Source organism: Azospirillum thiophilum, from assembly GCF_001305595.1.
In the GTDB taxonomy this organism is placed as follows: Bacteria; Pseudomonadota; Alphaproteobacteria; order Azospirillales; family Azospirillaceae; genus Azospirillum; species Azospirillum thiophilum.
This window is the reverse complement of the sequence record NZ_CP012401.1, coordinates 792851-906093: the sequence shown is the minus strand read 5'-3', so window position 1 is coordinate 906093 and position 113243 is coordinate 792851. Positions and strand designations below refer to the sequence as shown.

The window sequence follows — 113243 nt, the reverse complement described above, 5'->3', positions numbered from 1 at the left end:
CCGCGGCCGGGTCAACCTGTATGTCGGCACCATCCGCGCCGGGGACCGCCTTCTGGCCAAGGAGGCGGATGCCGAAGGACCGGAGTGGAAGTACCGGACGACGGGCGGCTGGCAGCCGGGCGGAAAGCCCTGGAATCGGGAATGCCTGCTCGATCTTCTGCGGGAGGTCAGGTGAAGGACTTTGCCGACACCTTGCGGACGTTCGAGATTTCCAGCGAGAACCTGGATCGCATCCGGCAGGACGCGCTGGTCTTTAACGACGGCCCAGATCGCGTCAAGCATCTGGATCGTCTAGTGCTTGTTAACCAGCAGGCGTTCTTCATCCTGTTCATCGCCCTTTTCGAGGCGAAACTGAACCGCCTCGCCGCCGCCCTGATCGATCGGATGAAGCAGCAGGCGGATTGGCGCGACCGCCGGGTGTTGGACGATCTGGAGCATCAGCCCGAGCGGATCCGCAACATCCCGGTCATGCGGAAGGTCGCATTGCTCACCGACAAGCGCGGAGTCGTTTACAGGCGCATCAAAGAGCTTTACGACATCCGCAACCGAATCGCCCATGGAACCCTGCTGACCGAAGAGATCGACGTCGCCGAGGTTGCTGATGAACTCCAGCGCTTCGCCGCCGGTCTGAACGAGGCATCATGAACTGGCTCACCAACTACGTCCGCCCCAAGATCCGCGCGCTCTATGCCCGCAAGGAAGTGCCCGACAACCTCTGGCACAAATGCCCGAGCTGCGAGTCGATGCTGTTCCACCGCGAGCTGGAAGAGAACCTGCACGTCTGCCAGCATTGCGGCTTCCATATGCGGCTCGACCCGATCAAGCGGCTGGAGTCGATGTTCGACGACGGCGCCTATGAGGGCGTCGAGTTGCCGAAGTCGGTCGCAGATCCGCTGAAGTTCCGCGATCAGAAGCGCTACACCGACCGCCTCAAGGAGGCCCAGACCAAGACCGGCCGCACCGACGCCGTCGTGGTGGGCGAGGGGCGGATCGGCGGCCATGCCGCCGTGGTCGCCGCCTTCGACTTCGGCTTCATGGGCGGGTCGATGGGGATCGCCGTCGGCGAAGGGCTGCTGACCGCCGCCCGGTTGGCGGTGGCGAAGAACGCGCCGCTGATCGTCGTACCGGCCTCGGGCGGCGCGCGCATGCAGGAAGGCATCCTGTCGCTGATGCAGATGCCGCGCACCACAATTGCGGTGGAGATGGTCAAGGAAGCCGGCCTGCCCTACATCGTCGTGTTGACCGACCCGACCACCGGCGGCGTCACCGCCAGCTTTGCGATGCTGGGCGACATCCATATCGCCGAGAAGGGCGCGCAGATCGGCTTCGCCGGTGCCCGGGTGATCGAGAGCACGATCCGCGAGACCCTGCCGGAGGGCTTCCAGCGCTCCGAGTATCTGCTGGAGCACGGCATGGTCGACATGGTCGTCCACCGCCGCGACTTGCGCCCGACGCTGGTCCGCACCATCGGCCTGCTGATGACGCCGCGCATCGATGCGGTGGAACCGGAGGATGTCGACCTCACGGCCGCTCCGTTGGCCGAGGGAGAGACGGTGCAGCCGGCCGTCCAGCAGCCGGCCGTCCAGCCCGCCGCTCCGGCGGCATCGTTCCAGGCCGGCGCCGACTGACCGGCGCTCCTTCCGAACGGCCACATCCGACTAGAGACGACCATGACCGACGCCCTCCGTTCGCCGGCACGCCCGGCCGCCAGCCGTTCCGATCCGGTGCTGGAGCGGCTTAAGGGGCTTCACCCCAAGGTCATCGATCTGTCGCTGGAGCGGATGCACCGGCTGCTGGCGGCGCTTGGTCATCCGGAGGCCAAGCTGCCGCCGGTGGTCCATGTCGCCGGCACCAACGGCAAGGGGTCGACGGTCGCCTTCCTGCGGGCGATGCTGGAGGCGGCGGGCTATCGCGTTCATGTCTATACGTCGCCGCATCTCGTGCGTTTCCACGAGCGCATCCGGCTGGCCGGCCGGCTGATCGACGACGACCATCTGGCCGCCCTGCTCGAGGAATGCGAGGTCGCCAACGACGGCGACCCGATCACGTTCTTCGAGGTGACGACGGTCGCCGCCTTCCTGGCCTTTTCCCGCGTGCCGGCCGACGTGGTGCTGCTGGAAACAGGGCTGGGTGGACGGCTCGACGCCACCAACGTAGTGGACTGGCCGGCGGTGACGGCGGTGACCCGCATCTCCTACGACCATCGCCAGTTCCTGGGCGACTCGCTGCTGGAGATCGCCTGCGAAAAGGCCGGGATCTTCAAGCCGGGCGTGCCGGTGGTGCTGGCCCCTCAGCCGGAGGCCGATGCGCTGAAGGCGTTGAAGCTGCGCGCCAACGCCATCGCCGCGCCGATCCAGCCCTGGTCGGTGGAGGAGCGCCCCGGCGGTTTCCGCTTCGAGAGTGCGAAGCGGCAGGTTGATCTGCCGCGGCCGGGGTTGGCCGGTGCCCACCAGATCACCAATGCCGGCGTCGCCATCGCCTGTCTGGACCATCTGCCGCTGGTGGTGGATGACGAGGCGGTGCGCCGAGGTCTGGCTGCCGTCGAATGGCCGGCCCGGCTGCAGCGCCTGACCCGCGGTCCGTTGGCTGAAAGCCTGCCGCTGGGCTGGGAGCTGTGGTTGGACGGTGGCCACAACGATTCGGCGGGCGAGGTGCTGGCCCGGCAGGCGGTCGATTGGTCGCGCGGCCAGCCCGACGGTGGCCTCGCCCTGCCCCTGCTGCTGATCTACGGCATGCTGTCGAGCAAGGATCCGTTCGAGTTCCTGGGCCCGCTCGCTCCCTTCACCCATGCCCTGCGCGCGGTGGCGATTCCCGGCGAGGAGGCCAGCTTCACCGCCGAGGAATCCTGCGAGACCGCCAAGCTCTGCGGCATTCGCGACCATGGCGCGGCCGATGGGGTTGACACTGCCCTGGCCGACCTGACGGGCGGCCGTCAGGGGCCGGCACGCGTGCTGATCTGCGGTTCGCTCTATCTCGCCGGCTCGGTGCTGGCGGAGAACGGCTGAGGCTTTGGGGCTGGGGTTACTGGTCCGGGCCCGCTGATCTTGCCCCGGTTCGGTGGACACGGGTTCATGCGAATCATTGCTTGGCTTGTCCGGGGATGATGTAGCCGATGGCCGAATGGGCAGGCTGTCGATTGCTGTAGGTTTCGATGTAGGCGAATACCTCCCGCGGCGGGTTTGGCCGCGGGTTTCGAACCGGGGTCGATGGACCAACTCGTCCTTGAAGGTGTGGCAGAAGCTCTCCATGGGTGCATTGTCGTGGCAGCCGCCCTTGCGGGACATGGACTGCCGCATGCCGGCAGCCTGCAGCAAAAGGCGGTAGTCTCGGAAGGTATGGCTTCCGCGATCGGAATTTTGGATGAGGCTCGCGGGCGGCCGCTGGCACTGGATGGCCAATACCAGGCCCAATGTGGCGAGTTTGGCGCGCATATGGTCGGCGCATCGCCCAGCCCACGACCTTCCGGATCCAGGACAAGCACTGCCGCCAGACATAGCCAGCCCTTGCCGGTGGGAAGATTTGAACCGCACCGGGATTCCCGGAGGCCCCGTTTCTTGAGAGAGTGGGGTCATCATGACGAAATCTGCATCACCCAAATACGCCCCTGAAGTCCGCGAGCGCGCGGTCCGGATGGTGTTCGAACACGAAGGCGAGCATGCCTCGCAGTGGGCGGCGATCAGCTCGATCGCGGCGAAGATCGGCTGCAATCCCGAGACGCTACGGAACTGGGTCCGGCAGGCCGAGCGTGACCAGGGCAAGCGATCCGGTCCGACAACGGACGAACAGGAGCGGATCAAGGCGCTGGAACGCGAGGTCCGAGAGTTGCGTCAAGCGGACGAGATCCTACGCAAGGCATCGGCGTATTTCGCCCAGGCGGAGTTCGACCGCCCGTTCAAGAAATGATCGCCTTCATCGACGCACACCGCGCCGTTCACGGGGTCGAGCCGATCTGCAGAGTGCTGCCGATCGCCCCGTCGACTTACCGCGCCCATGCCGCCCGGCGGGCCGATCCGTCCAAGGCGCCGGTCCGCTCGCGAAGTGATGCGGAGCTGGGTTTGGCTATCCGACGGGTCTGGGACGTGAACTTCCAGGTTTATGGGGTACGTAAAGTGTGGCGGCAGTTGCGGCGGGACGGTATCGACGTGGCACGCTGCACAGTGGCCCGGCTGATGAAACACATGGGTCTGAAGGGGGCGGCGCGTGGCAAGACGATCCGCACCACGATCAGCGACCGGGCGGCTCCCTGTCCCGCCGACCGGGTGAACCGCCAGTTCCTGGCGCCACGCCCGAAGGCCTTGTGGTTGGCGGATTTCACGTACGTGTCGACATGGCAGGGCTTTGTCTACGTAGCCTTCGTCATCGACGCATTCGCCCGCCGCATCGTCGGCTGGCGGGTGTCGCCCACCGCCCACGCCGACTTCGTCTTGGATGCCCTGGAGCAGGCGCTTCACGACCGCAGGCCCGCCAAGGGCAGCGGTCTCATCCATCACTCCGACAGGGGATCGCAATACGTTGCGATTCGCTACACCGAGCGTCTCATCGAAGCTGGGGTTGAGCCCTCCGTGGGTAGTGTTGGCGATTCCTACGACAACGCCTTGGCCGAGACCATCAACGGTCTCTACAAGACCGAGGTGATTCGGCGCCGCGGGCCATGGCGCACCCTGGAGGCTGTCGAGTTCGCCACCCTGGAATGGGTGGACTGGTTCAACAACCGGCGCCTGCTCGAACCCATCGGCAACATTCCGCCCGCCGAGGCCGAAGCGCGCTACTATGCTCAAACTGAGGACGTCGCCATGGCGGCGTACTCAAGCCAAATGGCCTCCGACAATCCCGGGGCGGTTCAGAGCCCGTATGCTGCCGCACCCTGGATACTGTGCGACGCATCGGCCGCACCACCCGTGGGGAAAAGCAAAAAGGCTCGGCGATTTGCCGAGCCTTTCCGATGGGTTGGAAACCCTTATCTCAGTGGCGGAGGGAGAGGGATTCGAACCCTCGATACGCTTTTGACGTATACACACTTTCCAGGCGTGCGCCTTCAACCACTCGGCCACCCCTCCGCAGAGGCCCGGGTTATAGCCAGAGGCTCGCGGCGACGCAAGCCCTCGATTCAACCCGGTGATATTTTTTTATGCGTCCCCGGATACCGTGCCAATCTCGTCCGCCAGGGTGCCGACGGTGCGGCACAGAAGTTCCAGATCCTGGGGTCGGGACAGCCGGTGGTCTCCGTCCTTGACCAGGATGACGCGGACATCGTTGCCGGTCAGCGTTTCGGCAATGCGCAGGCTGAGTTGCCAGGGCACGTCGGGATCGCGCTGGCCATGCAGCAGGCGGACGGGACCGTCGAAGGCGATGGGGCTGCCCCCGCGCAGCAGCATGTGGTTGCGGCCCTCCTCGATCAGGGCGCGGGTAATCGGCTGCGGTTCGGGACCATATTCCGACGGGCGGTTCCACACGCCGATCTCCATGATCCGGCGGCGGATGTCGGGCTCGAAGATGTCCCACATCAATTCTTCGGTGAAATCCGGGGCCGGCGCGATGCCGACCAGCCCGGCCACCCGTTCCGGACGGCGTAGCGTGGTCAGCAGCATCATCCAGCCGCCCATCGATGAGCCGACGAGGATCTGCGGCCCTGCCGTTACCCGGTCCAGCACCGCCAGCGCGTCGTCGGCCCAGAGGCCGATGGTGCCGTCGGAAAAGCGACCGCTTGAGGCGCCGTGTCCTTGATAGTCGAAGCGGGTGAAGGAAAGGCCGCGGTCGACCGCCCAGCGTTCCAGCGTGGTCGCCTTGCTGCCGGTCATGTCGGACATGAAGCCGCCGAGGAACATGATGCCCGGCTTGCCCTGCCCGGCGGGACCGGCAGGGGTGTGGTGATAGGCTATGGTCGCCGCACCGCGCGTTAGGCTATGGTGCGCGCCGCCCGGATGGGCTGCGGTTTCGGTCATACGGTCACCTTCGGCAACGGATACCGGCACGCGGTCGGATACCGGTTTCGATGGCGGCCGGCGGGCAGGAGCCCGCGACCACCCCGGGCCGCCCCTTCCGAGCAGCCGGCATCATGGATTTCGACCCCCACCTTACCACCGACCCGTTTCCGCGCAACGACGACGGCTCCGCCACCCCAAGCACCCATTGGCCCGGTATCCGCTGGCAGGGCGGAAAGGCGCCGACCGTGCTGCAGGTGGTGCCGACGCTGGTCACCGGCGGGGCTGAGCGCGGCTGCATCGACATGGCGCTCGCCCTGCAGGCGGCCGGCGGTACGCCATTGGTGGCGTCGGAGGGGGGGCCGATGGTGCGCGAACTCGACCGCGCACGCGTCCCACATCTGGCCCTGCCGCTGGCATCGAAGAACCCGCTGACCATCCGGCGCAACGCCCGCCGGCTCGCCGCCATCATCCGAGAGCACAAGGTGGACATTGTCCACGCCCGCTCCCGTGCCCCGGCTTGGAGCGCGTGGCTCGCCTGCAGGGCCACCGGCGCGCGTTACATGACCACGTTCCACGCCCCCTATAATTTCGGCTCCGGCCCGGTCGGCGGCAAGCTGAAGCGCTTGTACAATTCGGTGATGGCGCGCGGCGAGCGGGTGATCGCGATCTCCGGCTTCATCCGGGACCATGTGTTGGGCAATTATCCGATCGATCCGGAGCGCGTGCGCCTCATCCATCGTGGCATCGACCGCGGCGTCTTCGCCCCCGACCGGGTCAGCCCGGCGCGGCTGGTCACGCTCGCCAAACAATGGAACCTGCCCGACGACCGGCCGGTCATCCTGCTGCCCGGCCGGCTGACCCGCTGGAAGGGGCAGACCGTGCTGATCGATGCGCTTGCCAAGCTGGGACGCAAGGACGTACTGGCCCTGCTGGTGGGGTCCGACCAGGGCCGGACCGGCTACCGGGAGGAATTGGAGAACCGTATCGCAGCGGCCGGCCTGCGAGGCGCGGTGCGGATGACCGACCATTGCAGCGACATGGCGGCGGCCTACCTGTTGTCGACGGTCGTCGTCTCCGCCTCCCGCGAGCCGGAGGCCTTCGGGCGGGTGATCGTCGAGGCGCAGGCGATGGGCAAGCCGGTGATCGTATCGGCCATCGGCGCCTTCCAGGAAACCGTCATCCCCGGAGAGACCGCCTGGGTGGTGCCGCCGGACGATCCGGACGCGCTGGCCCATGCGCTGGACGAAGCCTTGTCGCTGACCCCCGACCAGCGCGAGGCCATCGGAACCCGCGCCATGGCTTTCGTTGCCGACCGCTACACCAAGGACCGCATGTGCGCCGAAACACTGGCGGTCTATGCCGAGTTGCTGCAACCACGCTGAGCCTGGCCCGTTGACGCAACACGATCTTCTTCCTCAATCGAAACGACCGGACACCATGGCCGACATCCGACAGATTTCCGGCATCGCCGAGGTCATCGACCGCTATGACGGGTTCATCCTCGACCTGTGGGGCGTGCTGCACGACGGCGAACGGCCCTATCCCGGCGTTCCCGACTGTCTCGACCGCATGCGCTCCGCCGGCAAGACCCTGTGCCTGCTGTCCAATGCGCCGCGCCGTACCCCCGGCGTGATCGAGAAGCTGGATGGCATGGGGCTGGGGCGCGAGCGCTACCACCATGTCATGACGTCGGGCGAAGCGACCTACGAGGCGTTGCGCGACCGTGACGATGCCTGGCATGTGGCGTTGGGCCGGCGCCTCTACCATATCGGGCCGGAGCGTGACACCGACGTCTATGCCGGGCTCGGCTACCAGCTTGCAGCGACGCCGGCCGAGGCGGACTTCGTCGTCAACACCGGCATCGTCACCTTCGGTGAAACGGTGGCCGACTATCAGCCGCAACTGGATGCCTGCCTTGCCGCCGGCCTTCCGATGATCTGCGCCAATCCCGATCTGGTGGTGATGGTCGGGCCGATGATGGTGATCTGTGCCGGCACGCTGGCCGCCCGCTATGAGGAGATGGGCGGCGACGTGCGCCAGCACGGCAAGCCCTATGCCCCCGTCTACGAGCGCTGCTTCAAGCTGCTGGGACTCGAGGACAGGAGCCGTATCCTGGCCGTGGGTGACAGCCTGCGCACCGACGTCGCCGGCGCCAACGCCGCCGGCATCGACGTGGCGCTGGTCACCGCCGGCATCCACCAGGAGGAACTGGGCGGCGCGGCGTGGGGTGAAGCGGTCAGCCCGGTCAACCTGCGCGCGCTGGCCGATGCGACGGGCCACATGCCGACCTATGCGGTGCCCAGCCTGCGGTGGTGAGTCCCCAGGGGCGGTTTCGCCCCTTTTTCCTCACTCCAGCGGAACGGCGTCGTCCAGCGCCCTGCGCAGCAGGGGCGATGGACCGTCTTCGGAAAATCCGCGACCGCCGATCGCCGTGCGGTAGTAGCTGACGATGAAGACGCGGATGGAGGCGGTCAGGTTCGCCTCCCCCCGGCGTTCGTCGATCTGGGAACAGATCTCATTCAGGGTGAGCCGCTCGCGCTCGCAGATTTCCTTCAGCGAGTCCCAGATATACGGCTCCATTCTCAGGCTGGTCCGACGGCCGCTCACCTTCACGTTGCGGCAGAGCAGTCCCGGCCCGTCCTTACCTCCGCCCGTGCCCCCCATCGGAAACCCCGTTCCCCATCCGTTGCGTGTTCCACCCGCCCGCGGGCAATACATCCATTTGTGTGAAGATATTGCAAGCGGCGTGTGCCATCCAAGTCAATTTCGACCCACGGTCGCGATGGAGAGCGACAATCGGGCGCAGGCGGGTATTGCGCAGGCGCTCCGATCGGCAGGTTGCCGGGAAAAGCCGCTTCCCTTGGCTTCCCCTTCGCTATACCAGTGCCGAACCACCTCTCGGGACGGGAGCCGGACGGTGGAAGAGGGGAAGGATCGGCGATGATGCAACCGGGGAACGGGGGATTCGCGGCTCGCGTGGCATCCCGCATCACGGCAGGGGTTCTGGCCGGCTGGATCGCGGTCGCCCTGCCGTCCGGACCGGCAGAGGCCGCCGAGCCGGCTGCGGCCTCATCCGAATCGATTCCCGAAACCGTCCTGCGCGCCCGGATCGAATCGCTGCTGCCCACCCCCTGGCGTATCGAGGCGCTGACGGTCGAACCCTTGCCGGCCCCCACGCCGCCGTCGGCCGAGCCGCATGCGGCGGCGCGGGTGACGGCACGGGTGGTGCTGGCAGCGCCGACCTATCTGGTGGACAGCCGCGAGGGGCCGGTGACCTTCCTGCGCCCGGCGGCGGAGGCCGGGCTGGCCAAGAGCTGGGTCGCGACGGCGCTCGCCACCCGCGACGCCTCCGGCTGGACCATCGCGCTGACCCCGCAGTCCCCCGGCCTGCTCGACGGGGTCGGCAAGCCGGCCGCCGAGCTGCCCGGCCGGACCGTGGTGCTGGGCACGCCGGAAGCAAGGATCCTGCGCGAGCAGCTGGACCGTGATGCCGCCCGGCGGCTGGCCGAAGAGAGCGACCGCCGCAAGCGCGAGGACGAGAGGCTTGCCCAGCAGACCGCCGCCGCCCGGGCCGAGGCGGGCCGCACCGAAAGCGAGCGCCAAGCCGTCGAGGCGCGCATCGCCCAGCTCGCCGACCTGCACGGCAAGCTGACCGGGGAAGATCGCGCGGCGCGGCTGGCCGCCTTCGAAGCGGCGTTGGGCGGCAACGACCCGGCGCTGCGCCAGACGGCGATGGAGGCGGCACTGCAAAGCCGCGACCCGGTCGTCGCCAATCTGGCGCTGAAGGACTGGATCGCACGGCGCCGTGCCGTGCCGGTCCAGCTCTATGCCACCAGGGAAGATCCCAGTTCCGAGGCGGTGGTGCAGAATCTGGGGCCGATGACGCTGGAGATCGACGGCTTCAACCCCGTCAACGGGGCGCTGGCCGGCAAGCTGGGTGCCCCGGGCTACAGCATCGCGCGGCCGTCCAGCATCGTCGGCGCGCTGGCGCAGACCGAACTGGCGGTGAACGCATTCGGCTGCGCCCTGACGCTGCGGCTGACCGGGCACCGGACCATGGACGGGCTGCTGCGCTGCCAGACCTTGCCGACGCTGATCGCCCGCATCACGCTCGACTGACGGGGCGGGCAGGCGATGGACAGGATGCGGCGGGGAACATTTCTGCGGATCGCCGGGATCGCCGGGCTGGCGCTGCTGCCGGCAGCGACGGCGGCCGAGCACTTTACCCCACCTGCGGCCCCCATCGTCGCGCTGCCTAGCCTCACTCCGGCACAAACCGCCTCTCCCCCGTTGACTCCCGGCGTGGTGTGGGAGCATCCGCCACTGGTTCCGGCCCCGCTGTCGCCCATCGGCCTCCCCGCATCCACACCGCCCCGTATCGCGGCAACCCCGGCCAAGGCCGCCGAACCGGCCCCCGTGCCGGCCTTCTCCCCGCCTCCCGTGCCGCCGGCAAAGCCCCAGCCCGCAGGCAATGAGATCGTCAGGGAGACCGCCAAGGAGGCGGCCAAGGCCGCCGTTCCCGCGCGGCGGACCATGGTCGCCACGGCCGGCATCTTTCTGCGCGCCGCGCCGGATGCCAAGGGCCGGGTGCTGGACACCGTGGAGAAGGGCGACCGTGTCGAGGCATTCGGTGCGCCGGTGAACGGCTGGCAACGGGTCGGCCGCGCCGGCAAGCCGCAGGGCTATGCCACCAGCACCTATCTGGCGGAGGTGGCGCCGGAGCGGGCCGGCCCCGACGCCTCCTCCACCTCCGCAGCCGTACCGAAGCCCGGCCGCTACGCCAAGGCCGCTTCCGAAGACCGCGGCTGCGCCCTGCCCGACGACCTGCCGGAGCGGGCAGGGCGGCTGCGCCTGGCCGCCGGGACCGTCGCCCGGCTGCGTGCCGCCGGCAACCTGCGCGTTGCCCCGGTCTGCGACGCCAAGGTGCTGGACGTGCTGGGCGCGGGCGAGCGCGTCACCGTGCTGGAGGCGGCCGGCGGCTGGTATCGCGTCGGGCGGAAGGGCAAGGCGCTGGGCTATGTCGGCGCCGCCCTGCTCGCCCCGGTCAAACGCTGAGCCGGGCGCCGAGCCGGGCGCTGAACCGGACGCCGGGGGCTCCATCCCGCAAAGCGGTACGGAGCTACCCGGAAGCTCGTCCGGCGGCCCCCGTGAAGGGGCTTGTTAGGCTGTGAAGAAGGATTCTACAACAAGGGGGAGGCCGAACCGCCGCGACCGAACGGAGCCCCCGACGCGCCCGTTCCGTTCGCCGGTTCGTCCACCCCCGCCGGCCATGCGGCGCCGGTCCGGCCGGGCGGGGGCGCGAAGCCACGACCGGAACAAGGATCCACCACGATGTCGACACAACACAAGCAAGCCATGGACGCGGTCCTGCAGGCCGCCGCGCACGACATCGTCGCCACCCTTCAGGAGCGGGAGATCAACGACCGCCACGGCGAGGAAGCGGATCTCGCCGTTCTCGACGTCGCCATCCTGCACGCCTACCGCGTCTTCATGCGCATCTGCGAGGAAAACGGCCTGGAGGTCGACGCGGGCTATTTCGCCGACCTCGCCGCCGATCTGGCGGAAGAGGTGGCGCAGGATCAGGATTACGAGGACTGAGGGCAGGCCCTCCCGGTTCGCGTTCCCGTCCCCGTTCTTGCCCCGCCCCCACCTTGACCATGCCCGCCATGGACGGGGTGGGGGCAATTTCCATTGTGAAAGCCCGCCCCCTTGCCCCATCGCACCCCTGACGTGGCCATCGTCGGCGCCGGCCCCGCCGGGCTGATGGCGGCGGAGATCGCTGCCGGCGCCGGCCTGCGGGTCGCCCTGTTCGACCACACGCCGACCCCGGCGCGCAAGCTGCTGCTGGCCGGGCGCGGCGGGCTGAACCTGACCCATTCGGAGCCGCTCGACCGCTTCCTGCCCCGCTACGGCGCGGCGGAGCCGCTGTTCCTCCGCCTGCTGGCGGAGTTCCCGCCCGACGCCCTGCGCGCCTGGGCGGCCGGGCTCGGGATCGAGACCTTCATCGGCAGCAGCGGCCGGGTCTTCCCGGTGCAGATGAAGGCGTCGACCCTGGTGCGGGCCTGGCTGCGGCGGCTGGACGGGCTGGGCGTCACCCTGCACAGCCGCCATCGCTGGACCGGCTGGAGCGGGGACGGTGCCCTGACCTTCCACCATGGCGGGGAGACCGTCACCGCCGCGCCGCGCGCCACGCTGCTGGCGCTGGGCGGAGCGAGCTGGCCGCGCACCGGGTCGGACGGCGGCTGGCTGCCGCTGCTGGAGGCACAGGGGGTGGAGATCGCCCCGCTGGTGCCGTCCAACATGGGCTTCGAGGTGCCCTGGTCCGACCATCTGCGCAGCCGTTTCGCCGGCCAGCCGGTCAAGAGCGTCGGCCTGTCCGCCGTCGACCGCTCCGGGACGGTCCGCCGCCTGAAGGGCGAGTTCGTCATCACCGAGACCGGCATCGAGGGTGGTGCGGTCTATGCGCTGAGCGCCCCCCTGCGCGACGCCGTCGCGGCCGACGGCTGGGCGACCCTGACGCTCGACCTGCTGCCCGACATGGACGGGGCCGAGCTGGTCAGGCGTCTGCGCCGCCGCGGTGCGGAATCGCTGTCCACCTTCCTGAAGAAGTCGCTGTCGCTGACCGGCCCGCGCGCCGCCCTGCTGCGCGAATTCGCCCCCGCCGCCGACCTGTCCGATCCGGTGGCGCTGGCCCGCCAGATCAAGGGGCTGGCGGTGGTGCTGACCGGCATCCGCCCGATCGACCGCGCCATCTCCTCTGCCGGCGGCGTCCGTTTGTCCGAGCTGGACGACCGGCTGATGCTGGCCCGCCGCCCCGGCCTGTTCCTGGCCGGCGAGATGCTGGACTGGGAAGCCCCCACCGGCGGCTATCTGCTGCAGGGCTGTTTCGCCATGGGCGTCGCGGCCGGCAAGGGGATGGCGGAGTGGCTGGGGCGGCTGGTTCCCTCTCCCGCCCCGGGAGAGGGAAGGGACCCAAGCGAAGCTTGGGAAGGGTGAGGGGTGATCCAAGGATTGATGATCCATGTCCGGAATGCCCCTCACCCTCCCCACTTCGTGGGTCCCCTCCCTCTCCCGGGGCGGGAGAGGGAAATATACGTGCCGCAAAGAAGAAGGGCCGTCCCACCGGGACGGCCCTTCTTTTCCAACCCTACGCCCGCTCAGTAGCGGTAGTGGTCCGGCTTGTAGGGGCCGGCGGCCGGCACGCTGATGTAGGCGGCCTGCTTTTCGGTCAGGGTGGTCAGCTTGGCGCCGATCTTGTCGAGATGCAGGCGGGCGACCTTCTCGTCCAGGTGCTTGGGCAGGACGTAGACCTTGTTCTCGTAGTTGGCGGCGTTGGTCCACAGCTCGATCTGGGCCAGCACCTGGTTGGTGAAGCTGGCGCTCATCACGAAGCTGGGGTGGCCGGTGGCGCAGCCCAGATTGACCAAGCGGCCCTGGGCCAGGACGATCAGGCGCTTGCCGTCGGGGAACACCACCTCGTCGACCTGCGGCTTGACCTCTTCCCAGACCAGATTGCGCAGGGCGTCGATCTGGATCTCGCTGTCGAAGTGGCCGATGTTGCAGACGATGGCGCGGTCCTTCATGGCGCGCATGTGGTCGATCGTGATGACGTCGACATTGCCGGTCGCCGTGACGAAGATGTCGCCCAGCGGCGCCGCCTCGTCCATGGTGATGACCTGATAGCCTTCCATCGCGGCCTGGAGCGCGTTGATCGGGTCGATCTCCGTCACCATGACGCGGGCGCCCTGCGAGCGCAGGCTGGCGGCCGAGCCCTTGCCGACGTCGCCATAGCCGGCGACAACGGCGACCTTGCCGGCGACCATGACGTCGGTGGCGCGCTTGATGCCGTCGACCAGCGATTCACGGCAGCCATAGAGGTTGTCGAACTTCGACTTGGTGACGCTGTCGTTCACGTTGATGGCCGGAACCTTCAGCGTGCCCTTCTTCATCATCTCATAGAGGCGGTGGACGCCGGTGGTGGTCTCCTCCGACAGGCCGCGGACGTCGTCCAGCATCTCCGGATACTTGTCGTGCATGATCTGGGTGACGTCGCCGCCATCGTCCAGGATCATGTTCGGGGTCCAGCCGGCATTGGGACCAGAGGCCGGGCCGCGCAGCGACTGCTCGATGCACCACCAGAACTCCTCCTCCGTCTCGCCCTTCCAGGCGAAGACCGGGATGCCGGCGGCGGCGATGGCGGCGGCGGCCTGGTCCTGGGTGGAGAAGATGTTGCAGGACGACCAGCGCACGGTCGCGCCGAGCGCGGTCAGCGTCTCGATCAGGACGGCGGTCTGGATGGTCATGTGCAGGCAGCCGACGATGCGGGCACCGGCCAGCGGCTTGGAGGCGCCGAACTCCGACCGCAGGGCCATCAGGCCCGGCATCTCGGTCTCGGCGATGGTGATCTCCTTACGGCCCCAGTTCGCGAGGCTGATGTCCTTGACCTTGTAGTCCGTGAATTCGGCGGCCATGAGGGGATGACTCCTGGAGGGCGGTGGTGGTTCTGGAAGCAGCGGTTCGGGAGCCGGTGATCAGGGTTTGCCGGATCCCCGGCCTTGCCGCTGCGATTGACCAAGGGTGTATCAGCGCTCCACCTCCCATGCAAGCATAAAGATATCTTTATGTATGTTCGGTATGTTTCGGCCCGGCTCGTTCCCCGGCCCGCCGACCGCAGGGCATTTGTTCGCTTTACGTTCTTTTTCGGCGCGGCTATTCTGCCGCCATGGACGACATGTGGGACGAAATACCGGACGAGATCCGCCGGCCGCCGGTCAAGGGGCGCGGCGCGGTCAGCAACGCCACCGGCCGCTTTGAGCGCGAGACCCGTGTCCTGACCGACGACGGCTGGACCGGCTACGAGGAGGGTGGCAACGGGGCGCTGTCCGATCCGGTGCGCACCATCGTCTCCCCGGCCTCGGCCCGCTCGATCATCGCCCGCAACGAGTCGCCCGACGTCGCCTTCGACCAGTCGGTCAACCCCTACCAGGGCTGCGAGCACGCCTGCATCTACTGCTTCGCCCGGCCGACCCATGCCTATCTCGGCCTGTCGCCGGGGCTGGATTTCGAGACGAAGCTGTTCGCCAAGCGCAACGCGGCGGAGCTGCTGGCCCGGGAGCTGCGGGCGAAATCCTATGTCTGCCGGCCGCTGGCGCTGGGCGCCAACACCGATCCCTACCAGCCGGTCGAGCGGACGGAGGGCATCACCCGGCGCGTGCTGGAGGTCTGCCGCGACTTCAACCAGCCGGTCGGCATCATCACCAAGTCGGCGCTGGTGCTGCGCGACCTCGACATCCTGGCGCCGATGGCCGCAAGCGGGCTGGCCTCGGTCTCGCTGTCGGTGACGACGCTCGACCGCGATCTTGCCCGGGTGATGGAGCCGCGGGCCAGCACCCCGCCGCGCCGGCTGGAGGCCATCCGCGCCCTGGCCGGGGCCGGCGTCCCGGTGTCGGTCCTGGCCAGCCCGATGATCCCGGCGCTCAACGACCATGAGCTGGACGCCATCCTGGAGGCGGCGGCCGGCGCCGGGGCGACCGCGGCCAGCTATATCCTGTTGCGGCTGCCGCTGGAGATCGCCGGGCTGTTCGAGGAATGGCTGCGCGTCCACGTCCCCGACCGCGCCGAGCGGGTGCTGAGCCTGATGCGGCAGAGCCGGGACGGTGCGCTCTACCGCTCCGGCTTCGGCACGCGGATGACGGGCAGCGGCCCGCATGCCGAGCTGCTGCGCCAGCGTTTCCGGCTGGCCTGCCGCAGGCTCGGGCTGGGCGAGCGGAGCTGGCGGCTCGACTGCACGCGCTTCCGGCCGCCGCCGGCACCGGGGGACCAGCTGTCGCTGCTGTGAGGGCGGGGCGGGGCGGGGGCGGGGGCGGTGGAACATGGTGGAACGGTCTTCCGGCCGCTGTTCCATGCTTCGGCCGCTTCGCCTTACCGGATGCGGGCAAAGGCGCCCGCGCCGCGGCGGCGGACCGGGCCGGGGGCGAGGTTGGGGAACGGGTCTTCCGGGGTGAGCGTCCAGGGATAGACGCCCTTCGGACCGTCCGCTTCCGGCCGATTGAGGATCGCGGCGACGAGGGCAGGGTCGGGTGGGGTGCGCTCGCGCAGCAGGCCGGGGCCGTCATCGTCGAGTTCGGGCACGATTATCGAGGGGGGCGGGACGGGTTCGGGCTGCCGGGCCTGTTGCTGGCTGAGGCCGGCGAACAGGCCGAGCCGCTCGGCCAGCCAGCGCACCGTCGCCGGATCGCCGGAGGACACCAGCCGCTCGATCTGCTCGGCGACCAGGGCGCGCAGCGAGGAGAGGCGCAGCTCGGCCTCGCGGTTCAGCGCCTCGCGCTCCCACCAGACGCGGACGCGGAAATCCTTCGAGCCGTAATAGGCCCGCCATAACGTGGTGCGGCTGCATCCCATGGCGCGGGCGACCTGGAGGAAGGAATTCCCGCGCGCCAGCATGCCGGCGGCCATGATCCACTGCTCCTCATGGAACTGCGAGCCGGGGACCAGCGAGCCGCCCACCGGTGCCGGCGGCTCCTCCGCCCAGCTGGGGAGGCGGTCGTCTTCGAGGGTACGGGTGTCGACGGGCATGGCGGGACTCCGCAGGTGAGAGGAACTGCGGGGGAGTTTATAGGACTATTTTCCGTGATTGGGGATTTTGTTCAAGGGCGGCCCGGTCTCTTGCCGGCCGGGGCGCGGTGAGGCTGGGTGGCGCTTTGCCCTGCCCTTGCGTTTTCAGGCGCCGGCAATCATATTTCGCAACTGGAGGGTTCTATCATGCCAGCTTTGTCGTCCCCCACTCCGGTCCAAGCCTATCGTGCCCATGCGGCCAAACGCTCGCATGAAGGCAAGGCCCGTGCCCGCCGCATCGTCAAGCTGGCAGCCGACGCCATTGCCCAGCGCGTCGGGTCCACCGATATAACCGATGTGAGCAGTGAAGAGTTGAAAGCTCGTTATCGGCAGCTTATGCGTGACTGAACAGACTGACAAATTGGTTCCTCTCACGCAGGGAGCGATAGAGAGGAAAGCGAAGAAAATTCATGAGGTCGATGGCTTTTACATCGACGTAAAGTTAACAGAAGGTCAGCTTGATGATCTGGCGAAAATAAAATCGCTGATCAAGATCGGCGGCGATCTGTCTCCATATTACCGGAAGAGTCATGACAGGGCAGCAGATGCGCTCCTGCTGCAGCATAACGTCATGCATCTGCACCTTGGCGGCTCCGGATCGGATGCATTGCTATATCTTGTGCAGTTTCCAGATCATGTTCTGTTTCTCTGTGTCGATACGCACGTCCATGTCGACGATATTCCTCCAGGAAAGAAACTGAATTTTTTCAAAGTTCAAGAGCATATCAACTCAATGCGTGCGGCTTTTGATGAAAATAAAGCCGTTGTAAGTGCCTCTATCCGATCGATGATGAGTAAAAGGCGGAAATAACCGATCGGCATCCGTGATGCGATCTTCTGGATGATGGAATTTCCGTCTTTCAAGATGGCCGCCGGCCTGTCGGGACCGGGAGCTTCGGTGCCCCGCTTGGAAACAGCAGTCCCGGCGGCGGCTAGAGTTTCGTGCGTTTAATATGAAACGCACGAAACTCTAGCCTTATGTTTGGCGATCGGATTCACGCTTCACATCGATGCCGATTTTACGCGATCCGATCTAGCCGCCACGGTCGGGCCAGGCAACCGGAGACGGCAATCAGGGCCGGCGGAACAGCCGGCCCCAGGGGGCCGGCATCTCCGGCTTGGCCGGGGCGGCGCTGTCCGGGGCATCTGTGTCCGGGGCGGCGGTCTTCGACAGGGCCGACAGCGGCAGGCGGCCGGTCGCCAGCATCGCCAGCACCAGCGCCGGATGGGTCGGGCCGCCGCCGCCGGCAGCCTCGTCAGGGCCGGCGGTGCCGGCGGCGTCCGCTCCGCCGTTCCCGTTCCCGTTTTCGTTCAAGGCTTCGTTGATGCGGGCGAACGCCTCGATGTCCTTGATGTGCAGCATGGTCCGTGCCCCTCGGCTTCGACATTTGTGCGTCGCAGCAAAAACGAAGGTAACAGCTCTGCCCTCGAATGGTGTCATGTGCGGCGCTTTGACGCGGCCCTTCTTCTAGCGGGCCGGTTCGCGGACCGCCAGCATAAGCCCGAAGCCGATGACGAAGAAAGCCAGAACCGTCGCCATGCCGGCGCGCTGGCTGGCGAAGGCCTGGGTCGCCAGACCGAACAGCAGCGGCCCGAAGAAACCGACGAAGCGCCCGGTCAGGCCGTAGAGCCCGAACATCTCCCCCGCCATGCCCGGCGGGGCCAGCCGCGCCATCATCGACCGCCCGGCCGCCTGCGCCGGCCCGAAGAACAGCCCGAGCCCGAGCGCGAAGACCCAGAACCACAGCCGCTCGGTCGCCAGCAGCAGCGGCACGCCGCAGGCGGTCATCCCGGCCAGCGCGACCAGGATCACCGGCTTGGCGCCCGCCCGGTCGTCCATCCAGGCAAAGCCGATGGCGCCGGTCCCCGCCACCACGTTGAGCGCGATGGCGAAGACCAGGATCTCCTCGAAGCTCATGCCGAAGCTGCCGGCGGCGAACAGGCCGCCGAAGGCGGTGATGGTGTTGATGCCGTCGCGGTAGAAGGCGCTGGCGACCAGGAAGCGCACCACCTGCCGGTGGCGCCGCACCCCGCGCAGCGTGGCGGCCAGCGTCGCCACCCCCTCGCGCGCCGCCCGCAGCAGGCCATGGCCGGTCGACGGCTCGTCCGGCACCCACAGGAAATAGGGCAGGGCGAACAGCCCGTACCAAGCGGCGGCCAGCAGCGCGGTGGCGCGGACATTGGCCTGCGGCCCCCAGTCCGCCCACGCCATCCCGAACAGGCCGAACAGCGGTGCCGGCGCCTGGACGAAGCCGACCAGCGCCAGCACGAGGCAGGCCAGCCCGCCGAAATAGCCGATGCCCCAGCCCCAGCCCGACACCCGGCCGAGCAGCCGGGCCGGCACCAGCCCCGGCAGGCTGGCGTTGTAGAAGACGTTGGCCAGCTCGAACGACACGGTGGCGATCACCACGCAGGCGAGCGCGAAGGCGGCGTCGGCCGGGTCGGGCCTGACCCACCACAGCGCGGCGGTGAACAGCACCGTGACCAGGGTGAACAGCGCCATCCACGGCTTGCGCCGCCCGGCCCGGTCGGCGATGGCGCCCAGGATCGGGCCGAGCACCGCGATGGCGACCCCGGCCGCGGTCATCGCCGCACTCCACCGCGCGGTGCCCTCGACCGGATCGCCGATCACGCCGCGGGCGAAATAGACCGCGAAGACGAAGGTGGTGATGATGGTGTTGTAGGCCGAGTTCGCCCAGTCGTAGAGGCACCAGGACACGATGGCCCGGCGGGAGGGCGCCGCCGGCCCGGTCGTCATGGGCAGCATGCTCACCCGTCGATCCCGAAGGAGATCTGGTTGTTGTCGTAGCGGGCGACGATGCGCAGCCGGTCGCCGGCCAGCAGGCTGATCGGCTTCTCCAGGAAGGTCATCGCCTGCTTCCAATGGTTGGTGCGCGACCGGCTTTCCGACTTGTAGACCACCTCCTCGTCCATGAAGAGGTCGAACCAGAAGGCGATGCCGTGGCAGGTGCCGGCGGTGACGACGGTCACGTCGATCACCCGCTCCCCCTCCTCCGGCATGTTGCGGGTGAAGTCGAACTCGAGCGCGGTGAAGGGCCGGGACAAGGGCGTGTGGGCGTCGGCGCCGAGGTCGATCTGCTGGTAGCCGGGCGAGCGGAAGACGTCGAAGCTGCCCATGTCGAAGCCGTCGACCGTCTCAACCGGGTTGATGCGGGCGAGCTCCGGCGTCTCGACCAGCATGGCGTAGACGGTGGAGGCGCGCGGGATGATGGCGCCGCCCGGCTTCACCAGATGGGTGCGGGCATGCTGCAGCACCGACAGCATGCGCGGGGCCAGCATGCCGATGTTGATCAGCTCCGACACGAAGACGTCGGCCTTCTCCGGCAGGTCGCCGCCCTCGCCGACCGTCAATTGGGTCGACAGGCGCGGCACCACGTCGATGCGCTCGGCATAGCCGTTGCGCGCCACCGTCTCCTTGGCGACGCGGGCCAGGATCGGGTTGACCTCGCAGGTCACCACCTTCTTCGCGCCCGCCCGTGCCGCCATCATGGCGACGATGCCGGAGCCGGTGCCGATCTCCAGCACCAGCGAGTCGGGCGTCACCGCCCGTTCCAGCGAGTGGCGGTAGGCGTCGTTCCGCTCGAAATCGTTGATCATCGGCAGGTGCCAGCCGGGCACCGCGTTGGAATAGATCAGCCGGCGGGTGAACTTCACCATCGGGTGGTCGGGCGCCTGCTCGCGCGCCTGCTCGATCACCTCGATGGCGTCGGCGGCACGGTCCAGGCTCTGCAGCACATGGGCGAGCCCGACCTGGGCCGGAACGAAGCGCGGGGCGGTGGCGAGAACGATGCGGAACTCCGCCTCCGCCTCCTCCAGCCGGCCGCCGGTGGAGAGCAGCTCGGCCAGGCTGTAATGGACGTCGAGATAGTCGGGGGCCTGGTCCAGCGCGATGCGGAAATGGCGCTCCGCCTCCTCGAGCTCGCCCAGCTCGCGCAGGGTGGCGGCGAGGAAATGATGCATCTCCGGAGCCTCGGGCCGCAGGTCGAGCGCGGTGCGGAAACTCTCCGCCGCCTCCTCCGGCCGGCCCAGCGCCTTCAGCGCGTTGCCGAGATTGCCGTGCAGCTCCGGCAGGCGCGGATTGATGGCGAGGCCGGCGCGGAACGCCTCCTCCGCCTCCGCCGCGCGGGCCTGCTGGAAGAGCAGGCTGCCGCGGCTGTTGTGGAAGGACGGGTCGTTCCGGTTCTCGGCGATGGCCTGGGCGAACAGCTCCAGCGCGGTGTCGGGATGGCCGCTGTGGGCGGCGACCAGCCCCAGCAGGTGCAGCGCGCCCGCATTGTGTGGATCGGTCGCCAGCACCGCGCGGCAGACCTCCTCCGCCCCGGCCAGATCGTTGCCGCGGAAACGCCGGGCCGCGTCGATCAGGGTGGGGGGCGGGGTGTCGGTCATCGCTGCGGCTCCAGGTCGGCGGGAAAGGATCGGCGGGAACACGAAAGGTTGCCGCACCATACCGGGATTTTCCGGGGCGCTACAGCCTTTCGATCCGCTGCGCGGCCATTGCGCGCGGTTCCCTCTCCCGGGGCGGGAAGGGTAAGGGGGAGGGGGCGCGGCGGGAGTTTTGGGGCGTTCACGCGGTGCATCCCCCTCACCCCGACCCTCTCCCCGGGGGGGAGAGGGGGATTGTCGCCGGGAGCTACGCCATTGCATGCGCGCGATTATCACGGCATCCGTACCCGCAAAAGGAGAAGAAGGAGTCGGGTGCATGACGGGTGGACGAATCACGGGCGGGGCCGCGGGCCTGCTGGCGGCAACGCTGCTGCTGGCCGGCTGCGCCACGGCGGAGATGGGGAGCGGCAGTGCGGGGCAGGCGGCCGGTGGCGCCGACTCGGCAGCGAACTCGGCGGCGGCCCGCCGGTTCGAGGCGGTGCGCCACAGCCCGCCGGAGCTGCGCGCCTTCCTCTACCGCATGCCGAAGGGGGCCGACCTGCACAGCCACCTGACCGGCGCGGTCTATGCCGAGACCTACCTGCGGCTGGCGGCCGGCGCCGGGCTGTGCTTCGACGTCAAGGCCAAGGCGCTGGCGGCGCCGACCGCGCAGGCGCCCTGCGGCGATGCCGGCTCGCCAAGGCCGGGCGCCGCGGCGGTGATCGCCGACGGCACGCTCTACCCGATGGCGCTGGACGCGCTGTCGACGCGCGACTCGCTGCCGGTCTCGGGCTACAGCCTGCATGACCAGTTCTTCGCCACCTTCGGCCGCTTCCGCGCCGCGACGTCCGCCACCCCGGCCACCGGCGGCGACCTGCTGGCCGAGGTGGTCGACCGCGCCGGCCGGCAGGGCGTGCGGCATGTCGAGCTGATGGTGTCCTTCGGCACCGGCCCGGTTGCCGGCATCGGCAAGGCGCTGCCCTGGACCCCGCAGGCCGCCGCCGACCTCTCCGGCACCGCCGACCGGCTGGTCGCCGCCGGCCTGCCCGCCCTGATCCCGGCGGCCCGGCAGGAGATCGACGTCACCGAGGCGCGGATGCGCAGCGTGCTGGGCTGCGGCACCCCGGCGGCGCGGCCGGGCTGCGCGGTGTCGGTGCGCTACCTCCAGCAGGTCTCGCGCACCCAAGCGCCGGGGCCGGTCTTCGCCACCACCCTGTTCAACGCCCTGCTGCAGGCGCAGGAGCCGCGGGTGGTCGGGCTGAACTTCGTGGCGCCGGAGGACAACCCGGTGGCGCTCGACGATTACGACCTGCACATGCGCATGGTGGCGGAGGCGAAGCGGCGGATGCCCGGCACCAACGTCGCGCTGCATGCCGGCGAGCTGACGCTCGGCCTCGTCCCGCCGGAGCGGCTGCGCGACCACATCCGCAAGGCGGTCGAGATCGCCGGCGCCCAGCGCATCGGCCACGGCGTCGACCTGATGTATGAGGACGACCCCGAGGGCCTGCTGCGGCTGATGGCGGGGCGCAAGGTGGCGGTCGAGATCAACCTGACCAGCAACGACAAGATCCTGGGCGTCGCCGGCCGCAACCACCCCTTCCCGCTCTACCGCGCCGCCGGGGTGCCGACGGTGCTGTCGACCGACGACGAGGGGGTCAGCCGCATCGACCTGACCAACGAGCTGCAACGCGCGGTGCAGGAGTTCGGGCTGGGCTACGCCGACCTCGCCGGGCTGGCCCGCGCCAGCCTGGAGCACAGCTTCCTGCCCGGCGACAGCCTGTGGTCGGCCCCCGGCTGCATCCCGGCCGGCCTTGGGGGGAGCCGGCAGGAGCCCTGCCGTGCCGTGACCGGGCGCAGCGAGAAGGCGCGGGTCCAATGGGCGCTGGAAGAGGCGCTGGCCCGCTTCGACCGCGAGGCGGCGGAGATGGCGGGAACGCCGTAGCCGGAGGCGTGAACGGGGGAGGGGGCCTCTACCCCTCCGCCGCATTCTCCCAGCCCCAGCGGTCCCAGGCGCCGTCGAGGAAGGCGGCGAGGCGGGGGCCGGCGGGCAGGCCGGGGCAGGACAGCAGCGAGGGCGCGACCCGGCCGCCGCCACGGGTCCACCACAGGCTGGCATGCGGCGGCAGCGGGCCGGACAGCCGGCCGATCAGGGCGCGGGTCGCGGCGGACACCCGCTCCGGCTCGGGACGGCCGAGGATCGCCAGGCGGGCCGGCAGCCCCTCGACGTCGGCACCGGCGCGGCAGGCGTCGGCAGCCAGCGCCTCGGCACGGGCGAGCCAGCCGGCGCAGGCGGCGGGGGCGTCGGCAAGCTCGAAGCCGGCCGGCAGCCCGGCGGCGATGGTGAAGGGATAGAGCCGGCCGACCCGGTCGGCGCTCGGCATCAAGACGCCGATCAGGGGGGTGCTGCCGCACAGGCCGGCGGACAGGGCGAAGCGCCAGACCGGCGCCTGCCCGAACAGGCTCTCCCACTCGCCGCCCAGCCGCCGCCCGGCCTCGCCGAGCGCGGCCGACAGCCAATGGTCCCAGGGCGACAGCACCGACGCCGGCAGGCCGTGCCCGACGAAATCGCCGCGCGCCGGCAGCTTGCCGTGGAATCCGACCACCGGATCGGCCCCCGGCGCCGTGCCGCCGCGGGCTCCCGGCGCCCGCAGCGCGGCGGCGGCCAATCCGCGATAGCTGGCCAAGGCGCCGATCATGGCAGGGCGGCCCGGTCGGATTGGGAGGCGGAGGGCGCGGGGAACTGTTCCAGCACCTCGGTCACGCGGGCGACCAGCGCCTCGTCGGGCGGGACCGGGGCGAAGCCGGCGGCGAAGAGGGCAGCCAGATGGTCGCCCAGCGCCCGCCGCCGGGCCTCGTTGGCCGGGCCGGGCAGCGTGCGCTGCCAGTCGAGCGCCAGCCATTCCGCCAGCGCGCCGGGGTCCATCGGCAGGGCGCCGCCGGCCATGCGGTAGACCCGCAGGGTCTGGCGCAGCTGGTCGGGCAGGGCCCAGTCGGCGCGCAGCCGCTCCTCCAGCCGCAGGGCGATGCGGGCGAGGAACTGGGTGCGCAGGGCGCGGCGGTAGGCCTCCCGCGCCGGGCCGGCGATGCGCCCGCCCTGATACAGCCCGCCGGCCAGCAGCGGGTCGGCCAAGGCCGGCGCCTCGTCGCCATAGCTGGAGGGCAGAGCGGGGGGCAGGCCGCGCAGCGCGTCGAGCGCCGGCAGGATCAGGGCCGGGTCGGCGTCGTCGACCCGCGCCAACGCCCGCGGCGGCGTGTCGAGCGGGCGCAGCGCCGCCTCCACCGCCGCGGCGCCGGCATCGGCGCGCTCCAGCAGGGCGGCGTTGCCGCGGGCGCTGACCAGCCACCAGCTCCCCACCAGCAGCCCGACCGCGAGCGCGGCGGCGGCCGACAGCGCGGTGCGGCGGCGCCGCGCGTGCTCGACCTTGCGGTCGACCTGGGCGAGATGGGCCTCGGGGAACACCAGATCGGGCAGCAGCCGGTCGAGGAACTGGGTCGGCGGCGGCGCGTCCGCGTCGGGCTCGGTCAGGCCGAGCGGGCCGTCGGTCCGGGTGGCGCTGGTCAGGTAGAGGCCGCGCAGCCGCGGCGTCTCCTCGCCCCGCTCGGGGCAGAAGACGGTGTCGACGATGTCGGCCAGCGCCGGCTCCAGCCCGGCGACCTGCAGGGGCAGGGCGAAGGCGGCGGCGCGGCGGCGGATGTCGGGCTCCTGGTGCAGCCGGTCGAGCAGCCGCTCGTCCAGCCGGCGCACCAGCCCGGCATAGCGCTCGCGGAAGGCCGGCAGCGGTCCGCCATCCGCCTCCTCCGCCGGCAGGGTCAGGCCCCAGACCTGGGAGCGCGCCTCGCGGTCGAGCGGGTCGAAGAAGGTGTCGAAACCCTCCAGCAGGTCGGCCTTGGTCAGCAGGACATAGACCGGCAGGCGGAGGCCGAGATGGACGCGCAGCTCGTTCAGGCGCTGGCGGATCAGGATGGCGTGGTTGCGCCGCTCGGCATCGCTCCAGAAGGCGAGGTCGGGCAGGCTCAGCGTCAGCAGCACGCCGTTGGCCGGCTGGCGCGGCCGGTGCTCCTTCAGCAGGTCGAGCAGGCCGGACCACACCCGGCCGTCGACCGCGCGGCGGCTGTCCTGGGTGGTGTAGCGCCCTGCGGTGTCGATCAGCACCGCCCGGTCGGTGAACCACCAGTCGCAGTTGCGGGTACCGCCCAACCCGGTCATCGGCCCGGTCACCGGGCGGCCAACCGGCTCCGCCGTCCCGCCCCCAGGGGTCAGCCGGGCGTTGGCCAGCGCCGTGGTCTTGCCCGATCCCGGCGCGCCGATCACCAGATACCACGGCAATTGATAGAGATGGCGCCCGCCCCATTGCCGGCGCAGCCGCGCCAGCACGCTGTCGAGCCGCGCCCGCACCGCGCCGATCTCCTCCAGCGAGGCCTTCAGGTCGGGATCGTGCCGGGCGGCCAGCGCCTCGACCAGCCGGGCGTCGGCGGCGCGCTCGCGGGCATCGATGCGGCGGTTCAGCGCCAGCCAGCCGGCCAGCGCCAGCAGCAGCGGCAGCAGCCGGACGCTCCAGTCGGCCTGGAGGGTGGGGACGAGATGGGGGGCGAGATGGGGGCCGAGATGGGAAACGAGCGCCCCGGCCAGACGCGGCAGCAGCAGCCAGCCGGCCAGCCCCAGCGCCAGCGCGCCGCCCAGCGACAGCGCCCAGCGGGCGCGGGCCGACCGGGGCGGCGACGGGGCGGGCGCGGCCTTGCGGCGGCGCCCCGCCGCCTTGGCGGCGGTCTTGATGGAGGGCGCCTTCGGGGCGGGCTTGCCGGAAGCCGCCTTGGCGGCGGTCCTGTTCGGGCGGGGATCGGCCATCGCGGGCGCCCTATTGCGGGTAGAGGCGGATGTCGACCCGCCGGTTGGAGTCGCGGCCGGCCGGCGTGTCGTTCAGCGCCACCGGCTCCTGGTCGCCGCGGCCCTCGGCCGTCAGCCGGGCAGGCGCGACGCTGCGCTCCAGCAGCCGGCGCACCGCCTCGGCCCGCGCCTCGGTCAGCGCCTGCGCGGTGGGAAGCCGGCCGGACGGCGGGGTCTGGTCGTCGGTGTGGGCGACGACGACGACGCTGCCGGGCTCCGCCGCCAGTGTCTGGCCGACCCGCTCGACGATGGCGCGATGGCGGGCCTTCACCGCGTCGGCGCCGGTGGCGAACATCGCGGCGGCGGGGATGCGGATCACCAGGGCGCCGTCCTCCCCCGCCAGCACCTCGACCGCGCCGGTGCGGATCTCCGGCGCCAGCCGGCCGGTGACGCGGGCGATCAGGGCCGGGCCGGCGGTGGGCGGCGGCGGCGGAACGAGGCGGGCGATCTCGATGGGGCGGTCGGGCAGCAGGGCTGCGATGCGGGCGGCCACCGGCTCCGCCTGGCGGTCGAGCGTGCCGGCCAGATGGACGTAGAGGCCCGACAGGCCGAGCGCCACCGCCGCCCAGACGATCCAGGCCGGCAGCGTGCCGCCCAGCGGCCGGAACCGCCCGCCCGCCCCGGCCCAGGCCGGCGACAGCTCCGCCGCGACATCGCCGCGGGCGCGGCGCAGGATGCGGTACAGCTCGTCGCGCAGATGGGCGAGGTCGTGGGCGCCGCCGGGCCGGTCGCGGAACCGCCCCTCGAAGCCGAGCGACAGGCAGGCGTAATACAGCTCCAGCGTATGGCGGTGGCGGCGCGGGTCGCCCAGCATGCCGTCCAGCAGGTCGAAGAAGCGGACATCGGCCCCCGGCTCGCCGACCGCCGCCCCGCCATGGCCGGCGGCGCGGGCGACGTCGTCCAGCGTGGCGGCGAGCGCGATGCGGGCGGCGCGGAGGTCGGCGGGGTCGGCTGTTTCCTCCAGTCCGGCGGCCTCGGCATCGAACCGTTCCAGCGCCTCGGCGGCGGCGGCGCGGGCGGAGCCGGCGGCCCCGTCGCGCAGGCCGGCAGCCAGCGCCAGCACCGGGGCGGCGATGCTCAGCAGCGGGTTGAGGGCGTCGCGGTGGCGCGGCGACGGGGTGGGGCGGGGCTGGTCGGCGCCCGGCAGGGTGTCGGGGGCCAGCGCGGCGGCGAGGCTGGCGGCGAGCGGACGCCGGTCCGATGCCGTCATGTCCGATGCCGTCATGTCCGCTCCGTCCAGTCGCTCGTCGGCCTGCATGTGCTGTCCGCTGTGGGGGGAATCCGGGAGAGGTATAGCAGCGTCGGTGCGGTGGGGGGAACGGGGTGGGGACGTTGGACCCCCACCTAACCTCCCCCGCTGGGCGGGGGAGGGACTGCCGCCGCCTTGCCGTTAAAGCGCCTGCCCCCTCCCCCGCCCAGCGGGGGAGGGATGGGGAGAGGGCCATCGCCAGCCGACGCGCCCCTACCGCCCCCCGGTGTGGTTGTAATCATACTGCACGCGCGGCGCGCTGCCGATGCCGCCGGAGATCTTCTCGATCAGCGAGCCGATCCCGCCGGCCGGGCGGGCGGCGTCGGCCGAGGCCATGGGAACGCCGCCCGGCATCGCGCCACCCGGAACCGGGCCGCCCGGCGGCGGGGTCCAGGCCGGGGCGCCGTCCAGGCCGGGCAGCGGACGGGCGGGCCGGCCGGCATGGGCGTCGGTCATGAACTCGCGCCACAGCCTGGCCGGCAGGGTGCCGCCGGTGACCTTCCTCATCGCATCGTTGTTGTCGTTGCCGAGCCAGACCCCGGCGACGAGGTCGGCGGTGAAGCCGACGAACCAGGCATCGTGATAGTCCTGGGTGGTGCCCGACTTGGCCGCCGCCGGGCGGTTCAGCTTCGCGCCGCGGCCGGTGCCGTAGTCGAGCACCCCGGTCATCATCCGGGCGAGCTGCACCGCATGGGCCGGGTCGACCACCGCGCCGCCGCCGCCGCCCTGGCGCCGGTAGAGCAGCGCGCCGTCGCGGCTCCTGATCTCGGTGATCGCATAGGCCCAGACGGGGGCGCCGCGGTTGGCGATGCCGGCATAGGCGCGCACCAGCTCCAGCGGCGTCACCTCGCTGGTGCCGAGCGCCAGCGACAAATCGCGGGTCATGGGCGAGGAGATGCCGAGGTTCGACGCGATGCGCCGCACCCGGTCGGTGCCGACCCGGTCGATCAGCCGCGCCGTCGCGGTGTTGGAGGAATGGGCCAGCGCCGCGGCCAGCGTGATGCTGCCGCGGTACTTGCCGTCGTAATTGCCGGGGCTCCAGTTGCCGAGCTGGACCGGGGCGTCGTCGATCAGGCTGTCGGGGGTCCAGCCGGCCTCCAGCGCCGCCAGATAGACGAAGGGCTTGAAGGCGGAGCCCGGCTGGCGCAGCGCCTGGGTGGCGCGGTTGAACTCGCTGCCGTCATAGTCGCGGCCGCCGACCAGCGCCCGCACCGCGCCGTCCGGGCTCATGGCGACCAGCGCGCCCTGGCGGACGTTGGCGGCGGCGCCGGGACCGGCCAGCAGCGCCTCCAGCCTTTGTTCGGCGGCGCGCTGCATCTTCAGGTCCAGCGTGGTGCGGACGATCACGTCGCCATGGTCGGGACCGGCGAAGCCCGGCACCAGATCGGTGACCCAATCGGCGAAATAGCGGCCGTCGCCGCCCGGCTTGCGCTTGGGCGACGGCTTGGCGCTGCGCGCGGCGTCATACTGCGCCTGGGTGAGATAGCCGGCATCCAGCATCGCCGCCATCACCACCCGCGCCCGCTCCGCCGATTCGTCGGGGTTGGAGCTGGGGGCGTAGCGCGACGGCGCCTTCAGCAGGCCGGCCAGCACCGCCGATTCGCGGATGTCGACCTCGGTCGCCGGCTTGCCGAAATAGGTGCGGGCGGCGGCGTCCACCCCGAAGGTGCCGGCGCCGAGATAGACGCGGTTCAGGTAGGCGGTGAGGATCTGGTCCTTGGTGAAGCGGCTCTCCAGCCACAGCGCCAGCATCGCCTCCTGGATCTTGCGCTTCAGCGATTTCTCGGGCGTCAGGAAGAGGTTCTTGGCGAGCTGCTGGGTGATGGTCGAGCCGCCCTGCACCGCGCGGCCCGACCGCCAGTTGACATAGACGGCACGGGCCAGACCCAGCGGGTCGATGCCGAAATGGCCGTAGAAGCGGCGGTCCTCGATCGCCAGCACGGCGTCGACCAGATGCGGCGGCAGGTCCGCCACGCTGAGCGTCGTGCCGTGCAGGTCGCCGAAGCGGGCGAACTCGCTGCCGTCGGCGGCCAGCACGGTGACGGAGGCGCGCCGCTCGAACTGCGCCACCTTGGAGATGTCCGGCAGGTCGAGCGCGAACCACGCCAGCACCGTCCCCAGCCCGATCCCGCACCAGATCGCCGCGACCAGCCCCCATTGCACCAGACGGTTGAGCCGGCCGGCGCCCTTGCGGGGCGGCGGGGCGGGCTTGGCGGGGGCGGGTCTGGGGGATGCGGATTTCGGCAAGAAGATCCTTGGAAGGGTGAACTGGGGCAGGGTGAAGGAGGGCAGCCGGCGGCGCCGGGCCGGTCGATGGGGCGGACGGAGCGGGGTCGGCGGCGGCGCGGCCGAGAACGGCGCCTTGCGGCGCGGCTTGCCCCGGCCGAGCGCCTTGCCGGCAAGCGCCTTCACGATCGCGGCGACGGACAGGGCGTCGAGCGGCGACGGGTCGTCGCGGGTGCGGATCGGGCGCGGGCCGGCATGGAGCTGGCCCGCCCGGCGCTGCTCCGTCGAGGGATGGTCCGGTCGGTCGGCGGTCACGGCGCGCTCACTAGCCCCGTCAGGTCGGTGTGATGGGTGCGGGATGCGTTCCCGCTTCGATCCTCATACGCGCACAGCCGCGTTCCCGGAAGGCCGGCGGCGGCCCGGCGAGCATTTGTCCCGCGACCGTGGCGAAAGAATGACTCTCTCCACACTTGCGGGGGAGGCGATCTCCCCTCTCCCCGGGGGGAGAGGGGCCTCTCTCACAGCGGCAGCGTCGCGGTGGCGCGCAGGCCGCCGCCGCTGCGGTTGGACAGGGTCACGTCGCCGCCATGGCCGCGGACGATGCTGCGTGCGGTGGACAGCCCGAGCCCGACCCCGCCGGTGTCGCGCGAGCGCGAGCGCTCCAGCCGGTAGAAGGGGGCGAAGACCTTCTCGAACTCCGTCTCCGGGATGCCGGGGCCGTCGTCGTCGATGTGGATCAGGGCGTTGCGGCCCGATCCTTCCGTCCCGCCCTCCAGCCGGACGGTGAAGCCGCCGCCATACTTGATGGCGTTGTCCATCAGGTTGGCCAGCGCCCGGCGCAGCGCCACCGGGCGGCCTTCCGCAACCATGTGGGCGGAGCCGTCGTAGACGGCGCGGTGGCCGGCATCCACGCGGTCGTCGCACAGGCTCTGCAGCAGGTCGGCGAGGTCGAAGCGGCCGCGCGGCTCGCGCTGGGCGTCGTCGCGGGCGAAGGCCAGCGTGGCCGAGATCATCGCCTCCATCTCGTCCAGGTCGGCCAGCATCCGCCGCTGCATCTCCGGATCGTCGACCAGCTCGGCGCGCAGCCGCAGCCGGGTGATCGGCGTGCGCAGGTCGTGACCGATCGCCGCCAGCATCTGGGTGCGGTCGGCGACGAAACGGGTCAGCCGCGCCTGCATCCGGTTGAAGGCGCGGGTGGCGGCGCGCAGCTCCGACGGGCCCTCCTCCGGCAGCGGGTCGGCCTCGCCGGCGACGCTGAGCCGCTCGGCGGCGGCGGCGAAGCCGGCGAGCGGCGCCGTCACCCGGCGGGCGGCCAGCAGCGACACCAGCAGGATCACCGCCAGGATCGCCCCCATCCACAGGATGAAGCGGACGATGCCGAAGGGACCGGCCAGCGGGTCGCCGCCGGTGAAGCTGAGCCACGACCCGTCGTCGAGCCGCACCGACAGCCGGACATGCGGCCCCCAGCGCCGGTTGTCATCACCGGCGAAGGGCGGGTGCGGCGGCCGGTCGTCGTCGTCGCGGGGCGGGCGCTGGATCTCCACCAGGATGTCGCGGCCGGGGCTGTCCAGCTGGTCGCGCAGCCGGCGCTTCAGCCCGTCGAACCGGCCGCCGGCAAGGCTCTGCCGCGCCAGCGGCGGCGGCCGGTCAGGGCGCCATTCGACGCGCAGCACCGGGTCGTCGATGGCGCGCACCACCCGGCCGCGGCCGGCGGGCGGCGTGCTCTCCACCAGCTGGACGATGGCGGTGATGCGCTGGATCAGCACGTTCGGCCCGTGGATCGGCGGCCCTTCGCTGCGGTCGGTCAGATAGACCAGCGCGCTGATCGCCTGGGTCAGCAGCAGCGCCAGCACCACCGTCAGCGCGATCCGCGTGGCGAGGCTGTCGGGAAAGCGGACGCGCAGGCGGCGGAAGGCACGGTGGAAGGCGCGGCGCCGGGCCGTCCTGGATGTGGCGGCGGGCGCGGCGCTCTCCTGCGGTGCGGTCCCCTGTGGCGCTGTCATGGCGCCGGCCCGCCGCCGGACACCGACGGGGTGAAGAGGTAGCCGCCGCCGCGCACCGTCTTGATCAAGGTCGGCTCCGCCGGGTCGGGCTCGATCTTGCGGCGCAGCCGGCTGACCTGCACGTCGATCGAGCGGTCGAACGGCACCGCCGAGCGGCCGCGCGCCAGGTCGAGCAGCTGGTCGCGGGTCAGCACCCGCTGCGGATGCTCGACGAAGGCGACCAGCAGGTCGTATTCGCCGGCCGACAGCTGGACCAGCACCCCGTCGGACGAGCGCAGCTCGCGCCGGGTGACGTCGAGCGACCAGCCCTCGAAGCGCAGCACCGTGCCGGCGGCGGCCGGCGCGCCGGCAACCGGCGGGGCGGAAACCCGGCGCAGCACCGCCTTGATCCGGGCGAGCAGCTCGCGCGGGCTGAAGGGCTTCGCCAGATAATCGTCGGCGCCCATCTCCAGCCCGACGATGCGGTCGGTCTCCTCCCCCATCGCGGTCAGCATGATGACCGGGGTCTGGGCAGTCTGGGGGGCGGCGCGCAGGCGGCGGCACAGCGACAGCCCGTCCTCCCCCGGCAGCATGAGGTCGAGCACGATCAGGTCGACGCGGGCGCCGTCGAGCGTGCGCATCATCTCCGCCCCGTCCCTGACCCCGGTGACACGGAAGCCGTGCCGGGTCAGGAACTGGGCGACGAGGGAGCGGATTTCGCGGTCGTCGTCGACGACGAGGAGGTGGGGCGTGCGGTCCATGGCGCCCATGATCGGGCGGAGCGGCCCGGGGGTGAAGGGGAAATGTGTAACGCCCAGTTACGGAGGGCCGGGCGGTTACACTCTGTTACCAAATGACCGGTTTGCGGACATTCGACCGCAACGTCCGGCGCCCATTGTCTGGTCATCGAACAACGGCGGGACAACGGCGGCGATGACGCCCTCCGGGAAGTCCCAACGGAATAAGCCCCCTCCATCCGGGGTTTAGAGATCATCAACACACCGAGGAGTCGATACCATGAAACGCGCCCTTCTGACGTCCGCCCTGCTGGTCGCCGGCCTCGGCGTGGCCGTTCCGGTCTTCGCCCAGGGTGGCCCGGCTGGTGGCCCGCCTCCGGGCGGCCCCGGCGGTCCCGACCGCCACTTCGCCCGCATGTGCGAGGACCAGGAGGCCCGTCTGGCCGGCAAGCTGGCCTATGCGGAGAAGAAGCTGAACATCACCGAGCAGCAGCGCGCCGCCTGGACCAAGTTCGCCGACGCCTCCCGCTCCAGCCTGAAGCCGACGCAGGACCTGTGCGTGAAGTTCAAGGATCTGCCGCGTCCCGCGGCCCTGCCCCAGCGGCTGGAACGTGCCGAGCAGATGATGCAGGCCCACCTGCAGCAGCTCCAGACCGTCCGCCCGGCCCTGACCGACCTCTACGCCCAGCTGACGCCCGACCAGCAGAAGCAGGCCGACCGCATGCTGAACCAGGGCCCCGGCGGCCATATGGGTAAGCATATGGGCGGCCACCATGGCGGCCCCGGCGGCTGGGGCCATGAGGGTCCGGGCAAGGGCCCGGGGATGGGCCCGGGGATGGGGCCGAGGGGTCCGGCGCCGGCACCGCAGGAGCAGCCCAAGGGCTGACGTAGAAGACAGGCTCACCGGCGGTCGACCCAAGCCCCCCAACGCTAGGCCGCCGTGAGACTAGGGCCGCCGAACCCCCATTCGGCGGCCCTTGTCATTTTCAGGACGCGCAAACGACAAGCCGCCGCTTGCATTGCGGCCCGGCGCACCCCAAAGCTTAGCCCCATGATTTCGTCTGCGGCTTCGGCCTCTCACGCTTCGGCGGGCGGCGGTCTCGGGCGCGGGGGCCGTGTGGTCGCCGTGCTGGGGCCGACCAACACCGGCAAGACCTATCTGGCGATCGAGCGCATGCTCGGCCACCGGTCCGGCATGATCGGCTTCCCCCTGCGCCTACTGGCGCGGGAGAATTACGACCGCATCGTCAGGATCAAGGGACGGAATGCGGTCGCGCTGGTGACGGGGGAGGAGAAGATCCTGCCGCCCAATCCCTCCTATTGGGTCTGCACCGTCGAATCGATGCCGCTGGACCGCGCGGTCGATTTCCTGGCGATCGACGAGATCCAGCTCTGCGCCGATCCCGAGCGCGGCCACATCTTCACCGACCGGCTGCTGAACGCCCGCGGCATGGTCGAGACCATGGTGCTGGGATCCGATTCGATGCAGCCGATGATCCGCCGGCTGGTGCCGAAGGCGGAATTCGTCAGCCGGCCGCGCTTCTCCCAGCTGACCTATGCCGGCTACAAGAAGCTGACGCGGCTGCCGCCGCGCTCGGCGGTGATCGCCTTCTCCGCCACCGACGTCTATGCCATCGCCGAGATGCTGCGGCGCCAGTGCGGCGGTACCGCGGTGGTGCTGGGCGCGCTCAGCCCGCGCACGCGCAACGCCCAGGTCGGGCTGTATCAGGCGGGCGAGGTGGATTACCTGGTGGCGACCGACGCCATCGGCATGGGGCTGAACATGGATGTCGACCATGTCGCCTTCGCCCGCATCGTCAAGTTCGACGGCTTCGCCCCGCGCCGGCTGCGCCCCGCCGAGGTGGCGCAGATCGCCGGCCGCGCCGGCCGCCACATGCGCGACGGCACCTTCGGCACCACCGACGAGGTGGGGGAGCTGGATGCCGAGCTGGTCTCCCGCGTCGAGAACCACGAGTTCGAGACGGTCAAGACGCTGTCCTGGCGCAACAGCAACCTGCGTTTCGACACGCCGGGCTTCCTGCTGAAGTCGCTGGAGGAGCGGGCGCCGATTCAGGAGTTGAGCCGGGTGCGCGAGGCCGACGACCATCTGGCCTTGCAGGCGCTGGTGCGCGACGCCGGGATCCTCGATCTGGCCAAGGGCCGCGACGCCGTGCGGCTGCTGTGGGAGGTCTGCCAGGTTCCCGACTTCCGCAAGGTGCTGTCCGACGCCCACACCCGGCTGCTCGGGCAGATCTTCCGCAGCCTGCGCGGCCCCTCGCGCCGGCTGGACGACGACTGGGTGGGCAAGCAGATCGCCCGGCTCGACCGGACCGAGGGCGACATCGACGCGCTGGTCGCCCGCATCGCCCATATCCGCACCTGGACCTACATCTCCAACCGGCCGAGCTGGCTGAAGGACCCGCTGCACTGGCAGGAGCGCACCCGCGCCATCGAGGACCGGCTGTCCGACGCCCTGCATGACCGGCTGACCCAGCGCTTCATCGACCGCCGCTCGGCGACGCTGGCCCGCACGCTGAAGGACGGGCGCTCGCTGCTGGGCGGCGTGCGCGCCGACGGCGAGGTGGTGGTGGAGGGCCATGTGGTCGGCCGGCTGGAGGGCTTCCGCTTCGTCCCCGACGCGCCCGACCGCTCCGACGAGGCCAAGTCGCTGCTGACCGCCGCCCGCCGGGCGCTGCGCGACGAGCTGGCCAAGCGGCTGCGCGCCTTCGAGGCCGAGCCGGACGAGGTCTTCGCGCTCGGGCCGGACGGGGTGCTGAGGGTGGCCGGCGAGGCGGGCGGGCTGCCGGTGGCGCGGCTGGCCGCCGGCCCGTCGGTGCTGGCGCCGCTGGTGGTGCCCTTCGACGACGGCATGCTGGATCAGGCCCAGCGCGAGCGGGTGCGGGCGCGGCTGGACCGCTGGCTGAAGGGCCACATCGCCGGGCGGCTGAAGCCGCTGTTCGCGCTGTCCGGTGTGGAGGGGCTGTCGGGGGCCGGGCGCGGGCTGGCCTTCCAGCTGGTGGAGGGGCTGGGGGTGCTGCCGCGCGGGCCCGTCGCCGCGATGGTCGAGCGGCTGGAGCGCGAGGACCGCAAGGCGCTGACCGGGCTGGGCGTCCGGCTCGGCGTGTCGCATCTTTATCTGACGGCGCTGGCCAAGCCGGCGGCGGTGAGCCTGCGCGCCCTGCTGTGGGCGGTGGCCAAGGGCCATCCGCTGCCGGTCCCGGTGCCGCCGCCCGGCCGGGTGTCGGTCGAGGCGGCATCGGGGAAGGAGGGGCCGGTGAAGGAGGGCGGCGCCCCGCCGGCCTTCTGGGAGGCGATCGGCTACCCGCTGGCCGGCGGGCGGGCGCTGCGCGTCGACATGCTCGACCGGCTGGAGACCGAGCTGCTGACCGCGGCCAAGGCCAGCGCGCCGGTCCGCGAGGTGGCGCTCGGCCAGCGCGTCGGCCTGTCGGCGGAGGAGCTGGGGGCGGTGCTGGGCGGGCTCGGCTATGTCCGGATGGTGGCGGAGGACGGCGCGGTGAGCTGGAAGCGCAAACGGCCGCCGGGGCCGCGGACCAGGCGCGAGACGCCGACCAGCGAGGACCACCCCTTCGCCAAGCTGCGGCTGTTGTCGGGGATGTGAGGGGGCTGGGGCCGGTTGCCCCCTCCCCAACCCTCCCCCGCAATCGGACGGACCTCCGGTCCGCCGAGAGCGGGAGAGGGAGCAAGTGCCGGAGTGGCGGCAGTTCCCTCTCCCAGCGCAGGTGGGGGAGGGGTAGGGAGGGGGCATGACGACCCTGCAAATCATGAACGGAAGCAACGGACGGAAACGCCCATGAGCAATACCGGCAGCAAAACCGACACCGACAGCGACGACGACACCCCCGGCCGGCTGCGGATCGACAAGTGGCTGTGGTACGCGCGGTTCTTCAAGACGCGCAGCCTCGCGGCCAAGCTGTGCAACGGCGGCGGCCTGCGGCTGTCGGGCGCGCCGGTGACCAAGGCCCATGCGGCGGTGAAGCCCGGCGACGTGCTGACCTTCGCCCAGGGGCGGCACATCCGCGTCATCAAGGTGGTGGCGCTGGGCAGCCGGCGCGGGCCGGCGCCGGAAGCCCAGGCGCTGTACGAGGACCTCGCCCCGCCGGTGGCGGAGGAGCGCCTGCAGGATCCCTACCGCGCGCCGTTCCAGCAGCCGGGCGCCGGCCGTCCGACCAAGCGCGACCGCCGGGCGATCGACGCGCTGCAAGGGGACGGGATGATGCAAAGTGAGACCGATTAGGCCGTGATGCGGATAATCGCTCGAAAAAAGTGAGACCGCCTCTTAAACGGAGGCGGGACCGCCCCCATCTGGGAAGGCTGGATAACCGACCAGATGCGACGAGCGAGCACGATCATGAGCGAGAAGACCCGACCTTCGAGCCTTTCCGCCACTTCCGAACAAGGCGCCAGGCGTGGCGCCCGGGCGGCGACCGCCGTGGCGGTTGCGCTGGTGATGGCGCTGGCCGCCGGCACCGCCGACGCCCGCGCCGGCAAGAGCAGCTCGGCCGGCAGCCGCGGCAGCCGCACCACCGAGGCTCCGGCCGCCACCAGCACCGCCCCCAACGCGGTGTCGCCGATGGAGCGCTCCGCCGCCCCGGCGGCGGCGCCCGGCATGCAGCGCCCCGGCGCCGCGGCCAATGCTCCGGCGGCGGCTCCGTCGCGCGGCTTCTTCGGCGGCGGCTTCATGGGCGGCGTGATGGGCGGCCTGATCGGCGCCGGCATCGGCGCGATGCTGTTCGGCGGCGGCTTCTTCGAGGGGCTGGGCAGCTTCGCCGGCATCCTGGGCTTCATCCTCCAGATCCTGCTGGTCGTCTTCCTGGTCCGGCTGGCGATGCGCTTCTTCCGCAACCGCTCGCAGACGGCGAACGCCGCGCGCACCGGCAGCCCGCTCGGCGGCGGCCCGCTGGGCGGCAACCCGCTCGGTGGAGGCCAGCCGGCCTATGCCGGCGGCCCGCTGAACCGCGATGCGGCCGACGTTCGTCACAACCCGATGGGCAACGGCCCGCTGGGCGGTGGTATGGGCAGCGGTCCGGCCGGTCCGGCCCAGCGCCGTCAGGCGTCGGACGAGATCGGCATCCAGCCGGCCGACTTCGAGGCGTTCGAGCGGCTGCTCGTCACCGTCCAGACCGCCTACGGGCGTGAGGATGTCGATGCGCTGCGCGCCGCCACGACGCCGGAGATGCTGTCCTACTTCACCGACGACCTGACCGAGAACCGCAACCGCGGCGTGGTCAACAAGATCAGCGACGTCCGCCTGCTCCAGGGCGACCTCGCCGAGGGCTGGCGCGAAGGGGTGCAGGAATACGCCACCGTCGCCATCCGCTTCTCGCTGATCGACAGCACGGTCGAGCGCACCGGCGGCCGGGTGGTCGACGGCAACCCGACCCAGCCGGTCGAGGCGACCGAGCTGTGGACCTTCGTCCGCCCGCGCGGCGGCCAGTGGCAGCTGTCGGCGATCCAGCAGGCGAACTGACCGTCTCCTCCGCCCTGAAACGCGAAACGCCCCGGCCGGTCGGCCGGGGCGTTTTCGTTTGCGCGGGAGGCGGGGAGGGAAGGCGGGAGAGGGGTCAGCCGGCCGGCAGGGCGACCGCGTCGGCGGCGCGGAAACCGAGGGTGACGGTCTCGCCGGGGACGAAGGCCGGCTCCTGGCCCAGATGCGGCATCTGCACCGTCAGCCCGCCATCGAGGAAGGCGTTGACGAAGGCGCCCTCGAAGTCGCTGTGGCTGACGCGGGCGTTCAGGCTGTTGTCGCTGCCGCCCGCCCCCGGACGGTCCGGGGCCAGCCGTTCGGGCCGGACGAACAGGGTGGCGCGGTCGCCCGCCGCCAGCCCGCGCGGGTTGCGCCCGCGCAGGCGGCCGAATTCGGTGTCGACCACCGCCCAGCCCTCCGCCGCCTCCGCCACCGGGCCGGCGAAGCGGTTCGATTCGCCGACGAAGGACGCGACGAAGGCGGTTTCCGGATGGTCGTAGATGGTCTTGCCGTCGCCGACCTGTTCCAGCACGCCGCGCGACATCACGCCGATCCGGTCGGACATGGTCAGCGCCTCGCCCTGGTCGTGGGTGATGTAGATGAAGGTGACGCCGGTGCGCTTCTGCAACTCGCGCAGCTCGGCCCGCATGTGCTGGCGCAGCTTGAGGTCGAGCGCCGACAGCGGCTCGTCCAGCAGCAGCACCGCCGGCTCCACCGCAAGCGCGCGGGCGATGGCGATGCGCTGGCGCTGGCCGCCGGACAGGTCGGTCACCCGCTTGTCCGCCGCGTCGGGCAGCGCCACCAGCTCCAGCAGCTCGGCGACGCGGCGTTTGCGGTCGGCCGACGGCACGCCGCGCACCTCCAGCCCGAAGCCGATGTTGTCCGCCACCGTCATCAGCGGGAACAGGGCGAGGTTCTGGAAGATCAGCGCGGTCGGCCGCCTGTTCGGGCCGATCCCGCGCATGTCGGCGCCGCCGATGCGGACCGTGCCCGAGGTCGGCTCCATGAAGCCGGAGACCATGCGCAGGATGGTGGTCTTGCCGCAGCCCGACGGCCCGAGGAAGCTGAAGAACTCCCCGGCCCGGATGGTCAGCGACACGTCACGCACGGCGACCGTGTCGCCGAAGCGCATGGTGACATGGTCGAGTTGGACGTCTTGGCTCATGGGTCCTTGTCGTCTGCGGATATCTTCTCCCTCTCCCCGGGGGGGAGAGGGGATCTTTCGCATGGCGGGAGAGGGAGCCTCAGGTTACGCCGCCAGGAAGCGGTCCTGGTACTCGTTGCGGATGGAGACGTACCACGCCTCCTGGATCGGCCACCACCACAGCTTCTGCAGCGCGTCGCCCGGATAGGCCTCGGCGAAGAACTGCTTGTTCAGGTCGGTCAGATGGGCCTCGGCGCCGACCGCGGTGCTGGAGATGCCGGAATGGTTGGTGTACAGCGCGCCGGCCTGCGGCGTGTAGAACCAGTTGATCCAGGCGTAGGCGTTCTCCAGGTTCTCGGCCTTCTTCGGGATGGCGAAGCCTTCCATCCAGGCGAGCGCGCCTTCCTTGGGCGCGACGAAGCGGACCGGCAGCCCTTCCTTGCGCAGCGCCACCGCGGTCGAGTCCCAGGTCTGGCCGATGACGCAGCCGTTGGCGCGGAAGGCGCCCTGGGCCTCGTTCTCGTTGGTCCAGAACTGGGCGACCGACTTCTTGTTGGCCGCCGCCACCTTCAGGATGGCGTCGAAGTTGGCCCGCGCCTTGGCCTCGTCCTTGAACTGGTCGCGGACGGGGTGCGGCAGCTTGCCCTGGCTTTCCAGCCACAGCGCGATGCCGATCAGCGAGGAATGGCCGCGCACCGTCACCTTGCCGGCATTGGCCGGCGCCCACAGATCGCCGTAGCCGGCGGTGCCGTAGGCGAGCGGCGCCTTCTTCATGTCGTAGGCCAGCGCCTCGGTCCCCCAGTCGGCCGGGGCGAAATAGCGCTTGCCCCCGACGACGCCGCCCATCCCGGCAGAGCCCTCGACCGCGGATTTCAGGCAGCCGTCCCACTTGACCTTCGATTCGTCGATCGGCTGCACCAGCTCGAACTCGACATAGTTCGGCACGCGGTCGACGGTGGGATGGATGATGTCGAAGCCGGCGCCGCCGGTCGCCTTCAGCTGGTTCAGCAGCTCGTCGTTGGTGCCGTATTCGGTCAGGGTCGCCTTGACGCCGGTCTTCTTCTCGAAATCGGCCAGCATGTCCGGGCTGATGTAGCCGGCCCAGGAGAAGATCTTGACCGAACCCGACGCGGCGCGGCCCTCGCGCAGGATGAAGGGACCGACCGAGGCGACGCCGGCCGCGGCAGCGGCGCTCTGCAGCAGCAGGCGGCGGCTGAAGCTCCTGGCGGCGCGCTGGGTCTCGGCGCTTGAGCGCTGCGACTCGGTCCTGGCGTGATCGGTCTTGGACATGATGTCCGGTCTCCCTGGCTCTTGGATGGCGTTCAGGCTGATGGCGTTCAGGCGGGCAGGCGCGGCGGCGGCCGGCATGCGGCCCCGCTCGCAGTCCCGCTCAAGGCGCGAAGTGTGCCTGAGGCGAAAGCGGTCCGTCCACGGCCGAAGCGGCACACAGGCCAAACTTCATAGAGCCGTCACATGAGCCAGGGCGCTGGAAACGGGGGAGGGGGACCGGGGCGGCGGGTCAGCTTTCCAGCATCCGCCGCAGCAGCTCGACATCCTCGGCGAAGGAGGGGTCGGTGGCGCGCAGCTCGTCGACCTTCTTGACGGCGTGCATGACCGTGGTGTGGTCGCGGCCGCCGAACTTGCGGCCGATCTCCGGCAGCGAGCGGGCGGTCAGCTGCTTGGCCAGATACATGGCGATCTGGCGCGGGCGGGCCACCGCGCGGGCGCGGCGGGCGGAATGCATGTCGGCGACGCGGATGTTGTAATGCTCGGCGACGCGCTTCTGGATCTCGTCGATGGTGACGCGGCGGTCGTTGGCGCGCAGCAGGTCGTGCAGCACCTCCTGAGTCGTCTCCAGCGAGATCGAGCGGCCGACCAGCTCGGCATGGGCGACGATGCGGTTCAGCGCCCCTTCCAGCTCGCGCACGTTCGACGTGATCTTGTGGGCGAGGAACTCCAGCACCTTCAGCGGGATGGTCGCCTGGAGCGCGTCGGCCTTGGCCTGGAGGATGCCGAGCCGCAGCTCGTAGGTGGTCGGGTGGATGTCGGCGACCAGCCCCCAGCCGAGCCGCGAGCGCAGCCGCTCCTCCATCCCTTCCAGGTCGGATGGGCTCTTGTCGGCGGAGATGATGACCTGCCGGTTCTGGTCGACCAGCGCGTTGAAGGTGTGGAAGAACTCCTCCTGCGTCGAGTCCTTGCCGCTGATGAACTGCACGTCGTCGATCATCAGCACGTCGACCGAGCGGAACTGCTGCTTGAAGGCCATCGTGTCCTTGAAGCGCAGCGCCCGGATGAACTGGTACATGAACTTCTCGGCCGACAGGTAGAGCACCTTGCGGTTCGGGTCGTTCTTGCGGATCTGCCAGGCCAGCGCATGCATCAGGTGGGTCTTGCCCAGCCCGACGCCGCCATAGAGGAACAGCGGGTTGAAGGTCACGGCGGTCGCGTCGGCGACGCGGCGTGCCGCGGCGTGGGCCAGCTCGTTCGGCTTGCCGACGACGAAATTCTCGAAGGTGAAGCGCGGGTCGAGCGCGGCCGACAGGTCGGAGCGGTCCTCCAGGATTGCCGGAAGCGCGTTCGGCGACTCGTCCGACGCCCCGCCATAGGAGGCCGAGGTATAGACGGTGGAGGGCGCCGACGAGTGCGCCTGGGCCCCGTTGCCGTAGAAGCCGCCGCCGGAGTCCGAGGGCTGGCGCGACGGCGCCTGCCGGGAGTCGGAGGAGCGCTGATCGGAAGAGCGGGGGTCGGGGAAGCGCGAGTCCGACGAGCGGGACTCGAAGGACCGGGAGTCGGGGGAGCGGGACTCGAAGGACCGGGGTTGCGGCGGATCGCGGTCGTCGTCGCGGTCGTCATTGTCGGCGACCAGCGCCGGCGGCGGGTTGGTCGACGCGACGATGACGTCGATCGACTGAACCTCCGGATTCTCGCCGGACCACAGCGCGCGGATGCGGTCGGCATAATGGGTCAGCACCCAGTCGCGCATGAAGCGCGTGGGCACGACGATGCACACCTCGCCGCCGACAAGGCTGGCGACGGACAGCGGCTGAAGCCAGCTCCGGAAGGCGATCTCGCCCACCTCTTCCTTCAGGCGTCCGCGAATGCGCGCCCACTGCTGATCCAACGACACGCCGACCGACATGCTCCCTTACTCCCGCTCCTACCCCCCGGCCGGATCCCCTGCCGGGACGGCGCGGGATCCTCCCGCGACCGGAACCGCCGCGCACCGCAAAGCGGCCGCAAGGGGGCTGTCCGTCCGGCACAGGATGTCCTGGCCGCCCGTCCGATCCTATCCGGATCAGCCCGGACAGGAACGCCCCCAACGGAACACCATATCTGAAAAGCACGCGCATCAGGCGGCGGGATCATAAATCCCTGCCCAGACGCGACAGCTTGTAAGTAAAAGAAGATCGTGCGATCGACCGGGACTCAACAAGCCCTGATCCGGCGTAAGACCTTCAGTAATTCACTGCTGTGTTCAGCCGGACACAGAGTGTTGCATCACCCTTATTCGTACGGCCGAATGGAGCAAAAGTCTAACGATCCGTCCGAAATCTGGCAATGGGACAGATGGCGAACGGGCCAAAAAGATAAAAACACTCGTACCAACCATAAGACCGATCCCGAATCTCATAAGAAAGCCTGAGAACAATCTAAGACAATTGTCGAGCATCCACATATTTACTTTAAACGCAAAAAGCCGCGCCCCGAGTCACGGGCGCGGCTTTTTGAAACCGGCAGATGAAGACTCTATCAGAGAGCCTTGATGGCAGCCGACAGACGCGACAGCTTGCGCGACACGGTGTTCTTGTGCAGCACACCCTTGGACACGCCGCGCATCAGTTCCGGCTGAGCGGACTTGAAGGCCTCGGCGGCGGCGGACTTGTCGCCGCTCGAGATCGCGCCCTCGACCTTCTTGATGAAGGACCGGATGCGGCTGACGCGGGCACGGTTGACTTCCGTGCGACGCTCGGTCTGACGAATGCGCTTTTCAGCGGACTTATGATTGGCCATGAGAAACCCTACTCCGAACGACACGGCTGTCGTGATGCGAGCGCGCCTTATACGCGGCAGCGAACCACGAGTCAAGGCGTGGACGCCCGATGATTTCGACTAATCGTACGGTGACGACATCTTGATGGGATCTGGTCCGTCCCCCGCAAGATGCGGGGGACGGCAGGGACGGCGGGGTCCGACGACTCAGCGATTCTTCCAGGCGGCCTGACGCTTCTCGGCGAAGGCGGCCATGCCTTCCTTCTGGTCTTCGGTGGCGAAGGTCGAATGGAACAGGCGGCGCTCGAAGCGGACGCCCTCGGCCAGCGTGGTCTCGTAGGCGGCGTTGACCGCCTCCTTGGCCATGGCGATCACCGGCTGCGACAGCGAGGCGATCTTGGTGGCGACCTTCACCGCCTCCTCGACCAGCTCGGCGGCCGGGACGACGCGGCTGACGAGGCCCGAACGCTCGGCCTCGGCGGCGTCGATCATGCGGCCGGTCAGCACCATCTCCATCGCCTTCGACTTGCCGACGAAGCGGGTCAGGCGCTGGGTGCCGCCGGCGCCGGGGATCGTGCCGATGGTGACCTCGGGCTGGCCGAACTTGGCGGTGTCGGCGGCCAGGATGAAGTCGGCCATCATCGCCAGCTCGCAGCCGCCGCCCAGCGCGAAGCCAGCCACCGCGGCGATGGTCGGCTTGCGGCACTTGGCCAGCCGCTCCCACTTCGCGGTGATGAAGTTGCCGTTGTAGACGTCCATGTAGGAGAAGCCGGCCATCTCCTTGATGTCGGCACCGGCGGCAAAGGCGCGCTCCGACCCGGTGACGACGATGGCGCCGATGGCGGCATCGGCCTCGAAGGCGTCGAGCGCCGCGCCCAGCTCGGTCACCAGCTGGTCGCACAGCGCGTTCAGCGCCTTCGGACGGTTCAGCGTGATCAGGCCGACCGGGCCGCGGGTCTCGACGAGGATGGTTTCATACGACATGGTTGCAGCACTCTCCCGATGGGGCGAGCCCGGTTGCGTCCGGGACTCGTGGTTGTCCGATGGATGGGTGTCCGGCGAAGGAGCCTCGCGAGTATGGCGGGTGGTCCCGCCGTCAGCGCGGTGTCAAAGTGAAGCGGACGGCCATGCCGGAAGCCGGCTTGGCGGTGGTGGCTTGGGTGGTTTGGGCCGCCCGCGGGAATTCCAGCCGCAGTTCCTCGCCGTCGCGGACGAAGACGCGGTCGGCGGTGCGGCGCCAGCCCAGCTGCGGCAGGGTCTGGTCGTAGAAGGCCAGCACCGCCTGACGCGGCACCGCCCCCGACAGCACCGCCTGGACGATCCGCCCGCCCGGCTTGTCGAAGACCAGCGGTTCCGATTCGGCCGCAGCCAGCCCCGGCATCACCGGCACGTCGGCGAATCCGGGGACGAAAGGCCCGGACCCGGCGGGTGCGGCCTCGGCGGCCTCGGCCAGGGAAATGGGAACGAGGAAGCTCCCCAGGCCCGCGACCGCGGGGCCGGCAAGGAGGAAAGCGGCGGACGCCGCCCGGAGCATGGCCGGTAGAGCCGTCATGCCCCCAGCTATATCACCGTTGGCGCGCCGCACAAAAGAAAGTCGAGCGGCCCGACTGTACAATCCGCTGAACGCCTCCGGTCCGGGCGCGGTCGCAGTCGCAGCCGGGGCAGCCCTCGCCCTCGCGGTCGTAGACGGCGAACTGGTGCTGGAAATAGCCCAGCTCCCCCGACGCCTGCCGGTAGTCGCGCAGCGAGGAGCCGCCGGCGGCGATGGCGCGTTCCAGCACCTCGCGCACCGCGACGGCGAGCCGGTCGGCCTCGGCGGCGGTCAGGCTGGCGGCGCTGCGGGTCGGCAGGATGCCGGCCTGGAACAGCGCCTCCGCCACATAGATGTTGCCCAGCCCGGCGACGACGCTCTGGTCGAGCAGCGCCGCCTTGACCGGCGTCGCCTTGCCGGCCAGCCGGCGGGCGAGTTCGGGGCCGGAGAATTCGTTGCCCAGCGGCTCCGGCCCCAGGCTGCGCAGCATCGGGTGGTCGTCCAGCGCGTCGACCACCGTCAGGTCCATCAGGCCGAAGCGCCGCGCGTCGTTGAAGGTGACGATGGTGCCGGCGTCGGTCTCGAACACTACATGATCATGCTTGCCGAAGGCTTCGGGCCGTTCCGGCGCGATGATCATCCGGCCCGACATGCCGAGATGGGCGATCAGCACGGTGCCGTCGTCCATCTCCATCAGGATGTATTTGGCGCGGCGCCGCACCGAGCGCACGAGGCGCCCGGTCAGCCGCTCGCAGAAGCGCGGCGGGAAGGGGGTGCGCAGGTTCGGCCGGCGCTGCTCCACATGGACCAGCCGCCGGCCTTCGAGATGCGGGGCGAGGCCCCGGCACACCGTCTCGACCTCGGGAAGCTCAGGCATCGGCAGAGTGTGGGGTGGGTGGGGGACGGGTACAAGGGCGAGTGTCACAGCCCTCTCCCGCCCCGGGAGAGGGAGGGGACCCGCGCCGCAAGGCGGGGGGAGGGTGAGGGGGAGTCCAAGAAACCATGCGCTTCCGGATTCTTGCACTGCCCCTCACCCTTCCCATGCTTCGCATGGGCCCCTTCCCTCTCCCGGGACGGGAGAGGGAGGATCTCACCGGTATTCCTTGAAGCGCTCGGTCGCCTGGATCAGTGCGGCGCGGATGCCGGGCTCCATGGCGGAATGGCCGGCGTCGGGGATGATGCGGTAGTCGGCTTCCGGCCAGGCGCGGTGCAGCTCGTCGGCGGAGATCACCGGGCAGACGACGTCGTAGCGGCCCTGGACGATCACCGCCGGCAGGTGGCGGATGCGCTGCACGTCGCGCAGCAGCTTGTCCTCGGGCGTGAAGCGGTTGGAGCGGAAGTAATGCGCCTCGATCCGCGCCAGCCCCAGGGCGTGGCGGTCCTCGCCGCTGGCGGCGATCAGGTCCGGCGACGGCAGCAGGGCCGAGCAGCTGCCCTCATAGACGCTCCACACCCGCGCCGCGGCCATGCGCACCGCCGGATCGGAGGAGTCGAGCCGCTTCCAGTAGGCCTCCAGCAGGTCGCCGCGCTCGGCCTCCGGGATGTGGCCGGCGAAGGCCGCCCAGGCTTCCGGGAACAGGACGCGCATGGAATAGAGGAACCAGTCGATCTCGCTCTTCCGCATCAGGAAGATGCCGCGCAGGATCAGGCCGAGGCAGCGCTCCGGATGGGTCTGCGCATAGGCCAGCGCCAGGGTCGAGCCCCAGGAGCCGCCGAACAGGTGCCAGCGCTCGATCCCCAGATGGGTGCGCAGCGCCTCGATGTCCTCGACCAGCGTTTCGGTGGTGTTGGCGCGGGTCTCGCCGAGCGGCGTTGAGCGGCCGGCGCCGCGCTGGTCCATCACGATGATGCGGTAATGGGACGGATCGAAGAAGCGCCGGTGGGTGGGCGAGGCGCCGGCGCCCGGCCCGCCATGCAGGAACATCACCGGCACGCCGCGCGGGTTGCCCGCCTGCTCCCAATAGACCGTATGAATCCCGTCGACGGCGAGCCTGCCGGTCTGGAACGGGTCGATGGGCGGATAGAAGTCGCTGCGGGGCATGGGCGTCGGTCCGATGATGGGACCGTGAGTGTAGAGGAGCCGCCGGGGCTTGCGCCAGCCTGGAAACGGGCCGCAAAGAAGAAGGGCGCCCCCGTCGGGAGCGCCCTTTGCGATGCAAGTGTCCTGTCCGCGATCAGCGGCGCACGACCATCAGCTTCTTGATCTCGGCGATGGCCTTGGCCGGGTTCAGGCCCTTCGGGCACGCCTTGGTGCAGTTCATGATGGTGTGGCAGCGGTAGAGACGGAACGGATCCTCGAGGTTGTCGAGGCGCTCGCCCGTCATCTCGTCGCGGCTGTCGACGATCCAGCGATAGGCCTGGAGCAGGATCGACGGGCCGAGGTAACGGTCGCCGTTCCACCAGTAGCTGGGGCAGGAGGTCGAGCAGCAGAAGCACAGGATGCACTCGTAGAGGCCGTCCAGCTTGGCGCGGTCCTCCGGCGACTGCAGCCGCTCGCGGCTCGGGGCCGGCGACTGCGACTGCAGCCACGGCTTGATCGAGGCGAGCTGGGCATAGACGTGGTTCAGGTCGGGGACCAGATCCTTCACCACCGGCATGTGCGGCAGCGGGTAGATCTTGACGTCGCCCGGCACGTCCTCGATCGCCTTCAGGCAGGCCAGCGTGTTCGTGCCGTCGATGTTCATCGCGCACGAGCCGCAGATGCCCTCGCGGCAGGAGCGCCGGAAGGTCAGCGTGCTGTCGACCTGGTTCTTGATGTAGATGATCGCATCCAGGATCATCGGCCCGAACTTGTCCAGGTCGACGACATAGGTGTCGACATGCGGGTTCTGGCCGTCGTCCGGGTTCCAGCGGTAGATCTTGAAGGTCTTGGCCCGCTTGGCGCCGCTGGCGACGTTGACGGTCTTGCCGACGCCGACCTTGGAGTTGGCTGGCAGGTTGAATTCAACCATGGCTGTTATCCTTTATCCGGCGGGCCTTAGTAGACGCGGGCCTTCGGCGGGAAGACGTCGACCTCGTCGGTCAGGGTGTACATGTGGACCGGGCGGTAATCGATCTTCGTCGCGCCGTCGTCGCCGACCCAGATGACGGTGTGCTTCATCCAGCCCTCGTCGTCGCGGTTCGGATAATCCTCGCGGGCGTGGGCGCCGCGGCTCTCCGGACGGTTCTGGGCCGAATGAAGGGTGGCGACGGCCTGGCCCAGCAGGTTGTCCAGCTCCAGCGCCTCGACCAGATCGGAGTTCCAGACCAGCGAGCGGTCGGAGATCGCCATCTCGTCCTTCTTGGCATAGACGGCGTCGATCTTCTTCACGCCCTCGTCCAGGACCTCGCCGGTGCGGAAGACGGCGCAGTTGTTCTGCATCGTCCGCTGCATCTCCAGCCTGAGGTCGGCCGACTTGATCGAGCCCTTGGCGTTGCGGATGCGGTCGAAGCGCTCCAGCGCCTTGTCGGTGCTGCTGTCCTTGACCGACGGGGCCTTGCCCGGCTCGACGATCTCGGCGGCGCGGATGGCGGCCGAGCGGCCGAACACCACGAGGTCGAGCAGCGAGTTGGAGCCCAGGCGGTTGGCGCCGTGGACCGACACGCAGGCCGCCTCGCCGATCGCCATCAGGCCGGGGACGACCTGATCGGGGTTCTCGGCCGTCGGCGACACCACCTCGCAGCGGAAGTTGGTCGGGATGCCGCCCATGTTGTAGTGGACGGTCGGCAGGACCGGGATCGGCTCCTTGGTGACGTCCACGTTGGCGAAGATCTTGGCCGTCTCGGCGATGCCGGGCAGGCGCTGGTGGATGATCTCCGGCGGCAGATGCTCCAGGTGCAGGTGGATGTGGTCCTTGTGCTCACCCACGCCGCGGCCCTCGCGGATCTCGATGGTCATCGAGCGGGACACGACGTCGCGGCTCGCCAGATCCTTGGCCGACGGGGCGTAGCGCTCCATGAAGCGCTCGCCGTTGGAGTTGGTCAGGTAGCCGCCCTCGCCGCGCACGCCCTCGGTGATGAGGCAGCCGGAGCCGTAGATGCCGGTCGGGTGGAACTGCACGAACTCCATGTCCTGCAGCGGCAGGCCGGCGCGCAGCACCATCCCGCCGCCGTCGCCGGTGCAGGTGTGGGCCGAGGTCGCCGAGAAGTAGGCGCGGCCGTAGCCGCCGGTCGCCAGCACGACCAATTGGCCGCGGAAACGGTGCAGCGTGCCGTCGTCCAGGTTCCAGGCCAGCACGCCCTTGCAGACGCCGTCCTCCATGATGAGGTCGAGCGCGAAGTATTCGACGAAGAACTCCGCCTCGTGCTTCAGCGACTGCTGGTAGAGGGTGTGCAGGATGGCGTGGCCGGTGCGGTCGGCGGCGGCGCAGGTCCGGTAGGCCTGGGTCTTGCCGTACTGCGCGGTCATGCCGCCGAAGGCGCGCTGGTAGATCTTGCCTTCCGGCGTGCGCGAGAAGGGAACGCCGTAATGCTCCAGCTCGATGATCGCCGGGATGGCCTCGCGGCACATGTACTCGATGGCGTCCTGGTCGCCCAGCCAGTCCGACCCCTTGACGGTGTCGTACATGTGGTAGCGCCAGTCGTCCTCGCCCATGTTGCCGAGCGCGGCCGAGATGCCGCCCTGCGCCGCCACGGTGTGGGAGCGGGTCGGGAACACCTTGGTGATGCAGGCGGTCTTCAGGCCCTTTTCGGCCATGCCGAAGGTGGCGCGCAGCCCGGCGCCGCCGGCGCCGACGACGACGACGTCATAGGTGTGGTCGATGATGGTGTAGGCGGTCGCCATGGTCGTCAGGCTCCGATGAAGATCTTCACGACGGCGAGCACGCAGGCCGCCGCCAGGGCGAAGGACAGGAACTTGACGGCGACGATCAGCGCCAGTTTCTGCCATTCGGCATGCACGTAGTCCTCGATGACCACCTGGAGCCCGGACTGGGCGTGGTGGAAGATGACCACGGCGGTCAGGATCATCATCACGGCCGAGAAGGGCGACTTCATCCAGGCGATGAACGCGGCGTGGTCGGCACCCAGGTGACGGATGACACCGAAGACGAACCAGACGGTCAGCGGGACCAGCGCGATCGCGGTCAGGCGCTGGTGCCACCAATGTTCGGTGCCGTGCTTGGCGGAACCCAGGCCGCGCGCGATCTGCAGCGGCGAGCGGAGGGTCTTGCTATTGGACGCCATGTCTATCTCCTCACCACGCGGCCAGGCCGACGATCCAGGTCAGCACGGTCAGCGCGGCCGTCGCGATCAGCACGATCCGGTTGGCGCGTTCGGCATCGGGCAGCTCGAACGACTTGCCGGCGTCCCACACCAGATGGCGCATGCCGTTGCACAGGTGGTAGTACAGGGCCGCGGACCAGCCGAACATCAGCAGCAGGCCGAAGAAGGACCCGATGAAGCCCTGCGCGCGCGCGAAGGCGTCGGGGCCGACGGCGGCGGCGACCAGCCACCAGGTCAGCAGGAGGGTGCCCACAGCCAGCCCGACGCCCGTGATGCGGTGCGTGATGGACATGACTGCGGTCAACGGGAGTTTGTAGACTTGGAGATGCGGGGAGAGCGGCCGACCGCTGCCGTTTGCCATTGCGTCGTCCTCTGTTCGCGGCCGGTCGCGGCGCAACATGACGATTGCCGCGGCGGCTGGGTGGTGCGTGCCCTTTTGGGACGGTTCTCCGTCCTATTGGTTGGCGCAATGAATTACGCTCACGCAGCAGCCGAGTCAACGGCGGGGGGCCGCCGAAAGTGCGGGTGTGACGATTTTGGCGCAATGCGGGAAGTGGCTGAAAAGAAACGGCCTTCCAGTCCTGTGGTATTACCAGCGAAAGCGGCCAGTTGGAGACGTCCCCGCTTGCGGTTCCGCTACTTGTCGAAGCGGCGCACGTTCTCGACCATCATCGAGTACATCTGCGTAATCAGTTCCGCCGGACGCAGGCGGCCGAACGGAATGTTGTCCTTCGCCCATTCGACCAGCCCGGGCGGCGGCTTGACCGGCGCCACCTCGTACCCCGCCTTCTTCAGCGCCGAGGTCACCGATTTCGCCTGCTTGACGTAATCCTCGTTGAAGAAGGACTTGTCGGCGTCCTTGATCGCCTTGGCGATGATGTCCTCGATGGGGGCGGGCATGCCGGTGCCGGGGCCGTGTCTGGTTGGCGGAAGTGGCGACACCCTGTCACAGACGGCGGGGATGGCGCAATCCGGTCGCGCCGCCGATCCGCCGATCAGGCAGGCACGTCGCCCGCCTGCATCCGGGCGAGAATGTCCTGATGGTCGCGCAGAGCGTGGCGGAAGGGAGAGCGCATATGGTCCGACATCCGCTCCATCGCCTTGGCGTGCAGCCGGTCTGGATCGCCCAGCAATGCGGCCAGCGCGTGGATTTCCGCCATTCCGTAGGCGCAGCGCCGCGGTTTGGACCGCAGAAGGAAATGCATCGATCCGGCGGTTATCAGTCCGCGCCCGTGCCGGCGCGCGATCAGTTCCAATCCTTTGCGGCTGTAGAAGAAGACATGCTGGCCGTTGCTCTCGCCGAAATAATACCAGCTCCGGTCCTGTCCGCCGTAGAGTTCGGTCGTGACGATCAGGATGTCCGGATCGAAGGCGAACAACGCCTCGGTATCGCGCGCCGGATCGGGCAGATGCTCCAGCACCTCGAAGGCGGTGACCACGTCCGCCCGCTCCACCCCCGCCTGTTCGGCGGAATGGAAGGGCACATAGAAGTTCGGCGTATAGGGCTCGTGCAGGAAGACGTTCCAGCCGCGGTCCCGCATCATCCTTGCGAACAGGCCGTTGCCGCCGGCCCAGTCGAGACAGACGGCGCCTGCGCCGACGCCGAGCATCGACAGGATCAGGTCCACCCGCATCGACAGGTCGAGGCTGCGGGCGACGATGCCGACATCGGTCAGCGGACGCGGGTCGGCATAGGCGTCGGCCAGCCAATACGGCTTTTCCGTCTGCATCGATCCGCAGCCCGTGCATTCGAAGAAGCCGGCCGGGTGACGCCCCATCAACAGCATTTCGAACACAGGCCTGCTGTCGGCGCCGCACAGGCGGCATGGCACCGGCGCCGGGACTCCTTGTCCGCTTCCCATTGCCCTGCCGTCCGCGACCATGGTCCGGCGCTCCCTCGCAATGCCCTGCAGACCGCCGGGCCCCTTCGTCACGACACCAGCGCCGCGTCCTTCTCCGCGATGACGGCGGCGATGGCGGCGCGCTCGGCGGCGGTCATGCGCAGGCTGGCGCTCTTCAACTGGCCGCAGGCCGCCATGATGTCCTCGCCGCGCGGGGTGCGGACCGGGCTGGCATAGCCGGCGTTGTTCACGATGTCGCCGAAGACCTGGATCGCCCGCGCGGTCGAGCGCTCGTAGGGGGCGCCCGGCCATTCGTTGAAGGGGATCAGGTTGATCTTGGCCGGGACGCCTTCCAGCAGCTTCACCAGCGCGCGGGCATCGGCCGGGCTGTCGTTCACCCCCTTCAGCATCACATATTCGAAGGTGATGCGCCGGGCGTTCGACAGGCCGGGATAATTGCGGCAGGCGTCCATCAGCTGCCGCAGCGGGTATTTGCGGTTGATCGGCATGATGATGTTGCGCAGCTCGTCGGTCACGGCGTGCAGGCTGACCGCAAGGTTGACGTTCAGCTCCTGCCCGCAGCGCTCCATCATCGGCACGACGCCGGAGGTCGACAGCGTGATCCGCCGCTTGGAGATCGAGATGCCGTCGCCGTCCATCACGATCTTCAGCGCCTTGGCGACGTTGTCGTAGTTGAACAGCGGCTCGCCCATGCCCATCATGACGACGTTGGACAGCATGCGCCCGTCGGGCGGCGCCGGCCATTCGCCCAGCATGTCGCGCGCCAGCATCACCTGGGCGACGATCTCCGCCGCGCTCAGGTTGCGGACCAGCAGCTGGGTGCCGGTGTGGCAGAAGCGGCAGGTCAGGGTGCAGCCGACCTGCGAGGAGACGCAGAGCGTGCCGCGGTCCTCCTCGGGGATGTGGACGCTCTCCACATCCTGGCCGTCCGGCATGCGCAGCAGCCATTTGCGGGTGCCGTCCGCCGATTTCAGGTCCGTCACCACCGTCGGCCGCGCCACGACGTGCGACTCAGCCAGCTTCTCCCGCACCGGCTTGGCCAGCGTGGTCATCTCGGCGAAATCGGTGGATCCGCGATGGTAGATCCAGTGCCAGAGCTGGCGGGCCCGGAATTTCTCCAGGCCGATCGACAGCATCTCGGCTTCCAGCTCTTCGCGGGACAGGCCGACAAGGTTCTTGCGTCCGTCGGCAGCGGTTGCCGGCAGAACGAAGGCGGAGGCATGATTGGAGGCGCTCATGGCCCCACTACATAGGGCCATGCGGGCATGGAGTCAAAAGACCAAGTGAAAAAAGACCCAGCGGGCAGCTATGCCGATCGGGGGGCCGATATGGGGCCGACCGGCCCCATAAACCGGTGGGCGCCGCTCAGCGCTTCACGCCGCAGGCCTCGTTGATCGCGTCATAGGCCTGGGACACGCCGTCCAGGCTGTAGGTGTCGGTGGTCCTGGTGCCGCGGCCGGACACCCCCTTGACCACCATCTGCCTGCCGCCGCGCAGCGCGGCGGTCACCGCACGGTCGGATTCGGCGTCGCGGGCCCAGGCGGTCTCGCCGTCGGTGAACAGCGTGAATGCCTTGCCGTCGATGGAGACGTCGCCGTCGCTGCCCTTCCTGAACGGATAGCCGACGATGATGCTGACGACGTCGAAGGTCTTTTCCGCCGGGCGGTGGGTGACCAGCGCGTAGATGTCGCCCCGCCTGGCCTTCGCCGGCTCCGTCTTCTTGGGCTGGCTGGAGATGTAGCAGACCTTGCGGCCGTTCTCCTCGAACGCGAAGGCGTTCCAGTCCTTGAAGGTGCCGAGATGGCGCGGGTCGGCCGCGGCGGCGGACCCGGCGCTCAGGCCGGCTGCGAGAAGGGCGGCGGAGAAGACAGAACCGGCAAGGGCGGCCCCGGCAATTCGGCGGACGGCGTTGGGAAGCAACATCGGTCTTGCGTCTGCTCGTTGTTGATCCGTGGGGTGCGCGCGGACACTACCCCAAACGAACGGCCCATTCCAAGGCCGGCGGGCCGCGGCCGGCCTGTTTCTCACAGGTCTCCCGCATGGTTCCCCGCCAGTGTCCGGCCCGCGCACCGCATGGCATTTCGCCGCGCAATTGTGGCAATTTCGCAGTACAAGCTGGATCCTGGCGAAACAGAAGGGACCGGCCGCAGCCTCGGCCGGTACGAAGGCGGCGGAACGCGGCATGGCCAAGTTGCTGGTGGTGGACGACGATCCGGTCACGCGCACCCTGGTCCGCGCGATCCTCGACCGCGAGGGGCACGAGCTGACGCTGTGCGCCAGCGCCCCGGAAGCCATCGGCATCCTGTATGTGGAGCGCTTCGACCTCGTCCTGACCGACATCATCATGCCCGGCCATGACGGGTTCGAGGTGATCAAGGCCGCCCGGTCCCTGCGCCCGGAGATGCCCGTCCTCATCCTGTCGGCCATCGACGACAAGGTCCCGCCGGAGCTGACCGCCGCCGCCTTCGCCAGGCTGGGCGTCGCCCGCGTCATCGCCAAGCCGGTCAACCCGTCCCTGCTCGCGATGGAGGTGGCGGACGCGCTGGCGGCCCGCTGACCGGCGGGCTCCGCTCCGGCAGCCCGGTTGCGCGAGGTTGAATGAATATGCGGATCGGATTACTTTGGCGGACGCGCATCGCGCAGGCGCAACCGCTGGGAATGACATGCTCCACGACGATGCACGGCCGGAGACGGCCGGACCGGTCGCAAGACCGCCCTTCAGGGTCCTGGTCGTCGATTCCGACCCGTCGCTCCCGGCGACGGTGCAGGCCGCGCTCGACGGGCTGTCGATCGACGGCGCCGGGGTGGTTCTGCTGGGCGCCACCTCCGCCGCCGCCGCGCGCGAGGCGTTGCGGCAGCATCCCGACACCGCCCTGATCCTGCTGGACATCGCGCTGGAAAGCGAGCGGGCGGGGCTGGAGCTGGTTGCCCATCTGCGGCGCGAACTGGGCAACCAGCGCACCCGCATCGTCGTCTGCACCGGCGATGCCGGCCCGGCGGGCGGCTCCGATCCGGCCTCCGCCCCTGCCTCCGGTATCGAGGACGAGGCGATCGCCGCCTACGACATCGGCGACTGGCGCGCCAAGGCGGAGCTGACGCCGCGGGCATTGCGCGCCGCCGTCGCCGGCCAGCTGCGCACCTTCGCCAGCCTCCAGGCGCTGGCCGCAGGGCGCAAGGGGCTGGCCCGCATGCTGGTCGCCACCACCGGCCTCCTGGAGATGCGCACCCCCGACGTGCTGTTTCCCAACATCCTGCCGCGGGTGGTCGGGCTGCTCGGCATCGGCCACCATGCGCTGCTGTGCATCCAGGGCGATACGCTGCCGCGCGACCGCAAGATCCGCGTGCGCGCCTCCACCGGCCGCTTCGCCGGATGGAAGGACGTGGAGGTCGCGGAGCTCGGCGAACCGCGGGTGGAGGCGGCGCTGGAGCGGCTGTCGCCCGGCAGCGAGACGATCATCGAGCCGGATTTCTGCGCGCTGCGCCTGCGCGCCAACGGCGGCATCACCGGCATGATCTATGTCGAGGGCCGCAACGACGGCACCGCGCGGGAATGGCAGCTGCTGGAGCTGTTCCGCAACAAATGCTCGATCGCCTTCGAGAACGCCCTGCTGATCGAGGAGCTGAACACCTCGCAGAAGGCCACCGTGCTGGCGATGGGCGCGCTCGCCGAATACAAGGACAATGCCGCGACCGGCCATCTCCAGCGCATCGAGAAGCTGGTCGGCGCGCTCGCCCGCGAGCTGCACCGGCGCGAGAAGTTCCGCGACGAGCTGGACGCCGACTTCGTCGAGAAGGTCGGGCTGGCGGCCCTGCTGCACGATGTCGGCATGCTGAGCGTGTCGGACGAGACGCTCGGCATGCCGGGGGAGCTGACCGGCATCGACATGCAGATGATCCAGCGCCACACCGAGATCGGCCACCGCATCCTGTCCGAGGCGGCGGTGCCGCTGCGCGGCCGGTCGCTGCTGTCCATCGCGGCGGAGATCGCGCGCTACCATCACGAGCGCTTCGACGGCTCGGGCTATCTGGAGGGGCTGAAGGGCGACGCCATCCCGGTCAGCGCCCGCATCATGGCGGTGGCCGACGTGTTCGACGCGCTGATCACCAGCCGCCAGTACCGCGGCGCCTGGCCGGTGGAGGAGGCGATCTCCTGGATCGTCGAACGGGCGGGCCGCGATTTCGACCCCGACGTCGTCGACGCCTTCGTCCATGTCGTCCGCCGCTTCCAGACCGACGATCCCGGCTGGTTCCCCAAGGCCGGCGGCGGCCACGGCATGCTGGGCGGTGTCATCGGCCGCAAGCTGCGCGCCCTGTTCGGCCGCCGCGCCGAGGCGATGTAGGCGGCCCGCCGGTCCGGAGGGCGGGGGCGGGGCGGGAGAGGGGATGCGGTTTGGCAGGATCTTCACGCCCAACGGCAGTCGCGCCACTCTCCGCCCGCCGCATTCTCCGCTATCCTCGGCGCCTTCCACAGCCCCTTGGCCGAGTGACCGCCCATGCTGGACCTGCGCCCCAACTGCGAATGCTGCGACCGCGACCTGCCGCCGGAGTCGATGGACGCCTACATCTGTTCCTTCGAATGCACCTTCTGCGCCGGCTGCCGCGCCCGGCTGCCGGGAGAGCGCTGCCCGAACTGCGGCGGGGAGCTGGTGCGGCGGCCGATCCGCCCGGCGGCGAAGCTGGCGGCCAACCCGCCGTCGGCCCTGCGCGTGGTGAAGCCGCAGGGCTGCGCGGCGGTGGACTGAGTCACCCCGGAATTGCGCGCGCTGCCGCTGGCGTTCGCCGGGCAAATCGGCCAGAGTGGTGGCGCCGCTCCCGAAAACCGTCCCCGAAAACGGCTTGGAGCGCAGGGACCGCCGCCGCATGCTCATGCTCTACAGCTTTCCCACGCCCAATGGGCACAAGGCCTCGATCCTGCTGGAGGAGCTGGGGCTGACCTATGCCGTCCACCGGGTCGATCTGGCCGCCGGCGAGAACAAGCGCCCCGACTTCCTGGCGATCAGCCCGATCACCAAGATCCCGGCGCTGGTCGAGCAGCTGCCGGGCGGCCGGGTGCGGCGCCTGTTCGGCTCCGGCGCCATCCTGCTGCATTTCGCCGAGCGCACCGGCCGCCTGCTGCCGGAGGACGAGGACGAGCGCGCCGAGGCGATGAGCTGGTTCATGCTCGGCGTCAGCGACCTCGGCCCCACCGCCATCGACATGCAGCGCTTCGCCGCCCGCGCCCCCGACCGGCTGCCCCACGCCATCGACCTGTACAAGGGCGACCTGATGCGCTGCTATTCGGCGCTGGACGAGCGGCTGGGCGCGGCGGAGCATCTGGCGGGCGCCTCCTATTCCATCGCCGACATCGCCTGCTTCCCCTTCATCGCCGTGGCGGCGGCGGCGGGCGGCGGCGGGCTGCTCGACCGCTTCGCCAACCTGAAGCGCTGGCACGACGCCGTCGCCGCCCGGCCGGCGGTGCGGCGCGGCATGGCCGTCCCCGAGATGTCCGTCCCGGAGATGGCCGTTCCCGATTAGGCTTCGTCGTTTCCCGGCAGAGCGTTCCCATCCCTCCCCGAACCGTGCCCGCCGTTCCGACCAGCGGCCGTTCCAACCAAGCGTCAGAGACATGCCGATCAACACCCGCATCGCCGCCTTCCAGGACGACATGACCGCGTGGCGGCGCGACATCCACGCCCATCCGGAGCTGGGCTTCGAGGAGGACCGCACCGCCGGCATCGTCGCCGCGAAGCTGGCCGAGTTCGGCATCCCGGTGCATCGCGGGCTGGGCAAGACCGGCGTGGTCGGCACGCTGAAGGGGCTGGGCAGCGGCAGCGGCCGGGCCATCGGCCTGCGCGCCGACATGGACGCGCTGCCGATGCCGGAGGCCAACGAGTTCGAGCATGCCTCGCGCCATGCCGGCAAGATGCACGCCTGCGGCCATGACGGGCACACGGCGATGCTGCTGGGCGCCGCCCGCTATCTGGCGGAGACCCGCAACTTCGACGGCACCGTCCACCTCATCTTCCAACCGGCCGAGGAAGGGCTGGGCGGCGCCAAGCGGATGATCGAGGACGGGCTGTTGCAGCAGTTCGACTGCGAGCAGATCTATGGCCTGCACAATTGGCCGGAGCTGCCGGCCGGGCAGATCGCCGTCCATCCCGGCCCGGTGATGGCCGCGGCCAACCAGTTCGAGATCCATGTGACCGGCCATGGCGCCCACGCCGCCATGCCGCACCGCGGCATCGACCCGGTGCTGGTGGCGGCCCACATCATCACCGCGGCGCAGAGCCTGGTCAGCCGCGGTACCAACCCGGCCGAGAGCGCGGTGGTGTCGATCACGGTGGTGGAGGCCGGCACCGCCGCCAACGTCATCCCCGACAGTGCCCGGCTGCTGGGGACCATGCGCACCTTCTCGGAAGAGAACCACCGCCGCATCCAGGAGCAGTTCGCCCGGCTGGTCTCCAGCATCGCCGAGGGGCTGGGCGCCAAGGCCGAACTGCGCTTCCGCCCCGGCTATCCAGCCACGGTCAACAGCGAGCCCGAGGCGCGCATCGCAGCAAGCGCGGCGGCCAAGGTGGTGGGCGAGGACAATGTGGTCTGGGCGCCCGACCCGACCATGGCGGCGGAGGATTTCGGCTATATGCTGAAGGAGCGGCCGGGCGCCTATATCTGGCTCGGCCATGGCGGCCACCGCGGCCCGTCCTGCCGCCTGCACAACCCGCATTACGACTTCAACGACGACATCCTCGCCGTCGGCGCCAGCTATTGGGCGTCGCTGGTCGAGACCATCCTGCCGCGGAGCACCTGACCTTCCCATGACGGTTCCGCCGATGCGCCGCCCGATTCCGCTGTTGTTCGCCGCCCTGCTGCTGCTGGCCGCCTGCCAGGGCGGCGACCGTGCCGACGGCAACCTGCTGCCGGCCCAGGCGGAGGCGGGCAGCGTCTGGCAGGGCGACCGCAGCGCCGCCGCCGAACGCGCCCATGTCGTCGCCCGCGACGCCGCCGAATGGACGGCCCTGTGGGCGCGGGTGGGCGAGCCGGCACCGGGCGTCCTGCCCGGCGGCCGGATGGCGGTCGCGGTGTTCCTCGGGCCGCGCGACACCGCCGGCTATGGCGTCGCCATCGACCGCGTCCAGCAGGCGGGCGCCGAGCTGGTCGTCGGCTATCGCGAGACGGTCCCCGGCCCGGCCCAGGCGGTGGCGCAGAGCCGCACCAGCCCCTATGCCATCCGCCTGCTGCCCAGCGTGGCGGGAACGCCGAAGTTCGTGCGGGGGAAGTGAGGGCGGGGGAAGTAGGGGCGGGGTGCCCCCTCCCCATCCCTCCCCCTCTTCGAGGGAGAGGGGGCAGGATGCTTGTCGGCGTTGCGTGGATGGTGGATGCCGAAGCGGCGGCAGTCCCCTCTCCCGCGGTAGCGGGGGAGGGTTAGGGAGGGGGCAACCCGCGTCCGCCCCTACCGCGGCATCTGCCAGGGCAGGTCGCCGCCCACCAGCCTGGCGGCATCGTCCGGCGACAGCGGGCGGGCGAAATGGTAGCCCTGGCCGTAGTCGCAGGCCAGCGCGCGCAGCAGGTTGGCGTCGGCGCTGGTCTCGATGCCCTCGGCGATGACGTCGAAGCCCAGCAGGCGCGCCAGATCCATGATGATGCGGACGATGGCGCGGTTCTCCTCCGACTGGTGCATCGCCGAGACGAAGGAGCGGTCGACCTTCAGGCTGTCGATCGGCAGCTTGTGCAGGTAGGACAGCGACGAATAGCCGGTGCCGAAATCGTCGATCGACAGCTTGATGCCCAGCGCCCGCAACTCGCGCAGCAGGCGGATCGACTGTTCCGCCTTGTCCATCACCGCGCTTTCCGTCAGCTCCAGCTTGATCCAGGACGGCTCCACCCCGGTCTCGCGCAGGACGTCGCGCACGACCTGGACGAAATTGGGGTCGGACAGCTGGTGCGAGGACAGGTTGACGCTCATGAACAGCGGGGCGGAGCCCGGCTCGCGCTGCTCCTGCCATTCGGCGATCTGCAGGCAGGCCCGGCGCAGGACCCAGGTGCCGAGCGACACCACGAGGCCGGTGCTCTCGGCGATGGGGATGAAGATGCCGGGCGGGATGTTGCCGCGTTCGGGATGGGTCCAGCGCATCAGCGCCTCGAACCCGGCCAGCCCGCCGGTGACCATCTCGACGATCGGCTGGTAGGCGACCCACAAATCGCGGTCGCCGGCCAGCGCGCCGCGCAGGTCATGCTCCATCCGCACCTGCTCGACCACCTGGGAGTGCATCGCCGGATCGAACCAGGCCTGCCGCCCGCCGCCCTGCTCGCGGGCACGGGCGGTGGCGATCTCGGCGTCGCGCAGCACGTCGTCGGGCCGCTCGTGGCTGGGCATCGCCACCGCCACGCCGATGCTGGCCGACAGGAACACGGTGCCGCCGGAGCTGGAGCGGGCCGAGCGAACCACCCCCGCCAGCGCGTCGACGGCGGCCTCCAGGGCGGGACGGTCGCAGGCGCCGCCGGCCAGCAGGGCGAAGGCGTGGTCGCTGACCCGCGCGATCAGGTCGAAGGCCGCGGCCTGCGCCCCCATCCGCTGCGCCAGATCGTCCAGCAGCTCGTTGGCGAAGCCCTGGCCCATGCTGCTGCGGATTTCGGCGAAGCGGTCGATGTCGAGGATGACCAGGGTGAACGGCTCGCCCATGTTGCGGTAGTCCGCCATGTGCTTCAGCAGCATCAGGCGGTTGGCGAGCCCGGTCACCGGATCGTAGTAGGCGAGGCGGAAGAGGTCGTCCTGCACCTGCCGGCGCTCGGTCATGTCCTGCAGGATGACGAAATAGCCGGTGACGGCGCCGTCGGCCGTCCGGTGCGGGGCATGCATCCGCATCAGGTAGCGCTGCTGGCCGTCGGCCTGGGTGATCCAGCCTTCGGTCTGCACCGTCTCGCCGGACAGCGCGCGTTCGGCCATCGCCGTCGTGCTGCGCAGCAGCTCGGGCCCCAGATGCTCGCCGATGGTGGTGCCGACCGCCTTGTCCAGCGTCGTCCCCATCATCTCCAGATAGGCGCGGTTGGCGTAGATGTGCCGCCGCTGCGGGTCCAGCAGCGCCACCTTCACCGTCATGGCGTCAAGAATCTGACGCAGGGCGTCGAGCCCCGGAGCGCCGGAAGCGGCACCCGACAACACGTCGGCCAGCGCGGAGATGCGGGGATCAATACTCATGGCGAGGAAAGACGGGATTACCCAACAGGAAATCGATATCCAACACTTACGCGAAATGTCGGGCATACGTCAAAACCAAAGCCGCGCCCGGGCAACAGAGCTTGGTCGTTTCTACAGGCGGCGTGTCGAGGACGCATTGGCATAACATAGTATTCACGCAAGTCCGGGTTGCATTTCCATACGGATACCGATCCAAAATTTCGTCTCGTCGTCCGCGCAGGAGCGGATTGTTCACGTTTCCCGTCACCGCATTGCATGCAGACGCAGCTTCCTGGGATTGTATGCTTTGGCAATTGTCCGCCACCGGGTCGTCGGTGTGCAGTGCAGGAACGCGATGGCGGCATGGCTGTACCCTGTATTCAAAGGGATTGCGCAACCGCAAGAGGATTTATACTGCCAAGGAAAGTGGGGATGTCGCTCCGTCAGGTGCCGTCCCGCCCATCATCGCCCGCTGCCGTCTTGGCACAGCCATCGCGCGCGACGATGGAAGCAATCACAACTCTGGGCAGGATGCACGCCATGGCACTCAAGGACTTTCTGGTGGTCGTCGACGATATGCCCGCCTCTGCGGCCCGTCTCGACCTCGCGGCCCGTCTCGCGGCACGGACGGATGCCCACCTGACTGCGCTCTATGCCTTCACCGACATCGCCTTTCCCGGCTATATCGAGGCGGAGTTCCCGCAGGAGTTGCGAGAGAGCCGCCGACAGGCCCGCAAGGACCAGACCGCCCTCATGGCGGCATCCTTCGACGACGCCATGCGCCGCCACGGCCTGACCGACCGGTCGGAATGGCTGGAGGTGGAGGGGGATCCGACCATCGCCGCCGCCGTGCGCGGCCGCTATGCCGACCTGATCGTGGTGGGCCAGCCCGATCCCGACCGCGACCGCGACCAGCCCGTCGCCCAGCCGGCCGACCTGCTGTTCGAAAGCGGCCGCCCGCTGCTGGTGGTTCCCTATGCCGGCCGCTTCGCCACCATCGGCGAACGGATCCTGGTGGGCTGGAACGGCAGCCGCGAGGCGGCGCGCGCCATCGGCGACGCCATGCCGCTGCTGGCCGCGGCCAAGCGCGTCGTGGTGATGGCGGCCAATCCGAAGCCCGGGCCCAACGGCCTGGGCGACGAGCCCTGCGCCGACATCGCCCGCCACCTGTCCCGCCACGGCTGCCGCGTCGAGGCGACCCATGTCGCCACCGATGTGGTGGAGCCCGGCGACACCCTGCTGAACATGGTCGCCGACGAGAGCTGCGACCTGCTGGTGATGGGCGCCTACGGCCGCTCCCGCTTCCGCGAGCTGGTGCTGGGCGGGATGACCCGCTTCATGATGCAGCACATGACGGTTCCGGTGCTGATGAGCCACTGAGGCGCCCGGCGGGGGCCGGGGGCGGGCGTGGGGTCAGGCGACCGCACCGGAAGCATGCCGGCTTCGATGCCCCCTCCCTAACCCTCCCCCGCTCACGCGGGAGAGGGAACTCCGCCGCTTCGACGATCACCCCCCCTCCCCCCGGTTCCTGCGAAACGCCGCCGGAACGTCGTCGAGTCGCCCGATTCCGCCCGTGGGGAAAAGCGACCGCGCCCCGTCATCCACCGCCGCCCCCTTGGGGACAAGCGGCGGATCAGTGGGGACAAGCGGCGCGACTCGGGCTTTCCCCATGGGGACAAGCGGCGACTCTACTAATAAGCCTGACAACTAAGCGTCGACTAGCCCGGTCGCCTAACCCCACATTGACTCCGCCGCCCGCCGGTCACCAGGATGCCCCAACATCCGGGTGGGAGGCGGCGATGGGCGACATCCACAGGCTGGTGATCGAACATGGGCGGGACAAGGCGCGCGCCCTGGTCCGTCCCGAGGAGCGGACGCTGGTCGACATCGCCGCCGACATCCTGGCGGACGAGAAACAGCATCTCGGCATCACCTACAGCGGCTTCTGCCTGACCAGCCTGCCGCACAAGAAGCTGGCCGACGACGCCCCCTGGGAAAAGCGCGGCCATCAGGTGACGCTGCTGGTCGAACCCGGCCGGCTGAAGGTGAACGGCAAGGTCAAGCTGTTCGGCGTGCCCTATGGCGCGCGGGCGCGGATGATCCTGATCTATCTGCAGACCCAGGCGGTGCGCACCGGCCGTCGCGAGGTCGAGCTCGGCCGCTCGATGCGCGACTGGCTGACCCGCATGGGCATCAGCGTCGGCGGCGAGACCTTCCGCGGCTTCCGCGAGCAGTCGCTGCGCATCTCCGCCTGCACGCTGAAATTCTTCTGGGACGGCGAGAATGCCGACGTGTTCGAGAAGGGCGGCATCGTCAAGCGCGGCCTGATCTTCCACGACGATCTCGGCGACGACCGCCAGGGCACGCTGTGGAACGACGTGGTCCAACTGGACGAAACCTTCTTCCAGGCCCTGCGCGACCATCCGGTCCCGCTGCTGGAGGAGGCGGTGCGGCAGCTGAAGGACCGTTCGCTCAGCCTCGACCTCTATGTCTGGCTGGCCTACCGGCTGCATTCGCTGAGCCGGCCGCAGCCGATCTCATGGCCGTCGCTCTATGCCCAGTTCGGCGCCGGCTACGACCAGATGAAGCATTTCAAGCCGCGCTTCGTCCAGGCCCTGCAATATGCGCTGGCGGCCTATCCCGACGCCAAGGTCGAACCGGCCGACGACGGCGTCGTCCTCCACCCCAGCCGCCCGCCGATCGCCCGCCTGCTGGCGTGAGGGCGTGGGGGCGCCGTGGAGGCGTGGGGTTAAGCGACCGGGATGGAGAGGCAGCGGCTGACGGTGCCCCCTCCCTAACCCTCCCCCGCTCACGCGGGAGAGGGAACTCCGCCGCTTCGTCGCATAGCCTCACACCGACAAGCATCCTACCCCCTCCACCGCGAAGCGGGGGAGGGTTGGGGAGGGGGCATCCGTCAGCCGGCATGTTTCCGCCGCGGTCGCTTTTCCCCACACCTCCGCCATTGACGCACGTCATGGGACGGTACCGCGATCCGCCGCTAGGATCGGCCTGTTCGCGAAACGGAGAGACCCGCCTTGGACGCCCTGTCGCTGCTGGATGCCGGACTGAACCAGTGCGCCGTGGTCATCGACCGCGACGGCGGGCTGCTGCTGGCGCTGCTGACCGCCGGGCTGGTCGGCGGCACCACCCATTGCGCCGGCATGTGCGGCCCCTTCGTGCTGGCCCAGGTGTCGGCGCGGCTGGAGCGGGTGCCGCTGTCGGCGATGTCGGAATTCCGCCGGCTGACCGGCGCCGCCGTGCTGCCCTACCATGCCGGCCGGGCGAGCAGCTATGCGCTGATCGGCGCGCTGTCGGCCTCGGTCGCCGGCCATGTCGGGGCGCTGCCGGGGCTGCGCTGGCTGTCGGTGGCGCTGCTGGCGCTGGCGGCGCTGTTCTTCCTCGGCTATGCCCTGCGCAGCCTGACCTCCTGGTTGCCGAAACTGCCCGTCTTCGGCCGGCCGGGGCAGCGGTTGGGGCAGCGGTCGGGCGGCTGGTGGGGGGAGCGTGTGTCGCGGCTCGCCCGGCCGCTGTTCGGCAACCCGACCGGCTGGCGCGGCTATGGGCTGGGGATGGCGCTGGGATTCATCCCCTGCGGGATGCTCTATGGCGCCGTCGCGGTGGCGGCGGCGAGCGGCAGCGCGCTGAGCGGGGCGCTCGGCATGGCCGCCTTCGCGCTGGGCACGGTGCCGAGCCTGCTGGCGGTGGGGCTCGCCGGCCATGTCGCCGGGCGCACCTGGCGGACCGCGGTCGCCCGTGCCGCCCCGGCGGTCATGCTGGTGAACGCCGGGGTGCTGGGCTGGATGGCCTGGAAGCTGGTTGCGTAAACCAGGCACTCGGCTGGTTTCAATGGATACCGCCGCCCTTCAGCGCGTCGCCGAGCGGAACCTGCCCGCTGCCGGGCTTCAGCGGCTGCTGCTGGCTTTCGTGCGGCGACCAGCCGGCCAGATACAGCACCTCGAAAGTCACCGGAATCCGCCCGTCCGGCTCGGCATAGAGCTCGGCATAGCGCCGGGCGGCGTCGAACAGCAGGCCGCGGGTGGCCGGCACCTTGCGCCGCGCCAGCACGGCGTTGGTCTCGCCCATGCCGCGCAGCTCGCGCATCAGGGCGAAGGCGTCCGAATAGGTGACGGTGATGACGTCGCTGTCGACCACCGGCAGGGCGAAGCCGGCCCGTTGCAGCAACCCACCGGCATCCTTGATCTCGGCGAAGGGCGACACCCGGGGGGAGACGCCGCCGGCGACATCCATCTCCGCCTCGTAGAGGCAGCGGCGCAGCTCGTTCAGCGTCTGGCCGCCCAGCATTGCCGCGCAGAAGAAGCCGTCGGGCTTCAGTGCCTGCCGGATCTGCACCAGCGCGCCCGGCAGGTCGTTGACCCAGTGCAGGCTGAGATTGCTGACCGCCAGATCGAAGCTGCCGGGGGCGAAGGGCAGGAACTCCTCGTCGGCGGCGATCGCGACGGTGCCCCGGCCACCGGCGGCGCGGGCGAAGGCCGGCGACAGGTCGCAGGCGACCAGCCGCTCGATGCCCTTGCGGCCCGTGAGCGCCCTGCCCATCGCCCCGTCGTGGCAGCCGACGTCCAGCGCCAGCGGGAAGGGACGGATCACGTCCTCCAGCCGGTCGGCCAGCCGGTCGGCGATCTCCTCGAACAGGAAGGAATGGTCGGTGAATTCGGCGACGGCGCGGTCGCGGCGGCGGCGGACCAGCGCGCGGTCGAAGACGGTCATGCTGTCGGGGCTTGTCATGGCCGCACTATACCCCAGCCCGGCCGGGCGGCAACCGTGCTACAACATGCAGGTTTCTCCAGATCGGGACCGCGACCGCATGGGCATCGACGAGGCCATCGCCGTCAGCCACGAAGCGCTGATGGTCATCCTGAAGATCTCGCTGCCGCCGCTGGGCATCACCGCCCTGCTGTCGGCGGTGCTGATGCTGTTCCAGAGCGCCACCAACATCAACGAATCCTCGCTGCAGCAGGACACCAAGTTCTTCGCCACGCTGCTGATCCTGTTCGTCACCGGCCCGGCGATCTATCTGGCCCTGCGCGACTACACCGGCATCATCTTCGAACGCATCGCCATGCTGCAGTGACGAAAGCCGGACGCGAGCCGCAGCCATGCCGATTCCCTCCTCTCTCGCCGCCCCGCTGGCCGGACTGGGCCGTTCCGCCGCCGGTGCGGCCACCCTGCTGCTGAACGCGCTGCTGCCGCCGCGCTGCCTCAGCTGCGGCGAGGGGGTGGACCGGCAAGGCGGCCTGTGCGCGCGCTGCTGGACCGGCCTGACCTTCATCGCCGCGCCGCTGTGCGCCTGCTGCGGCCTGCCCTTCGAGTATGAAGCGGAGCAGGGCAGCCTGTGCGCCTCCTGCCTCGCCGATCCGCCGCCCTTCGCCCGCGCCCGCGCCGTGCTGGCCTATGACGACGGCAGCCGGCCGCTGCTGCTGAGCTTCAAGCATGGCGACCGCATCCACGCCGCCAAATCCTACGGCGTCTGGCTCGCCCGCGCCGGGCGGGAGCTGCTGGAGGACGCCGACCGGCTGGCGCCGGTGCCGCTGCACCGCGGCCGGCTGTTCCGCCGCCGCTACAACCAGGCGGCGCTGCTGGCCCAGGCCCTGTCGCGGCACTGCGGCGTTCCCGCCCTGCCGGACCTGCTGCAACGCCACCGTGCCACCCCGACCCAGGGCGGGCTCGACCGGCAGGACCGCCACCGCAACGTCAGGGGCGCCTTCCGCCTGCGCCCCGGCCTGTCGGTGACCGGGCAGCGGCTGGTCCTGGTCGACGACGTGCTGACCACCGGGGCCACCCTGGCCGAATGCGCGCGTGTGCTGCTGCGCGCCGGGGCGGCGCAGGTCGACGTGCTGACGCTGGCCCGCGTGGTGCGCCGCTGACCGCTGGAAAGGCCGGCTTAGGGGAAGGGCTGACCGGTGCCGGGTGCAGGGTGCAACGTCTGGCGCGTCCGATGGGTTGACCCTATAGTCCTTCCATCTCCAACGGGAGCCCACAGGCATGGCCGACGTCGTCATCTACACCACGCCCTTCTGCCCCTACTGCATGCGGGCCAAGAGCCTGCTCGACGGCAAGGGCGTGACATACGAGGAAATCGACCTCTACGCCCAGCCGGGCCGCCGCAGCGAGATGATCGAGCGGTCGGAGGGCCGGACCACCGTCCCGCAGATCTTCATCGACGGCCGGCCCTATGGCGGCAGCGACGACATCCACGCGCTCGACCGCGCCGGCAAGCTCGACCCGCTGCTCGGGATCGCTGCATGACAGGCGCCGGCATGAGCGGAGAAGGCGGTATCGTGAAGGCCGCCTGCGTCCAGGTGAATGCCGGCACCGAGCTGGAGCCGAACCTGCGGGCGGCGGGCGATCTCGTCCGCCGTGCCCGCGATGCCGGGACGGAGTTCATCGCCCTGCCGGAGAATGTCGGCTGGATCGTCCAGGGCCGCGACCGGACCATGGAGCGCATCCGCACCGAGGCCGAGCATCCCGGCATCCCCTTCTTCGCCGATCTGGCGCGGGAAACCGGGGCCTGGATCCTGGGCGGCACCCTGCATGTGCTGCTGGAGGACGGGCGGGCGGCCAACCGCAGTTACCTGTTCGGCGCCGACGGCCGGATCGCCGCGTCCTACGACAAGATCCACATGTTCGACGTCACGCTGAAGGACGGCGAATCCTACCGCGAATCGGCGACCTTCCGGCCGGGCGAGCGGGCGGTGGTGGCGGCCAGCCCGTGGGGCGGCATCGGCATGACCGTCTGCTACGACGTGCGCTTCGCCTATCTGTACCGGGCGCTGGCCCAGGCCGGGGCGTCGATCCTGACGGTGCCGGCCGCCTTCACCGTGCCGACCGGCCGCGCCCACTGGCACACGCTGCTGCGCGCCCGCGCCATCGAGACCGGCTGTTTCGTCGTCGCCCCGGCCCAGACCGGCAGCCACGACAAGGGCCGCCAGACCTACGGCCATTCCCTGCTGATCGCGCCGTGGGGCGAGGTGCTGGCCGATGCCGGTACCGATGTCGGATTCGTCACAGCCGAGCTCGACCTCGCCCGCGTGGCGGAGGCCCGCGCCATGGTGCCGTCCCTCACCCACGACCGCACCGTCGGGGTGGAGCGGCTGGGCTTCTGAGCGGTCTCCTCCCGCTTCGTCAGCGGCTGTCCTGTGTCAGCCGCAGCCACGCCATTGCCGCGGCCAGCGCGATGCCGAAGGCGCCGTCGGGCTGCACCGGCAGGTCGAGGTCGCGGACCATGCTGTCCAGCCGCAAATCGACCGCCTGCTTCGACAGGCTGCGGATCTTGCGGTCGTAGTAGAGGCTGGACACCTCGACCCGCTCGTCGGACAGCGGACGGCCGGTCAGCCGCTCCGCCATGGCGACGGAGAAATCCAGGTAATAGCCGATCAGCGGCCGGTCGCCGATGAAGGCGTGCAGGCGGTCGCCGGCCTCCGCCATGCCGGTGTCGCTGCCGGGATAGAGCCGCAGCGCGCTGCCGGCCAGGATGCGCGGGCCGCGGATGCGGATGGCGGCGAAGGACAGCGGCCGGGCCGCCTCCTGATCGAAGCCGGTGGCCTCGCAATGGATCGCCACCCGCTCCCTGCGGTCGGCGTGGGTGTGGTCGGAATGAGCCATGTCCGCCTCAATGGTTCAGGCGGAAATGGTGGGCGATCAGCTCCTTGAAGCTCTTCACCAGGGCCAGGCAGTCGTTGAACTGGTCGCGGTCGAGCTTGCCCAGCCGGTCCGGGTGGACGAGGTTGTCGATCGCAAGCTCGGCTCCCTCTTCGTCGGGCGCCTCCTTGTCCGGCAGGTCGACGCGCGCCTTCAGGCGGATGGTCGACAGGATGGCGAAGGCCTCGATCAGGTCGGCGGCCATCTTGCGGTCGAGCGCCCCCAGCTCGGCCAGCACCTGGATGCGCTCCACCGTGTTGGTCTCCGTCCGGTGCTTCTCCAGCGCCAGCGCGCGGACGCCGTGGACGATGGGGAAGATGCCGGCCTTCTTGATGTCCACCGGCTCCGCCCGGCGCCGCTCGAACAAGGCGGCGAACAGGCCGCTCGGCGTGTCGAAGGACAGGGTCGGCCGGGCGAACTGGCTGAAGAACATCTGGTTGTCCTGCAGCCGGCCCAGCAGATAGGCCTTGGCGTCGGCCAGCAGCGCGGGATCGCCGGCCACCGGGGCGGCGTCGTAGAAGATGGCGAGGTTCATCTGCGCCGCCTCGTCCGGGCGGTGGATCCAGCCGAAGATCGCATCCTTGTAGCCGGCGAGCGGCCGGGTCCAGTCCGGGTTCGACAGCATGATGTTGCCGGGGCAGGGCGGATAGCCGAACGCGACCAGATGGCGGGTGAATTCGGCGGCGATGGCGGGCAGGTCGGCGCAGGTGAAGCCGTCGCGCAGGATCAGGCCGTTGTCCTGGTCGGTCTTCAGCAGCTGTTCGCCGCGCCCCTCGCTGCCCATCACGATCAGGCAGGAATTGGCCAGCAGCTCGGGCGGGGCCAGCAGCTCGAACAGCTTGCGGAAGATGCGGCGGTTCAGCTCGGTCACGAGGTCGGCGATGAAGGCGACCTTGACCCCGGTGGCGTGCAGCGTGCGGATCAGCTCGACGATCGAGCGGCTGGCCCGGCCGAGGTCGGCCGGGTCAGTCGCATGCTCCACCTGCACCCCGATGACCTGGGAATGGTTGGACAGCACCGCCAGCAGGTCGCTCTGCCCCAGCAGCCCGACGATGGCCCCGTTCTCCGTCACCACGACGCGGCGCACCGCATGGCGGGTCATCAGCACCAGCGCGTTGAACAGCAGGTCGTCGCGCTCCAGCGTCAGCAGCCCGTAGCGGGCGAGCGGCCCGACCGGATCGCTCACCGGCCGGCCGTCCAGCACCACGAGGTCGCGCAGGTCGGTGCCGGTCAGGATGCCGGTGCGCCCGTCGCCGCCGCGCACCAGCACGCTGCTGGCGCGGTTGCGCTTCATCGCCTCGGCCGCCTCGCGCAGGCTTGCCGCCGCGTCGACGAACAGCGGCGGGTGCAGGTGGGCCTGCCGGATGCGGGCCATGGTCAGCGCCGCCATCTCGCGGTGGGAGCGCTCCACCGCCAGATCGCGCATGCGCTGCGCGAACCCGCCCAGGATCGCGGCGCCGAACTCCGGATTGTCGGCGGCCAGCGCCTCCAGTGCCGCACGCGGGATCAGGTGGCAGACGCACTCGTCGGCCGCGACGAAGCGGCGGGCGGCGGTGCCCTCGGCATCGGCATCGCCTCCCGCCTTGCCTCCCGCCCTGCCGTAAAGCGCTTGCAGCCCGAAGCGGTCGCCCGGCCCATGCACCGCCGCCACCTCGCCGCCGCGGCGTTCCTGCACCGATCCGCGCAGCACGACGAACAGCGAGTCGACCGGCTCCTCCCGGCACAGGACGACGGCGTCGCGCGGGTAGAGCGCGATGTCGAGCGCGCCGGCCAGCATCGCCCGCTGGTCGGCCGTCAGGCGGTCGAAGGGCGGCCGGCCGAAATCGAAGGCGCCCGGCCCGGATGGGCCGTGACCGGAAGTGCCCTGGCCGGAAGGGGCGGTCGGCATCGCATGCTGCACGGGGCGGGCTCCGTCGTCGAAAAGGCGGGGCATGAAAAAAGCGCCCCGGGACTGCTCCCGAGGCGCTTTCCAGGATACACCCGCCGGGCAGGCTGCCGGAAGCGGGTGCGACAATCGGCGATGCGGACCATTCGCCGCATGGCCTGCGGCAGGGCTGAGAAGGGGGGAGGGGCGCGGTGCGAGACGCAGCCCCTCCCTTCCGCCTCGCGTTGCCCGCCCTTGTCAGTGGGCCTTTTGTCAGTGGGCGGACGCCCCCTCGGCACCCAGGCCGGTCTGCGACCGGATATACTGGGCCTCGAAGGCGCGGCGCTCCTTCTGCGCCTGCTCGCTGTTGTCGGTGATCGAGAAGAACCAGATACCGGCGAAGGACAGCAGGATCGAGAACAGGCCCGGGTTGTCGTACGGGAAGATCGCGGTCGGGTTGCCCAGCACGGCCTTCCACACGGTCGGACCGAGCACCAGCAGGACGATCGCCGAGACCAGCCCCAGGCCGCCGCCCAGCACCGCGCCGCGGGTGGTCATCTTGCCCCAGAACATCGACATCAGCAGGATCGGGAAGTTGGCCGAGGCGGCGATGACGAAGGCCAGACCGACCATGAAGGCGACGTTCTGGTTCTCGAAGGCGACGCCCAGCACGATCGAGACGATGCCGATGACGACGGTGGTGATCTTCGACACGCGGATTTCGTCGGCCTCGTTGGCGCGGCCCTTGGCGAAGACCGAGGCGTAGAGGTCATGGGAGACCGCCGAGGCGCCGGCCAGCGTCAGGCCGGCGACCACCGCCAGGATGGTGGCGAAGGCGACCGCCGAGATGAAGCCGTAGAACAGGTCGCCGCCGACCGCATGGGCGGTGTGGATGGCCGCCATGTTGGTGCCGCCGATGACGTTGGCGATCACCGCCTTGGCGCCGGCCAGCGGGGCCGCGGTCAGGAACGGATAGGCGCCGGTGGCGTCGGGGGCCAGGATCATCAGGATGGCGCCGAAGCCGATGATGAAGGTCAGGATGTAGAAGTAGCCGATGAAGCCGGTGGCGTAGAAGACCGACTTGCGGGCTTCCTTGGCGTCAGACACCGTGAAGAAGCGCATCAGGATGTGCGGCAGGCCGGCGGTGCCGAACATCAGCGCCATGCCCAGCGAGATTGCCGAGACAGGGTCGGAGACCAGCGTGCCGGGCGACATGATCGCCAGACCCTTCGGGTGCAGCTCGACCGCGGCCTTGAACATCGCCTCGGGGCTGAAGCCGAACCTGGCGAGGATCATGAAGGCCATGAAGGAGGCGCCGGACAGCAGCATCACCGCCTTGATGATCTGCACCCAGGTCGTCGCCAGCATGCCGCCGAAGGTGACGTAGCCGATCATCAGCACGCCGACGAGGATGACGGCGACCAGATAGTCCAGACCGAACAGCAGCTGGATCAGCTTGCCGGCGCCGACCATCTGGGCGATCAGGTAGAAGGTGACGGTCGCCAGCGAGCCGCAGGCCGACAGGGTGCGGATCGGCGTCTGCTGGAAGCGGTAGGAGGCGACGTCGGCGAAGGTGTATTTGCCGAGGTTGCGCAGCCGCTCCGCGATCAGGAACAGCACGATCGGCCAGCCGACCAGCCAGCCCACCGAATAGATCAGCCCGTCGAAGCCCGACGCGTAGACGAGGCCGGCGATGCCGAGGAAGGAGGCCGCCGACATGTAGTCGCCGGCGATGGCCAGCCCGTTCTGGAAGCCGGTGATGCCGCCGCCGGCAGCGTAGAAGTCCTTGGCCGACTTGGTGCGGCGGGCGGCCCAGAAGGTGATGCCCAGCGTGAGCAGCACGAAGATCAGGAACATGATGATGGCGGACCAGTTCGTCGCCTGCTTCTGCACGGCGCCGCCGATGGCGTCGGCATAGCCGCAGGCGGGAACCAGCACGCCGGCCGCGGCTGCTGCTGCGGTGAGACGGGTGGTGGCGCGCATCACTTCGATTCCTCCAGGATCTGGCGGTTCAGCTCGTCGAATTCGCCGTTCGCCCGGTTGACGTAGATCCCGGTCAGGATGAAGGCGGACACGATGGTGAAGACGCCGACGGGAATGCCCCAGGTCGTGACACCGGAGCCGATCGGCGTGCCCAGGAAGCCCTTCCCGAACGCCACCAGCAGAATGAAACCGAAATAGATGACGAGCATGGCGATCGACAAAGTCCAGGCGAAGGCGGAGCGCTTCGCCACCAGCTCCTGGAACTTTGGATTGTTTACAATCCGTTGTGCATTTTGACTCATGTGCGTCCCCCTCATCGAGTGCCGGCGATTGTGCGACGGTCTTTGAGACACTCGGGAATTTGCCGTCCGGGCGATCGCGTCCGGGTTTTCACCTGGATATTCGTACGCCCTTGACCTGCCCAATTGTTTGATACAGATCATTGTTTGACGCACCCCCTACCTTGGTCGGTGGGGCGGGCGCCGGCAGGGCCGGGGCGCTTGAAAAACCAAGCGCAGGCAAGGCTGTAGCCGCAGACGTGAAAGGCGCACCCGTTTCCGGGCGCGCCTTGTAAACCGTCAGCTTTTCAAATGGTTTCTTCTGGAATCGAAAGAGCCGCCGGCCGGTCCGGGACGGGCGGGGCCCTTAGGAATCGCTGCGCGGAATCCAGGGGATGCGGTGAAATGTCACACCCTCTTCGTGGAGTTCGGCGACGTCCTCGTCCGACGCCTCGCCATAGATGCCGCGCGGATCGGTCTCGCCGTAATGGATGCGCCGCGCCTCCTCGGCGAAGCGGTCGCCGACATAGTCGCAGTTCTTCTCGACGCTGCGCCGCACCTCGGTCAGTTGCCGCATCACCTCGGCCACCGCCTCGCGCTGGGCGTCGTTCAGGCTGGGCGGCAGCGCCGCCACCATGTCCGCCGCGCTGGGCAGCGGGACGGGCGCCGGGATCGGCACCGGCAGGGTGGCGGGAGCGGCGGCAGGGCCGGAGGCAGGGGCAGGGGCTGCTGACGGCGCGGCCTGCGTCGGCGGCGCGTCGGCGGCGGCCGCTTCGGCCTGCTCGCGGGCGCGGTCGGCCGCCTTGGCGACGCCCTTGGCGATGCGGGGGGCCATCGGCGCCTTGCCGACGACGGTGTCGCCGCAGATCGGGCAGGCGATCTGGTGCGCCGCCGCCTGCTCGTCATAGGCGGCGCCGTTGCGGAACCACGCCTCGAACCGGTGGTCGGCCGAGCATCTCAACGCGAAGAGGATCATATCCCCACAAGCCCCAACTTACCCGCAGCAGGAAAACCAGCCCCGGCACGCCGATCCGGGTTGCGGCACGACTCGGGGGAACCACCTAATTCAGCACGGCGGGGCCGCGCCGTCAAACGCCGCAAGGCCGCGGCTTCCGGCGACGCCTGTGATATCGTCCCCCGGCCGCCACCGGAAAGCCCCGAACGGGAAGCCCGACCATGCCGACTCCGCATCCCCTGTCGCCGCCCTCGCCCTGGGTGGAGCGTTTCGCCCCGCTGGTCCGCGCCGGCGGCGGCGTGCTCGACCTCGCCTGCGGCGGCGGCCGGCATCTGCGGCTGTTCCGGTCGCGCGGCCATCCCGTCACCGGCATCGACCGCGACCTCGGCGGCGTCGCCGACCTGGAAGGGAGCGCGGGTGTCGCCCTGCTGCAGGCCGACCTGGAGGGCGGGCCGCTGGACAGCCTGCCGGGCGGCGGTGGCTTCGCCGGGATCGTCGTCACCAACTACCTGCACCGGCCGCTCTTCCCCGCCATCCTGGCGGCGCTGGAGCCGGGCGGGCTGCTGATCTACGAAACCTTCGCCGACGGCAACGCCCGCTTCGGCCGGCCGTCCTCCCCCGATTTCCTGCTGCGGCCGGGCGAGCTGCTGGAGGCGGTGCGCGGCACCCTCCAGGTGGTGGCCTTCGAGCAGGGGGAGGTGGCGGTGCCCAAGCCCGCCGTGGTGCAGCGCCTCTGTGCCGTTGCCGGACAGGAGCCCCTGCGGATCTGAACCGCTTACTCGTCGCTGTCGTCCGGATCGATGGCGGCCACCGGCTTCTGTTCGCCGCGGATGCGGCGGCGGCGCTCGGCCTTGCGCATGATCTGCTTGCCGTGCTTGTGCAGGGCCGGCGGCTCCAGCGGGCCGCCGGGACGGACCGGCCGTTCGGCGAAACGGCCCATCGAGATCATCCGGTCATACATCACCAGCGCCCCGGCGACGCCGACATTGATGCAGAAGGACATCGGGATCTTCACCACATGGTCGCAGCGCGCCAGCAGGGCGGGCGACAGGCTGTCGCGCTCCGGCCCCAGCACATAGGCGGCGCGCGACGGGTGGCGGAAGCTGGGAAGCTCGACCGCGTCGTCGGTCAGCTCGACCCCGACCAGCGCGCAGTCCTTGGGCAGGGTGAAGTCGGCGACCCGGTCATGGATGTAGAGCGGCAGGTGCAGCGTCGCGCCGGAGGTGTCGACCAGCTTCGTCTCGCGCAGGTCCGGTTCCGCATCGATGGCGAAGAAGAAGGAGGCGCCGAAGGCATGGGCGGTGCGCATCAGGTTGCCGACATTGCCGGGCTTGCTGATCCGCTCCACCCCGATTCCGAAATAACCGCGCATGAAGAACCCGCAACTTTGAAGGTGAGGATGAAGATCGTCGGATGACCGGGCGGGAGCTTGCCGCCGCCGCCCGTCCGAGGCAAGCTCGCCGCCATGAGCACAGACCATACCCATGACCATTCGTCCTGCGGCGGCGGTGGGGACCACCACCATCACGGCCACCCCCATGCTCCGGGAGCGGAGGGCCGCGCCGACCTCTCCGGCCCGGCGGAAAGCCCGATCACGGTGGAGGTGACGCGCGGCAGCCTGGTGGAATCGCTGCACCGCGCCCGCGCCTGCATCGTCGATGCCGGCGGCCATGTGCTGGCCAGCTGGGGCGACATCGACGCGCCGGTCTACCCGCGCTCCGCCATCAAGTCGCTGCAGGCGATCCCGCTGGTCGAAAGCGGCGCGCTCGACGCCTTCGGGCTGGGCGACGAGGAGCTGGCGCTGGCCTGCGCCTCCCACAATGGCGAGGCGCAGCATACCGAACTGGTGCGCGCCTGGGCCGAGCGGGTCGGGCTGACGCCGGACGATTACGAATGCGGCGCGCAGATCCCCTATGATGCCGCGACCGCCGCGGATCTGGTCCGCCGCGGCGAGGCGCCGACCGTCTTCCATAACAATTGCTCCGGCAAGCACAGCGGCTTCCTGACCACGGCGAAGCACCGGCGCGAGCGGCTGAAGGGCTATGTCCGCTACGAGCATCCGGTGCAGCAGCGCATCCTCGGCGTGATGGAGCAGATGACCGGGCAGAACCTGTTCGGCGCGCCCTGGGGCGTCGACGGCTGCTCGATCCCGACCGTCGGCATCCCGCTGGGCGCCATCGCCTATGCCATGGCCCGCATCGCCGACCCGGTCGACCTGCCGGACGCGCGGGCGCAGGCCGTCACCCGCATCGCCGCCGCCTGGGGCCGGCACCCGTTCCTGATCGGCGGCAGCGGAACCTTCGACACCGCGCTGATGGAGGCGGCCGAGGGGGCCGTGCTGGTCAAGGGCGGGGCCGAGGGGGTCGGCTGCGCCGTGATCCCGGAACAGGGCATCGGTATCGCGCTGAAGATCGAGGACGGCGCCGCCCGTGCCCGCGAGGTGGCGCTGGCCGCCCTGATCCGCTCGACCGGGGCGCTGAGCGAGGCGCAATGGGCGCGGGTGCCGAATCTGCTGGCCGCGCCGCTGCTGAACCGTGCCGGCGCCAGGGTGGGCGAGGTGCGGCCGGCGGCGGGCTGGCCGGGCTGAAGCGCCGGCGGGACCGCCATCGCAACCGCCATCGCATGGGTGCAGGCGGGACGGGCGCGGTGCTATGGTCGCCGCGCCCGTTCCTTATGAGCTGCCGACCATGAGCATCGACGACCTGCGTGCCCAGTACGAAGCCTATCCCTACCCGGCGCGCAATCCGGCCGACGAGGGCAAGCGCCTGATCACCGGCTCGCCCAGCCATCTGGACGAGCTGGTCCAGCATGTCTTCGGCGGCCGGATCGATCATGCCAGGCCGCTGCGCGTGCTGGTGGCCGGCGGCGGCACCGGGGACGGCACCATCATGCTGGCCCAGCAGATGGCCGATGCCGGCAATCCGGGGCGCATCGCCTATATCGACCTGTCCGACGCCAGCCGCGCCGTCGCCGAGGCGCGGGCCGGGGCGCGCGGCCTGACCAACATCGACTTTCAACGGGGCTCGCTGCTGGAGCTGGACGGGCTGGTGGCCGAGGCCGGGCCGTTCGACTACATCGACTGCTGCGGCGTGCTGCACCATCTGGACGACCCGGCGGCCGGCCTGCGCTCGCTGGCCGCGGCGCTGGCGCCCGGCGGCGGCATCGGCATCATGGTCTACGCTCCCCATGGCCGAACCGGCGTCTATCCGATGCAGGAGGCGCTGCGCGGCATGACCGACGGGCTGCCGCCGGCCGAGAAGGTGGCGCTGGCCCGTCGGCTGATCCAGGCGCTGCCGCCGACCAACTGGCTGCTGAACAACCCGCACATCGGCGACCACCGGCTGGCCGACGCCAATCTCTACGACCTGCTGCTGCACAGCTGCGACCGGCCCTACAGCGTGCCGCAGCTGGCGGAGCTGGCGGAGAGCGCCGGGCTCGCCGTCGCGACGCTGATCGACCCGCTGCGCTACGAGCCGTCGCTGTGGATCAAGGACGCCCGCGTCCTGAAGCGGCTGGAGGGGATGGGGCCGCTGGAGCGTGCCGCCTGGACCGAGCGCATCACCGGCGCCTTCACCAAGCACATCGCCTATCTGCTGCGCCCGGCCGATCTGGCGGGCGCCCGCATCGCGCCGGACGCGCCGGAGGTGGTTCCGGTGCTGCGCGACCTCGACGGCGCGGTCGTGGCGAAGAGCGTGCCGCCGGGCGGCAGCCTGGAATTCGACCTGATGGGCAGCGTCGTGGCCCTGCCGCTGCCCCGGCTGGCCGGCCCGATCCTGGCGCGGATCGACGGCAAGACCAGCCTCGGCGCCCTGCATGCCGCCATCGAGCCGACGGCGAAGGTGAGCTGGGACCAGTTCCTCGCCCAGTTCCGCCAGCTGTTCGACGCGCTGGGCGGGCTGGGCAAGATGCATCTGCGGCGGGGGTGAATCCCTTCCCCCCGCCCATCCCCCTCTCCCCCCGGGGAGAGGGCCGGGGTGAGGGGGGCACGCTGCATGGCTCACGGGACAATCGGACGCGCGGGTTCCTGGAATAAGTCACGCCATGCGTCCCCCTCACCCTAACCCTCTCCCCGGGGGGGAGAGGGGATCTCAAGGGGGGAGAGGGTGTTGCTCTTACCCGCGCAGCACCGGGACCGCGGCGTCGAGCGCCTTGGTCAGGCGGTCGAAGGTCTCGTGGACTTCCGCCTCGGTGATCACCAGCGGCGGGCACAGCGCGATCGAATCGCCCATGGCGCGGACGATCAGGCCGTTGTCCTGGGTCAGGCCGTTGACCACCGCACCGGCGCGGCCGACCGGGTCGAACGGGGTCTTGGTCGCCTTGTCGGCCACCAGCTCCACAGCGCCGATCAGGCCGATGCCGCGGGCCTCGCCGACCAGCGGATGCTCGGCCAGCGCCTTCAGCCGGCTCTGGAAGGCCGGGGCGATCGAGCGGACATGGCCGACGATGTCGCGCTCCTCGTAGATCTTCAGCGTCTCCAGCGCCACCGCCGCCGCCACCGGATGGGCGGAATAGGTGTAGCCGTGGCCGAAGGTGCCGATCTTCCTGCTCTCCTCGACGCAGGCGCGATAGACCGCGTCCGACACCATCACGGCGGAGATCGGCAGATAGCCGGACGACAGCTGCTTGGCGCAGGTCAGGATGTCCGGCTGCATGCCCATGGTCTGGCTGCCCCAGAAATTGCCGGTGCGGCCGAAACCGCAGATCACCTCGTCGGCGACCAGCAGGATGTCGTATTTCTTCAACACCGGCTGGATCTTGGCGAAGTAGGTCGCGGGCGGGACCACGACGCCGCCGGCGCCCATCACCGGCTCGGCGAACATGGCGGCGATGGTGTCCGGCCCCTCTGCCAGGATCAGCGCCTCCAGCTGCTCGGCCAGCCGGGTGGCGAAGGCCTCCTCGCTCTCGCCCTCATGGGCGTTGCGGTAATGGTGCGGGCAGTCGCCATGGATGATCCGGGCGATCGGCAGGTCGAAGTCGCGGTGGTTGTTGGGCAGGCCGGTCAGGCTGGCGGTCGCCACCGTCACGCCGTGATAGGCGCGTTGGCGCGAGAGGATCTTCTTCTTCTCCGGCCGGCCAAGCGCGTTGCTGTAGTACCAGATCAGCTTGATCGCGGTGTCGTTGGCTTCCGACCCGGAATTGGCGAAGAACACCTTGGACATCGGCACCGGCGCCAGCCCAATCAGCCTTTCCGCCAGATCGATTCCCGGCTCGTGCGACTTGTGGCCGAAGATGTGGTAGCTGGACAGCTGCCGCATCTGCTTGGCCGCCGCCTGCACCAGCCGCTCCTCACCCCAGCCGAGCGAGACGCACCACAGGCTCGCCATGCCCTCGATGTAGTCCTTGCCGCCATCGTCGAAGACGTGCACGCCCTCGCCGCGCTCGATGATCAGCGGCCCCTGCGTCTCGTGGGCATGCAGGTTGGTGTAGGGATGGAGGACGAAGGCCTTGTCGCGGCTGGCGGCGGAGTTGCCGACGGTGCTGCCCGGAGCGGTCATGGAGAGGGTCTTCCTGTTCGGTCTTGTCGGGTTCGCACCCCCCGGCCGCCCCTCGGGGTCCGCCGGGAGGTGTTCGATTTGTTAAACACCGAGGCCGATCATACGCACAGTTCGGCGGCCCGACAAACCCGTATCTAACTCATCAGAGCCATGCGCCGGCGGGCACCGTCCGCCCTCTCCCGCCGGAACGCAAAAGGCCCTCCCCCGTGGTGGGGGGAGGGCCTTGCGGCGTCAAAGCCGTCCTGTCGTCAGCCCTTGCGGACCAGCCCGCCCACCGGCTGGCCGTCGATGGTCAGCGATCCGCCTTCCGCCCCGACCGTCACGGTCTGGCCGTCCTTGATCCGGCCCTCCAGGATCAGGGTCGCCATCGGGTTCTGCAACTCGCGCTGGATCACCCGCTTCAGCGGGCGGGCGCCATAGACCGGGTCGTAGCCGGCCTCCGCCAGCCAGTGGGTCGCCGCCTCGTCCACCGTCAGCGTGATCTCGCGGTCGGCCAGCATCTTCGTCAGGCGGGCGAGCTGGATCTTGACGATGCCGCCCATGTGCCGGCGGTCGAGCCGGTGGAACAGCAGGATCTCGTCCAGCCGGTTGAGGAATTCCGGCCGGAAATGGGCGCGGACGGCCTCCATCACCTCCTCGCGCACGGCGCCGCTGTCCTCGCCCTCCGGCTGTTCGGCCAGCGCCTGCGAGCCGAGGTTGGAGGTCATGATGATGACGACGTTGCGGAAGTCGACCGTGCGGCCCTGGCCGTCGGTCAGCCGGCCGTCGTCCAGCACCTGGAGCAGCACGTTGAAGACGTCGGGATGCGCCTTCTCCACCTCGTCGAACAGCACGACCTGATAGGGCCGGCGGCGCACCGCCTCGGTCAGCGCCCCGCCTTCCTCATAGCCGACATAGCCCGGCGGTGCGCCGATCATGCGGGCGACGGAGTGCTTCTCCATATATTCCGACATGTCGAGCCGGACCATGGCGGTCTCGTCGTCGAACAGGAACTCGGCGAGCGCCTTGGTCAGCTCGGTCTTGCCGACGCCGGTCGGCCCCAGGAACAGGAAGGAGCCGATCGGGCGGTTGGGATCCTGCAAGCCGGCGCGCGCCCGGCGCACGGCATTGGACACCGCGACGATGGCCTCGTCCTGGCCGATGACCCGGCCGCGCAGCTTGTCCTCCATCGCCAGCAGCTTCTCGCGCTCGCCGGCCAGCATCTTGTCGACCGGAACGCCGGTCCAGCGGCTGACCACCGCGGCGATGTCGCTGTCGCGCACCTCCTCGTTCAGCATGCGGCTGCTGGCATGCTCCTCGGCGTCTTTCAGCGCCTTTTCCAGGCCGGGGATGACGCCGTAGGCCAGCTCGCCCGCCCGGCCCCAATTGCCGTCGCGCTGCGCGGTCTCCAGCTCGGTGCGGGCCTTCTCCAGATCCTCCTTGATCTTCTGCGCGCCCTGGAGCTGGTCCTTCTCGGCCTGCCACTTGGCGGTCAGCTCGGCCGACTCCTGCTCCAGGTCGGACAGCTCGCGCTCCAGGGCGACCAGGCGGTCGCGCGAGGCCTGATCGGACTCGCGCTTCAGCGCCTCGCGCTCGATCTTCAGCTGGATGATGCGGCGGTCGAGCTCGTCGATGGCCTCCGGCTTGCTGTCCACCGCCATGCGCAGGCGGCTCGCCGCCTCGTCGATCAGGTCGATGGCCTTGTCGGGCAGGAAGCGGTCGGTGATGTAGCGGTTGGACAGGGTCGCGGCCGAGACGATGGCGCTGTCGGTGATGCGCACGCCGTGATGGACCTCGTAGCGCTCCTTCAGGCCGCGCAGGATCGAGATGGTGTCCTCCACCGTCGGCTCCGACACGAAGACCGGCTGGAAGCGCCGGGCCAGCGCCGCGTCCTTCTCGATGTATTTGCGGAACTCGTCCAGCGTGGTGGCGCCGACGCAATGCAGCTCGCCGCGCGCCAGCGCGGGCTTGAGCATGTTGGAGGCGTCCATGGCGCCGTCGGACTTGCCGGCGCCGACCAGCGTGTGCAGCTCGTCGATGAAGACGACGATCTCGCCGGCCGCGGCCTGGATTTCCGACAGCACGGCCTTCAGCCGCTCCTCGAACTCGCCGCGATACTTGGCGCCCGCGACCATGGCGGACAGGTCGAGCGACAGCAGCTGCTTGTTCTTCAGCCCTTCCGGCACGTCGCCCTTGACGATGCGCTGGGCCAGCCCCTCGACGATGGCGGTCTTGCCGACGCCGGGTTCGCCGATCAGGACGGGATTGTTCTTGGTGCGCCGCGCCAGCACCTGGATGGTGCGGCGGATCTCCTCGTCGCGGCCGATCACGGGGTCGAGCTTGCCGTCGCGCGCCGCGGCGGTCAGGTCGCGGGCGTATTTCTTCAGCGCGTCATAGCCCTGCTCGGCGCTGGCGCTGTCGGCGGTGCGGCCCTTGCGGATGTCGTTGATCGCGGTGTTCAGCGCCTGCGGCGTCAGGCCGGCGGACTTGAGCGCCTTGCCGGACGGGCTGCCGTCGGCCATCGCCAGCGCCAGCAGGATGCGTTCGGCGGTGACGAAGCTGTCGCCGGCCTTCTCGGACACCTTCTCCGCCTGTTCGAACACGCGCGAGAGTTCGGGCGTCAGGTAGAGCTGGCCGGCGCCGCTGCCCTCGACCTTCGGCAGCTTGTCCAGCTCGGCGTCGACCGCCGACAGCGCCGCCTGCGGGTCGCCGCCCGCCGCCCGGATCAGGTTGGCGGCGAGGCCCTCCTTGTCGTCCAGCAGGGTCTTCAGCAGATGCTCGGGCGTCAGGCGCTGGTGCCCGCGGCGCACGGCCAGGGTCTGCGCCGCCTGCACGAATCCGCGGCTGCGCTCGGTGTATTTCTCGAAATCCATGATGCTTCCCCCATCTCCGCCGACCGTCCGCGAGGCAGCCCGGTCGACTTGATCCACATGACAGTGCGATCCGCAAGGATGCTGCCGGAGATGTAGGCAGGGCTTGAGGCCATGCAAGACCATTGGACAAGACCATCGGCGCGGAAAGGGTATCGGGCAGGAAACTCCAACGCGCCTCCCTCCGCCGGAGCGCCTAGGACTGGGAAAAAGGGGTAGGGCGCGGCCAGCCGATTGCCCCCTATCCGGTCCCCGTGGGCCGCGGCTAGACTGCCGGCCGACCGACCATATAGCGGCCGCCGCCCCGGATTCCCTCATGACCGACATCGCCACCAGGTCCCGCACCGATGCCGAGCCCGACGCCGAGCCCGACGCCCGGCCGGTTCCCCGGACCATGCTGGCCCGGCTGCTGCGGCTCGCCTGGCTTCTGCGCGGGGCGTGGCACCGGGTGGCGCGGCCGCTGACCATGGGGGTGCGGGCGATCGTCGTCGACCGGTCCGACCCGGCCGGGCCGCGCGTCCTGCTGATCCGGCACAGCTATGTCGAAGGCTGGCATCTGCCGGGCGGCGGCGTCGGCCGGGGGGAAACGCTGGCCGACGCGGCGATGCGCGAGCTGCGGGAGGAGGCGGGGCTGGTCGCCGACCGTCCCGCCCAGCCGCTTGGCATCTATGCCCGCTTCCGCAACGGCGCCAGCGACCATGTGGCGGTCTTCGTCATGACGGGCTGGCGCGGGGCCGTGAAACCCGACGGGGTGGAGATCCTGGAGGCGCGCTTCTTCCCGCTCGACCGGCTGCCGGCGGGGCTGTCGCCGGCCACCGGGCGGCGGCTGGAGGAATTTCTCGGGCGGCGGCCCATCGCCGAACGCTGGTAGCGGCACCAGATCAATCGGCGGAGCGGAGCCTGCCTTGCCGAAGCCGCAGCATGAAAAACAGGCACCGCATCGGTTGACAGGGATGCTCCGCCCCTCTCATTGTGCAGTGCAATGGAAACCACACTCGCCGCCATCCGCCGCTATCCCGTCAAGGGCATGAGCGGCCAGGACCTTCCCGCCACCGATCTGACCGCCGGGCAGGCCATCCCGCTCGACCGCCGCTATGGGCTGCTGCATGGCCCGGCCGCGCTGGATGCCGAGACGGAGGGCTGGCGCCTGCCGTCGGACTTCTTCACGCTCGACCGCAGCGAAAGGCTGGCGGCCCTGCAGACCGAGTTCGACGAGGAGACGCGGGCTCTGGTGGTGCGGCGCGGTGGCAGGCAGGTGTCGCGCGGCCGGCTGGACCAGCCGATGGGGCGCACCCTGCTGGAGCAGTTCTTCGCCGCCTATCTGGCCGGGATCGTCCCCGGCATGCCCCGGCTGGTCGAGGCGACGCACGGCGCCTTCGGCGATTGCGAGGAACCGTCGGTCACCCTGCTGAACCTCGCCAGCCTGCGCGACGTTGAGGAGCGGATCGCCAAGCAGCCGGTCGACCCGCGCCGCCTGCGCGCCAACCTGCTGCTGGACGGCCTCGACCCGTGGGCGGAGCGCGGCTGGATCGGCCGTAAGCTGAGTGTGGGCGGTGCGGTGCTGGAGGTGGTGGAGGCGCTGGACTGCACGCCCGGCAACGATGTCAACCCGGACAGCGGCGTCGCCGACCTCAGCCTGCCGACGATCATGGACCGCGGCTATGGCCACAGCCAGATCCTGCTGCGCGCCCGCGTCACCGGCGGCGGCCGGATCGCGGTGGGCGACCCGGTCACGCCGTTGGACTGATCGCCGTCGGACTGAGTGCCGAAGCGGCCGGAGGCCTGGGGTCAGGCCCTGGCCTCAGGCTCAAAATCAGGCGTTGACGGCCGCCCGTTCCTCGCCGTCGGTCTCGTCCTCGGACTCGTCGTCGTCGCCGGACAGCGACGAGCCTTGCGGCTGGTGGCCGTGGCCGTTGACGGGCTGGCCGCCGCGCTGGCGGTTTTCCGATTCCTGGATCTGGTTGATGATGCGGAGGTAATGTTCCGCATGCTGCAGGTAGTTTTCCGCCTGCACCCGGTCGCCGGACGACATCGCATCGCGGGCCAGAGCCTGATATTTCTCCTGCACCTGCCACGCGTTGCCGCGGATGCGGACGTCGGGGCCGTTGCTGTCGAAGGTCTGGTGACGCAGCGGAACATTCTGGCGCCGGCCGGCACCGCCGCCCCCACCGCCGCCGCCGCCACTGCTCACGCCGCCGCTGCTGCTGCCACGACCACGCGAACGCCTGGAGTTCGGTCCCTGTCTCATTCGGCTCTTAAGGCCCCATGCAAGAGAAGCGCAACCCCCGGAACGCTGCGGCGGCCATCCGGCCAACCGGCCCGGCCACCGAGCCTGCCATGGACGGTTTCCATGGGTCGCTCACGGGGTTCAAACGACGCGTCCGCAACGCGTGCGGCGGGCCATGGCGGTCAGCGCTCGGCAGAAAACCATCCGAGAATCATGCTCCGCAGGCCGTAGGTTCGCGGTCGTGTACCGCACACTACCCGGCTAAGCCCGCCGATCCAACCGTTTTTTTGGCCGGCTGCCGGCTTAGAGGCCGTTTCGCGCCCGGACGCAGCGTTTTATCCCCCCCAGGTCACACAGGATCGCGGTTTCCGCCAGACCCTGCGCCTCGACCAGCGCCGCCACCTGTTCCGCCTGTCCCTGCCCGACCTCGAAGGCGGCCAGCCCGCCGGGGACCAGCAGGCGCGGCAGTTCGGCGGCGATGATCCGGTAGGGCTCCAGCCCGTCCGGCCCGCCGTCCAGCGCGCGGAGCGGGTCGTGGTCCCGCACCTCCGGCTCCAGCGCGGCGATGTCGGCGCTGGGGATGTAGGGGGGATTCGAGACGACGATGTCGAACCGGTCGGCGATGCCGGTGGCCCAATCGCCGGTCTGGAAGCGGACGCGCCCGGCCAGCCCGTTGCGGGCGGCGTTGCCGGCCGCCGCCTCGACCGCCAGCGGGCTGAGATCGATGCCGAGACCGCCGGCGTTCGGCAGTTCCGACAGCAGCGCCAGCAGGATGCAGCCCGTTCCGGTTCCGAGATCGAGCAGGCGCAAGGGCGCCTTCCGGTCGGGAATGGCGGCCAGCACCGCCTCCACCACCGTCTCTGTGTCGGGCCGCGGCTCCAGCGTGTCGGGGTTGAGGGCGAGGTCGATGGTCCAGAACTCGCGATGGCCGAGGATGCGGCCGACCGGCTCCCGCGCGGCGCGGCGCTCGACCAGCGCCAGCGCGCGGGCGGCGGCATCGTCCGGGATGATTTGTTCCGCTTTCGTAACGAAATCGGTGCGGGTGAGGGTCAGCGCATGTTCCAGCAGATAGCGGGCGTCGAGCTCCGGCGTGTCGATGCCGGCGTCGCGCAGCCGCGCCTCGGCCTGTGCGCGCAGGGTGCGGAGAGTCATGGATGCGACCATTCTTCATCTTCCTCAACCACACATATGTGGTCAAACTTGCGCTAGATCCCCTCTCCCGCGAAGCTCTCGCACAAAGCTGTGCTTTGTGCTGACGCGACAGGCGGACCGTAGGTCCGCTGAGAGCGGGGGAGGGTTAGGGAGGGGGCGAACGTCGACAAACCAATGCCACGTGCCAAGAAAACCGCGCTCACCCAAGCCCGCGGCATGCGCCGCATTCCCACCGATGCCGAACGCAAACTCTGGAGCCTGTTGCGCCGCCGCCAGATCGGCGGGTGGTACTTCCGGCGCCAGCATCCCATTCCGCCCTATATCGCCGATTTCGCATGCATCGAAGCGAAGCTGGTCGTCGAAGCGGATGGCGGACAGCACGCGGAGTCCCTGTACGATGCCGCACGCGATCGGCGGATGATGGCTGCCGGCTGGCGAGTGCTGCGATTTTGGAACACCGATGTGCTGAACAATCCCGACGGAGTGGCGCGCATGATCTGGGAAGTGCTCGGCCCCCTCCCCGACCCTCCCCCGCCTTTGGCGGGAGAGGGAGATTGAAGCGTCCAAATATGGAGGCTCACGCCAGTTCGGCCAGCCTTGCCGCCTCGTCCTCGGACACCAGCGCGTCGATCAGCTCGTCCAGCGCTTCGCCCGCCATCACCTTGTCGATCTTGTAGAGCGTCAGGTTGATCCGGTGGTCGGTGACGCGGCCCTGCGGGAAATTGTAGGTGCGGATGCGTTCCGAGCGGTCACCGCTGCCGACCTGGTTCTTGCGGTCGGCGGCGCGGACCGCGTCCTTCTCTGCGCGCTCGCGGTCGTACAGCCGGGCGCGCAGCACCTTCAGCGCCTTGGCCTTGTTCTTGTGCTGCGACTTCTCGTCCTGCTGGCTCACCACGAGGCCGGTCGGCAGATGGGTGATGCGCACCGCGCTGTCGGTGGTGTTGACCGACTGGCCGCCCGGACCCGACGAGCGGAAGACGTCGATGCGCAGATCCTTCTCGTCGATGTGGATGTCGACCTCCTCCGCCTCGGGCAGCACGGCGACGGTGGCGGCCGAGGTGTGGATGCGCCCCTGCGCCTCGGTCGCCGGCACGCGCTGGACACGGTGGACGCCGGATTCGAACTTCAGCCGGGCGAAGACGCCGCGGCCGGTGATGTTGGCAGTCGCCTCCTTGTAGCCGCCGATGCCGGTCTCGCTGACGTCCATCGCCTCGAATCGCCAGCCATGCAGCCCGGCATAGCGCCGGTACATCTCGAACAGCTCGGCGGCGAACAGCGCCGCCTCGTCGCCGCCGGTGCCGGCGCGCACCTCCAGGATGGCGTTCTTCTCGTCCGCCTCGTCCTTGGGCAGCAGCGAGATCTGCACCTTGCGCTCCAACTCCGGGATGCGCTTGGTCAGGTCGCGGAACTCCTCCTCGGCCATCGCCTTCATCTCGGCGTCGGCGGCGGGATCCCCCATCATGTCCGCGATCATCCCGGCGAGGTCGGCGGCCTCGGCCCGGCCCTTCTTGAGCTCGGCGATGGCCCCGGCGATCGGGGTGAGGTCGGCATATTCCTTGGACAGCCGGGCGAAGGCGCCCGAGTCGGCAAGGCCGGCCGCAAGCGTGTCGCGCAGCTCGTCATACCGGGCCATCACCTTATCGAACTTCTCGTCCAGGCTCACGTCGCTCGTCCTTATCCCGTTCACTCAGTTCCAGGCCGGTGCCGCCGGTGGGCCTGTCCAGGCCGAACAGGCGGAACATCAGCCGTTCGGCCGCGGCCCGTTCGGCCAGCCCCTCGCCGCTGCGGTCGGCGGCCAGCGCCCGGAGCGCCTCCGACGGGGCGTGCAGCAGCCGGTTGACCAGCAGCCGCGTCGCCGACGCCGCGTCGAGATCGCCATGCCCGGCCAGCAGCCGCCGCCGCTCCGTCTCGAAATGGCTGCGCAGCGCCGCCACCGCCGGCACCGCCGCCCGTTCGGCGCGATCGCGGGCGAAGGCGCCCACCGCCTCGTCCACGATCATCCAGGCCGCCTGGGTCGCCGCCTCGCGCCCGACGCGGCCCTGCAGCGCCACCCGCTCCAGATCGGCCAGATCATAGACGAAGGCGCCGTCCATGCCGGCGACCGCCGGATCGACGTCGGACGGGATGGCGGCATCGACCACGAAGACCGGCCGACGGCGACGGCGCTTCAGCACCGCCTCCATCATCGGAGCCGTCAGGATATAGCGCCCCAGCCCGGCCGCGGTCACCAGGATATCGGCGCCGGTCATCGCCGCTTCCAGATCGGCCCAGGGGGCGAAATGCCCGTTCAGCCGCCGCGCCGCCGCCTCCGCCCGCCGGTCGACCGGCGCCGCGACCGTCAGCCGCGGCAGCCCGGCATCGCGCAGACCCTCCAGCACCAGGGCGCCCATGTCGCCCATGCCGACCAGCAGGGCGCCGCAGCGCCCGAGGTCGCCGTGCAGGTCGCGCGCCACCTGCACGGCGGCGGCGGCCAGCGAGGTCGCCCCTTCGGCGATCGGCGTCTCGCTGCGCACCCGCTTGGCGGCGGCATAGGCGGCCTGCAGCACCGCCTCCAGTTCCGGCCCGGTCAGCCCGGCGGCGGCGGCGCTGCGGTGGGCGGCCTTGACCTGGCCCAGGATATGCGGCTCGCCGACGATCTGGCTGTCGAGCGAGCAGGCGACCGCGAACAGGTGGCGCACCGCGTCGATCCCGGTGCGGGTGTAGAGCTGCGGCGCCAGATCGGCGGTCGCCAGCCCGGCCCGCTCGGCCATCGCCTCGGCCACCGCCAGCGCCGCCTCGTTCGGGCGCTCATGGACCGCCTGAACCTCGACCCGGTCGCAGGTGCTGAGCCACACCGCCTGACCCACGCCGGCGGCGCGCAGCCGGTCCAGCATGCCCGCGACCTCCGCCTCGTCGGTCGACAGGCGGTCGCGGACGACTCCGGAACAGGTCCGGTGGCTGGCGCCGATGACGAAATAGGAGGTGGTGGTCACGCCGCTGGTCGCTGTTCCTGCCCAATTCCGGTGCAGCTTACTCCGCGGCCGGCGCCACGTCTCGCTCGCTCTCCCGCGCGCTCTCCGCAGCAGCCTCTGCCGCCGCCTTCGCCGCCTCGATCTCGGCGGCCTTCTTCTCGACCAGCCCGACCAGATGCTGGACGATGTCCTGGTCCTTCAGCCGGTGGTCGGTGACGCCCGACAGATAGACCTGATGGGTGTTGTTGCCGCCGCCGGTCAGGCCGATGTCGGTTTCGCGCGCCTCGCCGGGACCGTTCACGACGCAGCCGATCACCGACAGGGTCAGCGGCGTGGTGATGTGGGACAGCTTCTGCTCCAGCAGCTCCACCGTCTTGATGACGTTGAAGTTCTGGCGGGCGCAGCTGGGGCAGGAGATCACGGTGACGCCGCGGCGGCGCAGCCCCAGCGACTTCAGGATGTCGTAGCCGACCAGGACCTCTTCCGCCGGGTCGGCCGACAGCGAGACGCGCAGCGTGTCGCCGATGCCCGACCACAGCAGCATGCCGAGCCCGATGGAGGATTTCACCGTGCCGGCGCGCAGGCCGCCCGCCTCGGTGATGCCGATGTGCAGCGGGTAGTCGCAGGCGTCGGCCAGCCCCTGGTAGGCGGCGACGGCCAGGAAGGCGTCGGACGCCTTCACCGAGATCTTGAACTCGCGGAAATCGTTGTCTTCCAGGATCTTCGCGTGGGTCAGCGCGCTCTCGACCATGGCTTCCGGGCAGGGCTCGCCGTATTTCTCCAGCAGATCCTGCTCCAGCGAGCCGGCATTGACGCCGATGCGCATCGAACAGCCATGGTCCTTGGCCGCCTTCACCACCTCGCGCACCCGCTCGGCCGAGCCGATGTTGCCGGGATTGATGCGCAGGCAGGCGGCGCCGCTCTCCGCCGCCTCGATGGCGCGCTTGTAGTGGAAATGGATGTCGGCGACGACCGGCACCTTGACCTGACGCACGATGTCCTTCAGTGCCAGCGCCGACTCGCGGTCGGGGCAGGAGACGCGGACGATGTCCACCCCGACCCGCTCGGCCGCCTGGATCTGCTCGACCGTCGCCTTGACGTCGGTGGTCGGCGTGTTGGTCATGGTCTGGACCGAGATCGGCGCGTCGCCGCCGACGAGCACGTTGCCGACGCGGATTTGGCGCGATTTGCGGCGAAGGATCTGGCGATAGGCGCGCACGGTCATGTCGGGAAGCCTCAAGACAGCGGAACGGTGCCGGACTGGGGCGCATCCTAGCGCAGCCGGCCCCAGGCCAGAAGTGCGGACGGCCGGCCGGGATTCAAGTCATCCGGGGGATGCGGATCGGAGGGACGCCGCCATTGCATGGCTGGCGCGCCCCGGCATCGCGCCCTGCCGGGATCGCGCCCCGCCTAGCGGCGGACCGCCCCGTGGGCGTCGATGGCGACGTCGCGCAGCACCTGCCCGACGGAGCCGAGCGGCGGGCTTTCCCCGCCATCGGCCATCACCACGATGCCGCCGGCGTTGCCGGTGCGGATCTTCACGTTCGGCTTGTCGGGCACGCGGAAGGTGTCGCCCGGCTTCAGCACCCGGGTGAAGACGATCTCGTTGCCGTCGCGGACCTGCAGCCAGCTCTCCTGCGTCGCCTTCAGGATCAGCTTCGCGTTGGTGTTGAGCGTGCCATAGACCTTGCCGTTGGCCGGCACCGCCGTGGCCGTGGCCGTGGCCGCCGGAGCGGCCGGGGCCGCCGGCGGGGCGGCCGCGGCGTTCAGCGGGGTCGGATCCTGCGGGGAGGCGTCCTCGTCGTCCTCGGCCGGCGGGGGCGGGACGTTGATAATCCCCGTGACGGTCCCCGGCGCGGCGGCCGGCGGCACGGCAGCCGAAGGGGCGTTGGCGGGCGGCACGGCCGCGGGGGGGATGGGGGACGGAGTGGCGGCGACCGGCGGCGGCTTGCCGGTCGCGGCGTTGGGCGCCGCCGCCGGCTGGGGCGGCTTGGCCAGGGTGGTCGAGGTTGCCGGAGCGGTCGAAGCCGGGGCGGGGCTCGCCGGGGCAGGGGAGGCGGCCGGCGGAACGGAAGCCGGCGGAACGGAAAGCGGCGGAGTGGTCGCGGTGGAGGCGATCACGGGCGCGGGCGCCGGTTCGGCTCCCGGCTGGACCGCACCGGTTTGGACTGCACCGGTTTGGTCGGCCGTCTGGCCCGCCGGCTTGGCCGGTACGCCGTCGAGCAGCGAGACCAGCCGGTCCGGCAGCGTCGGCACCAGATCGGCGACCGAGCGGTCGGTGGCCGACAGATAGTACCAGCCGCCATAGACGATGCCGGCAAGCACCAGCGTGCCCAGCAGCAGCGTCCCGCCCGAAGCGCGCCCTTCGGCGGCCGGGGTCGGCAGATAGAGTTCCTGGCGGCGGACGGTGCCGGCCGCCTCCTCCTTGTAGCGGGCGGCGATGGCGTCCGGGTCGAGCCCGAGGCATTCCGCGTAGGAGCGTAGGAAACCGATGGCGTAGGTGCTGCCCGGCAGCTCGTCGAACCGCCCTTCCTCGATGGCCAGCAGATACGGGTAGCGGATGCGCAGCATCGCCGCGACGTCGCGCAGGTCGTACCCGTGCGCCATGCGCGTCGTGCGCAGGGTGTCGGAGACGGAAGGGCCGGGCGGGGCCGGATCGAAATCGTCGAAAAGCTTGCGCTTGGCCATGGGCTCGCCATCTGCTCGCAACTTGCGCATACGCCGAAAGGCCGTGCGCGCCGGGGGCATCCGCACGGATGCGGCAAGCGGAATGGGTACGACATGCCGCCCCTGCGGTGCAACCGCAATGACCGCGGGGCAGGGGATGCGGGCGTGACAAGTGGGCGGGCGGCCGCATGCCGATACCCGTTCTTATGCGGCGCGCGGCCACTCGGCCGGAATCCGCAGCCGGGTTGCAAAACCATGCGCGGGCGATGTGATCGCCAATCATACGATTACGTATGGAGTTTCCTGGAATCGGCGTTGGAAATACTTCGGCCGCCGGTTTCCTGTTGAATTGGGCAAAATATCTTTCCCAGAATCCCGGTGAGAGTCTTCGTTTTTTGAAAGGCTCTCGAAAAATTTACAGTATCAAACAATCTTATGGATGCAGCCATCATGATTGGAAGCTGGAGAATCGATTACCAGAGGATAATGAAGCGGTTGAAGGGCAAGAGCCCAAGGGCAAAGGCAGAGCAGTTTCTGGATGCCGTGGAACAGATTTGGGTGTCACGGTACACGGGACGGTCCAACCGGCGATCCACCCCCCATTGGATCGATTTGGAGCCCGGTTTCACCTATGTCTTCGACTGCACGCCTGAGGAACGGCTTGTCGTCGTCTATGGCTTTTCCGGCAAGCCCCTCGGCAAGCGCGATGCGCCACGCATGCAGGGCTTCCTGGGCGGATCGATAAAGGACGTCTATCCGGGGTGCGACAAGGGCCACTTCATCGCCCATGCCATGGGTGGCGGTCTGGACATCAATCTGTTTCCGCAGGCCAGGACAGTGAATCGCGGGTGGTGTCAACAGGGGTACCTGTACCGGTCGATGGAACGGTATTGCACCGCCAATTCCGGAACCTTCGTGTTTTCCCGCCCGATCTACGGAGATGAGAGTTGGAAACCGCATTACCTTGAATACGGAGTCATCCGATCCGACGGCAGCCTGTGGATCGGAGAGTTCGGCAACTGACGGCGGGCAATCTCGCCGCCAGCGCTCAGATGATGACGCCGTGGTCCTTGGCGAAGCTCTTCAGCTTGTCGCGCAGGCTGTGGTCGGCGCCGGTGTAGAGCCCGCTCATGTATTGCCGCAGCGCCCCGACATCCATCGAGCGCAGCATGGTCTTCACCGGCCCGACCGACGGCGGCGACATCGACAGGGTGCGGAAGCCGACGCCGATCAGCGCCATCGCGTCGAGCGGCCGGCCGGCCATCTCGCCGCAGATGCTGAGCGATACCTTGTGCCGCGTGCACTCGTCCACCAGCCGGCGCAGCACGCACAGCATCGACGGCGACAGCGGGTCGTAGCGGGTCGAGGTGCGCGGGTTGCCGCGGTCGGCGGCGAACAGATACTGGGTCAGGTCGTTGGAGCCGACCGACAGGAAGTCCAGCCGCGGCAGCAGCGCCGGCAGTTGCCACAACAGCGACGGCACCTCCAGCATGGTGCCGACGCGCAGGCCGCTGGGCGGGGCGATGCCCTGGACGGCCAGCCGCTTCAGCTCCAGATCCAGCAGGCGGCGGGCGGCGACGAACTCGGCCACCTCGGCGATCATCGGGAACATCACCGACAGCGGCCGGCCGGCGGCGGCCAGCAGCAGCGCCCGCAGCTGCTGGCGCAGCAGCGACGGATGGTCCAGCCCGATGCGGACGGCACGCCAGCCCAGCGCCGGGTTCTCCTCCTCGCCGCCGGTCATGTAGGGCAGCATCTTGTCGCCGCCGACATCGAGCGTGCGGAAGATGACCGGCCGGTCGCCGACCTCGTCCATGATGCGGGAATAGAGGTCGGTCTGCGCCTTCACGTCGGGGTAGGAGGCGCGCACCATGAAGGGGATTTCGGTGCGGTAGAGCCCGACCCCCTCGGCGCCGCTGGCGGTCAGGTGCGGCAGGTCGATCAGCAGGCCGCAGTTCAGCTGGATGGAGATCGGCACCCCGTCGCGCGTCACCGACGGGAACTTGCGGATCTCCGCGTACATCTGCTCCTTGCGGTGCTGCAGCGCCACCGCTTCGGCGAAGGTCATCTGGATGTCTTCGGCCGGGCGGATGAAGACCTGGCCGTGGTCGCCGTCGACGATCAGCTGGTCGAGCGGCTCGATCCGGTTCATCGCGTCGGCGGCCTGCACCACCGGGATGTTCAGCGCGCGGGCGACGATGCAGACATGGCTGGCCGGCGATCCCTCCTCCAGCAGCAGGCCGCGCAGGCGGGAGCGGTCGTAGTCCAGCAGCTCCGCCGGCCCCATCGAGCGGGCGACCAGGATCATGTCGTCGGGCAGGGTGCCGGCATCGGCGCCGTTGGTCTTGCCGGCCAGATGTTGCAGCAACCGGTTGGTCAGATCCTCCAGATCCATCAGCCGTTCCCGGATGTAGGGATCGGTCAGGTGGCTCATCCGGGCGCGGGTGTCGTTCTGCACCTGCTGCACCGCGGCCTCCGCGGTCAGGCCGACGCGGATCGCCTCGCGGATGCGCGACAGCCAGCCGCGGTCCTCGGCGAACATCCGGTAGGTTTCCAGGATGTCGCGCGGCTCGCTGAGGCCGGCCAGCGACGCCGCCTCCAGCAGGTCGTCGATGGCGCTGTGCATGGTCGACAGCGCCGCGTTGAAGCGCTCCAGCTCGGCGTCGGCATCCTCCGCCACCATCTGGCGGACGGTCAGCTGCGGCCGGTGGATGACGGCCAGCCCAATGGCCAGCCCGGCGCTCATCGCCGTGCCCGACAGGCGGGCCGGCAGCAGCACGGGATCGCCGGTGGTGGTGACCTCGACCGGGTTGACCAGCTCGCTCTGGGCCACCAGCTCGGCGACGACCATGGCGATGGTCTGGAGGGTCTCGACCTCCTCCTCGACATAGCGGCGGCGGTCCTTGTGCTGGATCACCAGCACGCCGCGCACCTTGCTGCCGCGCAGGATCGGCACGCCGGCCAGCGACTGGAACGGATCCTCGCCGGTTTCCGGCCGGTAGGCGAAGCTTGGGTGCGACGGCGCGTTGTCCATCGCCACCGGGCGGGCGTGGCCGGCGATGTAGCCGACGATGCCCTCGCCCACCCGAAGGCGGGTGTTGTGGACCGCGGTCTTGTTCAGACCCTCGGTGGAGAACAGCTCCAGCACCTCGCCGGCGCGCATGATGTAGCAGGAGCAGACGTCCGCCTTCATCTCCGCCGCGATCAGGGTGACGATCTTGTCCAGCCGGTCCTGACCCGACCCCGACCCGGCCATGATGTCGCGCAGCCGCGCGAGCAGCCGGCGCGACGAGGTGCCGTCGAACCGGTGGTGCCCCCCATCCCCGGCTCCCGTGTCGCCGGCTCCCGTGTCGAGGGTGTCGGTCATCGCTACAGCGCTCCCACCGGCGGCTCCGTCATCACCCCTGCCATCACCCCTGCCTTCGCTTCGAACGATGCATCATCGGCCGCCCGCCGCACCAGCGCCGATTCGGCCTGGGCGATCAATTCGGCGATGATGTCGGCCACCGGCTGCTCGCGGGTGACCAGCCCGACGCTCTGCCCGGCCATCAGCGAGCCGTTCTCGACGTCGCCCTCGATGACCGCGCGGCGCAGCGCGCCGGACCAGAAATGCTCGATCTCCAGCATGCCCTCGTCGCGGCTCATGGCGCCGGAATCAACCTTGCCGATGACCTCGCGCTGGAACTCCATGAAGCGCTTGGACGCCTCGTTCGCGAGCGCGCGCACCGGGATGACCGGAAAGCGCGGGTCGATCTGCACCGAGGGCTGGGCGTCGCGGGCCGACGCCCGGATGAAGGCCTGCTTGAAGTTGGGATGCGCCACGCTCTCGGTGGCGCAGACGAAGCGGGTGCCGACCTGGACGCCGGATGCCCCCAGCTCCAGGCAGGAGAGGATCGCCTCGCCCCGGCCGATGCCGCCGGCGAGGAACACCGGCACGTCGCGCAGCTCGGGCAGGATCTCCTGCGCCAGGACGGTGGTGGAGACCGGGCCGATGTGGCCGCCGGCCTCCGTCCCCTCGATCACCAGCGCGTCGGCGCCCTGCTTCACCAGCCGCCGGCCGGAGCCCAGCGTGGGGGCGAAGGCCATCGCCTTGGCCCCGCCGTCCTTGATGCGGCGCAGGGTGGCGCCCGTCGGCAGGCCGCCGGCGATCACCACATGGCCGACCGCCTGCTCGCGGCAGACGTCGAGCAACTGGTCCAGCGCCGGATGCATGTTGATCAGGTTGACGCCGAACGGCTTGGCCGTCAGCGCCCGCGTGCCGGCGATCTCGCGCGCAAGCTGGTCCGGGGCCATGGAACCGCAGGCCAGCACGCCGAAGCCGCCAGCGTTGGAGATGGCGGAGACCAGATGCCGTTCCGACACCCAGCTCATGGCGCCGCCCATCACGGCGGTGCGGGTGCCGAGGAACGCCCGTCCCCGCTGCCAGAGCCGGTCGAGCCGGGCCCGGGCCGCGGAGGCCGCCCCGGTGGCTGTCCCCAGGGGCGCCTCCGTGACCGCCGCATATGATATGGCGTCGGTCATGGCCGGCCCTTCCCTGCTGTCGCCGTCCCCGGCACCGGGGCCTCCACCCGCGCTCAGGCGGCGTCCAGGCCGTAGGCGGTGTGCAGCGCGCGCAGCGCCAGCTCCGCATACTCCTCGGCGATCAGGACCGAAATCTTGATTTCCGAGGTGGAAATGACCTGGATGTTGATGCCCTTGTCGGCCAGCGCCTTGAACATGCGCTGGGCGACGCCGGCATGGCTGCGCATGCCGACGCCGATGACCGACACCTTGACCACGTTGGCGTCCGACACGATGCGCTTGTAGTTCAGGGTGGACTGCGCGTCCTCCAGCACCTTGACGGCGCGGGCGATGTCCGCCTTGCCGACGGTGAAGGTCATGTCGGTCGACTTGCCGTCCTCCGACACGTTCTGGACGATCATGTCGACGTTGACGGCATTGTCGGTCAGCGGGCCGAAAATGGCGGCGGCGACACCCGGGCGGTCGGCGACGCCGACCAGGGTGATCTTCGCCTCGTCGCGGCTGTAGGCGATGCCGCTCACAATTTCCTTTTCCACGATCTCGTCCTCGTCAACAACCAGGGTTCCGGGAAGCGAACTGCCCGCCGCCGCTTCGAAACTCGACAGCACCTGCACGCGCACGCGGTGGTTCATCGCCATCTCGACCGAGCGGGTCTGAAGCACCTTGGCCCCCTGCGAGGCCAGCTCCAGCATCTCCTCGTAGGTGATCTTGTCGAGCTTGCGCGCCTTGGAGACGATGCGCGGGTCGGTGGTGTAGACGCCGTCCACGTCGGTGTAGATGTCGCAGCGGTCGGCCTTGACCGCCGCCGCCAGCGCGACCGCCGAGGTGTCGGAACCGCCGCGGCCCAGCGTGGCGATGCGCCCCTCGCCCGACACGCCCTGGAAGCCCGCGACCACGGCGACTTCGCCGGTCTGCAGGGACTTTTCCATCTCGGTGGTGTCGATGGAGACGATGCGCGCCTTGCCGTGGGTCTCGTCGGTGCGGATCGGAATCTGCCAGCCGGCCCAGGAGCGGGCGGGGATGCCCAGCGACTGCAGGGCGATGGCCAGCAGACCGGAGGTCACCTGTTCGCCGCTGGCGACGACCGCGTCGTATTCGCGCGCATCGTGCAGCTTGTCGATCTCGTTGCAGTATTTGACGAGCTGGTTGGTCACGCCGGACATCGCCGACACGACGACGGCGACCTGATGCCCCGCCTTGACTTCCTGCTCGACCTTCCGGGCCACGTTCTTGATCCGGTCGATGTCGCCGACCGACGTGCCTCCGAATTTCAGGACGATCCGCGCCATACCCCACACCATGTCTGGCCGCCCGGTCATGATGTCTCGGTCATGCGGGTCGGCTGTGCGCACCCCCGCTCCACCGTTGCCGGCGCGGGGCGGCGTATCCATACTCCGTCGCTGGAAGCGAGGCAAGTTGCCCGCACCCGTCCCACCACCCCGTTTATGGATTTTCAGCCATGCCCGCCTCGTCCTCCGCCTTCCCGCACGCGTCCGCAACCGCTTCAGGCGGGACGGTGGATCCGGAGGATGTCGCCCGCTTCTCCGCCATCGCCGCCGAATGGTGGGATCCGGCCGGCAAGTTCAAGCCGCTGCACCGGCTGAATCCGCTGCGCCTGGCCTATATCCGCGACGCCGTGTGCAAGCGGCTGGGCCGCGATCCGCTGGCGCCGAACCCGCTGGCCGGCTTGCGGGTGGTCGACATCGGCTGCGGCGGTGGCCTGCTGGCCGAACCGATGGCGCGGATGGGGGCGAGCGTGGTCGGCGTCGATGCGTCGGAGAGGAACGTACACACCGCAGCCGCCCACGCCGTCGAGACCGGCACCGTCGTCGACTACCGCGCCACCACCGCCGAGGCTCTGGCGGCCAGCGGCGAAAAATTCGACGTGGTGCTGGCGATGGAGGTGATCGAGCATGTCGCCGACGTGACCCTGTTCGTGAAGTCGCTGTCCGCGCTGCTGGCGCCGGGCGGCGTGCTGTTCCTGGCGACGCTGAACCGCACGCCGAAATCCTTCGCGCTCGCCATCGTCGGGGCGGAATACATCCTGCGCTGGCTGCCGCGCGGCACCCACAACTGGCGCCAGTTCCTGCGTCCGTCCGAACTGAACGCCGCCGTACGCGCGTACGGGCTGGGCGTACGCGACCTGACCGGCATCACGTACAACCCGCTGACCGCCGAGTTCCGGCTTAACGCGCGCGACCTGGACGTCAATTACATGGGGTGGGCCGAGCGGGTGTGAGGGGATCGCTCCGGGGAGCGAACCGATGCCCTGCGTCCGATGACTAAGCCCTCTCCCCCCTGGGGAGAGGGTTGGGTGAGGGGGCAGCGGCGACCGCAGGTCGTCGCCAGGGGATTGCCAAGGGGCAGTATGCCCCTTGGCGGCGCGCGATCCGCGCGCCGGCCCCCTCACCCTCCCCACGCCTGCGGCGCGGGTCCCCTCCCTCTCCCCAGGGGAGAGAGGGCCATCCCCGGTGCCGAACCTTGACCGCTGCCACCCGCTGGGGTCATATTTTCCTTCAAAATTTACTCTTATCTGAGCATTTTGGTTCGGAAGACGCTCGCCTCTGGCAATTTTGCGGGCACTGAAGGATTTCCGATGACTGCCACAGTGCGCGTCACCTCTGAGGATGAGCTACACGATTGGTTAAGCGACAAACCCGAATCGTGGGCGCAGGTAATCGCCAGCCGCGTAGCACTGCGTGTACTGCCGCTCATCGGATCAGTCACTGAGGCAAAATTAAGCGGAAAAATGGCTCCAGAACGCCGTGTGATTTCAGTTGCACGCGCGAACTTTATGTCTACCATAGCATGTGCTCAGCGAACCCATAAATCAATTAACGCTGCCACTAGCTTCATCGATAGCGCTGATGCAAGCGACGCATACGCTGCCTTCATCGCCGCTTACACTGCCTACGCTGCCTACGCTGCCTACGCTTCCGGCGACTTCGCCGCCGCCGACCTCGCCGCCAATACCGGTGCCGTCGCCGCCAGGATCAATCCAGACGTTATTTGGCGTTCCGTATCCGATGATGCGACTTGGCTGAAAACGACCGATGAGGCTCCTCCTCCGGAGCGTGGCGCTCTGTTGCTCCGGCAACCGCTTTGGCAGGACAGCGCCCCGGATTGGCTTCGCGCCGTCTGGAGCCAATTCGCCAACAGTTCCTTGGCCATCGAGCATGGATTCCAACCCTGGATCCAGTGGTATGAGGCACTGGCCTCGCTGGATGAGGGCAAGCCGCCACGGTGGGTGTTCAGCGACGCCTTGGCCCTACGCATCGCCACCCGACCCGACGAATGGTGGAATCGCCCGGCGAAAGAGGTCAACGCCGACATCGCCGACTGGCTGCGCGAGGAAACCGCGTCCGGTGATCGCCCCAACCCACAGGAAGAACTGAGCCAGGCGCTGGACGCCCTCCCCGCCCAGCAACCAGCACCCTATCTGTTCGACTGGCGCAACGGGCGCATGGAGGTTCTTCCACCCGACGCCCTGCCCGAGGATGGCGGGATCGCCCAGGATTACCTCGACGAGACGCGCGAGAAGGCCGACGACCTGCTCGAAGCCCTGGCCCGCAGCAACACCGATCCCACCATTGCCCGCAAGGTCGGCCGACTGCGGGAGGTTCTGACCGAACGCGCCGCTGATCTGCGCCCGGCACTGGTGGACTCACGCAGCATTTCGGTCGAACGCCTTGCCAAGGCACTCGACAACCCGCAGGACGCGGCAGAAATGCCGTCCCGCATTCTGGCCGATTTGGGCGACCTTGCCGACACCGCGCGCCGCCTGTGCAACTGCCTGCCCGCCCTGTGGCAGCGGGAAGCAGAGCGGTTGGCGAACGGCCTGACGCCGGACAGCGCATCCGACCTGCTCCATCACCTCGACGCGCTGCGCGACGGGATCAAGGACGCGGATATCATCGGGCCGGACGTGCAAGCGGCCTTCGACACCCTCTCCGAGGACAGCGCCGAACCGGATGCCGAGGATCTGCGGCGGCGGCGCATCGCGATGTTCGGCCTTACAGCCCGCAACCTGCTGACCACGCTGCTTCACGCCACCAAAGGATCCGCAACGGAGCTGGTGCGCTTTGCCAAGGATGTCCGCAAGGAACTCCGCCCTGAAATGGTCAAGGGAACGGCAAAGCTCATGATCGGTACAGGTGTCAGCATTACAGCCGCATACCTGTTCGTTACACTTCTTGCACCGACTACCGGCATCGCCAAATATTTCCCGGACATCGATAGAATCGTCCGAATCCTCGAAGCCATGAAAGCCGGCGAAGGCAAGCCCCCCACGCCGCCGCCGGGTGGCGAACCGCCCCTCAGTCCTCGTACACCGCCTCCAGCGGGACGGTCAGGTCCAACGCGGCCAGCATGACCGGCCCCTCGCGCACCATGTCGACGGTCCAGCCGGCACTGTCGCGGCGGTAGACCTCGACCAGACGCTCGCTCTGGGAGACCAGGACGATCTCGCGCAGGGACGGGATCTTCTGGTAGTTGGTCCGCTTCTCGCGGCGGTCGATGGCCTCGGTGCTGTCGAACAGCACCTCCACCACCAGCACCGGATCCTTGACCACATAGGGGTCGTCGTCGGCCGCGCAGGTCGCCACAATGTCGGGATAGTAGAAGGCATTCGCCGCCTCCACCCGGACCTTCACATCGTTGGTGAATGCGTCGCATCCACGGCGTAGCGCCGCCTGCCGGATCGCATACCCGAGACGCGCCACGATCCGTGCATGGTTCAGGCTCGCCCCGACCATGGCGAAGATCTCGCCGTCGACATACTCGTGACGCACCTCGGCGCTCCGTTCGGCGGCGAGATAATCCTGCGGCGAAATCCAGGGCTTGCGCTGCGCGTTTCCCATGGCCTTGGCCCCCGTTGATCTGGTCGGCGTGGCGCAAGTGTAGCAGCCGAGCCGGCCTCACACCAACTGGGGCGCCCGCCGGCAAAGAAAAAGGGCCGCGCACGTCCCCGTGCGGCGGCCCCTTCGGCATGCTGTCCCCGAACCGGCGGCCCGTCAGTTGGACGGGGTCGGCTCGTGCTGGGTCAGAAGCGCGTACATCGCGTCGCCGGATTCGGCTCCGCGCAATTTCTCGCACATGGACTGGTCGCGCAGCAGGCGCGACACCCGGGCGAGCGCCTTCAGATGGTCGGCTCCCGCCTGTTCCGGGGCGAGGAGGAGGAAGATCAGGTCGACCGGCTGCTCATCGATCGCGTCGAAATCGATGGGCCGCTCCAGGCGGGCGAAGACGCCGTGGACGCGGGTCAGGCTGGACAGCTTGCCGTGCGGGATGGCGATGCCATGGCCCACGCCGGTCGTGCCCAGCCGTTCCCGCTCCAGCAGGACGTCGAAGATCGCCCGCTCGTGCTGACCGGTCAGCTCGGACGCTTTGCGCGCCATCTCCTGCAGGGCCTGCTTCTTGTTGCCGGCCTTCAGGTTCGGGAGGATGGCGTGCGGGGAGATGAGGTCGAGCATGACGCTTCTTGACCGGGGGGAGGGGGTCGGCGCCGTCAGGCGCCGGCCTTCTCCGCCGGATCGACCCAGCCGATGTTCCCGTCGGCGCGGCGGTAGACCATGTTCAGCCGTCCATGCGCACCGTTGTGGAACATCAGGGCGGGAGCCTGCGCCAGCTCCAGCCGCATCACCGCTTCGCTGACCGACAGGGTGGCGATGCTGGTCTCCATCTCGGCCACGACCATCGGCTGGTGGGCACCGTCGACCGGGGCCTCCACCTCGTCGTGATGATCCTCGGCCTCGGCCTCCAGGATCTGGTAGCGGGCCGGGATGGCGGCGCCGTTCTCGATCGCGTGGTGATCGCGCAGACGGCGCTTGTAGCGGCGCAGGCGCTTGGCCAGCTTGTCGCAGGCGATGTCGAAGGCGGGGTAGGGTTCGGTGGCCTCGCCGGCGCTCTGCAGGACGATTCCCCGGCTCACATGAACCTGGATGTCGGCCTTGTAGAGATGCGCGTCCTTGGTCAGGACGACGTTCGCTTCGATCGGCTTGTCGAAGTACTTGCCGACCACGGCGGTCAGGCTGTCGGCCACATGGGTGCGCAGAGCGTCACCCACGTCGAGCTGCTTGCCTTTGACGGAGAGTTGCATGGTGGAACGTTTCCAAAAATTGGTCCGCTGGGGACGGTGTAGAGACGGCGTGTGTGGATGCTGGTCCGCCGCTTGCGGCCCGGGACGATAGGCAAGGGTAGACAGGCTGTCAATCGAGCCCACCTTTGCCCGGCCCGGCTACATGCGTGACATCTTGGCACGTCGTCGCTGCACCGATGACGGTATTTTCATCGCTTCACGATACTTCGCGACCGTCCTTCGTGCAATGTCGATCCCCTCCGCCCGGAGGATCTCCACCAGTTTATCGTCGGACAGCACATCCTCGGGCTTTTCGGCGTCGATCATCGTCTTGATCCGGTGCCGGACCGCCTCGGCGGAATGGGACGCCTGGCCGTCCGCCCCCTGGATGGCGGAGGTGAAGAAGTATTTCAGTTCGAAGACGCCGCGCTGGGTCGCCATGAACTTGTTGGTGGTGACGCGGCTGACCGTGCTCTCATGCATGCCGATGGCCTCGGCGATGTCGCGCAGGATCAGCGGCCGCAGATGCGAGACGCCATGGATGAAGAAGGCGTCCTGCTGGCGGATGATCTCGCTCGCCACCTTCAGGATGGTGGTGGCGCGCTGGTGCAGCGACTTGACCAGCCAGTTCGCCGACTGGAACCGCTCGGAGATGTATTCCTTGTCGGCCTTGTTCCTGGCCCCGTCGGAGATGCGGGCGAAATAGCGGTGGTTGACCAGCACCCGCGGCAGGGTGTCGGGGTTGAGGTCGATCAGCCAGCCGCCGCCGGGGTTGGGGCGCATCAGGATGTCGGGGGTGACCAGCTGGGCCGGGGTGTGGTCGAAGGCCAGCGCCGGCTTCGGGTTCAGCTTGCGGATGTCGACGACCATGTCGGCGACGTCCTCGGCATCGACGCCGCAGACCTTCATGATGGCCGGCAGGTTGCGGGCGGCCAGAAGCTCCAGATTGTCGAGCAGCGCCGCCATCGCCGGGTCGAGCCGGTTCTTCTCGCGCAGCTGGATGGCCAGGCATTCCTTCAGCGAGCGGGCGAAGATGCCGGGCGGGTCGAAGCGCTGGCAAACGGCCAGCACCCGTTCCACCCGGTCGGCACCGCAGCCGAGCTGCTCGGCCAGCGCCTGCGCGTCGAAGCCGACCAGCCAGCCGGCCTCGTCCAGCATGTCGATCAGGGCCAGCCCGATCAGCTGGTCGCCCAGGTCGGTCACGTCGATCTTCAGCTGTTCGGTCAGATGGTCGCGGAGGTTCTTCTCGCTGGTCAGGGTCGCTTCGAGGTTGCTGTCGTCGTCCTCGAAGCCGCTGCGGCCGCCGCGCTCGCCGTAGGAGCCGTAGACCTCGCTGCCGCCGTCCGACCCGTCGGAGAAGCGGTCGTCGCCGTAGACATTCTCGAAATCGGTGTCGAGCGGCGATTCCGACGAGGAGACCATGGTGTCCGACGAGGTCATCTCCACGGTGTCGCGGGTGCGCCCGTCGGACGGCGGCAGCGCCGGCCCGTCGTCGCGGCCGTTCAGCCCGTCGATGCTGAGGCCGTTGGCCTCCATGCCGCCGGGGCCGTCCAGCCCGCCCGGCACATCGCCGCCGTCCGCCGGACCCGCCGGGTCGCTGCCGCCGTCGCCGGGGCCGCTGTCACGCTCCAGCAGCGGGTTCTGCTCGATCTCGCGGTCCACGAAGTCCGACAGCTCGATGTTCGACAGCTGCAGCAGCTTGATGGCCTGCTGCAGCTGCGGCGTCATCACCAGTGTCTGGGCCTGTCGGAGGTCGAGACGTTGAGCAAGCGCCATGGCTGTTGAACCGGGACCAGTGGGAACGGAGGGCTACAGACTGAACCGGTCGCCGAGATAGACCCGGCGCACGCCCTCGTGCGCCACGATCTCGTCCGGCCGTCCCTCCATTAGTACCACACCATCGTGCAAAATGTATGCCCGATCGACGAGGTCGAGCGTTTCCCGCACATTGTGGTCGGTGATCAGCACGCCGATGCCGCGGTCGCGCAGGTGCCCGACCAGCTCGCGGATGTCGTTCACCGCGATCGGGTCGATGCCGGCCAGCGGCTCGTCGAGCAGGATGAAGTGGGGCTGGCCGGCCAGCGCGCGGGCGATCTCCACGCGGCGCCGCTCGCCGCCCGACAGGGCCAGGGCGGGAGCGCGGCGCAGGTGGGTGACCGAGAATTCGGCCAGCAGCTCGTCCAGCATCGCCTCGCGCGCGTCGCGGTCGCTCTCCACCACCTCCAGCACCGAGCGGATGTTGTTCTCCACCGTCATGCCGCGGAAGATCGAGGCCTCCTGCGGCAGATAGCCGATGCCGAGCCGGGCGCGGCGGTACATCGGCAGCGCGGTGATGTCCTGCCCGTCCAGCGTGATCGTGCCGGCATCGGCGGCGATCAGCCCGGTGATCATGTAGAAGCAGGTGGTCTTGCCGGCGCCGTTGGGGCCGAGCAGCCCGACCGCCTCGCCGCGCTGGACGCTGAGCGAGACGTCGCGCACCACCGGCCGTTTCTTGAAGGATTTGCCGAGATGCTGTGCCACCAGCCCCTCGGTCGGCGTGGCAGCCGGCGGGTTGGCCGGGGAGGGGCCGGATGCGGGGGTTCCGGCGGGAGCGGCGCCGGGTCCGTTGGCGGTCAGCACGCTCACGGCTTCTTGCCTGCCGCTGCACCCGGCTGGTCGCCGGGGATCAGCAGGCCGCTGACCCGGCCGCCGGCATCGCGGCCGGCGATGACGCGGTTGATCTTGGTCGTCATGTTCATCTCGGCGGCTTCGCCGTTCAGCTGGTTGTCGCCGCGGGTGATCTTCACGTTGCCGATCAGCACCGCGACGTTGTCGGCCACCGAATAGACCAGCTTGTCGGACAGCGCCACGTCGGTCGGGGTGGTCACCACCACGTTGCCGGCGCCGTCGATCCGCTCCATCTGGGTGGTGCCGTCGGGCGATTTCTTCAGCCGGCCGATCAGCACGTCGGCGCGCAGCCGGTCGGTGCCGCGCACCGCCACCGCGTCGCCGCGGGCCACCGTCAGCTCGCGCGCCTCGTAATATTCCAGGCTGTCGCGGGCGGTGACCACGTCCTTGGTGGTGACCAGCTTCAGATCCTTGCCGGTGACCACCGCCACCTGCTTGTCGACGTCGTAGACGCCATGGTCGCCGAACACCTGCTGGGTCGGGCTGACGACGCGGACATTGCCGTCGGCGACCAGCTGGAACACCTCGTTCCCCTTGCCGGGCACCTCGCGGTAATAGGCGGTCAGCACGTCGGCGAAGACGGTCGAGTCGTTGCGCTTGGCCGAGGCGTTGCCGCGCGCCACATAGGCGCGCACGTCCTGGTGCCATTCGATCGCCTGGTCGGCGTTGATCTCCACCGGCTGCTTGCCGCCCATGCCGGGCAGTCCCTGGGCGAAGGCCGGGGAGACGGCGGAGGAGAGGAGGGTGGGAACCGCCAGGGCCAGACCGGCGGCCAGCGCCGCGGCCGGCAGACGGGGGACGGTGCGGAATGGCGACCGTTGGGACGTCACGGCTTCTTGCTCCCGGGGCGTTCGGCGGCCTGGACTGCGGCCTTCGACTGGTTGAGGAAGACGACGCTCTTGCCGCGGTCCGTCATGCGGAAACCGATGGCGTTGATCTCGCCCTGCGGCCCCTGGCCGGCCACCGCCTGGTCGCCCCAGGCGTTGCCCTTGCGGATGTCGGCCTCGGCCTCGCTGGTGGTGAACTCGTTGCCGTCGTCGCGCAGGACATGGACGTTGCCGCGCATCAGCAGAATGCCGGTGACCTGGTTGTACCAACCCTTGTCGGACCGCATGGTCACCCAGGTGCCGGCGGTCTCGGTCATCTCCGCCTGCGGATCGTCGAGCAGGACGATGTCCGGCTGGTCGGTCGACTTGTCGGCCTTGGCCGCCACCAGGGAGAAGGGCTGGTTGTGTTCGTCCAGGCTGAAATAGCGCGGCTTCAGCATCTCGCTCTGTCCGGCGTCGGCGGCGATGCGCGGCGCCTGCGGGCTGTTCAGCGACGGCCAGGCGGCGAGCAGCGCCATCATCGCCAGCGCCGCTGCCGGCAGGACGAACTTCATGGCCGAGACGAAGCGGCTGTAGACGCGGCTGACCGGCCGGGTGTCGCGTCGCCGGTGGGCGCGCAGCACGGCTGCCGGCTCCGCCGCGGCGGTCCGGTCGCGTCCGGCGCGATCCGCGGCCTTGTGGTCGGCCGCCTTCTGGTTGGCTGGCGCGCGCTCGGCTGCGGTGCGGTCGGGGATGCGCAGGTCGTCCAGGCTCAAATCTCGGTCCCTCCGGCTCGGCGCGTGGCTACCATCATGGACGTTTCCATCATGGACATGTCCATCATGGACGGGGCGGCGTCAGGCGGCCCCTGCCCGCAGGCAATCGTGGATGTGCACGATGCCCAGCGGCCGGTCTGCCTCGATCACGAACAAGGTGGTGATCTTCTTCTCGTTCATCTCGCGCAGCGCCTCGACGATCAGCGCCTTGGGGCGGATGGTCTTGGGCCGCGGCGACATGATGCTGTCGGCGCGCTCCGCCAGAAGCTCCGGCGTCAGATGACGGCGCACGTCGCCGTCGGTGATGATCCCGACCAGCGCCCCCGCCTCGTCGGTCACCCCGACGCAGCCGAGCCGCTTGGCCGTCATCTCGAAGATGACGTCGGACAGCGGCGAGTCAAGACGGCACAGGGGCAAATCGGCGCCCGCATGCATGATGTCCGTCACCTTCAGCAGGGCGCGGCCGAGCTGGCCGCCGGGGTGGAACTCGCGGAAATCGGCGGCGGAGAAGCCGCGCCGTTCCAGGAGCGCCACCGCCAGGGCGTCGCCCAGCGCCAGCATCATGGTGGTGGAGGTGGTCGGCGCCAGCCCCAGCGGGCAGGCCTCCGGCACCGGCGGCAGGATCAGCGCCACGTCCGACTGCTCGGCCAGCGACGACGCCGCCTTGCGCGTCATGCCGATCAGCGGGATGCCGAAGCGGCGGGTGTAGGCGATGATGTCGGCCAGCTCGTGCGTCTCGCCGGAGTTGGACAGGGCGATCACCGCGTCGATCCTGGCGATCATGCCGAGGTCGCCGTGGCTCGCCTCGCCCGGATGGACGAAGAAGGCCGGCGTTCCGGTCGACGCCATGGTCGCGGCGATCTTGCGGGCGACATGGCCGGACTTGCCCATGCCGCTGACGACCACCCGGCCCTCGATGCCGTGCAGCAGGTCGAGCGCCCGGATGAAGGCGCCGTCGAGGCTGTCGGCCAGCGTCACCAGCGCCTCCGCCTCGGTCCGCAGGACGCGGACGGCGCAGGCGATGTCGCGGTTCTCCGCGGTGCTCGATTCATCTGGAGCGGCGGAGCCGCTGTCGAGCGAGCCGGCGGAGCCGCCGGTCGGGCTGGACGTCATCACACTGGTCAAGGCGGTCGATGCCTTCCGTTCAAAGGCCCGCGAAGGAGCCGTTCACACCGCACCGGCCGCACCGCCGGCACGCCAAAGACGGCGGCCGCCACACCCCTTCGGGCGGGCGGCAGCCGCGGCCAGTATGCCCACCGGCGGGCGCGGGGTCAAATCCACGGCCCCGCCGCGGAGGCGTTACCGGGGCCGCCCCCGATGCGCCGGGGGTCAGTGCGCCAATATGTCCGGGGTTTCCCAGCCGCCGAGGTCCAGCTCGCCGCGGGCCGGCAGGAAGTCGAAGCAGGCCCGGGCCAGATGGGTGCGGCCCTCGCGCGCCAGCATGACGTCCAGCTTCGCCTTCAGGTCGTGCAGGTGGAGCACGTCGGAGGCGGCGTACTTCATCTGGTCGGTGGTGAGGTCGGCGGCGCCCCAGTCGGAGGATTGCTGCTGCTTGGACAGCTCCACCCCCAGCAGATCCTTGCACAGATCCTTCAGCCCGTGGCGGTCGGTGAAGGTGCGGACCAGCTTGGAGGCGACCTTGGTGCAATAGACCGGCTGGCAGCCGACGCCGAGATAGGCCTTCATCACCGCCACGTCGAAGCGGGCGAAATGGAACAGCTTGGTGACGTCTGGGCTGGCCAGCAGGCGCTTCAGGTTCGGCGCCTCGTAGCGGCCGGGGCGGAACTGGACCAGATGGACGGCGCCGTCGCCGGCCGACAGCTGCACGAGGCACAGACGGTCGCGGTGGGGATTGAGCCCCATCGTCTCGGTGTCGATGGCGACGCAGTTGTCGCGGGCGCCGGCGGCGAGGTCGAGGCCGTCGGGGAGGTCGCCGTCATGAAGGTCGATGGGCATGGTGGAATCCCGGGTGGGTAAGGCCCCCGGCCACGGACCCTAGAAACGACGAACGCCGCTCTGCACGGCCTCCCTCTTGATCGAAGGAGCTGTGCATGCGGCGCAGCCGGGTAGAAAGAAATGGTGCCCAGGAGAAGACTCGAACTTCCACGACATTTCTGCCACAGGTACCTGAAACCTGCGCGTCTACCAATTCCGCCACCTGGGCTCGGTGCTCGGTGTGTGGGCGGTTGTTTAATGATCCGGCCGGGGAGCGTCAACAGCTTTTTTCCGGCCCCTTCATTTTTTTGCCGCATCGCGGGTTTCCGTCCCGATTGCCCCGCCCGCGGCGATGCAGTCCCTAGCCTGCCGCCGGGGCTTTGGTTATAAGCATCCCCTCAGTTTCATGGTGACACACAGTCGGACGACGCGCGGGGGCGCGCGGCAGCGCGAAAGCCCCCTTCCGGCGCGCAACGGCACGGGAGACGGTCGATGTCCTATCGCACTCAGGTAATCACGGTGTTCGGCGGTTCGGGCTTCATCGGCCGCCACCTGATCCGGCGCCTCGCCAAGTCGGGCGCGGTCGTCCGCATCGCCACCCGCAACCCGGGCAAGGCGGCCTTCCTGAAGACGGCCGGCGCCGTCGGCCAGATCGTGCCCTTCGCAACCGATTGCGCCAAGGACGAGTCGGTCGCCCGCGCGCTGCAGGGGGCGGACGTCGCCATCAACCTGCTGGGCGTGCTGTACGAGCGGGGAAGCCAGAGCTTCCAGGCCGTGCATGTCGACGCGGCCGCCCGCATCGCCCGGCTGGCCAAGGCCGCCGGCGTCGGCCGGCTGGTCCATCTCTCCGCCATCGGCGCCGACGCCGCCTCGCCCGCGGCCTATGCCCGGTCCAAGGCGGCCGGCGAGCAGGCGGTGCTGGCCGCCTTCCCGACGGCGACGATCCTGCGCCCGAGCATCGTCTTCGGACCGGAGGACAATTTCTTCAACAAGTTCGCGGCGATGGCGCAGAAGGCCCCGGTCCTGCCGCTGATCGGCGGCGGCAAGACCCGCTTCCAGCCGGTCTATGTCGGCGACCTCGCCGATGCGGTCGTCGCCGCGCTGGATCTCGACGGCGCCAGGGGCAAGACCTACGAGCTGGGCGGCCCGCGGGTCTACAGCTTCAAGGAGCTGCTGGAGCTGATGCAGAAGGACATCCAGCGTCATCGCCCGCTGGTGACGCTGCCCTGGAACGTCGCCGAATCGCTGGCCGGCTTCCTGGAGAAGATCCCGGTGCTGGCCCCGGCGCTGACCCGCGACCAGGTGGCGATGCTGAAGCGCGACACCGTCGTCGCGCAAGGCGCCCTGGGTTTCAAGGATCTCGGCATCACCGAACTCGCCAGCTGCGAGGTGATCCTGCCGACCTACCTGTCGCGCTTCATCGTCGGCGGCAAATACAACGGCCAGACCGGCAACGCGCACTGAGCGCCGAAGCCCGCGACCGGACATCGAAACCGAAAGCCCCGGCCCGCGCGCCGGGGCTTTCGCATTTCCGGCGCATTTCCGGCACGGGGCGTGACGGCGCCGGGCATGGCACGCCCGATCCATCGGCGCTTGAATTCCCCGGCCGCCGCGGTCATCTGGGCGTTTCCACAGGCGATGGGATCGGGAATGACTGGCGCAGAGGAGATCCGGGATGCTGGGGGCCGGGATGCCGAGGGCCGGGTGGCGGAACAGGCCGCCGCCGCGCGCTGGGCGACCGTCACCGCCTTCTTCCTGAACGGCACCGTCTTCGGCGTCTGGGCGACCCAGATCCCGCTGCTGAAGAGCCGGCTCGACCTCAGCGCCGCGGTGCTGGGGGTGGCGCTGCTCTGCCTGGCGGCCGGCGCCCTGACGGCGATGATCGCCAGCGGGCCGCTGCTGGGACGGCTGGGCAGCGCGCCGGTGACGCGGGCGACGGCGCTGCTGTTCGCCGGGCTGCTGCCGCTGCCGGCTCTGGTGCCGGATGTGGTGACGCTGTGCATCGTGCTGGCGCTGTTCGGCGCGTCGGGCGGCACCATGGACGTCGCCATGAACGCGCAGGGCGCGCTGGTCGAGCGGCGGCTCGGCCGGCCCATCATGTCGTCGCTGCACGGGATGTGGAGCCTCGGCGGGCTGGCCGGGGCTGGGCTGGGCGGGCTGCTGCTGCCGCTGATGCCGGCGGCGGCCCAGGCCGGACTGGTGTCGGCCGGCCTGCTCGCCCTGTTCATGGCGGTGCAGGGGCGCTTCCTGCCCGACCGCAACGCCGCGGGCGGCGGGCTGGTGCTGCCCGACCGCAAGACCCTGCTGCTCGGGCTGCTGGCCGCCCTGTCCTTCATGAGCGAGGGCGCCATCCTCGACTGGAGCGCCATCCATCTGCGCGACGACCTGGGGGCGCCGGCCTCGCTGGCCGGCATGGGCTTCGGCGTGTTCTGCGCCGCCATGGCGGCCGGGCGCTTCAGCGGCGACCGGCTGCGCCATCGTTTCGGCGGCGACGCGCTGATGCGGGTCGGCGGGGTGCTGGCGGCGGCCGGGCTCGGGCTGGTGCTGGCGGCGGGGCTCTGGGCGGGCCTCCCGGACGATCTGGCGCCGCTGCTGGCGGTGGCCGGCTTCGGGTTGACCGGGATCGGCCTGTCGAACATCGTCCCGGTGCTGTTCAGCGCCGCCGGGGCGGTGGAGCGCGGGCGGGCCGACCATGCCGTCGCCGCGGTCTCCACCATGGGCTATACCGGGGTGCTGGTCGGGCCGCCGCTGGTCGGCTTCATCGCCGAGGGCACCAGCCTCGCCACCGCCTTCGGCCTGATCGCCGTCCTCGCCCTGTTCGTCGCCGCTGCCGCGGCGCGCGCGGTGCCGCGGCAGCCGTAGGCCGGACGGATCTAGAGATACAGGAACGCCAGCATGCCGGTGCCGATGGCGATGCGGTACCAGCCGAAGGGGGCGAAGCCGTAGCGGCCGACGAAATCGACCAGCGTCCTGACCACCAGTGCTGCGGCGATGAAGGCGGTGACGAAGCCGACCAGGATCAGCAGGCCGCTGTCCAGGCTCATCACCGACCAGTTCTTGTAGAGGTCGTAGGCGGTGGCGCCGGCCATCGTCGGCACCGCCAGGAAGAAGGAGAACTCCGCGGCGGCGCGGCGGTCGACCCCCATCAGCAGGGCACCCAGGATGCTGGCGCCCGAGCGCGACACCCCCGGCACCAGCGCCAGGCACTGGCAGAAGCCGATCTTGAGCGCCAGCGGGGCCGGGAAATTCTCGATCCGGTGATAGCGCGCGGTCGGGACCAGCCGTTCCACCACCAGGATGGCGACTCCGCCCAGGATCAGGGCGATGCTGACCACGGTGGGGTTGAACAGCAGCGTCTTGATGACGCCGTGCAGCCCGGCGCCCAGCACCATCGCCGGCAGGAAGGCGATCAGCACCGCCATCACGAAGCGCCGGGCGCCGGGATCGTCCTTCAGCCCCGTGGCGACATGCCACAGCCTCTGGAAATAGACGACGCAGATCGCCAGAATGGCGCCGAGCTGGATCACCACCTCGAACACCTTGCCGGGCGGGCCCTGGAATCCCAGCAGCTCGTCCAGCATGATGAGATGTCCGGTCGAGGAGACCGGCAGGAACTCGGTCAGTCCCTCGACCAGACCCATCAGGGTGGCGTCCAGATATTGATCGATCATCATCGCGGGCCCGCAGCCTTCGGCACAATTGATATGCGGGCGCTTATAGCAGGCCAGGGCCACGCTTGGCGACGGCGAGGGATCGGTACCCCTCTTTGCGCGATAGTCTCGTTTCGGAACTAATTTTCTATCTCACTTTTGTGTCGCACCATGACCATGCCTGTGCATTGCAGGTCTGCCGGAAAAAAGGTCAACAAACAGTACCTATCGGTTCTTTTGTGCTTTCGCAGGCGCGGTACATGCGTTATATGACGAGCGTCCGCCACTTCGCGGACATTCGGTTTCAACCCAGCCGGTCGGTGCAGGCCCCTGCCGCAGCCCCCGGTCAGGCGACGTCCCCGCGACAGCCCGCGGGGCGGCGAAGCGAAGGAGCAAAGGTCATGGCGAACCAGAAGATGTTGGGCTTCGTGCACACCGCGCAGAAGATGCCCGACAAGCGGTCCGCCGCCGACCGCCGCCAGGACTTCGCGGAGATCTATGCCCGCTTCAGCGACGAGCGCGCCAACGAGCAGGCCAACCGCTGCTCGCAGTGCGGCGTTCCCTTCTGCCAGGTGCATTGCCCGGTCTCCAACAACATCCCCGACTGGCTGAAGCTGACGGCGGAAGGCCGGCTGGAGGAGGCCTACGAGGTCTCCCAGGCCACCAACAACTTCCCGGAAATCTGCGGCCGCATCTGCCCGCAGGACCGGCTGTGCGAAGGCAATTGCGTCATCGAGCAGTCGACCCACGGCGCCGTCACCATCGGCTCGGTCGAGAAGTACATCAACGACACCGCCTGGGAGAACGGCTGGGTCAAGCCGCGCACCCCCGCCCGCGAACTCGGCCTCTCGGTCGGCGTGATCGGCGCCGGCCCGGGCGGGCTGGCCGCCGCGGAGGAACTGCGCGCCAAGGGCTACGAGGTCCATGTCTACGACCGCTACGACCGCATGGGCGGCCTGCTGGTCTACGGCATCCCCGGCTTCAAGCTGGAGAAGGACGTCGTCGCCCGCCGGGTCCAGCGGCTGGCCGATGCCGGCGTGATCTTCCACCCGAATTTCGAGGTCGGCCGCGACGCCACCCTGGCCGAGCTGCGCGAGCGCCATGTGACGGTCCTGATCGCCACCGGCGTCTACAAGGCCCGCGACATCGAGGCCCCCGGCGCGGGGCTGAGGAACATCGTGCCGGCGCTGGATTACCTCACCGCCTCCAACAAGGTCGGGCTGGGCGACTCGGTTCCGGCTTATGAGGACGGCTCGCTGAACGCCGCCGGCAAGAAGGTGGTGGTGCTGGGCGGCGGCGACACCGCGATGGACTGCGTGCGCACGGCGATCCGCCAGGGCGCCACCTCGGTCAAGTGCCTGTACCGCCGCGACCGCAAGAACATGCCGGGCTCGCAGCGCGAAGTGGCGCATGCCGAGGAGGAGGGCGTCGAGTTCGTCTGGCAGGCCGCGCCTGAGGCCTTCACCGGCAACGACGTCGTGACCGGCGTGCGCGCGGTCCGCATCCATCTGGGCGTCGCCGACGCCACCGGCCGCCAGACCCCGCAGGTGATCGAGGGCTCCGAATTCACCGAGCCGGCCGATCTGGTCATCAAGGCGCTGGGCTTCGAGCCGGAGGATCTGCCGGGCATGTTCGGCTCGCCGGACCTGACCGTCACCCGCTGGGGCACGCTGCTGGTCGACCACCGCACCAAGATGACCGGTCTGGACGGCGTGTTCGCCGCCGGCGACATCGTGCGCGGCGCCTCGCTGGTGGTGTGGGCCATCCGCGACGGCCGCGACGCCGCCGAGGCGATGCACGCCTACGCCCAGACCGTCGGCATGCCCAAGCTGGCGGTCGCGGCGGAGTAAGGCGCTCCCGTCGCAAGGCCGCCTGCCCCCTCCCCGACCCTCCCCCGCTTCGCGGGAGAGGGTGCCTTACGGGAAGGCGGCGGCAGTCCCCTCTCCCGCGATCGGACCGGCCTTTGGCCGGCCGAGGCGGGGGAGGGTTAGGGAGGGGGCAACAGTCTCCCACCCAAGTTCGCCATCAGTACCACCGTCTACCCCAGGGGGCCTTCCCTTCGGTCCCCCAGGTCAACGTCCAGACTGTGAAAGGGTCGTTCCATGACCACCGAGTTGAACCAGGGTGAGCAGTTCGTCGCCGACTTCCGCGCCAACGCCGCGGCGCTGACCACTGCCCACGCCTACAATCCGGCCGACGAGCACGACGCCTGCGGCGTCGGCTTCATCGCCGCGATCGACGGCAAGCCCCGCCGTTCGGTGGTCGAGAAAGGCATCGAAGCCCTGAAGGCGGTCTGGCACCGCGGCGCGGTCGATGCCGACGGCAAGACCGGCGACGGCGCCGGCATCCATGTCCAGGTGCCGCAGA

Annotated in this window: 102 protein-coding genes, 2 tRNA genes, 1 pseudogene and 1 other annotated feature (2 of these 106 running past the window's edge); of the genes and pseudogenes, 45 read left to right on the top strand and 60 right to left on the bottom strand. The window is 69.7% G+C overall.

Translation table 11 applies throughout. From position 1 onward, the window contains the following. The 5 genes and pseudogenes from AL072_RS04090 to AL072_RS33245 form a co-directional block, all read left to right on the top strand. On the top strand, window positions 1–175 hold the 3' end of the coding sequence (locus AL072_RS04090) for a hypothetical protein (protein ID WP_045581402.1). Its footprint begins 299 nt before the window's first position; only the last 175 of its 474 coding nucleotides appear in the window; its start codon lies off the left edge, out of view; the stop codon is at window positions 173–175. Further along, window positions 172–645: a hypothetical protein gene (locus AL072_RS04085; RefSeq protein WP_045581403.1), complete on the top strand. Its 474-nt coding sequence runs from the start codon at window positions 172–174 to the stop codon at window positions 643–645. The genes AL072_RS04090 and AL072_RS04085 overlap by 4 nt, the downstream gene beginning before the upstream one ends. Next, window positions 642–1628 (top strand): acetyl-CoA carboxylase, carboxyltransferase subunit beta, encoded by a 987-nt coding sequence (accD, locus tag AL072_RS04080; protein WP_045581404.1) that lies wholly within the window; start codon window positions 642–644, stop codon window positions 1626–1628. Before AL072_RS04085 ends, accD begins: the two co-directional genes overlap by 4 nt. A 42-nt stretch (window positions 1629–1670) precedes the next feature. Further along, window positions 1671–3005 (top strand): bifunctional folylpolyglutamate synthase/dihydrofolate synthase, encoded by a 1335-nt coding sequence (locus AL072_RS04075; RefSeq protein ID WP_045581405.1) that lies wholly within the window; start codon window positions 1671–1673, stop codon window positions 3003–3005. A gap of 568 nt (window positions 3006–3573) precedes the next feature. Beyond that, a pseudogene (locus AL072_RS33245) lies at window positions 3574–4802 on the top strand (IS3 family transposase); the annotation flags it as partial. Then, window positions 3858–3974: a sequence feature (AL1L pseudoknot), on the top strand. (Overlaps the previous pseudogene by 117 nt.) A 164-nt stretch (window positions 4803–4966) precedes the next feature. Here AL072_RS33245 and AL072_RS04065 read toward each other — a convergent pair. Further along, window positions 4967–5057: transfer RNA gene (locus tag AL072_RS04065), tRNA-Ser, on the bottom strand. Window positions 5058–5126: 69 nt separating this feature from the next. Then, window positions 5127–5942: an alpha/beta hydrolase family protein gene (locus tag AL072_RS04060; protein ID WP_045581407.1), complete on the bottom strand. Its 816-nt coding sequence runs from the start codon at window positions 5940–5942 to the stop codon at window positions 5127–5129. Between the two features lie 113 nt (window positions 5943–6055). Here AL072_RS04060 and AL072_RS04055 point away from each other — a divergent pair, with 113 nt between their 5' ends. Together AL072_RS04055 and AL072_RS04050 are read left to right on the top strand one after the other, a co-directional pair. Beyond that, complete coding sequence (locus tag AL072_RS04055) at window positions 6056–7306, top strand: glycosyltransferase family 4 protein (protein ID WP_082108974.1); 1251 nt, start codon at window positions 6056–6058, stop codon at window positions 7304–7306. 55 nt (window positions 7307–7361) lie between these two features. Continuing rightward, window positions 7362–8240 carry a TIGR01459 family HAD-type hydrolase gene (locus AL072_RS04050; RefSeq protein WP_082108862.1) on the top strand — a complete coding sequence of 293 codons (879 nt, stop codon included), beginning with the start codon at window positions 7362–7364 and terminating at the stop codon, window positions 8238–8240. Between the two features lie 30 nt (window positions 8241–8270). On the opposite strand, the gene AL072_RS04045 is transcribed toward AL072_RS04050, so the two are convergent. Beyond that, on the bottom strand, window positions 8271–8504 hold the full coding sequence (locus AL072_RS04045) for a ribbon-helix-helix domain-containing protein (RefSeq protein ID WP_045581408.1): 234 nt from the start codon (window positions 8502–8504) through the stop codon (window positions 8271–8273). A 396-nt stretch (window positions 8505–8900) separates the two neighbouring features. Between AL072_RS04045 and AL072_RS04040 the strand changes: the two genes are divergently transcribed. The 4 genes from AL072_RS04040 to AL072_RS04025 all read left to right on the top strand — a co-directional run bounded on the left by AL072_RS04040 (window position 8901) and on the right by AL072_RS04025 (window position 12920). Then, the gene (locus AL072_RS04040) at window positions 8901–10043 is read left to right on the top strand and encodes a coiled-coil domain-containing protein (protein WP_245636748.1); all 1143 of its coding nucleotides are present in this window, start codon (window positions 8901–8903) and stop codon (window positions 10041–10043) included. A gap of 24 nt (window positions 10044–10067) precedes the next feature. Continuing rightward, a complete protein-coding gene (locus AL072_RS04035; RefSeq protein WP_245636747.1) occupies window positions 10068–10979 on the top strand; it encodes an SH3 domain-containing protein in 912 nt (303 codons plus the stop codon). A gap of 276 nt (window positions 10980–11255) precedes the next feature. Beyond that, the gene (locus AL072_RS04030) at window positions 11256–11522 is read left to right on the top strand and encodes a hypothetical protein (RefSeq protein ID WP_045581411.1); all 267 of its coding nucleotides are present in this window, start codon (window positions 11256–11258) and stop codon (window positions 11520–11522) included. A 165-nt stretch (window positions 11523–11687) separates the two neighbouring features. After that, the gene (locus AL072_RS04025; RefSeq protein ID WP_045582518.1) at window positions 11688–12920 is read left to right on the top strand and encodes a BaiN/RdsA family NAD(P)/FAD-dependent oxidoreductase; all 1233 of its coding nucleotides are present in this window, start codon (window positions 11688–11690) and stop codon (window positions 12918–12920) included. Between the two features lie 161 nt (window positions 12921–13081). Here the strand turns inward: AL072_RS04025 and ahcY are convergent, their stop codons facing one another. After that, window positions 13082–14395, bottom strand: a complete 1314-nt coding sequence (gene ahcY / locus AL072_RS04020; RefSeq protein ID WP_045581412.1) for an adenosylhomocysteinase — start codon at window positions 14393–14395, stop codon at window positions 13082–13084. 251 nt (window positions 14396–14646) lie between these two features. Here ahcY and AL072_RS04015 point away from each other — a divergent pair, with 251 nt between their 5' ends. Further along, on the top strand, window positions 14647–15762 hold the full coding sequence (locus AL072_RS04015) for a PA0069 family radical SAM protein (protein ID WP_245636746.1): 1116 nt from the start codon (window positions 14647–14649) through the stop codon (window positions 15760–15762). Window positions 15763–15845: 83 nt separating this feature from the next. Here the strand turns inward: AL072_RS04015 and AL072_RS04010 are convergent, their stop codons facing one another. After that, complete coding sequence (locus AL072_RS04010) at window positions 15846–16499, bottom strand: helix-turn-helix domain-containing protein (RefSeq protein ID WP_045581414.1); 654 nt, start codon at window positions 16497–16499, stop codon at window positions 15846–15848. Between the two features lie 186 nt (window positions 16500–16685). Here AL072_RS04010 and AL072_RS34145 point away from each other — a divergent pair, with 186 nt between their 5' ends. After that, the gene (locus AL072_RS34145) at window positions 16686–16886 is read left to right on the top strand and encodes a hypothetical protein (protein ID WP_144428146.1); all 201 of its coding nucleotides are present in this window, start codon (window positions 16686–16688) and stop codon (window positions 16884–16886) included. After that, entirely contained in the window at window positions 16879–17349 is a 471-nt protein-coding gene (locus tag AL072_RS34140) for a hypothetical protein (RefSeq protein WP_144428145.1), read from the top strand. Before AL072_RS34145 ends, AL072_RS34140 begins: the two co-directional genes overlap by 8 nt. A 261-nt stretch (window positions 17350–17610) precedes the next feature. Here AL072_RS34140 and AL072_RS04005 read toward each other — a convergent pair whose 3' ends face one another. From AL072_RS04005 to AL072_RS03995, 3 genes are all read right to left on the bottom strand, one after another. Beyond that, on the bottom strand, window positions 17611–17901 hold the full coding sequence (locus AL072_RS04005) for a hypothetical protein (protein ID WP_045581415.1): 291 nt from the start codon (window positions 17899–17901) through the stop codon (window positions 17611–17613). Between the two features lie 105 nt (window positions 17902–18006). Further along, a complete protein-coding gene (locus AL072_RS04000; protein WP_245636790.1) occupies window positions 18007–19305 on the bottom strand; it encodes an MFS transporter in 1299 nt (432 codons plus the stop codon). A gap of 2 nt (window positions 19306–19307) precedes the next feature. Beyond that, complete coding sequence (locus AL072_RS03995) at window positions 19308–20945, bottom strand: tetratricopeptide repeat protein (RefSeq protein ID WP_045581416.1); 1638 nt, start codon at window positions 20943–20945, stop codon at window positions 19308–19310. Window positions 20946–21258: 313 nt separating this feature from the next. On the opposite strand from AL072_RS03995, the gene AL072_RS03990 reads away from it, so the two are divergent. Further along, on the top strand, window positions 21259–22863 hold the full coding sequence (locus AL072_RS03990; protein WP_045581417.1) for an adenosine deaminase family protein: 1605 nt from the start codon (window positions 21259–21261) through the stop codon (window positions 22861–22863). A 28-nt stretch (window positions 22864–22891) separates the two neighbouring features. On the opposite strand, the gene tagF is transcribed toward AL072_RS03990, so the two are convergent. From tagF to AL072_RS03960, 6 genes are all read right to left on the bottom strand, one after another. Further along, complete coding sequence (gene tagF, locus AL072_RS03985; RefSeq protein WP_082108865.1) at window positions 22892–23617, bottom strand: type VI secretion system-associated protein TagF; 726 nt, start codon at window positions 23615–23617, stop codon at window positions 22892–22894. Beyond that, window positions 23614–25767: a type VI secretion system membrane subunit TssM gene (tssM, locus tag AL072_RS03980; protein ID WP_045581418.1), complete on the bottom strand. Its 2154-nt coding sequence runs from the start codon at window positions 25765–25767 to the stop codon at window positions 23614–23616. Before tssM ends, tagF begins: the two co-directional genes overlap by 4 nt. A gap of 10 nt (window positions 25768–25777) precedes the next feature. Then, complete coding sequence (icmH, locus tag AL072_RS03975; RefSeq protein ID WP_245636745.1) at window positions 25778–27031, bottom strand: type IVB secretion system protein IcmH/DotU; 1254 nt, start codon at window positions 27029–27031, stop codon at window positions 25778–25780. 237 nt (window positions 27032–27268) lie between these two features. Continuing rightward, the gene (locus tag AL072_RS03970; protein ID WP_045581420.1) at window positions 27269–29596 is read right to left on the bottom strand and encodes a transglycosylase domain-containing protein; all 2328 of its coding nucleotides are present in this window, start codon (window positions 29594–29596) and stop codon (window positions 27269–27271) included. Between the two features lie 203 nt (window positions 29597–29799). Further along, window positions 29800–31284 carry an ATP-binding protein gene (locus AL072_RS03965; RefSeq protein ID WP_082108866.1) on the bottom strand — a complete coding sequence of 495 codons (1485 nt, stop codon included), beginning with the start codon at window positions 31282–31284 and terminating at the stop codon, window positions 29800–29802. Then, window positions 31281–32024: a response regulator gene (locus tag AL072_RS03960; RefSeq protein ID WP_045581421.1), complete on the bottom strand. Its 744-nt coding sequence runs from the start codon at window positions 32022–32024 to the stop codon at window positions 31281–31283. The genes AL072_RS03965 and AL072_RS03960 overlap by 4 nt, the downstream gene beginning before the upstream one ends. A gap of 256 nt (window positions 32025–32280) precedes the next feature. On the opposite strand from AL072_RS03960, the gene AL072_RS03955 reads away from it, so the two are divergent. From AL072_RS03955 to AL072_RS03940, 4 genes are all read left to right on the top strand, one after another. Next, window positions 32281–32886 (top strand): Spy/CpxP family protein refolding chaperone, encoded by a 606-nt coding sequence (locus AL072_RS03955; RefSeq protein ID WP_045581422.1) that lies wholly within the window; start codon window positions 32281–32283, stop codon window positions 32884–32886. Between the two features lie 231 nt (window positions 32887–33117). Next, window positions 33118–35619: a helicase-related protein gene (locus AL072_RS03950; RefSeq protein ID WP_045581423.1), complete on the top strand. Its 2502-nt coding sequence runs from the start codon at window positions 33118–33120 to the stop codon at window positions 35617–35619. A 192-nt stretch (window positions 35620–35811) separates the two neighbouring features. After that, window positions 35812–36255, top strand: a complete 444-nt coding sequence (locus AL072_RS03945; protein WP_045581424.1) for an RNA-binding S4 domain-containing protein — start codon at window positions 35812–35814, stop codon at window positions 36253–36255. Between the two features lie 114 nt (window positions 36256–36369). Continuing rightward, the gene (locus tag AL072_RS03940; RefSeq protein WP_045581425.1) at window positions 36370–37488 is read left to right on the top strand and encodes a Tim44 domain-containing protein; all 1119 of its coding nucleotides are present in this window, start codon (window positions 36370–36372) and stop codon (window positions 37486–37488) included. Between the two features lie 94 nt (window positions 37489–37582). Here the strand turns inward: AL072_RS03940 and AL072_RS03935 are convergent, their stop codons facing one another. The 16 genes from AL072_RS03935 to AL072_RS03860 form a co-directional block, all read right to left on the bottom strand. After that, on the bottom strand, window positions 37583–38650 hold the full coding sequence (locus AL072_RS03935) for an ABC transporter ATP-binding protein (protein WP_045581426.1): 1068 nt from the start codon (window positions 38648–38650) through the stop codon (window positions 37583–37585). A gap of 84 nt (window positions 38651–38734) precedes the next feature. After that, entirely contained in the window at window positions 38735–39919 is a 1185-nt protein-coding gene (locus AL072_RS03930) for an extracellular solute-binding protein (RefSeq protein ID WP_200909776.1), read from the bottom strand. 229 nt (window positions 39920–40148) lie between these two features. After that, entirely contained in the window at window positions 40149–41768 is a 1620-nt protein-coding gene (gene dnaA, locus AL072_RS03925) for a chromosomal replication initiator protein DnaA (protein WP_045581427.1), read from the bottom strand. A 611-nt stretch (window positions 41769–42379) separates the two neighbouring features. Further along, a complete protein-coding gene (gene rpsT, locus AL072_RS03920; RefSeq protein ID WP_045581428.1) occupies window positions 42380–42640 on the bottom strand; it encodes a 30S ribosomal protein S20 in 261 nt (86 codons plus the stop codon). Between the two features lie 186 nt (window positions 42641–42826). Further along, window positions 42827–43603, bottom strand: a complete 777-nt coding sequence (locus AL072_RS03915; protein ID WP_045581429.1) for an enoyl-CoA hydratase — start codon at window positions 43601–43603, stop codon at window positions 42827–42829. Window positions 43604–43715: 112 nt separating this feature from the next. Further along, window positions 43716–44171, bottom strand: coding sequence for a hypothetical protein (locus AL072_RS03910; protein WP_052709946.1), 456 nt, complete (start codon window positions 44169–44171; stop codon window positions 43716–43718). A gap of 13 nt (window positions 44172–44184) precedes the next feature. Next, complete coding sequence (mutM, locus tag AL072_RS03905; protein WP_045581430.1) at window positions 44185–45027, bottom strand: bifunctional DNA-formamidopyrimidine glycosylase/DNA-(apurinic or apyrimidinic site) lyase; 843 nt, start codon at window positions 45025–45027, stop codon at window positions 44185–44187. Window positions 45028–45240: 213 nt separating this feature from the next. Further along, complete coding sequence (gene pip, locus AL072_RS03900) at window positions 45241–46191, bottom strand: prolyl aminopeptidase (protein ID WP_045581431.1); 951 nt, start codon at window positions 46189–46191, stop codon at window positions 45241–45243. Window positions 46192–46324: 133 nt separating this feature from the next. Next, on the bottom strand, window positions 46325–47101 hold the full coding sequence (locus tag AL072_RS03895; RefSeq protein WP_045581432.1) for a succinate dehydrogenase iron-sulfur subunit: 777 nt from the start codon (window positions 47099–47101) through the stop codon (window positions 46325–46327). A gap of 26 nt (window positions 47102–47127) precedes the next feature. Beyond that, window positions 47128–48912, bottom strand: a complete 1785-nt coding sequence (gene sdhA / locus AL072_RS03890; protein ID WP_045581433.1) for a succinate dehydrogenase flavoprotein subunit — start codon at window positions 48910–48912, stop codon at window positions 47128–47130. A gap of 5 nt (window positions 48913–48917) precedes the next feature. After that, window positions 48918–49313, bottom strand: coding sequence for a succinate dehydrogenase, hydrophobic membrane anchor protein (gene sdhD, locus AL072_RS03885; RefSeq protein WP_045581434.1), 396 nt, complete (start codon window positions 49311–49313; stop codon window positions 48918–48920). 10 nt (window positions 49314–49323) lie between these two features. Continuing rightward, a complete protein-coding gene (gene sdhC, locus AL072_RS03880) occupies window positions 49324–49713 on the bottom strand; it encodes a succinate dehydrogenase, cytochrome b556 subunit (RefSeq protein ID WP_045581435.1) in 390 nt (129 codons plus the stop codon). Window positions 49714–49988: 275 nt separating this feature from the next. Then, window positions 49989–50252, bottom strand: a complete 264-nt coding sequence (locus tag AL072_RS03875) for a hypothetical protein (RefSeq protein ID WP_045581436.1) — start codon at window positions 50250–50252, stop codon at window positions 49989–49991. A gap of 95 nt (window positions 50253–50347) precedes the next feature. Next, window positions 50348–51130, bottom strand: coding sequence for a class I SAM-dependent methyltransferase (locus tag AL072_RS03870; protein WP_158511040.1), 783 nt, complete (start codon window positions 51128–51130; stop codon window positions 50348–50350). A gap of 152 nt (window positions 51131–51282) precedes the next feature. After that, window positions 51283–52452, bottom strand: coding sequence for a dual-specificity RNA methyltransferase RlmN (gene rlmN / locus AL072_RS03865; RefSeq protein ID WP_045581438.1), 1170 nt, complete (start codon window positions 52450–52452; stop codon window positions 51283–51285). 127 nt (window positions 52453–52579) lie between these two features. Further along, window positions 52580–53137 carry an invasion associated locus B family protein gene (locus AL072_RS03860; protein ID WP_052709947.1) on the bottom strand — a complete coding sequence of 186 codons (558 nt, stop codon included), beginning with the start codon at window positions 53135–53137 and terminating at the stop codon, window positions 52580–52582. A 259-nt stretch (window positions 53138–53396) separates the two neighbouring features. Between AL072_RS03860 and AL072_RS03855 the strand changes: the two genes are divergently transcribed. The 6 genes from AL072_RS03855 (at window position 53397) to AL072_RS03830 (ending at window position 58473) form a co-directional block, all read left to right on the top strand. Continuing rightward, a complete protein-coding gene (locus AL072_RS03855; protein ID WP_045581439.1) occupies window positions 53397–53771 on the top strand; it encodes a response regulator in 375 nt (124 codons plus the stop codon). A 106-nt stretch (window positions 53772–53877) separates the two neighbouring features. Beyond that, window positions 53878–55554 (top strand): response regulator, encoded by a 1677-nt coding sequence (locus AL072_RS03850; RefSeq protein ID WP_045581440.1) that lies wholly within the window; start codon window positions 53878–53880, stop codon window positions 55552–55554. 153 nt (window positions 55555–55707) lie between these two features. Beyond that, window positions 55708–55956 carry a DUF1272 domain-containing protein gene (locus tag AL072_RS03845; protein ID WP_045581441.1) on the top strand — a complete coding sequence of 83 codons (249 nt, stop codon included), beginning with the start codon at window positions 55708–55710 and terminating at the stop codon, window positions 55954–55956. Window positions 55957–56074: 118 nt separating this feature from the next. Next, window positions 56075–56728 (top strand): glutathione S-transferase family protein, encoded by a 654-nt coding sequence (locus tag AL072_RS03840; protein WP_045582525.1) that lies wholly within the window; start codon window positions 56075–56077, stop codon window positions 56726–56728. Between the two features lie 91 nt (window positions 56729–56819). Continuing rightward, complete coding sequence (locus AL072_RS03835; protein WP_045581442.1) at window positions 56820–58001, top strand: M20 aminoacylase family protein; 1182 nt, start codon at window positions 56820–56822, stop codon at window positions 57999–58001. A 7-nt stretch (window positions 58002–58008) separates the two neighbouring features. Next, entirely contained in the window at window positions 58009–58473 is a 465-nt protein-coding gene (locus tag AL072_RS03830; protein WP_045581443.1) for a protease complex subunit PrcB family protein, read from the top strand. Window positions 58474–58643: 170 nt separating this feature from the next. Here the strand turns inward: AL072_RS03830 and AL072_RS03825 are convergent, their stop codons facing one another. Then, window positions 58644–60389 carry a putative bifunctional diguanylate cyclase/phosphodiesterase gene (locus AL072_RS03825; protein ID WP_045581444.1) on the bottom strand — a complete coding sequence of 582 codons (1746 nt, stop codon included), beginning with the start codon at window positions 60387–60389 and terminating at the stop codon, window positions 58644–58646. Window positions 60390–60908: 519 nt separating this feature from the next. On the opposite strand from AL072_RS03825, the gene AL072_RS03820 reads away from it, so the two are divergent. From AL072_RS03820 to AL072_RS03810, 3 genes are all read left to right on the top strand, one after another. After that, the gene (locus AL072_RS03820) at window positions 60909–61748 is read left to right on the top strand and encodes a universal stress protein (RefSeq protein WP_045581445.1); all 840 of its coding nucleotides are present in this window, start codon (window positions 60909–60911) and stop codon (window positions 61746–61748) included. Between the two features lie 419 nt (window positions 61749–62167). Beyond that, window positions 62168–63088: a replication protein RepA gene (locus AL072_RS03815; RefSeq protein ID WP_045581446.1), complete on the top strand. Its 921-nt coding sequence runs from the start codon at window positions 62168–62170 to the stop codon at window positions 63086–63088. A 315-nt stretch (window positions 63089–63403) separates the two neighbouring features. Beyond that, entirely contained in the window at window positions 63404–64192 is a 789-nt protein-coding gene (locus AL072_RS03810) for a sulfite exporter TauE/SafE family protein (protein ID WP_045581447.1), read from the top strand. 19 nt (window positions 64193–64211) lie between these two features. On the opposite strand, the gene AL072_RS03805 is transcribed toward AL072_RS03810, so the two are convergent. Further along, window positions 64212–65111 (bottom strand): methyltransferase domain-containing protein, encoded by a 900-nt coding sequence (locus AL072_RS03805; protein WP_045581448.1) that lies wholly within the window; start codon window positions 65109–65111, stop codon window positions 64212–64214. On the opposite strand from AL072_RS03805, the gene AL072_RS03800 reads away from it, so the two are divergent. From AL072_RS03800 to AL072_RS03785, 4 genes are all read left to right on the top strand, one after another. Beyond that, the gene (locus AL072_RS03800; protein WP_245636744.1) at window positions 65110–65457 is read left to right on the top strand and encodes a flagellar biosynthetic protein FliQ; all 348 of its coding nucleotides are present in this window, start codon (window positions 65110–65112) and stop codon (window positions 65455–65457) included. The genes AL072_RS03805 and AL072_RS03800 overlap by 2 nt on opposite strands. Window positions 65458–65482: 25 nt before the next feature. Then, complete coding sequence (locus AL072_RS03795; protein ID WP_082108868.1) at window positions 65483–66250, top strand: ComF family protein; 768 nt, start codon at window positions 65483–65485, stop codon at window positions 66248–66250. Between the two features lie 118 nt (window positions 66251–66368). Then, entirely contained in the window at window positions 66369–66632 is a 264-nt protein-coding gene (gene grxC, locus AL072_RS03790) for a glutaredoxin 3 (RefSeq protein WP_045581450.1), read from the top strand. Continuing rightward, entirely contained in the window at window positions 66629–67489 is an 861-nt protein-coding gene (locus tag AL072_RS03785) for a carbon-nitrogen hydrolase family protein (protein ID WP_247877735.1), read from the top strand. The genes grxC and AL072_RS03785 overlap by 4 nt, the downstream gene beginning before the upstream one ends. 19 nt (window positions 67490–67508) lie before the next feature. Here AL072_RS03785 and AL072_RS03780 read toward each other — a convergent pair whose 3' ends face one another. From AL072_RS03780 to AL072_RS03760, 5 genes are all read right to left on the bottom strand, one after another. Further along, on the bottom strand, window positions 67509–67988 hold the full coding sequence (locus AL072_RS03780; protein WP_045581451.1) for a 3'-5' exonuclease family protein: 480 nt from the start codon (window positions 67986–67988) through the stop codon (window positions 67509–67511). Between the two features lie 7 nt (window positions 67989–67995). Beyond that, the gene (locus tag AL072_RS03775; protein ID WP_245636743.1) at window positions 67996–69957 is read right to left on the bottom strand and encodes a DUF294 nucleotidyltransferase-like domain-containing protein; all 1962 of its coding nucleotides are present in this window, start codon (window positions 69955–69957) and stop codon (window positions 67996–67998) included. 204 nt (window positions 69958–70161) lie between these two features. After that, window positions 70162–71871: a cation acetate symporter gene (locus tag AL072_RS03770; RefSeq protein ID WP_045581452.1), complete on the bottom strand. Its 1710-nt coding sequence runs from the start codon at window positions 71869–71871 to the stop codon at window positions 70162–70164. Then, window positions 71871–72173 carry a DUF485 domain-containing protein gene (locus AL072_RS03765; protein ID WP_045581453.1) on the bottom strand — a complete coding sequence of 101 codons (303 nt, stop codon included), beginning with the start codon at window positions 72171–72173 and terminating at the stop codon, window positions 71871–71873. The genes AL072_RS03770 and AL072_RS03765 overlap by 1 nt, the downstream gene beginning before the upstream one ends. A 343-nt stretch (window positions 72174–72516) precedes the next feature. Continuing rightward, the gene (locus AL072_RS03760; RefSeq protein WP_045581454.1) at window positions 72517–73125 is read right to left on the bottom strand and encodes a DUF1178 family protein; all 609 of its coding nucleotides are present in this window, start codon (window positions 73123–73125) and stop codon (window positions 72517–72519) included. A 200-nt stretch (window positions 73126–73325) separates the two neighbouring features. On the opposite strand from AL072_RS03760, the gene AL072_RS03755 reads away from it, so the two are divergent. Continuing rightward, on the top strand, window positions 73326–73874 hold the full coding sequence (locus tag AL072_RS03755) for a class I SAM-dependent methyltransferase (protein WP_045581455.1): 549 nt from the start codon (window positions 73326–73328) through the stop codon (window positions 73872–73874). 5 nt (window positions 73875–73879) lie between these two features. Here the strand turns inward: AL072_RS03755 and AL072_RS03750 are convergent, their stop codons facing one another. Then, window positions 73880–74476: an RNA methyltransferase gene (locus AL072_RS03750; protein WP_045581456.1), complete on the bottom strand. Its 597-nt coding sequence runs from the start codon at window positions 74474–74476 to the stop codon at window positions 73880–73882. Window positions 74477–74569: 93 nt separating this feature from the next. On the opposite strand from AL072_RS03750, the gene AL072_RS03745 reads away from it, so the two are divergent. Beyond that, window positions 74570–75691 carry an asparaginase gene (locus AL072_RS03745; RefSeq protein ID WP_045581457.1) on the top strand — a complete coding sequence of 374 codons (1122 nt, stop codon included), beginning with the start codon at window positions 74570–74572 and terminating at the stop codon, window positions 75689–75691. A gap of 100 nt (window positions 75692–75791) precedes the next feature. Further along, window positions 75792–77030, top strand: coding sequence for a class I SAM-dependent methyltransferase (locus AL072_RS03740; protein ID WP_045582529.1), 1239 nt, complete (start codon window positions 75792–75794; stop codon window positions 77028–77030). 186 nt (window positions 77031–77216) lie between these two features. Here the strand turns inward: AL072_RS03740 and AL072_RS03735 are convergent, their stop codons facing one another. Both AL072_RS03735 and clpB read right to left on the bottom strand, forming a co-directional pair. After that, window positions 77217–78599 carry an aspartate aminotransferase family protein gene (locus AL072_RS03735; protein WP_045581458.1) on the bottom strand — a complete coding sequence of 461 codons (1383 nt, stop codon included), beginning with the start codon at window positions 78597–78599 and terminating at the stop codon, window positions 77217–77219. A 248-nt stretch (window positions 78600–78847) separates the two neighbouring features. Further along, window positions 78848–81451 carry an ATP-dependent chaperone ClpB gene (clpB, locus tag AL072_RS03730; protein ID WP_045581459.1) on the bottom strand — a complete coding sequence of 868 codons (2604 nt, stop codon included), beginning with the start codon at window positions 81449–81451 and terminating at the stop codon, window positions 78848–78850. A gap of 313 nt (window positions 81452–81764) precedes the next feature. Here clpB and AL072_RS03725 point away from each other — a divergent pair, with 313 nt between their 5' ends. Continuing rightward, entirely contained in the window at window positions 81765–82319 is a 555-nt protein-coding gene (locus tag AL072_RS03725) for an NUDIX domain-containing protein (RefSeq protein WP_200909775.1), read from the top strand. Between the two features lie 111 nt (window positions 82320–82430). Further along, entirely contained in the window at window positions 82431–83195 is a 765-nt protein-coding gene (locus AL072_RS03720) for an MOSC domain-containing protein (protein WP_045581460.1), read from the top strand. Window positions 83196–83261: 66 nt separating this feature from the next. Here the strand turns inward: AL072_RS03720 and AL072_RS03715 are convergent, their stop codons facing one another. Beyond that, complete coding sequence (locus AL072_RS03715; RefSeq protein WP_425388572.1) at window positions 83262–83639, bottom strand: DUF4167 domain-containing protein; 378 nt, start codon at window positions 83637–83639, stop codon at window positions 83262–83264. Window positions 83640–83978: 339 nt separating this feature from the next. After that, window positions 83979–84827: a peptide chain release factor N(5)-glutamine methyltransferase gene (gene prmC, locus AL072_RS03710; RefSeq protein ID WP_045582531.1), complete on the bottom strand. Its 849-nt coding sequence runs from the start codon at window positions 84825–84827 to the stop codon at window positions 83979–83981. A gap of 174 nt (window positions 84828–85001) precedes the next feature. Between prmC and AL072_RS03705 the strand changes: the two genes are divergently transcribed. Continuing rightward, window positions 85002–85385 (top strand): endonuclease domain-containing protein, encoded by a 384-nt coding sequence (locus AL072_RS03705; protein WP_045581462.1) that lies wholly within the window; start codon window positions 85002–85004, stop codon window positions 85383–85385. A gap of 19 nt (window positions 85386–85404) precedes the next feature. Here the strand turns inward: AL072_RS03705 and prfA are convergent, their stop codons facing one another. The 4 genes from prfA to AL072_RS03685 form a co-directional block, all read right to left on the bottom strand. Continuing rightward, window positions 85405–86490, bottom strand: a complete 1086-nt coding sequence (gene prfA / locus AL072_RS03700) for a peptide chain release factor 1 (protein WP_045581463.1) — start codon at window positions 86488–86490, stop codon at window positions 85405–85407. Next, a complete protein-coding gene (gene hemA / locus AL072_RS03695; protein ID WP_045581464.1) occupies window positions 86465–87799 on the bottom strand; it encodes a glutamyl-tRNA reductase in 1335 nt (444 codons plus the stop codon). Before hemA ends, prfA begins: the two co-directional genes overlap by 26 nt. 37 nt (window positions 87800–87836) lie before the next feature. Continuing rightward, complete coding sequence (gene ispG, locus AL072_RS03690; RefSeq protein ID WP_045581465.1) at window positions 87837–89003, bottom strand: flavodoxin-dependent (E)-4-hydroxy-3-methylbut-2-enyl-diphosphate synthase; 1167 nt, start codon at window positions 89001–89003, stop codon at window positions 87837–87839. Window positions 89004–89188: 185 nt separating this feature from the next. Further along, window positions 89189–90466 (bottom strand): helix-turn-helix domain-containing protein, encoded by a 1278-nt coding sequence (locus tag AL072_RS03685; RefSeq protein WP_045581466.1) that lies wholly within the window; start codon window positions 90464–90466, stop codon window positions 89189–89191. Between the two features lie 414 nt (window positions 90467–90880). Between AL072_RS03685 and AL072_RS03680 the strand changes: the two genes are divergently transcribed. Further along, the gene (locus AL072_RS03680; protein ID WP_052709948.1) at window positions 90881–91468 is read left to right on the top strand and encodes a DNA/RNA non-specific endonuclease; all 588 of its coding nucleotides are present in this window, start codon (window positions 90881–90883) and stop codon (window positions 91466–91468) included. Between the two features lie 25 nt (window positions 91469–91493). Here AL072_RS03680 and ptsP read toward each other — a convergent pair whose 3' ends face one another. The 3 genes from ptsP to AL072_RS03665 are packed head-to-tail and all read right to left on the bottom strand — an operon-like array spanning window position 91494 to window position 96255. Beyond that, a complete protein-coding gene (ptsP, locus tag AL072_RS03675; protein ID WP_045581467.1) occupies window positions 91494–93812 on the bottom strand; it encodes a phosphoenolpyruvate--protein phosphotransferase in 2319 nt (772 codons plus the stop codon). 2 nt (window positions 93813–93814) lie between these two features. Continuing rightward, window positions 93815–94966 (bottom strand): NAD(P)H-dependent flavin oxidoreductase, encoded by a 1152-nt coding sequence (locus AL072_RS03670; protein ID WP_052709949.1) that lies wholly within the window; start codon window positions 94964–94966, stop codon window positions 93815–93817. 53 nt (window positions 94967–95019) lie between these two features. Further along, on the bottom strand, window positions 95020–96255 hold the full coding sequence (locus AL072_RS03665; RefSeq protein WP_045581468.1) for an aspartate kinase: 1236 nt from the start codon (window positions 96253–96255) through the stop codon (window positions 95020–95022). 170 nt (window positions 96256–96425) lie between these two features. Here AL072_RS03665 and ubiG point away from each other — a divergent pair, with 170 nt between their 5' ends. Together ubiG and AL072_RS03655 are read left to right on the top strand one after the other, a co-directional pair. Then, window positions 96426–97205 (top strand): bifunctional 2-polyprenyl-6-hydroxyphenol methylase/3-demethylubiquinol 3-O-methyltransferase UbiG, encoded by a 780-nt coding sequence (gene ubiG / locus AL072_RS03660; protein ID WP_045581469.1) that lies wholly within the window; start codon window positions 96426–96428, stop codon window positions 97203–97205. A 357-nt stretch (window positions 97206–97562) separates the two neighbouring features. Further along, complete coding sequence (locus AL072_RS03655; RefSeq protein ID WP_144428143.1) at window positions 97563–99338, top strand: hypothetical protein; 1776 nt, start codon at window positions 97563–97565, stop codon at window positions 99336–99338. On the opposite strand, the gene AL072_RS03650 is transcribed toward AL072_RS03655, so the two are convergent. The 10 genes from AL072_RS03650 to AL072_RS03605 all read right to left on the bottom strand — a co-directional run bounded on the left by AL072_RS03650 (window position 99283) and on the right by AL072_RS03605 (window position 107455). Next, entirely contained in the window at window positions 99283–99825 is a 543-nt protein-coding gene (locus tag AL072_RS03650) for a Uma2 family endonuclease (RefSeq protein WP_045581471.1), read from the bottom strand. The genes AL072_RS03655 and AL072_RS03650 overlap by 56 nt on opposite strands. A gap of 153 nt (window positions 99826–99978) precedes the next feature. Beyond that, window positions 99979–100437: a PTS IIA-like nitrogen regulatory protein PtsN gene (ptsN, locus tag AL072_RS03645; protein WP_045581472.1), complete on the bottom strand. Its 459-nt coding sequence runs from the start codon at window positions 100435–100437 to the stop codon at window positions 99979–99981. 35 nt (window positions 100438–100472) lie between these two features. Then, window positions 100473–101063: a ribosome hibernation-promoting factor, HPF/YfiA family gene (gene hpf, locus AL072_RS03640; protein ID WP_045581473.1), complete on the bottom strand. Its 591-nt coding sequence runs from the start codon at window positions 101061–101063 to the stop codon at window positions 100473–100475. A gap of 138 nt (window positions 101064–101201) precedes the next feature. After that, complete coding sequence (gene rpoN, locus AL072_RS03635; protein ID WP_045581474.1) at window positions 101202–102818, bottom strand: RNA polymerase factor sigma-54; 1617 nt, start codon at window positions 102816–102818, stop codon at window positions 101202–101204. A 33-nt stretch (window positions 102819–102851) separates the two neighbouring features. Next, a complete protein-coding gene (lptB, locus tag AL072_RS03630) occupies window positions 102852–103667 on the bottom strand; it encodes an LPS export ABC transporter ATP-binding protein (RefSeq protein WP_045581475.1) in 816 nt (271 codons plus the stop codon). After that, window positions 103664–104539 carry an LptA/OstA family protein gene (locus tag AL072_RS03625; RefSeq protein ID WP_045581476.1) on the bottom strand — a complete coding sequence of 292 codons (876 nt, stop codon included), beginning with the start codon at window positions 104537–104539 and terminating at the stop codon, window positions 103664–103666. The genes lptB and AL072_RS03625 overlap by 4 nt, the downstream gene beginning before the upstream one ends. Continuing rightward, window positions 104536–105291 carry an LPS export ABC transporter periplasmic protein LptC gene (lptC, locus tag AL072_RS03620; protein WP_245636742.1) on the bottom strand — a complete coding sequence of 252 codons (756 nt, stop codon included), beginning with the start codon at window positions 105289–105291 and terminating at the stop codon, window positions 104536–104538. The genes AL072_RS03625 and lptC overlap by 4 nt, the downstream gene beginning before the upstream one ends. Window positions 105292–105372: 81 nt before the next feature. Further along, entirely contained in the window at window positions 105373–106404 is a 1032-nt protein-coding gene (locus AL072_RS03615; RefSeq protein WP_144428226.1) for a KpsF/GutQ family sugar-phosphate isomerase, read from the bottom strand. Window positions 106405–106620: 216 nt separating this feature from the next. Continuing rightward, window positions 106621–107247, bottom strand: a complete 627-nt coding sequence (locus AL072_RS03610; protein ID WP_045581477.1) for a ribonuclease D — start codon at window positions 107245–107247, stop codon at window positions 106621–106623. A gap of 121 nt (window positions 107248–107368) precedes the next feature. Continuing rightward, window positions 107369–107455, bottom strand: a tRNA-Leu gene (locus tag AL072_RS03605). A gap of 263 nt (window positions 107456–107718) precedes the next feature. On the opposite strand from AL072_RS03605, the gene AL072_RS03600 reads away from it, so the two are divergent. Both AL072_RS03600 and AL072_RS03595 read left to right on the top strand, forming a co-directional pair. After that, complete coding sequence (locus AL072_RS03600) at window positions 107719–108690, top strand: complex I NDUFA9 subunit family protein (protein WP_045581478.1); 972 nt, start codon at window positions 107719–107721, stop codon at window positions 108688–108690. 186 nt (window positions 108691–108876) lie between these two features. Continuing rightward, a complete protein-coding gene (locus tag AL072_RS03595) occupies window positions 108877–110088 on the top strand; it encodes an MFS transporter (protein ID WP_045581479.1) in 1212 nt (403 codons plus the stop codon). Between the two features lie 11 nt (window positions 110089–110099). Here the strand turns inward: AL072_RS03595 and AL072_RS03590 are convergent, their stop codons facing one another. Further along, window positions 110100–110900, bottom strand: coding sequence for an undecaprenyl-diphosphate phosphatase (locus tag AL072_RS03590; protein ID WP_045581480.1), 801 nt, complete (start codon window positions 110898–110900; stop codon window positions 110100–110102). 377 nt (window positions 110901–111277) lie between these two features. Between AL072_RS03590 and AL072_RS03585 the strand changes: the two genes are divergently transcribed. Together AL072_RS03585 and gltB are read left to right on the top strand one after the other, a co-directional pair. After that, window positions 111278–112726, top strand: a complete 1449-nt coding sequence (locus AL072_RS03585; RefSeq protein WP_045581481.1) for an NAD(P)-dependent oxidoreductase — start codon at window positions 111278–111280, stop codon at window positions 112724–112726. A gap of 252 nt (window positions 112727–112978) precedes the next feature. Beyond that, window positions 112979–113243, top strand: the beginning of a protein-coding gene (gene gltB, locus AL072_RS03580) for a glutamate synthase large subunit (protein WP_045581482.1). Its footprint extends 4283 nt past the window's final position; only the first 265 of its 4548 coding nucleotides appear in the window; the start codon lies at window positions 112979–112981; its stop codon lies off the right edge, out of view.

Bases quoted from the DNA above. Each gene is read 5' to 3' on its own strand.
- accD (WP_045581404.1), top strand. From the start codon at position 642: ATGAACTGGCTCACCAACTACGTCCGCCCCAAGATCCGCGCGCTCTAT.
- AL072_RS04075 (WP_045581405.1), top strand. From the start codon at position 1,671: ATGACCGACGCCCTCCGTTCGCCGGCACGCCCGGCCGCCAGCCGTTCC.
- AL072_RS04060 (WP_045581407.1), bottom strand. From the start codon at position 5,942: ATGACCGAAACCGCAGCCCATCCGGGCGGCGCGCACCATAGCCTAACG.
- AL072_RS04055 (WP_082108974.1), top strand. From the start codon at position 6,056: ATGGATTTCGACCCCCACCTTACCACCGACCCGTTTCCGCGCAACGAC.
- AL072_RS04050 (WP_082108862.1), top strand. From the start codon at position 7,362: ATGGCCGACATCCGACAGATTTCCGGCATCGCCGAGGTCATCGACCGC.
- AL072_RS04045 (WP_045581408.1), bottom strand. From the start codon at position 8,504: ATGGAGCCGTATATCTGGGACTCGCTGAAGGAAATCTGCGAGCGCGAG.
- AL072_RS04035 (WP_245636747.1), top strand. From the start codon at position 10,068: ATGCGGCGGGGAACATTTCTGCGGATCGCCGGGATCGCCGGGCTGGCG.
- AL072_RS04030 (WP_045581411.1), top strand. From the start codon at position 11,256: ATGTCGACACAACACAAGCAAGCCATGGACGCGGTCCTGCAGGCCGCC.
- AL072_RS04025 (WP_045582518.1), top strand. From the start codon at position 11,688: ATGGCGGCGGAGATCGCTGCCGGCGCCGGCCTGCGGGTCGCCCTGTTC.
- ahcY (WP_045581412.1), bottom strand. From the start codon at position 14,395: ATGGCCGCCGAATTCACGGACTACAAGGTCAAGGACATCAGCCTCGCG.
- AL072_RS04015 (WP_245636746.1), top strand. From the start codon at position 14,647: ATGGACGACATGTGGGACGAAATACCGGACGAGATCCGCCGGCCGCCG.
- AL072_RS04010 (WP_045581414.1), bottom strand. From the start codon at position 16,499: ATGCCCGTCGACACCCGTACCCTCGAAGACGACCGCCTCCCCAGCTGG.
- AL072_RS34145 (WP_144428146.1), top strand. From the start codon at position 16,686: ATGCCAGCTTTGTCGTCCCCCACTCCGGTCCAAGCCTATCGTGCCCAT.
- AL072_RS04005 (WP_045581415.1), bottom strand. From the start codon at position 17,901: ATGCTGCACATCAAGGACATCGAGGCGTTCGCCCGCATCAACGAAGCC.
- AL072_RS04000 (WP_245636790.1), bottom strand. From the start codon at position 19,305: ATGCTGCCCATGACGACCGGGCCGGCGGCGCCCTCCCGCCGGGCCATC.
- AL072_RS03995 (WP_045581416.1), bottom strand. From the start codon at position 20,945: ATGACCGACACCCCGCCCCCCACCCTGATCGACGCGGCCCGGCGTTTC.
- AL072_RS03990 (WP_045581417.1), top strand. From the start codon at position 21,259: ATGACGGGTGGACGAATCACGGGCGGGGCCGCGGGCCTGCTGGCGGCA.
- tagF (WP_082108865.1), bottom strand. From the start codon at position 23,617: ATGATCGGCGCCTTGGCCAGCTATCGCGGATTGGCCGCCGCCGCGCTG.
- tssM (WP_045581418.1), bottom strand. From the start codon at position 25,767: ATGGCCGATCCCCGCCCGAACAGGACCGCCGCCAAGGCGGCTTCCGGC.
- icmH (WP_245636745.1), bottom strand. From the start codon at position 27,031: ATGACGGCATCGGACATGACGGCATCGGACCGGCGTCCGCTCGCCGCC.
- AL072_RS03965 (WP_082108866.1), bottom strand. From the start codon at position 31,284: ATGACAGCGCCACAGGGGACCGCACCGCAGGAGAGCGCCGCGCCCGCC.
- AL072_RS03960 (WP_045581421.1), bottom strand. From the start codon at position 32,024: ATGGACCGCACGCCCCACCTCCTCGTCGTCGACGACGACCGCGAAATC.
- AL072_RS03955 (WP_045581422.1), top strand. From the start codon at position 32,281: ATGAAACGCGCCCTTCTGACGTCCGCCCTGCTGGTCGCCGGCCTCGGC.
- AL072_RS03945 (WP_045581424.1), top strand. From the start codon at position 35,812: ATGAGCAATACCGGCAGCAAAACCGACACCGACAGCGACGACGACACC.
- AL072_RS03940 (WP_045581425.1), top strand. From the start codon at position 36,370: ATGAGCGAGAAGACCCGACCTTCGAGCCTTTCCGCCACTTCCGAACAA.
- AL072_RS03935 (WP_045581426.1), bottom strand. From the start codon at position 38,650: ATGAGCCAAGACGTCCAACTCGACCATGTCACCATGCGCTTCGGCGAC.
- AL072_RS03930 (WP_200909776.1), bottom strand. From the start codon at position 39,919: ATGTCCAAGACCGATCACGCCAGGACCGAGTCGCAGCGCTCAAGCGCC.
- dnaA (WP_045581427.1), bottom strand. From the start codon at position 41,768: ATGTCGGTCGGCGTGTCGTTGGATCAGCAGTGGGCGCGCATTCGCGGA.
- rpsT (WP_045581428.1), bottom strand. From the start codon at position 42,640: ATGGCCAATCATAAGTCCGCTGAAAAGCGCATTCGTCAGACCGAGCGT.
- AL072_RS03915 (WP_045581429.1), bottom strand. From the start codon at position 43,603: ATGTCGTATGAAACCATCCTCGTCGAGACCCGCGGCCCGGTCGGCCTG.
- AL072_RS03910 (WP_052709946.1), bottom strand. From the start codon at position 44,171: ATGACGGCTCTACCGGCCATGCTCCGGGCGGCGTCCGCCGCTTTCCTC.
- mutM (WP_045581430.1), bottom strand. From the start codon at position 45,027: ATGCCTGAGCTTCCCGAGGTCGAGACGGTGTGCCGGGGCCTCGCCCCG.
- pip (WP_045581431.1), bottom strand. From the start codon at position 46,191: ATGCCCCGCAGCGACTTCTATCCGCCCATCGACCCGTTCCAGACCGGC.
- AL072_RS03895 (WP_045581432.1), bottom strand. From the start codon at position 47,101: ATGGTTGAATTCAACCTGCCAGCCAACTCCAAGGTCGGCGTCGGCAAG.
- sdhA (WP_045581433.1), bottom strand. From the start codon at position 48,912: ATGGCGACCGCCTACACCATCATCGACCACACCTATGACGTCGTCGTC.
- sdhD (WP_045581434.1), bottom strand. From the start codon at position 49,313: ATGGCGTCCAATAGCAAGACCCTCCGCTCGCCGCTGCAGATCGCGCGC.
- sdhC (WP_045581435.1), bottom strand. From the start codon at position 49,713: ATGGCAAACGGCAGCGGTCGGCCGCTCTCCCCGCATCTCCAAGTCTAC.
- AL072_RS03875 (WP_045581436.1), bottom strand. From the start codon at position 50,252: ATGCCCGCCCCCATCGAGGACATCATCGCCAAGGCGATCAAGGACGCC.
- AL072_RS03870 (WP_158511040.1), bottom strand. From the start codon at position 51,130: ATGGGGCGTCACCCGGCCGGCTTCTTCGAATGCACGGGCTGCGGATCG.
- rlmN (WP_045581438.1), bottom strand. From the start codon at position 52,452: ATGAGCGCCTCCAATCATGCCTCCGCCTTCGTTCTGCCGGCAACCGCT.
- AL072_RS03860 (WP_052709947.1), bottom strand. From the start codon at position 53,137: ATGTTGCTTCCCAACGCCGTCCGCCGAATTGCCGGGGCCGCCCTTGCC.
- AL072_RS03855 (WP_045581439.1), top strand. From the start codon at position 53,397: ATGGCCAAGTTGCTGGTGGTGGACGACGATCCGGTCACGCGCACCCTG.
- AL072_RS03850 (WP_045581440.1), top strand. From the start codon at position 53,878: ATGCTCCACGACGATGCACGGCCGGAGACGGCCGGACCGGTCGCAAGA.
- AL072_RS03845 (WP_045581441.1), top strand. From the start codon at position 55,708: ATGCTGGACCTGCGCCCCAACTGCGAATGCTGCGACCGCGACCTGCCG.
- AL072_RS03840 (WP_045582525.1), top strand. From the start codon at position 56,075: ATGCTCATGCTCTACAGCTTTCCCACGCCCAATGGGCACAAGGCCTCG.
- AL072_RS03835 (WP_045581442.1), top strand. From the start codon at position 56,820: ATGCCGATCAACACCCGCATCGCCGCCTTCCAGGACGACATGACCGCG.
- AL072_RS03830 (WP_045581443.1), top strand. From the start codon at position 58,009: ATGACGGTTCCGCCGATGCGCCGCCCGATTCCGCTGTTGTTCGCCGCC.
- AL072_RS03825 (WP_045581444.1), bottom strand. From the start codon at position 60,389: ATGAGTATTGATCCCCGCATCTCCGCGCTGGCCGACGTGTTGTCGGGT.
- AL072_RS03820 (WP_045581445.1), top strand. From the start codon at position 60,909: ATGGCACTCAAGGACTTTCTGGTGGTCGTCGACGATATGCCCGCCTCT.
- AL072_RS03815 (WP_045581446.1), top strand. From the start codon at position 62,168: ATGGGCGACATCCACAGGCTGGTGATCGAACATGGGCGGGACAAGGCG.
- AL072_RS03800 (WP_245636744.1), top strand. From the start codon at position 65,110: ATGGCCGCACTATACCCCAGCCCGGCCGGGCGGCAACCGTGCTACAAC.
- AL072_RS03805 (WP_045581448.1), bottom strand. From the start codon at position 65,111: ATGACAAGCCCCGACAGCATGACCGTCTTCGACCGCGCGCTGGTCCGC.
- AL072_RS03795 (WP_082108868.1), top strand. From the start codon at position 65,483: ATGCCGATTCCCTCCTCTCTCGCCGCCCCGCTGGCCGGACTGGGCCGT.
- grxC (WP_045581450.1), top strand. From the start codon at position 66,369: ATGGCCGACGTCGTCATCTACACCACGCCCTTCTGCCCCTACTGCATG.
- AL072_RS03785 (WP_247877735.1), top strand. From the start codon at position 66,629: ATGACAGGCGCCGGCATGAGCGGAGAAGGCGGTATCGTGAAGGCCGCC.
- AL072_RS03780 (WP_045581451.1), bottom strand. From the start codon at position 67,988: ATGGCTCATTCCGACCACACCCACGCCGACCGCAGGGAGCGGGTGGCG.
- AL072_RS03775 (WP_245636743.1), bottom strand. From the start codon at position 69,957: ATGCCCCGCCTTTTCGACGACGGAGCCCGCCCCGTGCAGCATGCGATG.
- AL072_RS03770 (WP_045581452.1), bottom strand. From the start codon at position 71,871: ATGCGCGCCACCACCCGTCTCACCGCAGCAGCAGCCGCGGCCGGCGTG.
- AL072_RS03765 (WP_045581453.1), bottom strand. From the start codon at position 72,173: ATGAGTCAAAATGCACAACGGATTGTAAACAATCCAAAGTTCCAGGAG.
- AL072_RS03760 (WP_045581454.1), bottom strand. From the start codon at position 73,125: ATGATCCTCTTCGCGTTGAGATGCTCGGCCGACCACCGGTTCGAGGCG.
- AL072_RS03755 (WP_045581455.1), top strand. From the start codon at position 73,326: ATGCCGACTCCGCATCCCCTGTCGCCGCCCTCGCCCTGGGTGGAGCGT.
- AL072_RS03750 (WP_045581456.1), bottom strand. From the start codon at position 74,476: ATGCGCGGTTATTTCGGAATCGGGGTGGAGCGGATCAGCAAGCCCGGC.
- AL072_RS03745 (WP_045581457.1), top strand. From the start codon at position 74,570: ATGAGCACAGACCATACCCATGACCATTCGTCCTGCGGCGGCGGTGGG.
- AL072_RS03740 (WP_045582529.1), top strand. From the start codon at position 75,792: ATGAGCATCGACGACCTGCGTGCCCAGTACGAAGCCTATCCCTACCCG.
- AL072_RS03735 (WP_045581458.1), bottom strand. From the start codon at position 78,599: ATGACCGCTCCGGGCAGCACCGTCGGCAACTCCGCCGCCAGCCGCGAC.
- clpB (WP_045581459.1), bottom strand. From the start codon at position 81,451: ATGGATTTCGAGAAATACACCGAGCGCAGCCGCGGATTCGTGCAGGCG.
- AL072_RS03725 (WP_200909775.1), top strand. From the start codon at position 81,765: ATGACCGACATCGCCACCAGGTCCCGCACCGATGCCGAGCCCGACGCC.
- AL072_RS03720 (WP_045581460.1), top strand. From the start codon at position 82,431: ATGGAAACCACACTCGCCGCCATCCGCCGCTATCCCGTCAAGGGCATG.
- prmC (WP_045582531.1), bottom strand. From the start codon at position 84,827: ATGACTCTCCGCACCCTGCGCGCACAGGCCGAGGCGCGGCTGCGCGAC.
- AL072_RS03705 (WP_045581462.1), top strand. From the start codon at position 85,002: ATGCCACGTGCCAAGAAAACCGCGCTCACCCAAGCCCGCGGCATGCGC.
- ispG (WP_045581465.1), bottom strand. From the start codon at position 89,003: ATGACCGTGCGCGCCTATCGCCAGATCCTTCGCCGCAAATCGCGCCAA.
- AL072_RS03685 (WP_045581466.1), bottom strand. From the start codon at position 90,466: ATGGCCAAGCGCAAGCTTTTCGACGATTTCGATCCGGCCCCGCCCGGC.
- AL072_RS03680 (WP_052709948.1), top strand. From the start codon at position 90,881: ATGGATGCAGCCATCATGATTGGAAGCTGGAGAATCGATTACCAGAGG.
- ptsP (WP_045581467.1), bottom strand. From the start codon at position 93,812: ATGACCGACACCCTCGACACGGGAGCCGGCGACACGGGAGCCGGGGAT.
- AL072_RS03670 (WP_052709949.1), bottom strand. From the start codon at position 94,966: ATGACCGACGCCATATCATATGCGGCGGTCACGGAGGCGCCCCTGGGG.
- AL072_RS03665 (WP_045581468.1), bottom strand. From the start codon at position 96,255: ATGGCGCGGATCGTCCTGAAATTCGGAGGCACGTCGGTCGGCGACATC.
- ubiG (WP_045581469.1), top strand. From the start codon at position 96,426: ATGCCCGCCTCGTCCTCCGCCTTCCCGCACGCGTCCGCAACCGCTTCA.
- AL072_RS03655 (WP_144428143.1), top strand. From the start codon at position 97,563: ATGACTGCCACAGTGCGCGTCACCTCTGAGGATGAGCTACACGATTGG.
- AL072_RS03650 (WP_045581471.1), bottom strand. From the start codon at position 99,825: ATGGGAAACGCGCAGCGCAAGCCCTGGATTTCGCCGCAGGATTATCTC.
- ptsN (WP_045581472.1), bottom strand. From the start codon at position 100,437: ATGCTCGACCTCATCTCCCCGCACGCCATCCTCCCGAACCTGAAGGCC.
- hpf (WP_045581473.1), bottom strand. From the start codon at position 101,063: ATGCAACTCTCCGTCAAAGGCAAGCAGCTCGACGTGGGTGACGCTCTG.
- rpoN (WP_045581474.1), bottom strand. From the start codon at position 102,818: ATGGCGCTTGCTCAACGTCTCGACCTCCGACAGGCCCAGACACTGGTG.
- AL072_RS03615 (WP_144428226.1), bottom strand. From the start codon at position 106,404: ATGACGTCCAGCCCGACCGGCGGCTCCGCCGGCTCGCTCGACAGCGGC.
- AL072_RS03610 (WP_045581477.1), bottom strand. From the start codon at position 107,247: ATGCCCATCGACCTTCATGACGGCGACCTCCCCGACGGCCTCGACCTC.
- AL072_RS03600 (WP_045581478.1), top strand. From the start codon at position 107,719: ATGTCCTATCGCACTCAGGTAATCACGGTGTTCGGCGGTTCGGGCTTC.
- AL072_RS03595 (WP_045581479.1), top strand. From the start codon at position 108,877: ATGACTGGCGCAGAGGAGATCCGGGATGCTGGGGGCCGGGATGCCGAG.
- AL072_RS03590 (WP_045581480.1), bottom strand. From the start codon at position 110,900: ATGATGATCGATCAATATCTGGACGCCACCCTGATGGGTCTGGTCGAG.
- AL072_RS03585 (WP_045581481.1), top strand. From the start codon at position 111,278: ATGGCGAACCAGAAGATGTTGGGCTTCGTGCACACCGCGCAGAAGATG.